This is a genomic window from Chthonomonas calidirosea T49 (genome assembly GCF_000427095.1).
GTDB classification, from domain to species: Bacteria; Armatimonadota; Chthonomonadetes; order Chthonomonadales; family Chthonomonadaceae; genus Chthonomonas; species Chthonomonas calidirosea.
The window spans coordinates 1,264,574-1,379,916 of record NC_021487.1 but is presented as its reverse complement, the minus strand read 5'-3'; the positions used below and the strand labels follow the sequence as shown (position 1 = coordinate 1,379,916).

General features: G+C 54.9%; 98 protein-coding genes and 2 tRNA genes (2 of these 100 running past the window's edge). 37 read left to right on the top strand and 63 right to left on the bottom strand.

All coding sequences use genetic code 11. From position 1 onward, the window contains the following. The 7 genes from CCALI_RS05800 to CCALI_RS05770 form a co-directional block, all read right to left on the bottom strand. Positions 1 to 674, bottom strand: the 5' portion of a protein-coding gene (locus CCALI_RS05800; RefSeq protein WP_016482541.1) for a creatininase family protein. It extends 106 nt beyond the left edge of the window; the window shows 674 of its 780 coding nt (coding positions 1–674); the start codon lies at positions 672 to 674; the stop codon falls past the left edge of the window. A 15-nt stretch (positions 675 to 689) separates the two neighbouring features. After that, complete coding sequence (locus CCALI_RS05795; RefSeq protein WP_016482540.1) at positions 690 to 2,411, bottom strand: class I adenylate-forming enzyme family protein; 1,722 nt, start codon at positions 2,409 to 2,411, stop codon at positions 690 to 692. Between the two features lie 231 nt (positions 2,412 to 2,642). Continuing rightward, positions 2,643 to 2,852, bottom strand: a complete 210-nt coding sequence (locus CCALI_RS05790; RefSeq protein WP_016482539.1) for a YgaP family membrane protein — start codon at positions 2,850 to 2,852, stop codon at positions 2,643 to 2,645. 21 nt (positions 2,853 to 2,873) lie between these two features. Next, positions 2,874 to 6,263: an efflux RND transporter permease subunit gene (locus tag CCALI_RS05785; protein WP_016482538.1), complete on the bottom strand. Its 3,390-nt coding sequence runs from the start codon at positions 6,261 to 6,263 to the stop codon at positions 2,874 to 2,876. Positions 6,264 to 6,267: 4 nt separating this feature from the next. Then, entirely contained in the window at positions 6,268 to 7,746 is a 1,479-nt protein-coding gene (locus tag CCALI_RS05780; RefSeq protein ID WP_172636631.1) for an efflux RND transporter periplasmic adaptor subunit, read from the bottom strand. Positions 7,747 to 7,918: 172 nt separating this feature from the next. After that, entirely contained in the window at positions 7,919 to 8,233 is a 315-nt protein-coding gene (locus tag CCALI_RS05775; protein WP_016482536.1) for an ArsR/SmtB family transcription factor, read from the bottom strand. Between the two features lie 95 nt (positions 8,234 to 8,328). Next, the gene (locus CCALI_RS05770) at positions 8,329 to 9,507 is read right to left on the bottom strand and encodes a Gfo/Idh/MocA family protein (RefSeq protein ID WP_016482535.1); all 1,179 of its coding nucleotides are present in this window, start codon (positions 9,505 to 9,507) and stop codon (positions 8,329 to 8,331) included. A gap of 176 nt (positions 9,508 to 9,683) precedes the next feature. Here CCALI_RS05770 and nfi point away from each other — a divergent pair, with 176 nt between their 5' ends. Together nfi and CCALI_RS05760 are read left to right on the top strand one after the other, a co-directional pair. Continuing rightward, positions 9,684 to 10,373: a deoxyribonuclease V gene (nfi, locus tag CCALI_RS05765; protein ID WP_016482534.1), complete on the top strand. Its 690-nt coding sequence runs from the start codon at positions 9,684 to 9,686 to the stop codon at positions 10,371 to 10,373. 135 nt (positions 10,374 to 10,508) lie between these two features. After that, the gene (locus CCALI_RS05760) at positions 10,509 to 13,715 is read left to right on the top strand and encodes a PD-(D/E)XK nuclease family protein (protein WP_016482533.1); all 3,207 of its coding nucleotides are present in this window, start codon (positions 10,509 to 10,511) and stop codon (positions 13,713 to 13,715) included. Here CCALI_RS05760 and CCALI_RS05755 read toward each other — a convergent pair. From CCALI_RS05755 to CCALI_RS05745, 3 genes are read right to left on the bottom strand one after another with little or no spacing between them, the layout of a single operon-like run. Continuing rightward, a complete protein-coding gene (locus CCALI_RS05755) occupies positions 13,689 to 14,999 on the bottom strand; it encodes an ATP-binding protein (RefSeq protein WP_016482532.1) in 1,311 nt (436 codons plus the stop codon). The genes CCALI_RS05760 and CCALI_RS05755 overlap by 27 nt on opposite strands. 3 nt (positions 15,000 to 15,002) lie before the next feature. After that, positions 15,003 to 15,668, bottom strand: coding sequence for a response regulator transcription factor (locus CCALI_RS05750; protein ID WP_016482531.1), 666 nt, complete (start codon positions 15,666 to 15,668; stop codon positions 15,003 to 15,005). A gap of 59 nt (positions 15,669 to 15,727) precedes the next feature. Continuing rightward, positions 15,728 to 16,738, bottom strand: coding sequence for a YncE family protein (locus CCALI_RS05745; protein WP_016482530.1), 1,011 nt, complete (start codon positions 16,736 to 16,738; stop codon positions 15,728 to 15,730). Positions 16,739 to 17,001: 263 nt separating this feature from the next. Here CCALI_RS05745 and CCALI_RS05740 point away from each other — a divergent pair, with 263 nt between their 5' ends. From CCALI_RS05740 to CCALI_RS14960, 3 genes are all read left to right on the top strand, one after another. Continuing rightward, complete coding sequence (locus tag CCALI_RS05740; protein ID WP_016482529.1) at positions 17,002 to 19,422, top strand: DUF6600 domain-containing protein; 2,421 nt, start codon at positions 17,002 to 17,004, stop codon at positions 19,420 to 19,422. Positions 19,423 to 19,528: 106 nt separating this feature from the next. Next, on the top strand, positions 19,529 to 19,957 hold the full coding sequence (locus CCALI_RS05735) for a hypothetical protein (protein WP_016482528.1): 429 nt from the start codon (positions 19,529 to 19,531) through the stop codon (positions 19,955 to 19,957). Between the two features lie 278 nt (positions 19,958 to 20,235). Then, positions 20,236 to 22,095 carry an N-acetylmuramoyl-L-alanine amidase gene (locus CCALI_RS14960; RefSeq protein WP_172636630.1) on the top strand — a complete coding sequence of 620 codons (1,860 nt, stop codon included), beginning with the start codon at positions 20,236 to 20,238 and terminating at the stop codon, positions 22,093 to 22,095. A 26-nt stretch (positions 22,096 to 22,121) separates the two neighbouring features. Here the strand turns inward: CCALI_RS14960 and CCALI_RS05725 are convergent, their stop codons facing one another. From CCALI_RS05725 to CCALI_RS05710, 4 genes are all read right to left on the bottom strand, one after another. Further along, positions 22,122 to 22,850, bottom strand: a complete 729-nt coding sequence (locus tag CCALI_RS05725) for a phosphoadenylyl-sulfate reductase (RefSeq protein ID WP_016482526.1) — start codon at positions 22,848 to 22,850, stop codon at positions 22,122 to 22,124. A gap of 249 nt (positions 22,851 to 23,099) precedes the next feature. After that, positions 23,100 to 24,404, bottom strand: a complete 1,305-nt coding sequence (locus CCALI_RS05720; RefSeq protein ID WP_016482525.1) for an NCS2 family permease — start codon at positions 24,402 to 24,404, stop codon at positions 23,100 to 23,102. Between the two features lie 71 nt (positions 24,405 to 24,475). After that, the gene (locus CCALI_RS05715) at positions 24,476 to 25,168 is read right to left on the bottom strand and encodes a thymidine kinase (RefSeq protein ID WP_016482524.1); all 693 of its coding nucleotides are present in this window, start codon (positions 25,166 to 25,168) and stop codon (positions 24,476 to 24,478) included. Between the two features lie 17 nt (positions 25,169 to 25,185). Continuing rightward, positions 25,186 to 26,133, bottom strand: coding sequence for an alpha/beta hydrolase (locus CCALI_RS05710; RefSeq protein WP_016482523.1), 948 nt, complete (start codon positions 26,131 to 26,133; stop codon positions 25,186 to 25,188). A 345-nt stretch (positions 26,134 to 26,478) separates the two neighbouring features. Between CCALI_RS05710 and CCALI_RS14955 the strand changes: the two genes are divergently transcribed. Next, positions 26,479 to 27,393 carry a DnaA ATPase domain-containing protein gene (locus CCALI_RS14955; protein ID WP_016482522.1) on the top strand — a complete coding sequence of 305 codons (915 nt, stop codon included), beginning with the start codon at positions 26,479 to 26,481 and terminating at the stop codon, positions 27,391 to 27,393. Then, complete coding sequence (locus CCALI_RS14950) at positions 27,366 to 28,016, top strand: helix-turn-helix domain-containing protein (RefSeq protein ID WP_052572338.1); 651 nt, start codon at positions 27,366 to 27,368, stop codon at positions 28,014 to 28,016. Before CCALI_RS14955 ends, CCALI_RS14950 begins: the two co-directional genes overlap by 28 nt. Here CCALI_RS14950 and CCALI_RS05700 read toward each other — a convergent pair. Both CCALI_RS05700 and CCALI_RS05695 read right to left on the bottom strand, forming a co-directional pair. After that, on the bottom strand, positions 27,946 to 29,613 hold the full coding sequence (locus tag CCALI_RS05700; RefSeq protein ID WP_016482520.1) for a Ppx/GppA phosphatase family protein: 1,668 nt from the start codon (positions 29,611 to 29,613) through the stop codon (positions 27,946 to 27,948). The two genes, CCALI_RS14950 and CCALI_RS05700, sit on opposite strands and share 71 nt — an antisense overlap. A gap of 54 nt (positions 29,614 to 29,667) precedes the next feature. After that, on the bottom strand, positions 29,668 to 30,675 hold the full coding sequence (locus tag CCALI_RS05695; protein WP_016482519.1) for a zinc-dependent alcohol dehydrogenase family protein: 1,008 nt from the start codon (positions 30,673 to 30,675) through the stop codon (positions 29,668 to 29,670). Positions 30,676 to 30,923: 248 nt separating this feature from the next. Here CCALI_RS05695 and dusB point away from each other — a divergent pair, with 248 nt between their 5' ends. Then, positions 30,924 to 31,934, top strand: coding sequence for a tRNA dihydrouridine synthase DusB (gene dusB / locus CCALI_RS05690; RefSeq protein ID WP_016482518.1), 1,011 nt, complete (start codon positions 30,924 to 30,926; stop codon positions 31,932 to 31,934). Here dusB and CCALI_RS05685 read toward each other — a convergent pair. Beyond that, a complete protein-coding gene (locus CCALI_RS05685) occupies positions 31,912 to 32,967 on the bottom strand; it encodes a Gfo/Idh/MocA family protein (RefSeq protein ID WP_016482517.1) in 1,056 nt (351 codons plus the stop codon). The two genes, dusB and CCALI_RS05685, sit on opposite strands and share 23 nt — an antisense overlap. Before the next feature lie 274 nt (positions 32,968 to 33,241). Here CCALI_RS05685 and CCALI_RS05680 point away from each other — a divergent pair, with 274 nt between their 5' ends. Beyond that, the gene (locus tag CCALI_RS05680) at positions 33,242 to 35,062 is read left to right on the top strand and encodes a hypothetical protein (RefSeq protein WP_016482516.1); all 1,821 of its coding nucleotides are present in this window, start codon (positions 33,242 to 33,244) and stop codon (positions 35,060 to 35,062) included. Between the two features lie 77 nt (positions 35,063 to 35,139). Here the strand turns inward: CCALI_RS05680 and xylA are convergent, their stop codons facing one another. Beyond that, a complete protein-coding gene (gene xylA, locus CCALI_RS05675; protein WP_016482515.1) occupies positions 35,140 to 36,306 on the bottom strand; it encodes a xylose isomerase in 1,167 nt (388 codons plus the stop codon). 316 nt (positions 36,307 to 36,622) lie between these two features. On the opposite strand from xylA, the gene CCALI_RS05670 reads away from it, so the two are divergent. Further along, positions 36,623 to 37,006, top strand: coding sequence for a glyoxalase superfamily protein (locus tag CCALI_RS05670; protein WP_016482514.1), 384 nt, complete (start codon positions 36,623 to 36,625; stop codon positions 37,004 to 37,006). Positions 37,007 to 37,169: 163 nt separating this feature from the next. On the opposite strand, the gene CCALI_RS05665 is transcribed toward CCALI_RS05670, so the two are convergent. The 3 genes from CCALI_RS05665 to fliJ are packed head-to-tail and all read right to left on the bottom strand — an operon-like array spanning position 37,170 to position 38,909. Beyond that, positions 37,170 to 37,763, bottom strand: a complete 594-nt coding sequence (locus tag CCALI_RS05665; protein WP_016482513.1) for a MotE family protein — start codon at positions 37,761 to 37,763, stop codon at positions 37,170 to 37,172. Between the two features lie 42 nt (positions 37,764 to 37,805). After that, on the bottom strand, positions 37,806 to 38,423 hold the full coding sequence (locus CCALI_RS05660; protein WP_016482512.1) for a lytic transglycosylase domain-containing protein: 618 nt from the start codon (positions 38,421 to 38,423) through the stop codon (positions 37,806 to 37,808). A 3-nt stretch (positions 38,424 to 38,426) separates the two neighbouring features. After that, a complete protein-coding gene (gene fliJ / locus CCALI_RS05655) occupies positions 38,427 to 38,909 on the bottom strand; it encodes a flagellar export protein FliJ (RefSeq protein ID WP_016482511.1) in 483 nt (160 codons plus the stop codon). Between the two features lie 312 nt (positions 38,910 to 39,221). On the opposite strand from fliJ, the gene CCALI_RS05650 reads away from it, so the two are divergent. The 7 genes from CCALI_RS05650 to CCALI_RS05620 all read left to right on the top strand — a co-directional run bounded on the left by CCALI_RS05650 (position 39,222) and on the right by CCALI_RS05620 (position 46,669). After that, complete coding sequence (locus CCALI_RS05650) at positions 39,222 to 41,987, top strand: ATP-dependent Clp protease ATP-binding subunit (RefSeq protein ID WP_016482510.1); 2,766 nt, start codon at positions 39,222 to 39,224, stop codon at positions 41,985 to 41,987. After that, on the top strand, positions 41,984 to 42,730 hold the full coding sequence (locus CCALI_RS05645) for an RNA polymerase sigma factor (protein WP_016482509.1): 747 nt from the start codon (positions 41,984 to 41,986) through the stop codon (positions 42,728 to 42,730). Before CCALI_RS05650 ends, CCALI_RS05645 begins: the two co-directional genes overlap by 4 nt. A gap of 29 nt (positions 42,731 to 42,759) precedes the next feature. Continuing rightward, positions 42,760 to 43,983 (top strand): baeRF10 domain-containing protein, encoded by a 1,224-nt coding sequence (locus CCALI_RS05640; protein ID WP_016482508.1) that lies wholly within the window; start codon positions 42,760 to 42,762, stop codon positions 43,981 to 43,983. Between the two features lie 73 nt (positions 43,984 to 44,056). Then, positions 44,057 to 44,764, top strand: coding sequence for a rhomboid family intramembrane serine protease (locus CCALI_RS05635; protein WP_016482507.1), 708 nt, complete (start codon positions 44,057 to 44,059; stop codon positions 44,762 to 44,764). 39 nt (positions 44,765 to 44,803) lie between these two features. Next, positions 44,804 to 45,658, top strand: coding sequence for an SDH family Clp fold serine proteinase (locus CCALI_RS05630; RefSeq protein WP_016482506.1), 855 nt, complete (start codon positions 44,804 to 44,806; stop codon positions 45,656 to 45,658). 226 nt (positions 45,659 to 45,884) lie between these two features. Continuing rightward, positions 45,885 to 46,109 (top strand): hypothetical protein, encoded by a 225-nt coding sequence (locus CCALI_RS05625; protein WP_016482505.1) that lies wholly within the window; start codon positions 45,885 to 45,887, stop codon positions 46,107 to 46,109. Between the two features lie 83 nt (positions 46,110 to 46,192). After that, positions 46,193 to 46,669: a low molecular weight protein-tyrosine-phosphatase gene (locus tag CCALI_RS05620; RefSeq protein ID WP_016482504.1), complete on the top strand. Its 477-nt coding sequence runs from the start codon at positions 46,193 to 46,195 to the stop codon at positions 46,667 to 46,669. Between the two features lie 33 nt (positions 46,670 to 46,702). Here the strand turns inward: CCALI_RS05620 and CCALI_RS05615 are convergent, their stop codons facing one another. Genes CCALI_RS05615 through CCALI_RS05605 form a run of 3 tightly spaced genes read right to left on the bottom strand, consistent with a single transcriptional unit; the run spans position 46,703 to position 51,391 of the window. After that, positions 46,703 to 48,901 carry a M16 family metallopeptidase gene (locus CCALI_RS05615; protein WP_016482503.1) on the bottom strand — a complete coding sequence of 733 codons (2,199 nt, stop codon included), beginning with the start codon at positions 48,899 to 48,901 and terminating at the stop codon, positions 46,703 to 46,705. Continuing rightward, a complete protein-coding gene (locus CCALI_RS05610) occupies positions 48,898 to 50,325 on the bottom strand; it encodes a M16 family metallopeptidase (protein ID WP_016482502.1) in 1,428 nt (475 codons plus the stop codon). The genes CCALI_RS05615 and CCALI_RS05610 overlap by 4 nt, the downstream gene beginning before the upstream one ends. Then, the gene (locus CCALI_RS05605) at positions 50,309 to 51,391 is read right to left on the bottom strand and encodes an ArsR/SmtB family transcription factor (protein WP_197409301.1); all 1,083 of its coding nucleotides are present in this window, start codon (positions 51,389 to 51,391) and stop codon (positions 50,309 to 50,311) included. The genes CCALI_RS05610 and CCALI_RS05605 overlap by 17 nt, the downstream gene beginning before the upstream one ends. A gap of 132 nt (positions 51,392 to 51,523) precedes the next feature. Between CCALI_RS05605 and CCALI_RS14945 the strand changes: the two genes are divergently transcribed. Then, positions 51,524 to 52,210, top strand: coding sequence for a hypothetical protein (locus CCALI_RS14945; protein WP_016482500.1), 687 nt, complete (start codon positions 51,524 to 51,526; stop codon positions 52,208 to 52,210). A 187-nt stretch (positions 52,211 to 52,397) separates the two neighbouring features. Here CCALI_RS14945 and CCALI_RS05595 read toward each other — a convergent pair whose 3' ends face one another. From CCALI_RS05595 to rpoZ, 4 genes are all read right to left on the bottom strand, one after another. Further along, entirely contained in the window at positions 52,398 to 53,840 is a 1,443-nt protein-coding gene (locus CCALI_RS05595) for a tetratricopeptide repeat protein (RefSeq protein WP_016482499.1), read from the bottom strand. Between the two features lie 41 nt (positions 53,841 to 53,881). Next, entirely contained in the window at positions 53,882 to 54,817 is a 936-nt protein-coding gene (gene prmA / locus CCALI_RS05590; protein WP_016482498.1) for a 50S ribosomal protein L11 methyltransferase, read from the bottom strand. A gap of 6 nt (positions 54,818 to 54,823) precedes the next feature. After that, a complete protein-coding gene (dnaJ, locus tag CCALI_RS05585) occupies positions 54,824 to 55,942 on the bottom strand; it encodes a molecular chaperone DnaJ (protein ID WP_016482497.1) in 1,119 nt (372 codons plus the stop codon). Positions 55,943 to 56,029: 87 nt separating this feature from the next. After that, positions 56,030 to 56,506: a DNA-directed RNA polymerase subunit omega gene (rpoZ, locus tag CCALI_RS15685; RefSeq protein WP_016482496.1), complete on the bottom strand. Its 477-nt coding sequence runs from the start codon at positions 56,504 to 56,506 to the stop codon at positions 56,030 to 56,032. Between the two features lie 387 nt (positions 56,507 to 56,893). On the opposite strand from rpoZ, the gene CCALI_RS05575 reads away from it, so the two are divergent. Both CCALI_RS05575 and CCALI_RS05570 read left to right on the top strand, forming a co-directional pair. Next, positions 56,894 to 58,207, top strand: coding sequence for a DNA polymerase Y family protein (locus CCALI_RS05575; protein WP_156415910.1), 1,314 nt, complete (start codon positions 56,894 to 56,896; stop codon positions 58,205 to 58,207). Between the two features lie 20 nt (positions 58,208 to 58,227). Then, a complete protein-coding gene (locus tag CCALI_RS05570) occupies positions 58,228 to 59,280 on the top strand; it encodes a hypothetical protein (RefSeq protein WP_016482494.1) in 1,053 nt (350 codons plus the stop codon). A gap of 87 nt (positions 59,281 to 59,367) precedes the next feature. Here CCALI_RS05570 and CCALI_RS05565 read toward each other — a convergent pair whose 3' ends face one another. After that, positions 59,368 to 60,897, bottom strand: a complete 1,530-nt coding sequence (locus CCALI_RS05565; protein ID WP_016482493.1) for an efflux RND transporter periplasmic adaptor subunit — start codon at positions 60,895 to 60,897, stop codon at positions 59,368 to 59,370. Then, the gene (locus tag CCALI_RS05560) at positions 60,894 to 62,570 is read right to left on the bottom strand and encodes a TolC family protein (RefSeq protein ID WP_016482492.1); all 1,677 of its coding nucleotides are present in this window, start codon (positions 62,568 to 62,570) and stop codon (positions 60,894 to 60,896) included. Before CCALI_RS05560 ends, CCALI_RS05565 begins: the two co-directional genes overlap by 4 nt. A 296-nt stretch (positions 62,571 to 62,866) precedes the next feature. Between CCALI_RS05560 and CCALI_RS05555 the strand changes: the two genes are divergently transcribed. The 4 genes from CCALI_RS05555 to tsaB are packed head-to-tail and all read left to right on the top strand — an operon-like array spanning position 62,867 to position 65,631. Then, positions 62,867 to 63,685, top strand: coding sequence for a M55 family metallopeptidase (locus CCALI_RS05555; RefSeq protein ID WP_016482491.1), 819 nt, complete (start codon positions 62,867 to 62,869; stop codon positions 63,683 to 63,685). Between the two features lie 2 nt (positions 63,686 to 63,687). Continuing rightward, positions 63,688 to 64,425, top strand: coding sequence for an orotidine-5'-phosphate decarboxylase (pyrF, locus tag CCALI_RS05550; protein WP_016482490.1), 738 nt, complete (start codon positions 63,688 to 63,690; stop codon positions 64,423 to 64,425). Next, entirely contained in the window at positions 64,422 to 64,904 is a 483-nt protein-coding gene (gene tsaE / locus CCALI_RS05545; protein ID WP_016482489.1) for a tRNA (adenosine(37)-N6)-threonylcarbamoyltransferase complex ATPase subunit type 1 TsaE, read from the top strand. The genes pyrF and tsaE overlap by 4 nt, the downstream gene beginning before the upstream one ends. Then, positions 64,891 to 65,631: a tRNA (adenosine(37)-N6)-threonylcarbamoyltransferase complex dimerization subunit type 1 TsaB gene (gene tsaB / locus CCALI_RS14940; RefSeq protein WP_016482488.1), complete on the top strand. Its 741-nt coding sequence runs from the start codon at positions 64,891 to 64,893 to the stop codon at positions 65,629 to 65,631. The genes tsaE and tsaB overlap by 14 nt, the downstream gene beginning before the upstream one ends. Before the next feature lie 9 nt (positions 65,632 to 65,640). Here the strand turns inward: tsaB and CCALI_RS05535 are convergent, their stop codons facing one another. The 3 genes from CCALI_RS05535 to CCALI_RS05525 form a co-directional block, all read right to left on the bottom strand. Continuing rightward, a complete protein-coding gene (locus tag CCALI_RS05535) occupies positions 65,641 to 66,405 on the bottom strand; it encodes a phytanoyl-CoA dioxygenase family protein (protein ID WP_016482487.1) in 765 nt (254 codons plus the stop codon). A gap of 19 nt (positions 66,406 to 66,424) precedes the next feature. Continuing rightward, positions 66,425 to 67,594 (bottom strand): DUF4185 domain-containing protein, encoded by a 1,170-nt coding sequence (locus CCALI_RS05530; protein WP_016482486.1) that lies wholly within the window; start codon positions 67,592 to 67,594, stop codon positions 66,425 to 66,427. A gap of 104 nt (positions 67,595 to 67,698) precedes the next feature. Further along, complete coding sequence (locus tag CCALI_RS05525) at positions 67,699 to 68,022, bottom strand: hypothetical protein (RefSeq protein WP_044948922.1); 324 nt, start codon at positions 68,020 to 68,022, stop codon at positions 67,699 to 67,701. A 1,622-nt stretch (positions 68,023 to 69,644) separates the two neighbouring features. Between CCALI_RS05525 and CCALI_RS05520 the strand changes: the two genes are divergently transcribed. From CCALI_RS05520 to CCALI_RS05505, 4 genes are all read left to right on the top strand, one after another. Beyond that, positions 69,645 to 71,606, top strand: coding sequence for an Rne/Rng family ribonuclease (locus tag CCALI_RS05520; protein WP_425481265.1), 1,962 nt, complete (start codon positions 69,645 to 69,647; stop codon positions 71,604 to 71,606). An 8-nt stretch (positions 71,607 to 71,614) separates the two neighbouring features. Continuing rightward, complete coding sequence (locus CCALI_RS05515) at positions 71,615 to 72,703, top strand: NAD(P)/FAD-dependent oxidoreductase (protein ID WP_016482483.1); 1,089 nt, start codon at positions 71,615 to 71,617, stop codon at positions 72,701 to 72,703. Positions 72,704 to 72,731: 28 nt separating this feature from the next. Further along, positions 72,732 to 73,745, top strand: coding sequence for a Holliday junction branch migration DNA helicase RuvB (gene ruvB / locus CCALI_RS05510; RefSeq protein ID WP_044949906.1), 1,014 nt, complete (start codon positions 72,732 to 72,734; stop codon positions 73,743 to 73,745). 595 nt (positions 73,746 to 74,340) lie between these two features. Continuing rightward, on the top strand, positions 74,341 to 75,033 hold the full coding sequence (locus CCALI_RS05505) for a Crp/Fnr family transcriptional regulator (protein WP_016482481.1): 693 nt from the start codon (positions 74,341 to 74,343) through the stop codon (positions 75,031 to 75,033). On the opposite strand, the gene CCALI_RS05500 is transcribed toward CCALI_RS05505, so the two are convergent. The 5 genes from CCALI_RS05500 to CCALI_RS05480 form a co-directional block, all read right to left on the bottom strand. Continuing rightward, positions 75,030 to 75,299, bottom strand: a complete 270-nt coding sequence (locus tag CCALI_RS05500) for a sensor histidine kinase (protein ID WP_075060749.1) — start codon at positions 75,297 to 75,299, stop codon at positions 75,030 to 75,032. The genes CCALI_RS05505 and CCALI_RS05500 overlap by 4 nt on opposite strands. Beyond that, positions 75,200 to 76,384, bottom strand: coding sequence for a GAF domain-containing protein (locus tag CCALI_RS05495; protein WP_016482480.1), 1,185 nt, complete (start codon positions 76,382 to 76,384; stop codon positions 75,200 to 75,202). The genes CCALI_RS05500 and CCALI_RS05495 overlap by 100 nt, the downstream gene beginning before the upstream one ends. Positions 76,385 to 76,449: 65 nt before the next feature. Then, positions 76,450 to 77,622: a bacteriohopanetetrol glucosamine biosynthesis glycosyltransferase HpnI gene (gene hpnI, locus CCALI_RS05490; RefSeq protein ID WP_016482479.1), complete on the bottom strand. Its 1,173-nt coding sequence runs from the start codon at positions 77,620 to 77,622 to the stop codon at positions 76,450 to 76,452. Further along, positions 77,619 to 77,999, bottom strand: coding sequence for an EamA family transporter (locus CCALI_RS05485; protein ID WP_016482478.1), 381 nt, complete (start codon positions 77,997 to 77,999; stop codon positions 77,619 to 77,621). Before CCALI_RS05485 ends, hpnI begins: the two co-directional genes overlap by 4 nt. Next, a complete protein-coding gene (locus CCALI_RS05480; RefSeq protein ID WP_016482477.1) occupies positions 77,996 to 78,955 on the bottom strand; it encodes an inositol monophosphatase family protein in 960 nt (319 codons plus the stop codon). The genes CCALI_RS05485 and CCALI_RS05480 overlap by 4 nt, the downstream gene beginning before the upstream one ends. 98 nt (positions 78,956 to 79,053) lie before the next feature. Here CCALI_RS05480 and CCALI_RS05475 point away from each other — a divergent pair, with 98 nt between their 5' ends. After that, positions 79,054 to 80,220 carry an NAD(P)/FAD-dependent oxidoreductase gene (locus CCALI_RS05475; RefSeq protein ID WP_016482476.1) on the top strand — a complete coding sequence of 389 codons (1,167 nt, stop codon included), beginning with the start codon at positions 79,054 to 79,056 and terminating at the stop codon, positions 80,218 to 80,220. A gap of 28 nt (positions 80,221 to 80,248) precedes the next feature. Here CCALI_RS05475 and CCALI_RS05470 read toward each other — a convergent pair whose 3' ends face one another. The 7 genes from CCALI_RS05470 to CCALI_RS05440 form a co-directional block, all read right to left on the bottom strand. Further along, positions 80,249 to 81,025 (bottom strand): phytanoyl-CoA dioxygenase family protein, encoded by a 777-nt coding sequence (locus CCALI_RS05470; protein WP_016482475.1) that lies wholly within the window; start codon positions 81,023 to 81,025, stop codon positions 80,249 to 80,251. A gap of 71 nt (positions 81,026 to 81,096) precedes the next feature. Then, positions 81,097 to 81,168 (bottom strand) — tRNA-Gly (locus tag CCALI_RS05465). A 26-nt stretch (positions 81,169 to 81,194) separates the two neighbouring features. Further along, positions 81,195 to 81,275 (bottom strand) — tRNA-Leu (locus tag CCALI_RS05460). Positions 81,276 to 81,481: 206 nt separating this feature from the next. Beyond that, complete coding sequence (locus tag CCALI_RS05455; RefSeq protein ID WP_016482474.1) at positions 81,482 to 81,712, bottom strand: hypothetical protein; 231 nt, start codon at positions 81,710 to 81,712, stop codon at positions 81,482 to 81,484. 26 nt (positions 81,713 to 81,738) lie between these two features. Next, complete coding sequence (locus tag CCALI_RS16310) at positions 81,739 to 82,689, bottom strand: DUF1559 family PulG-like putative transporter (RefSeq protein WP_016482473.1); 951 nt, start codon at positions 82,687 to 82,689, stop codon at positions 81,739 to 81,741. A gap of 2 nt (positions 82,690 to 82,691) precedes the next feature. Next, entirely contained in the window at positions 82,692 to 83,186 is a 495-nt protein-coding gene (locus CCALI_RS05445; protein WP_052572336.1) for a substrate-binding domain-containing protein, read from the bottom strand. A 13-nt stretch (positions 83,187 to 83,199) separates the two neighbouring features. Beyond that, a complete protein-coding gene (locus CCALI_RS05440; protein WP_044948915.1) occupies positions 83,200 to 83,880 on the bottom strand; it encodes a GntR family transcriptional regulator in 681 nt (226 codons plus the stop codon). 285 nt (positions 83,881 to 84,165) lie between these two features. Here CCALI_RS05440 and CCALI_RS05435 point away from each other — a divergent pair, with 285 nt between their 5' ends. Genes CCALI_RS05435 through CCALI_RS05425 form a run of 3 tightly spaced genes read left to right on the top strand, consistent with a single transcriptional unit; the run spans position 84,166 to position 89,412 of the window. Then, a complete protein-coding gene (locus tag CCALI_RS05435) occupies positions 84,166 to 87,237 on the top strand; it encodes a tetratricopeptide repeat protein (protein WP_044948913.1) in 3,072 nt (1,023 codons plus the stop codon). Positions 87,238 to 87,270: 33 nt separating this feature from the next. Then, on the top strand, positions 87,271 to 88,812 hold the full coding sequence (locus CCALI_RS05430) for a sugar ABC transporter ATP-binding protein (protein ID WP_016482471.1): 1,542 nt from the start codon (positions 87,271 to 87,273) through the stop codon (positions 88,810 to 88,812). 6 nt (positions 88,813 to 88,818) lie between these two features. Beyond that, the gene (locus CCALI_RS05425) at positions 88,819 to 89,412 is read left to right on the top strand and encodes a hypothetical protein (RefSeq protein ID WP_016482470.1); all 594 of its coding nucleotides are present in this window, start codon (positions 88,819 to 88,821) and stop codon (positions 89,410 to 89,412) included. Here CCALI_RS05425 and CCALI_RS05420 read toward each other — a convergent pair. The 5 genes from CCALI_RS05420 to CCALI_RS05400 all read right to left on the bottom strand — a co-directional run bounded on the left by CCALI_RS05420 (position 89,409) and on the right by CCALI_RS05400 (position 92,851). Next, complete coding sequence (locus CCALI_RS05420; protein ID WP_016482469.1) at positions 89,409 to 89,744, bottom strand: Rieske (2Fe-2S) protein; 336 nt, start codon at positions 89,742 to 89,744, stop codon at positions 89,409 to 89,411. The genes CCALI_RS05425 and CCALI_RS05420 overlap by 4 nt on opposite strands. A gap of 19 nt (positions 89,745 to 89,763) precedes the next feature. Continuing rightward, positions 89,764 to 90,546, bottom strand: a complete 783-nt coding sequence (locus CCALI_RS14935) for a zinc ribbon domain-containing protein (RefSeq protein WP_016482468.1) — start codon at positions 90,544 to 90,546, stop codon at positions 89,764 to 89,766. An 18-nt stretch (positions 90,547 to 90,564) separates the two neighbouring features. Beyond that, complete coding sequence (locus CCALI_RS05410; RefSeq protein WP_016482467.1) at positions 90,565 to 91,113, bottom strand: hypothetical protein; 549 nt, start codon at positions 91,111 to 91,113, stop codon at positions 90,565 to 90,567. 96 nt (positions 91,114 to 91,209) lie between these two features. After that, entirely contained in the window at positions 91,210 to 92,247 is a 1,038-nt protein-coding gene (gene ltaE / locus CCALI_RS05405) for a low-specificity L-threonine aldolase (protein WP_016482466.1), read from the bottom strand. Positions 92,248 to 92,284: 37 nt separating this feature from the next. Then, the gene (locus CCALI_RS05400) at positions 92,285 to 92,851 is read right to left on the bottom strand and encodes a hypothetical protein (protein WP_016482465.1); all 567 of its coding nucleotides are present in this window, start codon (positions 92,849 to 92,851) and stop codon (positions 92,285 to 92,287) included. A gap of 319 nt (positions 92,852 to 93,170) precedes the next feature. On the opposite strand from CCALI_RS05400, the gene CCALI_RS05395 reads away from it, so the two are divergent. Next, a complete protein-coding gene (locus tag CCALI_RS05395; protein ID WP_016482464.1) occupies positions 93,171 to 94,097 on the top strand; it encodes a phytanoyl-CoA dioxygenase family protein in 927 nt (308 codons plus the stop codon). 85 nt (positions 94,098 to 94,182) lie between these two features. Here CCALI_RS05395 and CCALI_RS05390 read toward each other — a convergent pair whose 3' ends face one another. Further along, positions 94,183 to 94,890 (bottom strand): sigma-70 family RNA polymerase sigma factor, encoded by a 708-nt coding sequence (locus CCALI_RS05390; protein WP_016482463.1) that lies wholly within the window; start codon positions 94,888 to 94,890, stop codon positions 94,183 to 94,185. Positions 94,891 to 95,116: 226 nt separating this feature from the next. Between CCALI_RS05390 and CCALI_RS05385 the strand changes: the two genes are divergently transcribed. Both CCALI_RS05385 and CCALI_RS16855 read left to right on the top strand, forming a co-directional pair. Then, a complete protein-coding gene (locus CCALI_RS05385) occupies positions 95,117 to 95,632 on the top strand; it encodes a metal-binding protein (protein ID WP_016482462.1) in 516 nt (171 codons plus the stop codon). Positions 95,633 to 95,799: 167 nt separating this feature from the next. Next, positions 95,800 to 96,612, top strand: coding sequence for a glutathione peroxidase (locus tag CCALI_RS16855; protein ID WP_016482461.1), 813 nt, complete (start codon positions 95,800 to 95,802; stop codon positions 96,610 to 96,612). A 157-nt stretch (positions 96,613 to 96,769) separates the two neighbouring features. On the opposite strand, the gene CCALI_RS14930 is transcribed toward CCALI_RS16855, so the two are convergent. The 12 genes from CCALI_RS14930 to CCALI_RS14910 all read right to left on the bottom strand — a co-directional run bounded on the left by CCALI_RS14930 (position 96,770) and on the right by CCALI_RS14910 (position 112,888). Further along, entirely contained in the window at positions 96,770 to 97,654 is an 885-nt protein-coding gene (locus tag CCALI_RS14930) for a phosphatidate cytidylyltransferase (protein WP_016482460.1), read from the bottom strand. Then, the gene (locus CCALI_RS05370; protein WP_016482459.1) at positions 97,655 to 98,947 is read right to left on the bottom strand and encodes an MFS transporter; all 1,293 of its coding nucleotides are present in this window, start codon (positions 98,945 to 98,947) and stop codon (positions 97,655 to 97,657) included. Next, positions 98,947 to 99,729, bottom strand: a complete 783-nt coding sequence (gene mobA / locus CCALI_RS05365; protein ID WP_016482458.1) for a molybdenum cofactor guanylyltransferase — start codon at positions 99,727 to 99,729, stop codon at positions 98,947 to 98,949. Before mobA ends, CCALI_RS05370 begins: the two co-directional genes overlap by 1 nt. Before the next feature lie 86 nt (positions 99,730 to 99,815). Then, a complete protein-coding gene (locus tag CCALI_RS14925) occupies positions 99,816 to 101,012 on the bottom strand; it encodes a redoxin domain-containing protein (RefSeq protein WP_016482457.1) in 1,197 nt (398 codons plus the stop codon). Positions 101,013 to 101,024: 12 nt separating this feature from the next. Then, entirely contained in the window at positions 101,025 to 101,861 is an 837-nt protein-coding gene (locus tag CCALI_RS05355; RefSeq protein WP_016482456.1) for a LolA family protein, read from the bottom strand. A 59-nt stretch (positions 101,862 to 101,920) separates the two neighbouring features. Next, on the bottom strand, positions 101,921 to 102,142 hold the full coding sequence (locus tag CCALI_RS05350) for a hypothetical protein (protein WP_016482455.1): 222 nt from the start codon (positions 102,140 to 102,142) through the stop codon (positions 101,921 to 101,923). Beyond that, on the bottom strand, positions 102,139 to 105,480 hold the full coding sequence (locus CCALI_RS05345; RefSeq protein ID WP_016482454.1) for a hypothetical protein: 3,342 nt from the start codon (positions 105,478 to 105,480) through the stop codon (positions 102,139 to 102,141). The genes CCALI_RS05350 and CCALI_RS05345 overlap by 4 nt, the downstream gene beginning before the upstream one ends. Before the next feature lie 529 nt (positions 105,481 to 106,009). Beyond that, a complete protein-coding gene (locus tag CCALI_RS05340; RefSeq protein WP_016482453.1) occupies positions 106,010 to 107,311 on the bottom strand; it encodes an adenylosuccinate synthase in 1,302 nt (433 codons plus the stop codon). Positions 107,312 to 107,563: 252 nt separating this feature from the next. Next, complete coding sequence (locus tag CCALI_RS05335) at positions 107,564 to 108,136, bottom strand: hypothetical protein (RefSeq protein WP_016482452.1); 573 nt, start codon at positions 108,134 to 108,136, stop codon at positions 107,564 to 107,566. Between the two features lie 142 nt (positions 108,137 to 108,278). Then, on the bottom strand, positions 108,279 to 110,069 hold the full coding sequence (locus CCALI_RS14920; RefSeq protein ID WP_016482451.1) for a serine/threonine-protein kinase: 1,791 nt from the start codon (positions 110,067 to 110,069) through the stop codon (positions 108,279 to 108,281). 4 nt (positions 110,070 to 110,073) lie between these two features. Beyond that, positions 110,074 to 111,579 carry a Stp1/IreP family PP2C-type Ser/Thr phosphatase gene (locus tag CCALI_RS14915; protein ID WP_016482450.1) on the bottom strand — a complete coding sequence of 502 codons (1,506 nt, stop codon included), beginning with the start codon at positions 111,577 to 111,579 and terminating at the stop codon, positions 110,074 to 110,076. Positions 111,580 to 111,685: 106 nt separating this feature from the next. Beyond that, a complete protein-coding gene (locus tag CCALI_RS14910; RefSeq protein ID WP_016482448.1) occupies positions 111,686 to 112,888 on the bottom strand; it encodes an FhaA domain-containing protein in 1,203 nt (400 codons plus the stop codon). A gap of 203 nt (positions 112,889 to 113,091) precedes the next feature. Between CCALI_RS14910 and CCALI_RS05310 the strand changes: the two genes are divergently transcribed. Both CCALI_RS05310 and ggt read left to right on the top strand, forming a co-directional pair. After that, the gene (locus CCALI_RS05310; RefSeq protein WP_156415911.1) at positions 113,092 to 114,267 is read left to right on the top strand and encodes a hypothetical protein; all 1,176 of its coding nucleotides are present in this window, start codon (positions 113,092 to 113,094) and stop codon (positions 114,265 to 114,267) included. 143 nt (positions 114,268 to 114,410) lie between these two features. After that, positions 114,411 to 115,343, top strand: partial view of a gamma-glutamyltransferase gene (ggt, locus tag CCALI_RS05305; RefSeq protein ID WP_016482446.1) — the 5' portion only. Its footprint extends 669 nt past the window's final position; 933 of the gene's 1,602 nt are visible here — the first part of the coding sequence; it begins with the start codon at positions 114,411 to 114,413; the stop codon falls past the right edge of the window.

Genomic DNA, 115,343 nt, shown 5'->3' with positions numbered 1-115,343 from the left:
TCCGGGTGACCAAAGGCACCGGTTTGGCTCAGTTGGTCGAAAGCACGAGGCACATCCACGCGGCTAGGGCTTGAGAAATCTGGGCAATAGAAGGCCGATTCAAAAGGGATGTTGGCACCGGTGGCGAGCTCACGACGTACCAGTTCGGGACGAAGGCAAAGGATCATGCTGGTCTCTTGTTCACAGGCATGGCTCACCACAAGTTGCTGGAGCTCTGGCACAGCCGCAACCGCGTCGGCAGCGAGCGTCCACCAGGTTCCTAGGGCGATCCACAGATCGGTGAGGTCCTTATGTCGCATCTGAGCGCGATAGATGGCCATGCGTCCCGGTGTGATGTTGCCTCCATGGGCATTGAGGAGAAAGATCTTTCGGAAGCCCGATCCGATAAGGCTTTCGATCATATCGCAGAGGAGAGCGACGTAGAGTTCGTTGCTGACGCTAATGGTGCCCGGAAAGGCGCGATGATGATCGGAAGCGCCCACCCAGAGCACTGGTAGAAAAAGAACCGCATCGCCAAGGGCGGCTTCGGCGCGGCGAGCAATTTCGGTGCAGATGAGCGTATCGGTAAGCAAAGGGAGATGGTGCCCATGCTGTTCGAAAGAACCAAGGGGCAACACAACCACCTTATCGGCCAGCTCATGGGCTTCGGGCCAACTCTTTTCGCCAAGCTGCATTTTCGGTGTGCACTCCTAGTTTGTAGGCTTCTCTTCCCTAAATTGTACCGACTTCCAGGCGGAGAACAAGGGTTTCAGCTTGTTTCTTTGGTATTTTCCAGTGGAGGTAACCGGAAAGGTCTCGCCGAAGACGACCACTTTGGGGCATTTTTCGAAAGGCAATCGCTTTCTACAGGCAGCTATAATGGCCTCTTCGGTGAGATCGCTGCCCTCTTCACGTTGTACATAGGCACCGATCTCCTCTCCATAGTAGTCGTTCTCAAAGCCTACAGCCATGGCAGCACGCACTCCCGGAATCGCGTTAAGAACCTCATCTATGTCGAAGGGAGAGTAGTTCACCCCACCGCGAATGATCAGCTCTTTGATGCGGCCGGTAATAAAGAAGTAGGGATTACCATCTTGACCAACCAGATAAAACCCCTCATCACCCGAACGGAACCATCCGTGGGCGAAGGTATCGCGGTTGGCCTCCGGGCGGGCGTAGTAACAGCGCATGACGTTGTGCCCTCGAATGACGATCTCTCCCCGCTCGCCGGGTGGAAGAGGGTTGCCGTTAGCATCATGAATAGCCATCTCATTTACCGGAAGTGGGCAGCCGATAGAGGGGAAGCCGCATTCGGTGAGCCAATAGCGGCGTGTTGGTTCATCGAGAGAAATAGGCAAAAAGCAGGAGTAACAAGTCGTTTCTGATAGGCCATAACCGTGAATGAGCGGGATACGAAACTGGGTTTCAAAGCGACGCGCCAGCTCGGTGGTGAGAGGGCCAGCCCCACAAAGGATATGACGGAAGCGAGACAGATTGTATTGGGTTATATCGTCGTTACGCTCACAGAGAAAGGCTAGTACGGTGGGTACCACACTACTCCAGGTGCACCGTTCCGTTTCGATCGTTTTCCAGAAGGATTGCGCGTAAAACCGCCGGTTCAACACGACGCTGCCGCCTGAATAGAGCGGCGTTAAAAGGGTCACTACGGTTCCGTTTACATGATGGATAGGAAGCACATTGATGGCCCGATCGTCAGGGTCGAAGCGGTTCCATTCGGCGATGCTGCAAGCATCCGCCAGAAGATTAGCGTGGTCGAGAATAACGCCCTTAGGTGGCCCCGTGGTGCCCGAAGTATAGACGATCAGCGCCTCCGTGTCGGGGCATAGGCTTGGCAAGGAGGGAGGTGCTGTATAGTTGTCGAGCAGTTGTTCAAAGTAAGGTACGCCGTTACGGCCGTTGCTGCTGCCGGTTGCGATGAGGGAATGAGAAACGGCATTCGAAGACCACAGCTGTTGTGCCCGAGAAAGCTGATCGTCAAAGGCAAAGACCACCCTCACTTTTGCATTGGAGAGGATGTAGCCAAGCTGTTGGTCCTCTGAACCGATGTTGAGCGGAACGACCGTAGCTCCGAGAAGCCAAGCGCCGAAATAGATGAACACGGTGCGTGGATCGTTGGCCATGAGGGTTGCGACGCGATGTCCCTCGGTAACACCTAGGCTCTGTAAAAGGGAAGCAACCTGCGAGGCTCGTTGTAGAAATTCCGCGTAGGTATAAGAGACTACCGGCCCGCTCTCATCATAAAAGGTCAGGTAGCATGCTGTTGGATGGGCCTGCGTCTGCACTTGCAGAAGCTGACCAACGCTTTCAAATGGCGTGTAGCGCTGCTCCCAAGGCCGATTTGATAGAGAGCGGGCATGATAGATAAGAGGACGTGTTTCGGGAAAGACGCTTTCTTCTTCCTCTACGTGCATCGCACATTCTCCTCGCTTTCGTTTGCCTCGTTGCACGCGAAAGCTGTTATAAGTAGCTTCATCTTTTAAAACGCGATTCCTGCTTGACTTGTTATCTAGCAAGAGAGGGACGTTTAATTTCTGGCTATCTTTCCCTAAGAACCGACATTTCTCACAAAGTAAGAATAGCAGTTCTACGTCATCCTTACAACCCCCCACATCCTTTCTTAAAAAGAGAAGTGAACCCCGAATCTAGTCGCTTTGGGAGGGCACACAAGGTGGTACGCCAAGGCGCCGTAAGAGCCAAACCATGGGGCACCAGTTTGTAAAGGCTGATTGGAGCAGATTAAGCCCTACAAACGCCGTGAAGGCGTAAAACCAGGGGCTTACCCAATAGCCCAAGGCGACGCTTAGTGTTACAAATGTGCCTGCGATAAGGCGAAGCCATCGTTCAACAGTCATCGTCACGTTTCTCCTTCTGTATTAGAGTGAATGAATTCCTGCAGGTGAAGCGGCTTCTACGGCCTCACCTTCGGATTCGAGATCGGGCCGACCGAAGGGAGCAAATCGGTCTAAATCCCGATTTCGGCGACGTACCAAGTAATAGAGCACGGGAACCGCCAAGCGTGAGAGAAGTGTTGAAGCGATCTCGCCGGCCATGAGAGAGATGGCCAGCCCTTGAAAGATCGGATCGAAGAGGATGACAAATGAGCCGACGATAACCGCTGCTGCTGTTAGAAGCATCGGGCGAAAACGGGTGGCGCCAGCATCAATAACGGCCTCTTCTAGGGGAAAGCCTTGGCGTAGACGTAACTCAATGAAGTCCACTAGGATAATGGAGTTGCGCACGATGATACCGGCACCCGCGATGAAACCGATCATGGAAGTGGCCGTGAAAAACGCCCCAAGCAACGCGTGGGCCGGCAGGATGCCTACAAGCGTAAGGGGTATCGGCGCCATGATGACAAAAGGCGTGATGAAAGATCGGAACCACCCCACGATCAGAATGTAGATGAGAACTAAAACAACGGCAAACGCAAGCCCAAGATCACGAAAGACCTCATAGGTGATCTGCCATTCACCGTCCCACTTCATAGAGAGACGATTGGTGTTGTTCGGCTGTCGAATGCTGAGTATGTGGAGGTGCGTGCCGTCAGGCATCCGCAGTTGAGACAACTTTTTATTCATCGCCAAAATGGCATAAACTGGGCTTTCCAGTCGTCCAGTGACATCGCCTGTTACATAGACCACAGGTAGCAGGTTTTTATGGTAGATCGACTCGTCCGCAGGTACCTCCACCGTGCGCACTAGCTCGCTCAGCGGCACACTGCGCCCGTCCTGGGTGGGAACGTAGAGATTTTGCAGGCGGTTCAGGCCGCTCCGATCTGCACGAGGCAGCTGCAGCCAGATGGGCACATCCTCTCTGGCTTCCGGATCGTGTGCCAATCCAACGGGCTCTCCATGCAGAGCCATTGTCAATTCGTTGACGGCCGTCTGCACGTCCACATGGGCTAATGCCGCCTTCTGTCGGTCTACCACCATCTGATAGGTTGGTTGTGCATCGTCGTGGTACCAGTCCACATCGGTAACATCCGGGGTCTGTTCAAACACCCGTTTCACCTCTCGGGCCACGGCCGTCCGGGCGGCATCGGTTGGGCCGTAGACCTCAGCCACCAGGGTTTCAAGTACGGGTGGGCCAGGGGGAACTTCGGCGACCTTCAGTCGCACTCCCCATGCTTTTGCAATGCGGGCTAGTGCGGGACGAATGCGTTTCACTATATCATGGCTTTGTAGCGTTCGATGCTGTTTATCTACGAGATTCACTTGGATATCGGCTTGGTAGGCTGCTTTTCTCAGATAGTAGTGTCGAACAAGGCCGTTGAAGTTGTAGGGACTGGCGGTGCCCACGTACAGTTCGTAGTTTGCCACCTCCGGCACGGTAGCGATGTAGTCGGCTAGTGCTTTTGTAGCCGCCGTTGTCTGCTCCAGAGTGGTGCCATTCGGCATATCTACAATCAACTGGAACTCGTTCTTGTTGTCGAAAGGCAACATCTTTACCACCACCAGCTTCAGAGCGATAAGCGACATCGCACCGAGTAATAGAATGATCACGCCACCAAAGAAGAGGCGACGTGCTTTCGGTGAATGGATCAGCGGCTTCATCACTCGCCGATAAAGCCGAGTTGTCCAATCATCCGGTGCCTTTTCCGAGTGGTCGCTCGGCGGAGTGGTGGGTTGAGTATGCTGATGGTGTCTGCCGAGGACAACATTAGTGGCCCATGGCGTAACGATAAAGGCCACGGCAAGTGAGAATAACATGGCAGCCGAAGCCCCTACCGGGATGGGGCGCATGTAGGGTCCCATGAGACCGCGGACGAAAGCCATCGGCAAAATGGCGGCAATAACGGCAAACGTAGCGAGAATGGTTGGGTTGCCAACCTCATCTACGGCACGAATCGCCACGTCTCTTAAGGAGAAGGGTTTGCCCTGCTCCATACGAAAGTGCCGAACCATGTTTTCTACCACTACAATGGCATCGTCCACAAGAATACCGATCGAAAAGATCAGGGCAAATAGGGTAATGCGGTTCAACGTATAGCCATAGAGGTAGAAGATGAACAGAGTGAGAGCAAGCGTTACCGGAATGGCAATCCCAACGATCAGCGACTCGCGCCATCCCAAAGCCAACGCTATCAACAGCATCACTGAGACCACGGCGATCATCATGTGAAAAAGAAGCTCCATCGCCTTCTCATTGGCTGTAGCACCATAGTCGCGTGTAACCGTGATGTGCACGTCAGAGGGCACGATAACCCCTTTTAGGGTGTTCACTTTGTTCATAACCCGCCTTACCACATCTACCGCGTTGGTACCGGGCAGCTTTGATATGGCCAGTGTAACGGCCTCTTGAAGAGGGGTGGTTTTCTTGCCTGTGGCCGGCCCGTAGCCGAAAAAGACATAGTTCTGCGGCTCCGCAGGCCCTTCGACCACTTGGGCTACATCTCGCACGAAGATGGGACGCCCTCCAACACTACGCACTACCACGTCCTGCACATCTTCGGCGTTGCGAAGGAAGTTGCCTGTTCGCAACAATATTTGGGCGTTATTCTTGTCAAAAGATCCGGATTGCTGTTGTGCGTTGGCTCCTTCAAGCGCACTAGCCACATCAAGAGGAGTCAGGCCGTAGGCCGCTAGCCGCGCGGGCTTCAAAATAACCCTTACCTGGCGTGGCTCTCCGCCGATGATGTCTACGTTGGAGACGTCAGGCACCTGCTTTATGGCATCCCGAAGTCGTTCGGCAAGCTGGCGAAGCGTGTAGTAATTGTAGTTTGCACCGTGTAGCGTCAGCGCTAAAATGGGTACATCGTCAATGGAGCGCATCTTTAAGATGGGCTTTGACGCGCCGGGCGGTAGACTATCTTCATGTGCTTGCAGCTTTTCCTCCAAACGCACAAGGCTCTGTTCTGGATCCTCTCCCACGTAGAAACGCACGATGATCAAAGACTGCCCTGGGCTTGAGGTAGAATAGATGTATTCTACGCCGGGGACATCGTGAATCACCCGTTCCAACGGGTTTGTGACGCGTTGTTCGACCTCTTTCGCCGTTGCTCCTGGCATCTGAACCAACACATCAATCATCGGAACATGAATTTGAGGCTCCTCCTCTCTTGGTGTGCGAATTACGGCGATGAGGCCTAAGAGCAACGATGCTAGAATAATGAGTGGCGTCAGCTTGGAAGAGACAAAAGCCGCAGCTAACCTGCCAGCTAGCCCTAGATGCGAATGAGCCGATCTGCCCAAATGATGCGGCGTATGTCCCCCTTTTGGCTCTCCTGTGGGCTCGTAGGTATGTTCGGTATGATGATCGGCCATTTGTTTACCTGCCCTCCTCTGTAGGTCTTATTTGCATGCCATCCTGCAGTTTTGGAGATGAGATATCAGCGACAATGCGCTCTCCTGGATTAAGTCCCGAAAGCACCTCAAGGCTCTTTCCGTAAGCAGATCCTAGCGTCACCAGTCGGAGATGGATCACGTTCTGCGAGTCGACGACATAGACGTAGTGCAGTCCTTCACGCTCCATAACGGCGCTGGCAGGTACAAGCAGACGTCGTTCGGCTCCGATGGGGAGTTTCACACGACCGAACATGCCCGTTCGAACATCCCTCTCTGCAGGCAGCAACACTTTCACGATAAAAGTGTGGCTGCTAGGGTCACCCTGGGGCGCGATCTCGGTTACGATGCCGAAGAGGTGCCTATTCCCTAAGGCATCTATCTGCACCTCCAAGGGCTTTCCTACATTAACGGCGGGCAGGGCACTTTCCGGCACGTTCAGCTCTAAGCGATACTGTGTGCCCTCTTCACGAAGGATGGGGACACCGGGCATAGCCATGGCACCGACATCCGCTAGCTTCTGAGTGATCACGCCATCGAAAGGCGCGCGTAGGACTGCATAGCTGCGCGTGATACGGGCGAGCTGAAGCGCCACTCGGCTCTGCTGTAAAGTGGCAAGAGCGTTTTGCGTCTGTTCGTGCCTCACCTGCGCTTTAGCTGCGGCCGCTTCGGCCTCACGAAGGCCGGCTTCTGCCCGACGAACGGCGGACTCCGCCTGACGTACGGCCTCTGCCGCCGCCTGCTTCTCTTCAGAACGGCTTCCTTCGTTAACGAGGCTCTGTTGCTGCAGAGCGCTCTCATACTGTGCCTTGGCGACCTCATAGCGGCTTTGATAAGTATCGTACTGCTGAGCTGAGATAGCTCCTTCGTTGTAAAGCTCTGCCATGCGGTGGAGGTCACGTTCGGCAAGAACGAGTTGGGCTTTCGCTTGTGCCACTGCGAGAGCCGCCTGAGCACGCTCCTGCTTGCGTGGGCCTGTATCTACCAACTGCTGCTTTGCTTTTGCTGCTGCTAAGGCGGCCTGGGCTTCGCGCAACTGGGCCTGTGCCGCCGCAATTTGGGCATTATCTACTTTGCCTTCCATCTGTTCCGCCATTTGCGCCCCTCGATAGGCTGCCTGCGCTGCGAGAACACCGGCTTCTGCTTGAGCGATACTCGCATCGAGATCGCGGGTATCCAGAACCGCGAGCACCTCGCCCGTCGTCACATGGCTTCCTTCATGTACCGGTAACGAGAGGATGCGCGCTGTTATCTTGGGCGCAATGTCGGTCTGAACAATGGGGCTGATGTTGCCTGTTACCTCTATCGTGTCTGGCAATGTTGTTAGGGCTACCTTCTCCACAGGGGCTGTAATCGCTGTATTGCTCCTTGTAGGTTGGCTTTGTGAGGCAGTAGCCTCGGCGGAGGAGATATGTCCGTGCCAAAAAGCCATACCTACCAAACCGATGATAGGGAGCAGAACCACAAGCCCAATTTCTTTTCTCCTGTTGAGCGTTGCGCTTCGAAGCCAGGGTCGCGTCCGTTGTGTCCTCATTTTTGAACCTCTATGACCAATAAGTTGATATATATCTATATTCATATAATTTTTCTCTAAAAAATTACTTCTTATACCACTTGCGAGCGGGCAGGTAGAATAGCTACTTTTTGTGGTGACGGATACAATCGAGCAAGAGCAAAACGCTCGGATCGGCGATCCGATAGTAGACATTGGTGCCCTCTCGACGTGCGCTGAGAATGCCTTGGTCTTTAAGGATTCGCAGTTGTTGGCTCACAACGGCCTGTTCTGCCTCTGCCGCCTCCACGATCTGGCTTACGTTGCGCTCTCCGCCGGCATGTTGAAGATAGTCGAGAATGCGGAGGCGCAGTGGATGGGCAGCATTCCGAATGATCGGCGCCACACGTTGAAGCGTCTCTAGGTCAATGAGGGTTTCTTTCGTTTCTGCCTGTGTCATCTCCACTTTCCTTATATAGATACTAGCTATATAGCTATACGCCTATGTTTTGGAGGAAGTTCCTTTCAAATGAGGTCTTCCATTTGGGAAGACTTTTAGATCGTAACCCATATGCCACCGCGTTCATCGGAATTTTGGCAGGCTGTGATCAGTTTCTGGGCTGCCAAGCCATCCTCGAAGGTAGGAGATAGTGGTGACGGGGCCTTCCCGTCTTCGTGCTGGGCGACATTCGATATGAAGTCAAAGAGGCTATGAATATGAAACTGTATCCAACCGACGCTGTTCTTGGTAACGCCAAAGGCATAGGGTTTAGGGTAGCGCGAGACGCATTCGATGCGCTGAAAACCGCGCCTGCCTCCCAGCGCCTCTTCCGGCGGAGTGGCATCGTAGACATCGAGCCAGTTAGGGTCCATCAAATTGAAGCGCAAAGCGCCCTGACTTCCATGGAGTTCTAAGCGAATCTCATCCTGAGCTCCAGTCGCCAAACGAGACGCCTCCAAACTTCCATAAGCACCTCCTACCAACTGAGCCTGCACCAGCGCGATATCGTCCACATCTACTTTGCGCATCTGACCGCTCTTTACATCCAGTCTCTCTGTGATCACCGTTTGAAGGCGGGCACTAACCCGTTGAAACTCTCCAGCACGCCCTATCGGAAGCGGCGGCCCTACTAAGAATCGGACGAGGTCAAAGATGTGTGCACCTAGGTCGGCGATAGCGCCTCCGCCGCTTCGTGCTCTATCCATGCGCCAGGTGTAAGGGCGACGGGGGTCAATATAGCCTGCGTGGAGATAAGCTGCACGAAAACTGAACAGTTCGCCTAAAAATCCCGATTCGGCGAGCTGGCGCGCCCGTAGAATCGCCGGCACGAAACGATAGTTGAAGGTCATCTGCTGCACGGTGGGAACGGTGCGTGCTAAGGCGGCTATCTCTTCCGCCTCCTCTTTTGTTAGGGCGAGCGGCTTGTCGCAGTAGATATGTTTGCCTGCCTTTAGGGCGTCCCGTAAAATAGGATAGTGGAGATCGTTGGGAGCACAGACGTTGATGATCTGAATATCCTTGCGCTCTAACAAAGCCTGGTAATCGCCTGTCGCAAACAGGAATCCGGCCTGCTCTTGCGCCTTTTTCCGGCTCTCCTCGGTTGCCGTACAAACTCCCACTAAACGCAATTTAGCCGGCAGCGGATCGTAAAACAGGGGCAACGACAAGTAGGCATGTGTATGTACTTTTCCGATAAACCCGTATCCTACGATTCCAACACCGTATGTGTGCATCTTGTTCCTTTCGTTTTGTTTCTAGTTTTTGGTTTTTAGTTTCTGGCGCGTCTGCGAGACTGAACTCGTGCCTACATTTTCTAAATAAGCCTTTGATGGTCTTTTGTGGTGGGCTTCGTTCCAGCAGGAATTCTACCTTGTTGTGATAAACAATGGAGCATAGGAAGAATATACCGATGATCCAGCATGCTTGGAACCTAACCCCTCAGGAGGCTGTTCAACTTCAGAAAAAGTTAGCCGAAAAAGTGCGCGTGGAGCCTTTGGATGTCGAGAACGTTAGGCTGGTGGCTGGCTGTGACATCTCTTTTTCTGCTCATGCCTCTGCGGAGGCGCCTGTTTTTGCTGGCATTGTGGTACTTGAACGCCCTCAACTCACTCTGAAAGAGCGAGTAGGGGTTCGCACGGTTGCTTCGTTTCCCTATATTCCCGGCCTTCTCTCTTTTCGAGAATCGCCTCCTTTGCTCGAGGCTTGGGCCCGTCTCTCAACCCATCCCGATGTTCTCATTGCGGACGGGCAAGGTCTCGCCCATCCGCGCCGTTTCGGAATCGCCTGCCATCTTGGGCTTCTATTGAACATGCCGAGTATTGGGGTGGCCAAGAGTCTGCTTGTGGGGCATCATGAAGCGGTTCCAAACGATGTTGGTGCTTGGCAACCCGTTGTGGATCGCGGTGAGGTGGTTGGTGCAGCGCTTCGCCTAAAACAGAATGTCGCTCCGATCTATGTATCGGTGGGGCATCGGGTAGACCTTATGAGCGCCATACGACTTGTGCTCCAATGTAGAGGCCTCACGCGCCTGCCCGAGCCTACCCGGCAAGCGCATCTCTATGTCAATGCCCTGCGTCGGGGTGAGATACCTTTGGACTAAACAGCCCCATCTTAGTAGGTTGTAAAAGCAAGCAGGTAGAATAGGTAAACGCCCACTTCGCACCGTGCCCACAAGCCGGACAGGTGCAATGGTGGGGCGCAGGGCGCTGCGCCCGTTTTGAGAGACCAATATAGAATGACTGAGCGAAGTTCAAGGAGGCCCTCTCTGGAGTTAGTTCTCGGGCCGGCTGGCGCCGGTAAGACGCTCTATGCTGTAAGACGTTATCGGAGCGAGCCGGCCCGCACGCTTTTCATCACAGCAACCCAGGTGCAGGCGGATCGCGCCCTTATGCTACTGGAGGCGAAAGCATCACCAAACACAGTGATGTCCTTGCAAGAGTTCATTGGTCGTCTCATGGAGGGTAGTGGCGTTGAGATGGTGGGACGTTCGTTTCAGCGCTTGCTCCTTCAAGATATCATCGAAAGATGGCTCTATCAGGACGATTACCTCGCCCCCATGCGTTTTTATGACGGCTTCCTCTCTGCCATGCTCGAACAGATTCGAGAGTGGAAGCTTTCGGGGCTTTCGCCAGAAGACATACAAGCCATGGGGCCAATGGCTGTGGAGGAGACGGGAAATCCGCGCGAAGCAGATAAGTTTCTCGAACTTGCAAGGCTCTATGGGGCCTACGAGAGGTTTCTAAAGCAACATCGCCGACAGGATGCCGAGGGCATGCTGCTACTGGCAAAAGAGCGCTTGCAAGCGGGGCCCGTACGTTGGTTAGAAAGCTTCGATACCCTGATTTTAGATGGCTTTTATTCCCTCTATCCCGCCCAAAGCACCCTGCTGACGATGCTGGCGGAGCGCTTTACGCAAATGCAGTTCCTAGTGACTCTGCTCTACGATCCAGAGCGACCTCTGCTCTTTGCTTCGGCGGAGCCGACGATCCGGCGATTAAAGGCCGACTTTCAGTGCCGTGAGACGTTTCTCAACATGGCTCAGCCCCCCTTGTCGGTTGCAGATGTGTTAGCTCTGTGTCTTTTTCATGAAACGCGCTCTAAGCCTTTGGCAGATGCGAATCTAGAGCCTATTCTCCTCTTTGATGCCCCTGATGTCTATATGGAAGCGGAGATGGTGGCGCGTGCCTTTCAAAATCTGCACGACACAGGGAAGTATCAATGGAGCGATTTTGCTGTGGTGGTGCGCAATGTCCAAGCCTATGCGCCGACTCTTGTCTCCGTTTTTGAGCGTTATGGCGTTCCCATAGGTACCTTCGGAGGCGAACCCGTTGCCGAGAATCCGCTAATACGTAGCCTCATCACCTTTCTTGATATTGTACGACACGACTGGCCTCGCGATGCCGTGCTAACGTTTTTCAAGTCCTCTTATACCCAACCGTCCTATGAGGATGTGGAGCGGTTAAGGCTGCTTGCTAATGAGAAGGGAATAAGGCAAGGCAAAGAAGAGTGGGCAGCCCTGTTGCCGGATCTCGCGCCATCCTCCGCTCAACTTCTCGATACGATGTTGAATCGATCCGAGCGGTTGCTGCAGGCACAGAGCGTTCAGCATTTAGCCGAGGAGATAGAGATCCTGTTTGAGGATTTCGGTCTCAAAGAGGCTATTGAGCTCGGTGAACCTTTGCAACAGAGACGCGACCAGGAGGCTTGCCGTGTGGCTATGGAAACTCTTTACTCCATGGCCGATATGATGTATCTTACCGACCGGGAACAGATGCCTTTTGGCGATTTTGTCGAGAGGCTCATCTCGGCATGGCATAATAGTACGGTTGTAGTAGGGTTGGGAGAAGACCAGGTCTGGATTTCGGAGCCGTATGATATTCATCAAAGGCGGCCTCGTGTTGTAGCTGTAATGGGACTTTTAGAGCGCCTATTTCCGCGTCGCCTTACCGAGAACCCCTTCTTACCGGATGCTGTGCGCCGTCGGTTGTATGAACAAACAGGTCTTTACCTGGCACCACGTGAGGCGCGTGTCAATGAAGAACGCTTACTGTTCTACTTAGCGGTCACAGCCCCTTCAGAACGCCTTATTCTCTCCTACCCGCGGAGCAGTGGAGAGGCCGATACGCTTCCCTCTTTCTATCTGGAGGAGGTGAAGCAAGCGCTTGAATCTCGTCCGGAGCTGCTACATGTGATCTCACGCCGTTTGGCCGATGTGGCGCCGCGTTCGGAAGATGCCGGCTCGTGGCGTGAGCGCCTCCTGAATCTCTGTGTGCCTCTGTTCGACCCGGCGGTTTCGGAAGAGCGGAGGGCGGAGGTACAAACGGTGGTGAAGCGGTTGTGCGCCGAGAATCTGTCGGCGGTCGAGCTTTTGCATGCTGTGGCCGAATCCCGATTTCTGCCCCCACTGCCGCGTGTAGAGGAAGAGACAACGCGAACATGGATTCGTGAGAAGACAAGACGTTGTTCGCTCGCCGAGCTTGAAGTCTATGCGCTTTGTCCCTTCCGTCACTTCCTGCAGTACCGCCTACAACTGAGAGTAAACATCCAAACCAGCTTCGCTATGCTACAAGCGAAGTTGCTTCGTGATGTTTTATACCGTGCCTTCTCTGAACTATCGGTTGCCGATGGGCAGCCGCTTGAAGAAGCTCTTCTAGAAAAAGCTTTGAAGGCCGAGCTTCAAAATCTTGTTGCCGACATCTCGCCGCACCGTAAACGTCTCTTATGGCAGGGGCTGATGCGTCTCCTAAAGGCTATTGCAGATAAGGAGCAGTTTTATAGCCGGTGCTTGCCCCTTCAGCCTCTCTATTTTCGTCTGGCGTTCGGTGTACCGCATGCAAATTCGGCCATGTACGATCCGAACTCTTCGGCACAGCCACTGATAATTCCCGACCCGCAGGGTGGAGAGCCGCTTGCGCTTTATGGTGTTGTGGATCGGATAGATAGAGAAGCCAATGGCGATTTCGTTTTTTTGATGGACTACACAACCGCGCCGCCCCCGTCCTTGTCGGATATCACAAGCGGTAAGGCGATTCGATGGCCACTGATGATGCTAGCCCTAGAGCGTCTTTTTGGGATGAAGGTAGGAGGACTCTGCATTGATTTCGCAGCCCAAAACGCGCGTACTCGCCTCTTTCGTACAAGCAGGGTAGCTTTTCAGCGATTCAAGCTGATCCCAGAGCGTGAGAAAGGAGACCAAGTTCAGCCGTTAAACGACGAGCAGTATAAGGCCATGCAGCAGGCTGCCATTGAATCTGCCATCCATCATGCGAACGCCATGCGGCAGGGCTATGTGGCGGCAAGACCGGGAACCCACTGTCGTTTTTGTCCCTATTCTGACATCTGTCGCACGACGCCTCAGGGACACGATGGCGAACCGTTGTACCGGTTAGCGGGTGCATCAAGGGCAGATGATGGTTCAACAGGGGAAATGGACTCGGCATAGGAAACCGGTAGGAACGGAGCATAGCTCTAGGCTCCAGCCGCACGTATCTGCAATGGCTTTGCAGATGGTGAGGCCGAGTCCATTACCGCCGGTGGCCGTGTTTCGGGAACTATCGGGCCGATAGAAAGGTTCCGTAAGACGCTCCAACTCGCTTGGGGCGAGAGGGGTGCACTCGTTGAAAATCTCCAGATCGGTGCCTGGGGTAGAGGACTTTAAGGCGATGCGTACCTGACCACCTTCTTTGGCGTATTTAAGTGCGTTTTCCACCAAGTTTCTTACCAGCATCTCGGCGTGGTTGGTAGGGGCTATAATCTCAAGGAATGGCGGAAATTCTGTATGGAGTTGAAGATGGCGTTTGGCCGCCAAAGAGGCATAATGGACAAGTTGGCGTTCGCAGATTTCCACAAGGTCTAGGGCCTCGCTGGAGGGGGTAGGAGCCATCTCAATACGGTTTAATAGAAGGAGATCACGAACAAGCGCGGCGAGCCGGCGTGTTTGAGCGAGTGCCTCCTCTACGTAGACACGATATTCTGTTTCACTGCGTGGGCGCTGTAGGGCCAGTTCTAGATGGCCGTAAAGCGCTTGGAGAGGCGTTCGCAGCTCATGAGAGACAGCAGCATAGAAACGCCCACGGGCTGCCGCCGATTCGGCAAGGCGGTCGAGTAGGCCGTTGAGAGTGACCACAAGCTCGACGATCTCAACGTCCTTCGAAGGAGCTGTGAGATGAACGCGCATACGTTCCACCGATGCCGAGCGTGCTTGCCCCGCCAAACGGCCGATAGGCGAGAGCGTACGGCCTACCAAAAGCCAAGCACCACCGGTTACTGTAAAGAAAATAAAAAGACTTAACACAATTAATGTTATCTCTAAACGCTCTTGAGATCGTTCGTGTTTAAGCCAGGGCAGCCCAATGACAATGGTACCGGAGCCAAAGCGAAACGACGTTCCTCGCCAATCATCTCTATCCCCCCAAGGCCAAACCGGCATTTGCGAGGTGGACGACCACACAAGTTTGCCATGTGAATTCAGCATCTGCAAGGCGATATTCTCTTCTGTAAGGTCACGCTCCTGTTCGGTAAGCTCGTAGAGGGTGGTCTCGTTTGGCTGTAGGTGGGCGAGCTCGTGTCGTACTTTTTTCGCAGCCGTCTGGAGGAGAATGTCGGCGCTACGCTCCATGGTGATTCGAGAGTAACGGATGGTAACGTAGCAGGCAATGAGCAAAAGGATGGCTGTAGCTCCGGAAAACACCAGGGTCATGCGCCAACGCATGGAGTTAAAAAGCATGGGTTAGCCCTCCAAACGGTAGCCTACGCCACGTACCGTGTGAATGAGTGGGCGGGCAAAACCACGGTCAATCTTGCTGCGCAGGTAGCTAATATAGACATCGAGCACATTATCGTTGCCTTCAAAGTCGTACTGCCAGACATGTTCCAGAATCATTAAGCGTGTTACCACGCGCCCTGCATTCCGCATGAGATATTCCAGGAGGGCGAACTCCGTCATAGAGAGATGGATGGTTTTTCCCTGGCGGCAGACTTTTCGGGTGGCCGGGTCTAAAGTGAGATCGGCAACGCGAAGCACCGGTGGGCTAGAGGTACCGCGCCGTAGAAGTGCGCGTACTCTTGCCAACAGTTCACCTATCTGGCAAGGTTTAACGATGTAGTCATCGGCACCGCTATCAAGCCCTTCAATTTTGTCTTCTAGCGTGTCACGAGCGGTGATGATGAGGATGGGGGTGGTAACCGAGGCCGCCCGCAACTCCTTACAAAGGGCAAAGCCATCCTTGCGGGGCAGCATGACGTCGAGAAGGATAAGATCGAAGGCGATGCTCACGGCCAAGTGGAGTGCAGTCTCCCCATCTTCGACAACCTGTGTGGTATAGCCGGCCTCAGTAAGGGCTTGCTGTAGAAAGCGGGCGACGCTCTTATCGTCCTCTACGATCAGTATATTCATCGGCGCAGCCTCGTGCGTTTTGTATTCAAGGTTTTATACCTTTCTTTTGATATCTTTGTTCAATTCTCACGAAGGATGCGCAGTACAGCATGACCTTTTACATTCTGCAACGGTAGGTAGACTTCCTGAGTTTGTGGGTCTACCGCCACACTATGGGCACGGTACGCCAGATACGCTTGGCCAAGCTTGTGCAGCACGGCGCCTTCTACCTGAAAAACGGCAAGCACGCCACTTTCGCTTGCCACATAAAGGCGATGGAGCGATGGGTCAAATGCAAGAACATCAGGGTCTTGGCCCACCGTAAATACCGACGGCAGAAAACGCATGGTCTTTAAAGAGAAAACAGCAAGCTTTGCATTGCCCTCACAAGCGACAAAGGCCAGCATCTGAGCCGGCGCGATGAGCAAACTGTGATCGCGCTCGCAGGTAGGCGGAATAGGGTAGCGAGCAGCAATTGTATCCGTGCCAGGATCTATCGCAACGAGCTGGTTCAACGTTTGCACGTCCACATAGATGCGGTGGTCAATTGGATTGTATTGGCTGTTTCCTGCCTCGCCTCCAAGCGGGATGGTCTTCAAACGGCGATTCGTCTGCGTATCTATGACGGTTTCAGTGCGCCCAAATTCGTCAGATACATAGAGCTTTTTGTTCAACGGATCGTAGGCCATGCCGTCTGGGTAGTTTCCGGTTGGAATGCGTGCAAGAATGTGTAGAGAGCCTTCGTCAATGGCAGCTACCCTATTTTCACCGGTGGCTGAAGCATAAATGCGTTTGATGGAGGGAACAACAAGGACACCGTGAACAGAGGGTAGATTAGGGATAACCGCAACTACTTTGCGTTTTTGGGTATTAAAAACCACAACACTATCCGCTCCCAAATGTGCGATGAAAAGGAGATGGTGGACGGGATCGAGACTCTCGTAATCGAATCGGCTCGTTCCTCCAGGCAGAGGGATGTCGGCAACCCACGTAAGCGGGAGTTTAGATGGGATGGGAATGCAGTTGCCGACAAGGCCTGCGGTAATTAACCAACCGACAAGATGGAAGCAGGTTCTTAAAAATTTTCCCATGAGAGAAGCTCCTCCCCGATATTATAGCCAGAGTGTCGTCACATTAAAGCGCGCTGTTCGTTCTTTTATTACAAACATTGTAAATAGGCGCTCTCGATGAGGTCGCATTTGACAGGCGGTGTTCAATCTCCGACTTCAAATCGAAATACGGAGAAAAGGGCGCCGATGTGCCACGCTGAACGCTAATGATAATAGGTTGCGCACATTATTATTGGATAACTTATCAGGAGAGATCGGCCGAAAGGTCGAAGAGGTGAAGAGAGATGCGAAAGAGATGCTACTTTATGACGGTGATCACGCTGTTGATGGCTGTGGCATTCACGCTGCTGAGTCGTGTGGGGTTTGCTCAGGATGATGGCCAAGGATATCGCATTCAAGAGAACGGCTCAAGCACTTTTACCCCTTCTACTCCTTCTGAGACTACACTGTCTCCGTCCCAGCAGAATGAAGCGGGGGCTGTGCGCCTAGCGCGCTTCTCTTACGTGGAAGGCAACGTAACGTGGCGTCCTAGCACCTCTGCTGATTGGAGTTATGCCTCGGTGAATCTGCCGATTAGGCAAGGGGCACAGGTATGGGTGACGGATGGAGGCCGTGCAGAGATTCAGTTTGATGACGGCAGCCTATTGAGGTTGGGAGGGGGTGCTCTTGCGACCTTGCAGACGCTCTACAGCGATTCCCAAGGGGAGTTTACACAGATCATTTTAACCAATGGATTGGCCACCATGGTAACGCGCCACGCCTACTCCATCTATCAGATAGATACGCCGGATGCCTCGATTAAAGTCAACGAAAAGGCACGTGTGCGCGTCGGGGTAGGAGATGGCGTGGAGGTTTGTGTGCAGGAGGGACGCGCCGTGCTGGATGGAGAGCAAGGGGAGGCGGAACTACGGGCAGGCGACTACGTTTTTCTCCGAAGTATAGATAGCCCGTACAACGTTCACCCTGCGCCTCCCGAAGATGAGTGGGACCTTTGGAACGATCATCGTGATCGGGTAATGCTGTATGGTACCCAGCATCTGCCACCTAACATCGGCTTGGTGGCTGGCGATTTGGACGACTACGGCGATTGGCGCTATACCCCCAATTACGGCTACGTTTGGTGCCCTCACATTACCCGGGCGGACTGGCGCCCCTATTGCGATGGCCACTGGGTATGGGTAGTGCCTTTTGGTTGGACGTGGGTCTCCGATGAGCCGTGGGGCTGGGCACCCTATCACTACGGTACCTGGGTTTATGAGCCGTTTGGTTGGGCATGGGTGCCAGGCCCTGCTTGTCAATACTGGCAGCCAGCCGTGGTGGATTTCAGCGTCTGTGAAGACCGCGTGATCTGGGCACCGTTGGCTCCTGAAGAGGTTCGCTATCCGAGCACGCTCACCATTGCGTTTGCTCATGGGGATTGGGCTGCCTACTTCTCGATTGCACAAGCAGCCGTCTACTACCCCGTAGCCTCCTCTTACTGTGTGCCACGACCTTTCGATACGGTGTATGTGAATCAGGTGACCTACATTAACAATGTAACGAATATCAATGAAGCACCTCCTGGTGTTCCCTTAACGGCGTTTCAGCGGTTCCAGCAGACAACAGAGTACTACGCGGCAACGCATCTGAATCGAGGCAGTGTGCTCTTTGTCCCGCGCAACGCGCGCCGAGCGCCTGGAGCCACCTATGCCACCCTCGCCACCTTCCGTGAAGCAAGTGCCTATCATCCGCTGCCGCCTTCAGAGGCCGATCTCTTCGCCAGGGGCCAAGCACCAGAGACCAATCAAAGTGTAGAACCGATTGCCGGCCCGCCAAGCGTGCTTCCAACACCGCTCTCTTTCATCCCTGTGCGCTCACGGGTACCGCTTGTTACACCTCCATCAGCTTTGCAGACACGTGCGGTATTTCATGCTCCGACGGCCTCGGTGCGAGGGCGTGTCGGTATCGAGCAGACGACACCCACAAACCCCTCGCATGTTCTACCACCACTCGTTCGTTCGTATCGTAGCGGCTCTGATCTGTCGGAGTTCTCCCCATCGCGTTCAAGGGACTTCGGCGTACGAGCGTCTAGCCCCGCGGTGAACGGAACGACGATGCCGCCTTCGGAAATAACATCTCGAGTAAGACCATTGTCCCCATCCTATCTTACCGATCGTCGGGCACCAGGTCGGGTAGGTAATTATGGAACGAACGAGAACAGAGCGGCCGATGCCGCGGCTTTGGCAAGGCGTGAGCTAGGCTTTACACCGAGCCAGCCGATTCAAAATGGACAGTTTCAGCGACCCTTCTTGCCTTCAGAGCGTCGTGACCGACCCAGTGTAGGGACGTCCCCGAATAATAGGCTGAGCAGTCCCACTGCGCCCACACCGCGCTTTACTCCCAGCCCGCAGTGGCCTGGGAACCGGTCACAGCAACCCGTAGAGCGCGGCGCTCCGCCACAAATGCTTCCTTATACTCCATCGCAGTTCCATGATGATCGTGGCTTGCCGACATACACACCACATCCAGTTCAGCCAACGTGGAACCCGCCGGCTGTGCCGCCGCGACGAGAGGCCCCCTACGTGCCACCGCCTGCGCCATCGCCCCCTGTCTATCATGCACCGTCGCCTCCGCCCGCGCCCCATGTAGCGCCGAGCAGCCCCAGTGGCGGAGGAAACCATGCGAGTGGTGGCTCCAGCACGTCACGAGATCGCCCAAAGCGTTAACCTGAGGGTGGTATTGCTGACAAAAAAGCAGGAGATAATGTGCTACACTAAGTAGCGATGCTTCTATCGGAACGGTAGGAGGATGAAACAGGAGGTAAAAGAAAGTATGAAACGCCAGGTCAATAAAGCCACCATCATGCTGGTGTTGCTCTGCTTCTCCGCAGGCATGGTCAGTGCCGACATTCTCGGTTCCTTGCTGAAGGCGGGCGGGGTGGCGTTTGTCATCAGCAAATTCGGGCCACAGATCAACAGTGCGATCGATCATCTTACACGCACACCCCAAAACAACCCCAATTACGCAACAAAGGTTGTGCCGGTTATTTCTGCCGGCGACGGTACCGAAGTGGGCGGTGTGCAGGTGATGGGGCCACGCTCTGCCGTGAACAAAGTCCAGGCCGTTGTGCAGTTTGAGGGGCGTTTCAGTTCGATTGGGCTGCGTATTCGAGGGCTTGTTCCTGTAGAGACCAAAAGCATAAAGAACATCCGGCGCATACCCGGCGTGGGCATAAGCGGCCTACTCGACATCAAGTTGTAACTTCTACGGTCTATCAACTGTCTCTTTATAAACGGCAGGCCCTCAGCCGGGTCTGCCGTACTGTTTTTCGGCATTCCTCTGGACACCGTTCTAGAGTGGGTAGGAATCTTTCCGAAAATGTAGGAATATAGAGCACAAACGCCCAAATGTATGCGTCTTCGGTCGTTCAGGCAAAAATCCTAGCAAGTGAGGGAAAGGCCATGCTTCGGAAAAGCCCTTTCGTTAATAGCTGCTTCATAAGGCCTCAGATCGCGCTTCTTATCTGCGTTTTAGGGAGCATGTTTTGTCTGTCTTGGAGACAAGCGAAAGCGGATAGCACGCTACGCCCCGTCCGCGTTTTTGTGGGAGATAAGCCGTTAGAGGCTTCGAGTTCGCCGCTAACCGACGGCAACGAAACCTTCGTTCCGCTCGATATCCTTGGGATGGTTGGGGCCCAGGGACATCTCAACAAACGGGGAGATGCCGTAGAGATCACCTATGGGCATCCTATGCAGGAGGCTGAGCTTGCCGTTGCACGACCGGAAGGGAAGCCTATGCTGGCGCTCTCCGACTTAGCACGTCTGCTTCCCGCGGATATCCTCACGGTGGATAGCCATGACAATCGTACGCCGAAGGCGACGAGTTTCGACGAAGTTTACCTGTTGGCACGCGTCACCGATGTGCGTCTACAGCAGGGAGCGATACGCTTTACTACCTCTTTCCCCGTACCCTACCAGGTGCGCATGATAGATGAGGATGGACAGCGTGTAGGCTATGTGGACTGTCTTGGCGCAAAACTATCCTCTGATGAGCCCAATCAGACCCTGCCCGACGACGATCCACAGACACAAAACTTGCGTGTAGGGCAGTTCAAGCCCGACGTGGTGCGCGTGGCAGTGAATCTGCCCTTGAGCTTGCGGGTTCGTATAGGCGATGGACAGGCCGATGCCGAAGGGCAGGTTATTGTGGTGCTGTGGAAAGATCCGAAGGGGGCTGCAAAGATGGCTGCTATAGCATCAAAAGCCGATACAACAGGGAAATCGCAAGGCTCCGGCGGGCTACAAATGCCAACGACACCAGGTGGAGAGACGACAGTAACGACCACATCGCCTTCCGGCGCATTGGGCGCCAATGCTGCGGCAAACCCGACGGAGACGACCAATGGGGAGTCGGGAGAAGGGAACAATCCCGCAAGTCCGAACGCCCCTTCGGCCACAAAGTTTGTTCAGATTCAACGCATCGTATTTGAACCAGACAACGATCAAAACGCCACGCTTCGTATATTTACAACTGGGCCTTTGCAGCCCTCCATTCGTTATACAACAGACGGTGGATTGCAGCTAGACTTGCCCGGTGCCGTTCTGGCACTGACCGATTCGACCCAAGCCGACCAAAGCTTTCAGCATCCTCTATTGACCGAAGTGCAGGCGATTGCGCTGGATCAGACGCCTCCTGTGGTGCGCATTCGGTTGCGTACTCCGCGCTACGACGGGTTTGTGCTTGATCCACGCACCGATCAGGTGGTTTTGCGCCTGCGTCTACCACGCAACGCAACCGGCGTTTTGGCAGATAAGCTGATTGTTTTAGACCCAGGGCATGGCGGTTCCGCGACGGGGGCGACGGCGGGCGGTTACGCTGAAAAGAACATCACCTTGGCGATTGCACTCAAGTTGCGACGGGTTTTAGAGGCGTGTGGTGCACGTGTGGTGATGACGCGAGATAGAGATAGGGACGTAGACCTCTCTGCACGGCCGGCCCTAGCGAACTCTATTCATGCGGACTTTTTTATCAGCATTCACAATGACGCTTGTAGCCATCCTGGTGAGGCGTCCGGTACCACTACCTACTACCATATGGAAGACCCAAGTAGCAGGGCGTTAGCCAACTGTGTACAACAGGCTGTGGCGGCCGTAACAGGCTTGCCTAGCCGTGGAGCCCGCTCCGATAGCAGCCTCTACCAGCATGGGCTGGCTGTGCTACGCGAAAGTCAGATGCCCGCCATTCTCATTGAGGTGGCCTATATTGATAATCCGGTGGATCGGCGCAAACTCATAGACCCAAATTTCCAAGAAAAGGTGGCCGAAGCCATCTGTCGAGGGTTACGCCTCTATATTGAAGGGCATCCGCAGACAGCTCTGTTGCTGCCTGCAGACAGATAGGCCGGTTGCAATGTAGAAGACTTTTTCTAAGAGCTCCGTACGGTGCGGCGACTATGGAGGCCGCACTCCGTTTTTTGAAATCCAGCCCAACGTCCTGCACGTTCGTCCTCCCCTTCGCGCACGGGGCGTGTACAGGGCCAGCAGCCTATAGAGGGGTAACCGCGATCATGGAGGGGGTTGTAGGGTACGTTGTGGGTACGGATATAAGCCCAGACATCCTCTCGAGTCCAATTTGCCAGCGGGCTTATTTTGACCAGGCCGAATTTGGAGTCCCATTCTACAATACCGGCCTGAGCACGGTCGGGGGTTTGATCGCGGCGGATAGCGCTTACCCACGCATCGAAGTCTTTGAGTACCTTGCGGAGGGGAACAATTTTCCTTAGACGGCAGCACTCGTCGGGGTTGGTGTGATAGATCGGGCCGCCAAAGCGAGCCTCCATCTGTTCGACGGTCTCTTTAGGACGCACGAAATGAACGGTGAGACCGTAGCGCTCTTGAATACGCTCTCTCAAAGCCAGCGTTTCTGGAAACTGGTAGCCGGTTTCAAGATTGAAGATAAAAGGAAGTTTCGCAAGGGGGCCGAGTTGCGCCAGCATGTCTAAGAGAACACAACCTTCTGCACCAAAGGCGGTGGCCATAGCCAGCCTCTCTCCGTAGATTTTGACCGCCCAGGCCAGAATCTCTTGAGGTGAATGCTCTTCGAGGCAGTTACTCAAGGCTGTAAGAGCTTCACGGCTTGGTGGTGGCAGGGTCATCGTTCTCCTCTTTCTAAATCTGACTAATTTGATAAACTAACTAAGTATATGAAGTATATCAGAAATACGCTCCCTATGTCAACAAGTTCCCAAAAAATCTTGTCAAGTCAAACAAGTGAGGAGCCTACCGAAAAGGGAGTCATCACAACCCTTGACTGGCAGCCATTCTAGACCTCGTTTGAAGGTAAAACAACGGCACATCAACGTTGCAGTGAGAGTCCTGCCCCTCTGAACAGACTCACTAAGCCGTCAACTTAACCAAAAGGAGAGAACGAAAAGCGCCGAGACGATCACCAGAAGGGGGTTTATCTCACGCCAGCGTCGTTGTGCCAGCATAACGAGCAGGTAGGAGAGAAAGCCTAAGCCGATTCCACGGGCGATGGAGTAAGTAAATGGGATAGTGACGATGGTAATGAATGCCGGAAAACCCTCCTCCAACCGATGAAATTCGATGTCACGGACGCTCGATAGCATAAGAAATCCCACAATGATAAGAGCCGGTGCGGTGGCCTGTGCTGGTACGATGGTGACTAGGGGTGAGAAAAACAGTGCGAGCAGAAAGAGACAGCCAACGACGAGGGAGGTCAGGCCGGTACGACCGCCCACGGCCACGCCACTGGCGCTCTCTATGTAGGTGGTTGCGCTCGATGCACCACAGAAGCCACCCCAGAGGGCGGCAAACCCATCCACGAACAGAATTTCACGGAGACGAGGCAGACGTCCTGCCGCATCTACAAGGTTCGCCTGTTGCCCTACGCCAAGGATGGTGCCCATGGCATCGAAGAAATCGCTCATGACAAAGGCCAAAATGGTGGACCAAAGGGCCGGATGCAAAGCGCCAAGCACATCTGCGCGCCCTAGGGTGGTGAACTGAGGCAGTTGAAGCAGCTGGTGGGCGGGAGGGAGATGGGCTACTTTTGCGAAAAGGGCAACGATAGTGGTGCAGAGAATGCCCAACAGCAGCGCCGCCCGCCAGCGAAAGGCCACAAAGAGAAGGGTCATAGCCAGCCCAATGCTGGCCACAAGCACCTCTTTGTGGTGAAACGAGCCGTAGGTGAGAGGGGCATCGGCGGTATTCGCCTTTACGAGGCCGGCGTTCACCATGCCTAGAAGGGTGATGAACAGACCGATGCCCACAGCTATCGCTCTTTTTAATCCCATAGGGATGGCGTTCATAATGGCCTCACGAGCCCGCGTAAGCGCAAGCACCGCGATGATCGCCCCCTCAATCACCACGACGCCCATAGCGGTTTGCCAAGGTACGCGATGTTGCAAACAGACATCGAAGGTAAGCACACCGTTGAGCCCCATGCCAGGCGCTAAGGCATAGGGCGTATTTGTTAGCAATGCCATAAGCAGGGTAGGAACGGCGGCAGTAAGAGCCGTTGCGGCTGCCAATGCGGGTGCACTATGCTCTAGGCCCGGAATATTGGAGAGAATGGAGGGGTTCACGAAGAGGATGTAGGCCATCGTCATAAAAGTGGTGAAGCCGGCAGCCACCTCTGTACGGATGTTGGTATGACGTGCTGCCAGGGTAAATTGTTTTTCAAGCATTTCTCTCTCCTTTTCTGTCAACAAGTAAGAGGATGGCTCGAAGGCGACCATCCTCCTCTAGGTGGTTATGGCTAGCCTTCGTTGTCTACCTCCGGCTCCATAAACATTTCGAGTTGACGAGGATCGGTAACTTCTGGGGTGCGGGTAGGAGGCATAGGGTGGGTACCACGGGCGCTGTGGATGGGGGCGTTGCGCACGCGATGGCAACGGCGGCAGCGCGCCTCGTAGGTCTCCTCTGCTCCGATAAGAATGGTGGGTTCGTTCCAGGATGCGGGGCGTCCGTTCACGAGGCGCTGTGTGCGGGTGGCCTCTCCGCCACAGACCTTGCAGATAGCGTGCAGCTTGATAACGTTCTCGGCGAGCGCCAGGAGGGTGGGCATAACGCCGAAGGGCATGCCACGAAAATCCTGATCGAGGCCGGCTACAATCACCTCTGTGCCTCGATCGGCGAGACGCTGACAGAGGGGAACAATGGCCTCGTCGAAGAATTGAACCTCTTCAATGCCCACCACATGGACGCGTGGGTCTAGAAGCGCCTCGAGGGTACGGGCATCGGGCACGGCAATGGCCTGAAAACGTACGCCGTCATGGGTGCTGATAACGGTGTTATCGGTGCGCGTATCGAGGGCCGATTTAAAAACCTGTACCCGTTTGCGGGCGTAGAGGGCTCGCCGTACAAGCCGAATGAGCTCGTCAGTTTTTCCTGAGAACATACACCCGCAGATAACCGTGATAGAGCCGGGCTGTTTGGTGCGCGTAGGCATCGCTTTTCTCCACGCCTTCAGAGATGGGTTTTGAAGAACTGTACTAGCAGATGGTCGTACTCGGGCAGCTCTTCTGGAGCGATCCAGACATGCCCGGATTTCGGCAGCACATGCAACGTGCGTGGAGGACATGCAGCTGCATAGAGATCGTAAGCATCTTTGACGGGAACGATGCGATCGTGTTGCCCGTGAAACAGGAGAACAGGACGGGGAGCGATGCTGCCAATGGCCTTTAACGCCGAAACCTCTTGAGGAGAGATGGGGATCCACCGTTGGCCAATGCGGATGGCTAGCGGGGTAATAAGCGTGCCGAGAGGGCCAAAAAGCAGGCGCCCGCGTCGAACGACGGCACGTTCAAGCGTGGCGAAGGCTCCGTGGGTAACAACAGCTGCCAAGCGAGTATCTTCCGCCGCGGCCATTAACGCTACAGAACCGCCCATGGAGTGCCCGTAAACGCCGACGTGAAGCCCCTGCATCTCTGGACGGGCGGCAAAGTAGTCTACCGCTCCAAGCAGATCGTTCGTTTCCAGATAACCGACCGTACAGACATGCCCCCCACTTCTTCCCGATTTGCGGAAATCAAACAGAAGTGTGTGGAAACCAGCCTCTCTCAGAAGTCGTGCCCAATAGAGCATCTCCATGCGATTAAAGAGATGCCCGTGGCAGAGGACGACCCCACCGATCGCATTGCCTTTGGCCGGTAAAAACCAACCACTTAGGGCAATGCCATCGCGCGAGAGAAAGGTGACCTCCTCTAGCCCGAGGCTTTGCGCGTCTTTAGGTAGGAGGACGGGGATGCGAGGCGGGTGTGTGGCGATATAGGCGTAGCTGGCGGCAAGACCTCCCCAAAGGAGGCCGCCGGCGAGCAAGCCTAGGCCGAAATAGGTTGGGTGAAAAAAACGTTTTGGGCGGATGGTTTCGCGCGGTTCAGGCTGACGGCTCGACATGCCTATAGTATAACGCATAGTCCCTTTGAATTTCGCCTATGACGCTGAAGAAAAGGTCGAGAGCGCTGATGTGCGCGATCGCTCCAGCTGACCATAGGGTTTATTGTGGCAATCTCCCTTAGGAGATTATCCCGTGCAACCATCGTTTATTGAGGCCATAAAAGCGAGCTCATTAATATCTATTCTATCAAAAAAATCTCTCTGAATCCCAAAAAAGCAGACGCTGTTCTGCTTGCGGAGACGGCTTGGAATTTGCTATAATCGGCGCGTTGTGGGCGCAAACAGTCGCGTCCCCTCCTTCATAGATCACTTTAACTACCCTTCATGCCCGCCGGAAGCGGGCCTCGGTTACGGAGGCAGCGAGTGAGCGGAGAGCTCGAATTCGGAGAGGAAGACCGCACGCAGACGCTGCTCCAGGTATGGGACCTTTGCCTGGCTCTGCTCTCCACAAAGGTAAGCCCAGTAACGTTTAATAGTTTTCTGAGCGACACACGCCCTTTAAGCTATACGGGCAACGTGGTGACCCTTGGTGTCGCCAATCCTTTTGCGAGAGAGTGGTTAGAGAGCCGAGCGGCTAACGCCATTCGGAGTGCCCTCGAGTTTCACCTCAACACGAGCGGGTTGCAGGTGAAGATCGTGGTCATGCCGCGTGAAACGTCCATTCCTGGTGCGGCATCGGGGCGTAAGGACGCTTCGGATGCGAAGAGGGTCTTGCAGCCAAAACTGCCTTTGGACGAGGGGGAAGATGCCGGAGCTACCGAGGCGGCATCTACTATGTCGGTAAAGCCCTCTACCACACCGCCACGCGTGACCCCTAAATCTTCGGGTTCCCGATCGGGCTCTAAAGGTGCAGTGCCGGCGCTTCCGGGCCTGCCTCTCAACGAGCGATTCACCTTTGAGACGTTTGTGGTGGGGCGTTCTAACCGCCTGGCCTTTGCGGGCGCGATGAATGTGGCGGAGCGCCCGGGTGCCGTCTACAATCCTCTCTTTCTCTATGGAGGGTCTGGGTTAGGCAAAACCCACTTGCTTCATGCCATTGCACATGCCATCAAACGCACGAACCCCAAAATGCGGGTGGCCTACGTTTCCGGCGAATACTTTGCACAGCACTACATCAACGCGCTGAAGGAGCACGCCACCGATGAGTTTCGTCGTCAATATCGAGAGATAGATGTTTGGCTAGTGGATGACACATTCAGTTTATTGCTGGTAAGGAGCATACCAAAGAGGAGTTCTTTCACACTTTTAACGTGCTGTATCAGAGTGGGAGGCAAGTAGTTATCGCTAGCGAACGTAGCCCGCGTGATCTCAATACCATGGACGAGCGGCTACGTTCCCGCTTCCAGAGCGGCCTTATTGCCGACATCGGCCCACCCGATTTGGAAACACGTATCGCCATTCTAGAGATGTGTCGGCAGCGGGAAGGGGCTGAGGTAAGCGATGAGGTGTTGCACTACATCGGCAGCGCTATCCAATCCAACATTCGAGCGCTGGAAGGGGCGCTAACGCGTCTTCTGGCCTACTCGTCCGTTATGGGGGTGCCGCCCACTGTGGAGCTAGCCCAGAACGTGCTTGGAGAGTATCTCATTGATAAGCCCATCCCCGCGAGAGGGCTTACCCCGGAGGCGATCATTCAGGCGGTGGCCGACCAATTTGGTGTAGATGCCGCCGAGATCGTGGGCACGAATCGCAACAAGGATGTGTCGCTGGCACGCCATGTGGCGATGTATCTTTGTCGGGAACTGCTGCCCGAGCAACGCGCCCGCCATATTGGAGCGGCCTTTGGGCGGCGCGACCACACCACATTTCTTTATGCGTGCCAACGCATCATTACGCTTCAGGAGATCGATCCGGAACTGCGCCAGGCGATTCTGCGCCTGAGGCGCTCGTTGGGGCGCTAGATGCCAACTCGATCGAATTGGGGTGAACAACCTCAGCTACGAGGGGGGCTTTAAAAACGTACTCGAAAAGATCGCTGTTATTTTGAACACCCCAAACCTCTAGCTCGCACTCGGCATCGCTGATCAGGGTCAGTATAAAGCGCCGAGGCGATTCCTCGCGTCTAAGTCGAATATCGCGCACCAAGCCGAGATGGCTGCGATCCAGCCCCTCGGCTACCCGCAGTAAGGCGGCCAAAACGCGTACACGACGACGCTCCTCGCGGTTCAGGTCGGCCATATTGGGATGCTTCTTTTTAGGGATGCCTTTGCGGTGATAGAGCGCCACGTTGGCGATGATATCTATCTCGGTGTCGTCGAAACCTAGCAGATCGGAGTTACGGATAATGTAGTAGGCATGGCGCTGGTGATTAGAGTGAGAGAGAAAGGTACCGATGTCGTGTAAGATAGCCGCGTACTCTAGGAGCTCACGCGAGGTATTGCCGTAGGTGTGCTCGCCGAGTTGATGCAGTTCGTCGAAGAGACGCAGTGCCAGAAAGGCCGTGTGATGAGCGTGATCGGCTTCATAGTTGCAGGCTCGCGCCAACTGAAGGATGGATCGGCGCCGTACTGAAAGCGCTTGAAACTGCTCGCGCGTTCCCTCTTGACGCAGAAGATGATCCACAAGAATGCCCTCACGCAGCCCCCGTTCACTGGTGGTGATGCGCTCTGCCTCCACCTGTTCCAAAAAAGTCAGCAGAATGGCGGCGCCACCGAGAATGATGTCGGCGCGGGTGGGATCCATACCAGGAACCTGGCGGCGTTCCTCAAGAGGCAAACGGCAGAGCAGCTTCACTACCTGACGCAGGTCCGCTGTACGAAAGGTAATGCCTCCACGCAACGAGGGAGAGGGCGTCGGCCTTGGGGAGGCCTCTGCATGGCCGGTGTAGTTCGCCACCACCTGTCCCAAACAGTTGATGGTTCCGGCGCTGCCCAAAACGATATCGAATCCGGCTTGTTGCACGCGACGCGCTACCGGGTTTGCAACGGCTCGTACATGGGCCTGCACTTTGGCAAACAGCTCTGGACTTATCGGGTCGGGTGTGTCGAAAAAGAGGTTAGAGAGCCGGATAGCACCCAGCTTCATGCTCTCTAAAACCTCATACCCCTCCGAGGTGCCCACGATCACTTCCGTGCTTCCCCCGCCAATGTCAATCAGCAAAGCCCGATTGGAGCCTAGCTCGATGCCGCTGGAGACCCCCAACCATATCAGGCGTGCTTCCTCCGGCCCGGATATCACGCGTACCTCAATTCCGGCCTCACGACGTACCCGCTCGATAAACTCTTCTCTGTTTTCGGCCTCTCGTACCGCGGCAGTGGCAAAGGCGACAATCTCATCGGCGCCAAAGCCGCGCGCCACATCGGCGAACCGCGCGCACACCAAAGCCCCTCGGGCGATTGCCTCCGGCGTCATACGATGGGTGGCGAATTCGCCCTCACCTAAGCGCACCATCTCCCGATGTTGGGCAAGGGTGGTAATATGGTTATCGTCTTCAATGCGTACAACAGCCAAGCGAATGGAGTTGGTACCGATATCTATCGCTGCGAAAACATGGCTCATACGAAAGATTCTACCTGCCCGCGCTCCGGAAACGATAGCTCATGCCCTGCCTTCTTAACTAGAGGCCACGCGGAGTACTGCCGCTCCGTTGATACGATCCTGCTTCAACGCTTGTAAAGCCTCGTTGGCGGCCTCCAAAGGAAACTCTTGGGTGTGGGTGTGGAGTGGAACGGTCTCGGCAAGGTGCAGTAGCTCTTTACCATCCTGGCGGGTATTCGCGGTGACGCTGCGCAGATTGCGTTCGTAGAAGAGGTGCTTTTCATAGTCCATAGAGGGGATGCGGGTCATGTAGATACCGGCTAACGCGAGAGTGCCTCCCTTATCGAGAGCAGAGAGCGCAATAGGAACCAGTTCACCGGCGGGTGCAAACAGAATGCTGCTGCGCAGTTTCACTGGAGGCCGTTCCTCTGTTGAGCCTACCCAAACGGCTCCTAGCTGGCGGGCCAGCTCTCGATGTTTTTCATCACGAGTGCATACGTAGACTGGGCAGTCCCAATAGCGAGCGATCTGAATAACAATGTGAGCTGACGCCCCAAACCCGTAAAGGCCTAGCGGCTCGCCGGGGCGAAGGTTGCTGCGTCGCAGGGCACGATAGCCGATAATGCCGGCGCAGAGAAAGGGGGCAGCCTCACGCGAGGAGACTCCTGGAGGGATAGGATAGATAAACGCTTCCGGTGCCACCACATATTCTGCATACCCACCGTCCGCATCGTAGCCGGTGAATGTGGGACTATCGCAAAGGTTTTCGTCTCCGCGTTTACAGTAGGTGCACTTCCCGCAGCTTGCATGAAGCCAAGCCACCCCAACGCGAGCGCCAATTGGAAATCGTGTGGCTTCGGGACCGCGGTACTCTATCGTGCCTATGACCTCGTGACCTGGAATAATGGGCAATTTGTGAGGTGGCAGCTCCCCTTCCACCACGTGAAGATCTGTACGGCAAACCCCGCATACTTCAACCCGAATGACAACCTCTCCGGAGTGTGGTTTCGGCTTAGGCAGTTCCTGCAACTGCAGGGGCAGATCCTCTACCGGCCCCGGTTTCGTAAGGACCATGGCGCGCATTCTACAACCTCCCTGTTCGCCTCGGTTTTTGGAGTGAGGACTCTCGTTTGTATGTACCATTTTGGCAGAGATGCATCTATTTCGGTGTGGCGTGCGGCACGATGAAAAAGGAATAATAAAAATCTACCCCAAAGCGCCGGACAGTGACCAACGGATCGGCGCCTATTTCCCGCCAAAGTTCCTCCTTCTTGCTGAAATAGGCGGTGCTGTAAACGTACAAGTCTATTTGGATGGAGAGGCATACGCTCATGCAACAGAGAGGATATGAGGGATTTCGGGTGGGAAATCTGTGGATCTCGCCCCCGGTGATTCTGGCGCCTATGGCAGATGTAACGAATGGAGCTTTTCGTCGGCTTGCCAAACGCATCGGGGGTCCTGGCCTCGTCGTCACGGAGTTCATTTCGACTACCGCTCTTCATTATGGCAGCGCGAAAACCCTGACCATGTTCGATATCACTCCCGATCAGCGCCCAGTGGCGGTACAGATATTTGGGGCCGATCCGGCCATCATGGCGGAAGCCGCCCGTATTGCGGTAGATATGGGGGCCGATATTCTTGATATCAACATGGGCTGTTGGGTGCCCAAAGTGTGCAAGACGGGTGCAGGCGCCGCTCTTATTCGTGATCCGGATACGGCTTGCCGAGTAGTGGAGGCGGTTGTAAAGGCCGTGTCGGTACCGGTGACCGTAAAAACGCGCCCAGGATGGCAGTATGGCGACTTTGCTACGGCGAAGCTGGCAAAACGTTTTGAGGAGCTTGGCATTCAAGCGCTAACGCTTCATGCGCGCTTCGCCGTTCAAGGGCACGAGGGGGCAGTCGACTGGGCACTTATTCGTCAAATGAAGGCGCTTCTCTCGATACCGGTTATTGGCAATGGCGACGTGAACTCTCCACAGGCGGCGGCACGCCTGCTGGAAGAGACGGGTTGCGACGGCGTTATGGTGGGGCGTGCGGCGATAGGCAATCCCTGGATTTTACGCGATATCGCTCATTTTCTTCGCACCGGTGAGCTGCTGCCCCCTCCTACGCTTCAAGAGCGGGCCGAGGCCGCCCTCTCTCATCTTCGCGATCTTGCGCAAAGTATGGGAGAAGGGCCGGCCGTGCGACACCTCCGGGGGCAGCTACCGCTCTATTTTCGTGGATTCCCCTATGCCTCACGTTTTCGTGAAAGGATAAGTCACGCCAACACCATCGAAGAGGTTCAGAGGCTTATCGAAGAGCTATTTCACGCCGAACTCACAGCATGTGTGCCCGCTTAGGCCCCACCTCACCGGTCTCCACCATATCGAGCAGGGCGTTCCCTTCGTAAGCAAGAGGCAGATCGACGCGCCCTCGAATCTTGCTACTGTAGTAGGTAGCAAAGATGACTTCAGTGGATTGAAGGGCGAAGTCGGCCGAAAGCAGTGCACGGTGGGTTGAGTCTTCGAGCTGCTGAACAACATCGGCGGCACTTCGACGGTGTTCATCAAAAGGCTCCTGTGCAAACTCCCTCTCCTCCCATGTCGTTTTGCCAGTAATGCGATATTTGCGTTCCGAGAGCACCTCGATGATCCCCTCTTTACCCACCAAGCGGTGGGTGCAGCCGATGCCTGCTTCATAGCCGGTGACCATCCAGCCTCGCACCCCGTTTTTCCATTTGAAATGGCATAACCCTTGTTCTTCGTGATAGGCCCCAAAAATGCGTCGCTCTTGGCGGCTATCTATTTGGCCGATCACCCATTCCGCTGGGGTTTCCTGGTTATAGAAAAACAGCATATCCAACCAGTGTGTGCCCCAGTCGAAGAGATTTGGACACTGCGCTTCTATCTGCACCAGCTCACCAATATCGCCCCGTGCTATGGCATCGCGCACGGCTTGAAACACAAGCAGATGTCGGCGTTGGTGGTTAAAGGTAAGTTTAGCGCCGTGGGCATCTGCGGTGGCCTTCATTTTTTTGCAATCCCCCCAAGTGATCGCCATAGGTTTCTCGCAGTGGATGGCACGCACACCAGCTTCGGCGGCGGCCATAACCATCTCCGCATGAAGGTGTGGCCATGTGCAGATGCTGACGATGTTGGGCTGTTCGTGCGTTAGCATGGCACGATAGTCCGCGTAGATTTTGGGGGTGATGTGGTGCTTCTCTATAAAAGCTTGTGCGGCCGATGTGTTCGGCTCGGCAATGGCCACTAGCTCTACTTTTCCGGTAGAGGCGAAGGCTGGATAATGGAAGTGAGCCATTCCGAAGCCGGTAGCCCCTGGCGAACCATGGGGGAACCCTGTACCGATAATGGCATAGCGATATTTTTGAGACATCGGTTTCTCCTAAACGCTTTTTTCTGAAAAAGGTGTATTGTTTCTCACTGCACAAACCTTTGGTATCTTGTTGTTAGCTTTTCGTGGGCGGGGTTCCTGCCTCGCTTCGCTAAGCAAAAAACCGGTTTTTATGGGTCGGTGCTATTTTCTCTTTACATCTTGTGCGCAGCCGTGCTAGAATATAGAAGATGGTGTTCGTATGACCTATTTTCTGAAAGTTTGTTTCTGAATAACGTAGCACAGTTAATTCACGCTTTTGAGGAGTTTCCGATCCATGTCTGACTTCGATGTTGAGTTCCAGGAGCCTTCGCTGGCCGTAGCAACCGCCCGTACGCCTGAACCACAGGATGCAAGCGAGCCGACGACGCCCTCACCTCTGCGCACTCCTGAGGCCTTTGAGGCCTACTGCGCTCAGGTACAGTCGCGTTTGGCTCAGTATGCCCAGCAAAGAGCCAACTTTTTGCTTTCGGCGCACGATCGTCTGACTCGGCTGCTCGCCACAGCGCGCGCGGTTGAGGACAACGATCTCTACAACGAGCTTTTGCAATATCAGATGGCTACGAAAGAGCTGCTCGATGCGCTTTCACAGGTCACCGATGGAGCGGCGCTCTCGGCGCTGCCTCACACGCCAAAACCCTACTCTTTGCCGTCTGAACAAGGGAACAACCTCTTCCGCGAGCGGGCGGAGTTTTCACCACGTCCCTTTACACCGTTGGCCCGCACAGAGGGGCGCCCGGCCTCTTCTGCCTTTGTGGCCGCCCGTGTTCCACGACATCCCTCACGCCCCTTGATAGAGATCGAAGCGGAAGCAGCTCAGATGCGTGAGGACCTTAAAGTTTGGAAAGAGCGGTTCCCGCTTCAGAAGGAGAACGGAGAGCTAAACATTCCCAATGTCATGCGTCTTCGAGCCATGGCCTTCCGCATGCGGAAACTGGAGGAGGAGGCTGGCGACACCGAGGTAACCGAGGTAACCGAGCTGCGTAAGGAGATACAGCAGCTGCTTGAAGAGGCCGGGGATAAAGAGTACTGTGTGGCCTTCGACTACGATCTGGAGCCACGCCCCCTGCCCAATCAGTGGGCGGAGCTGGCTGAACGTCAGGAGGAGACGGCGCGTGCCCAAGAGGCTTACGAGTGGTGGATGGCCCATAATCATCAGCTTACCGTCTCCGACCTACAGCCGCTGGCCGAAGCCGTAGCGGCCACGCAACAAAAGTTCAATCGCATGCTCTTCCGGGTGGGCGCCCGCGATCCTTACCAGCAGATTCTCTTTGACAACCTACGCGCTTGGGCACGCGAATCGCAATGCTATCTATTCAGCTTGCGTCCTCGGGTGCCTATGGCCGAACTGGTGGATAAGGCATCGCGCCTCGAAAGCGCTTGGGAGCAGGCTCGCATTCCGGTAGAGGCTGCCACGCGTCGTGCCGCCGTGGTGGATAACCTCGTGGCACTTGTCTCCGACCCCAATTTCGGCTCCGATCCGGAACAGGATGAGGCACAGCTGCATGAGGCTCTGCTACGTTGCCAAAGCATAGGGGTTTCCGCACTGGATCAGCGCCTGCGCGATGCTCTTGCACCCTGGGTCTCCTTCCTAGAGAGCGATCCCCGCTTGCGCGAAGTGCTGCGTGAAGCGAGCATGGAGTGGGATAGACGCATTAACTCGGACTACGAAGAGTCCACTCTGAACTCCGCTCAAGAGCTGTCCGCAGAGGAACTAGAGGCCGTACGTGCCGAAACCCGCGGAAAACGCCTTACCCTTATCGGCGGGTTGCCACGGGAGGAGAATCGGCGCCAAATTCAGGAGGCCCTGGAGCTTGCCGAGTTGAACTGGCCTGAGATGCGCCCTTCCACGCTGCTCAGCCATTTCGAGCATGATATTCAACAGACCGACATCGTGGCCCTAAGCCTACGTTATAGCCGCAAAGAGTGGCGTGGGGTGGCCGACATCTGCGCGCGCGAAGGCAAGCGTTTTGTGCTGTTGCCTAACGGTTTTGGTCTAGTCGATCTCGTGAAGGCGTTACAGAATCAACCTCCCAAACCTGTGAACGTAACAACTGTGCGGCGTCGCACCACGCGAACGGCGTCCGACTCGGAATAGCGCCTATTGCCTTCAAAAATAGGTAGGCCCTGCTTCTAAAGGAAGCAGGGCCTTATCCTTAGCATTTAACTTTAGCTCTAACGGACGCCTAGCAGTATCTCCATGGTAAGCTGGTCGAGCTTCTCGTAAGCATAGCCACGCTTTCCGAGGGCGGCACGGTCGAACTGCATCTCCATAATGCGTTGGGCATTGCTCGGTGAGTAGGAGCGGATAAGGCCGCCGATGCCCTCCGAATCGGTGTTCAGCTCATGAAGCAGGCCTTGAATTTCGGGGTCCGCGTTGAATCGTTCCGCTTTCTCTTTAAGAATGAGATAGGTTCGCATGCAGCCCCGTGCGAAGTCCCACACTCCCTCTTCGTCTTCGGTGCGATAGGCGTGGGCATCAAAGTGGCGCATGCCCTCATAGCCACTCTCCTCTAACAGCTTTACCAAGAAAAAGTTGGTCTTTAGATCCTCTGCACCGAACCGATAGTCTTGGTCATAACGCCCGATTTTCTGGCCGTTTAAGTCTATATGGAATAGTTTGCCCGCATCAATGGCCTGGGCAACGGCGTGAACGAAGTTGAGACCTGCCATGGTCTCATGGGCATATTCCGGGTTGAGACCGAACTTTTCGGGCCGGTTGAGGGTGGCAATAAAACCAAGTGCCGCTCCCACCACCGGAAGATAGATGTCACCACGCGGTTCGTTTGGTTTCGGCTCTATGGCGAATTTGAAGTTGTAACCCTTCTCAATGTCGTATTCGGCCAAGAAGTTCAAGCACTCCCGATAGCGCTTCAGTGCCTCGCGCGGGTCTTTGCTCGCGTCGGTCTCCACGCCTTCTCGGCCGCCCCAAAACACGTAGACCTCGGCGCCCAGTTCAGCACCGAGATCCATGGCGCGCATCGTTTTTTGCAGCGCATAAGCGCGTACCTTCGGGTCGTTGGAGGTGAAGGCACCGTCTTTAAACACAGGGTCATAGAAGAGGTTGGTGGTGGCCATGGGCACCCGCATGCCATAATCGTCGAGAGCCTTTTTGAATTCGGCCACAATGCGGTCGCGCTCGGCTGCTGTGGCATCTATGGGCACCAGGTCGTTGTCGTGCAGATTAACGCCATAGGCGCCTAGCTCGCTCAGTTTTTTTACAATATAGGTGGGCGCGAGAGGCTCTCGGACAGCGTTGCCAAAGGGATCGCGTCCCACGTTGCCGACTGTCCAAAGCCCGAAAGTGAATTTATGATGTTTTTGAGGGGTATAGTCGCTCATCTTTACCTACTCTACCCGGCAGAATGGCCAGGGTTTCTCTCCTTTCCGTCGAAGGGATTTTCTCATAAAAGATTCGTGGTATCTGCAACGTTCTCCTGCTTAGCTTTTAGAAACGTTACGGAATATTCGGCTGCCCGGCCACAAAGCAACGCTTCGGCTGATCTTGCAGACTATTCTGTCTTATGCTAAAATGCTTACAGAGTTGATTTGCGTATTGGCTTGCATAATACCGTTGATATACAGGTGGCCATAGCGCCACTTGTACAGCACTGGAAGAGCGCTAGCAAGTCTTTAAGCGAACCTTTCGGAGGAAGAGATGTCCTTACCCAAACAACGTGTTATTCCCGCGCTTCGCATCACCGATGATGCGGTAAGCAAGGCGTACTATGTTGAAAAGCTCGGCTTTTCCGTGGAGTGGGAGCATCGTTTCGAGCCGCACTTCCCGGTATTCATGTCCATCCATCGTGATGGAATGCAGATCTATTTAACCCAACATAAGGGAGATTGTGAGCCGGGCGGTCTCGTCCATTTTGTGGTAGAAGATGTGGCCGCTCTCTATGAGGAGCTTCAGGAGCGGGGAGCTTTTGTGTGTGAGGCTCCCAATGACGAATTAGGGTTTCTCTGTATGACGGTGCAAGACCCCGATGGAAATAAGCTGCGTTTTATGGAGCCGTCGCCGAACCATCTCTCAGGTAACTGAGCATCCCGGCGCAAACATGAGTTCCAGTGCAGTGTGGTCGTATCTATTATCGGCGCCCTCTCGAATCACGTTGGAAAGCGTATGGAGGCCGTAAGATACATCACTGATTTTGAGGGCGTTAAAGGCAAACAGTATGTGTTGGATTCGTATTGCAATCCAAAGGTTACTCGTTTTGGGAAGATAGGCCGTTGACCCCGCTGTTGGAGGCCGACTGGAGCGGAGTGTGTGCCAACTCACCGGTAATCCGGGCCGCTTTGGCCGGTGCCATACCCTCTAAAATGGAGGCCACTTTGCGCTCGTCCATCTGCTGCAGAAGCAGCACGACCTCGCTCTCAGGAAGCTTATCAAGGATCTGGTTCACTTTTGGGGCATCCATCTTGCTGTAGATTTCGGCTAAGCGCGCCATCTGAGCCGGATCGAGCGATGGGAGTGGGGTGGCCGGAGGCGCCTGCTGCGCCTTCTGCTTCTGCTGCTCCCATGCAGCGCGTTCTTGCTCAAAAGCGCGTTGCTCCGCCTGCAAAACCCGCTGCTGTTGAGCAAGCTGCTCTGCAGTGAGGGGTGGCCCCGCGGCTACCGTTTTGGCTACCGGCTTTTTCAGCGGTCGAAAGCCTGAAAGCCGCGCCACCGTGCCAAGAGCGCCCTTTTCACCGGCCCACTTTCTCGCCGGCAACACGCCTATTTTGGCCAACCCAAAGGCTGCGCCTAATGCAAGACAGAGCAGACTAAACAACACAAGAATCGGCCACCACTTCTTCATTCAGACTTCACTCCTTCCATAACCGCTGAAGCGGGTTCATTGCTAAGGGCTAGGGGGTTGTTGACCCAACATGCCGAGAATACGTCGCACATAGTTCTGTGTCTCTGGATAAGGCGGAATGCCGTTGTACTTCTGTACCGCGTGGGCACCCGCATTGTAGGCCGCAAGAGCTAAAGGCAGACTACCGTTAAATTTGCGAAGCAGACCCGCCAAAAGCCGCGTTCCGGCAGCAATGTTCTGCTCGGGGTCAAAAGGATCGGTAACGCCGAACTCCTGCACCTCTTCCGGCATAAGCTGCATCAGGCCCATCGCTCCCTTATTGGACACCTCTTTTGGGTTACCGTCCGATTCTTGGGCGATAACCGCACGAACGAGGTTAGGAGAGAGGCCGTTAAGAGCCGCATATTTGTTGATGAGCCCCTCGATGTAGGGGGCGAAATGGGGCGCTGTGGTGGATGAATTGGTAAGAGCGGCCTGTAAAGTTAAAGGAAACGGGGCGATTGATGTTGGGGGCGAATCCGTTGAAGACATCATGCCCGAAAGGGTGTTCGGATCTGGTGCCGAAGCTGCTGCCGATGTTATGGGAGGATTGGTAAGCATCTGTAAACGGCTTTCGATCTGCTGGATACGGGCCAGAGTGGCCTCTAAATGGCTCATCATGGTTTAGGCAGCCTCCTCCTGGTGTATTGGCGGTGAGAGGGGATGGGGAAGATGGTGTCGCGTAGTAGCGAGATCATCCATCATCTTCTGTTCCAGTTGAAGGAGCTGCAACTTGTAGTTGGCCAGCTCCTTGTTGTAAAGCTGTTCGACCACCTCACGGGCACGACGCGCTTCTACAAGGGCCGTCCGCTTCTCCTCCACCACGATCTGGGCGGCATCCAGCCTGCGCTGCTGCTCTTCGATGGCCGTCTGAAGCGTTTGGAGGTATCGCTCTCTGTCGGCAATGGAGGCCGCATCAAAACGCTCGCCAGGAAGGGCTCCAGGACGCAGCGCTAGCGTTTGCTGGAATTCGGCACGCAGTTGCGCTAAGTGGGCTTGAACGAGCACAAGCCGCCCTTGAGCGGCGGTAAACTCCTGCTCGCGCAGCTGCTCTATCGTATGACGGTAGTTTAAAACGGTCTGTAAGCGGAACGTAAAGCGTCGCATGCTGTAAAGAGATGGTACAAAGGCCGGTTCAGAAAAATAGAGCTAAAAACAGCCTCGTTTTAGAATTATCGGTCGGCTTATTGCGTAAAATTAGGATGGAGGTGTGTTGGAACGGTCTTTCCGAGCAGAAAAGAAAAGGGGACCGTTTCAAGATACAGAACCTCAGATAGTTTGCTGCTTCTCGCTCCATCTCACACACTCGCCAACCTCGTAGGCTTCGAAAGCATACAAGTAGGTGTTTTCTTTAGGTAACTGCGTGCGCTCCTACCAGAGAGATAGACTGTTTGCCAGCATCATAGGAGGGAGAAAACAATGGCGACAAGACTGTGCGATGTATGCGGGATTCGACCGGCCACGGTGCGGGTACGCGTTCGACGTGACGGTCGTGAAACCTATATGAACCTCTGTGAAGCCGACTATATGCGGTTTCGGCAGCGCGAACAACGCTCCTATTCCCCTTTCGAGTCGCTTTTCGGTCGTGGACTGTTTGAGGAGTTCGAAGACATTCTAAGCTCCTTGCGCTCTCCAGAAGAGGGCTGGTCTCTCGGAGGGCGAATGCCTACACCGTCTTCCGGTGAGCGCAACGCGGTGGACATCTCCCGCTATTTCAGCGAGCAGACCAAAGAGTTGTTGCAGGAGGCCGCCGAAAAGGCTGCCGAGTGGGGCCAGTCCGAGGTGGATACAGAGCATCTGCTCTACGTGCTTGCGGATAATGAGGTGGCTCAGGCCATCTTTAAACAGTTCCGCATCTCCCCAGCTGATGTAAAGGGATACTTGGAGCATAACGCCCCCCGCAACGAAAAGCCGTATGAGGGCAAGGAACTTGGCGTTTCTCCTCGCGTTAAAAGTGCCTTAGAGCAGGCCTTCATCGCCTCCCAAGAGCTTGGCCACAGCTATGTGGGGCCGGAGCATCTGCTCATAGGGCTTCTGATGGAGCAGGATGGCATCGCAAGTGACCTACTGCGCAAATACGGTCTAACCCCACAAGCGCTCCGTCAGCAGACGGTGAAGATTGTAGGGCAGGGCGCAGAGGAGGGCAAGGTAGAGGCCCCCAGCAACACGCCTCATCTCGATAAGTATTCGCGTGATCTTACCCAATTGGCTCGCCAAGGCAAGCTCGACCCCGTGATCGGCCGCTCTAAAGAGATCGAAACCACCATCGAGATCCTAGCTCGGCGCAAGAAGAACAATCCGGTGCTCATCGGTGAGCCTGGTGTGGGGAAAACCGCTATCGTAGAGGGACTTGCGCAGCGCATCGTCAACCATGAGGTGCCGGAGGTTTTGCGCGATAAACGCTTGGTGGAGCTGAACGTAAACTCCCTTATTGCCGGTTCGAAATACCGCGGCGAGTTTGAGGAGCGCATCAAGCAGGTGCTCGATGAGATCACCGCGCACTCTAACGAGATCATCCTTTTCATTGATGAGCTCCATACCATCGTTGGTGCCGGTTCCACTTCTGGTGAGGGTGGGGTGGATATCGCCAACGTGTTTAAACCGGCGCTCGCGCGAGGCGAACTGCATCTGATCGGCGCTACCACTCTCAACGAGTATCAGAAGTATATCGAAAAAGACGCAGCACTTGAACGACGTTTCCAGCCGGTATTCATCGCTGAACCCACAGTAGAGCAGACCATCAACATCTTGCGTGGGCTACGCGATCGCTTCGAAGCGCACCACAAGGTGCGTATTACGGATGAGGCCATTGTGGCTGCGGCAGAGCTTTCCGACCGCTATATTCGCGGGCGTTATCTGCCCGATAAAGCCATAGACCTTATTGACCAGGCTGCAGCACGCGTGCGCATCGCCTCCACGTCGCGACCGGCCGAAGTATTGGAGCTGGAGTCTGAGCTGCAGCAGCTGAGGCGGGAGCAGGATTACGCCTCCTCTCGCAAACAGTTCGAGAAAGCGCAGGAGCTTGGCGAGAAGATCAAACAGAAAGAGCAGGAGCTGGCGGAGCGCACGGAGCGTTGGAAGAAGGCTGTGGCCTCAGGCTCGGTAGAGGTACGCGCAGAGCATATCGCCGAGATCATCTCGAACCTTACCGGTATTCCGGTGGCAGAACTCACGGAAGAGGAGCGCAACAAGCTGCTTAAGCTCGAAGAGAAGCTGCACGAGAGAGTCGTTGGACAGGAGGAGGCCATTCGTGCGGTAAGCGACGCCGTGCGTCTATCTCGAGCTGGTCTGAAAGAGGGAGGCCGTCCCATTGCTACCTTCCTCTTCTTAGGGCCCACTGGTGTCGGAAAGACGGAGCTGGCCAAAGCATTAGCATGGGCTGTTTTCGGTGATGAGGATGCCGTTATCCGCATAGATATGAGTGAGTATATGGAGCGCCATACGGTTGCGCGCCTTATCGGAGCCCCTCCAGGCTACGTAGGTTACGAGGAGGGTGGCCAGCTGACAGAGCGGGTACGGCGCCGTCCCTACAGTGTCATCTTGCTCGATGAGATCGAAAAGGCGCATCCCGATGTCTACAATGTGCTGCTGCAGGTGTTCGATGAAGGACGCCTTACCGACGGCAAGGGGCGCGTGGTAGACTTTACTAACACGATTATCATCGCCACGAGCAACCTCGGATCGGATATTATCCAGCAGAATCTCCATCTGCCCGAACACCAGCGTAAGGACTATAATCAGCTTAAAAATGCGTTAATGGAGATACTTCGGCGCCACTTCCGACCGGAGTTCCTTAATCGCATTGATGAGGTGATCGTCTTTCATGCGCTTACACAGGAGCAGATCAAGGACATCGTGCGATTGCAGCTTGAGCGTGTACGCCGTACGGCCCGTGGGCAGGGAATCAACCTTCAGTTCGACGATACGCTGCTCGAACATCTCGCGGAGGTCGGCTATCAACCGGAGTTCGGCGCACGCGAGCTGAAGCGCCGTATCCGCTCTGAAGTCGAAACGCGTGTTGCGGCAGCGCTCCTAAAGGGAGAGTTGCTAGAAGGTGATTCGGCACTGGTGCGCTACGACAAAGAGCACGATCAGGTCGTTATCGAGAAGATGGAGGAGGCAGTTACTCCAACGACAGAGGCCGAGGCGACCGTTGAAGCCAATCCCTCGGAGGCAAGAGGATGAGCCAGCAGATCGATCTGATTCAGGCAAATGAGAGCCGCGACGAATCTCGTCGCGGCCTCGAAAAACGGCTAGAAGCCCTTCTGCCGCGTTTGCGCCAATGTATTCGACGACACTTGCGCTACCATGAGGCGCTCGGCGATCTGAGGCCACGTGAGCTGGAACCGGAAGACCTGGTTATTGAGACGGTCGCCCGCGCGCTTAAATCCTCCCATCTGCCGGAAACACGGCTCTATCCATGGCTTTGCGCCATCGCCTATCGAGTGGTGGAGGAGGAGGTACGACGTAGGCGAGTGGAGCATCGTTATGTGGTGCGCTCGTTGGAGGAACCGTTGCGGGTGCGGGATATAGATGAAGCTTTTGATGAGACCCGTCGCCGTCTGCTAGATCTACTTCCAGCCCCCGGACCGCTACCAGAAGAGATCGTGGAGCGACACGAGTTTCAGCGTTATCTAGAGCATCAGTTGAGCCGGTTACCCACCGGACCCGCTCTGGCGTTGCTCTATCATGATGTGGAAGGGATGAGCTACAAAGAGGTGGCCGCTCTGCTGGAGACAACTCCTAATAGGGTGCGAAGGTGGGTAGCGTTTGCAAGGGCACAACTCGCTTCCGCGTTAGTGCGGGATGGATGGGTGGAGGTGAAGTTACCAGGGCAGCTTTTCCGTATGCATGAGACTCCGAGCGCGCGGACAAAAGAGAAGTGGATGGCGCAAGCTCGTACTCTGGCGGAGGCGAAAAGTGCCTAAATCAAACTGGAGAAAGGAGGAACAACAGAATGGCGGAAACGATACTTGCTACTGTTCAAACGCCTTCCGGCATCTCGTTAGTAGACCGCGATGTGCAAAGCCTTATACAGCTACAGACTGCGCCCTATCTGCTATTAAGCCTCTACGTGGCTACCCAGCCCCAAGAAGAGGTAAAAACCTTTCGTAGTCGGGGGCATTCGCTGCTTCATGAAGCGAACATCGTCCTAGAAGAGCAGTGGCCCCGATTGCCTCATGAGGTGCGTGAGGCCGCTCGTGAAGACATCAGACGATGTCGCGAGTTTTTGGACGCCTTTATTCCGCGTGGCGGATGCATGGGGCTGGCGATCTTTTCCTGTGCCGGCAGAAATTGGTGGCGTCACTATCCTCTGCCAAGGCCGGTTTCTTCACGTTTTGAATGGAACTACGATCCGTTGATCCTACCCGCAGTGCGTTTAGTGGACGACTACCCACGCACGGGGATCGTGTTGATCAGCGGCACCGAAGGGCGCATATTCGGAAGTCGGCTTGGAGAGATCGAGGAGCTTCATGCGGTGCGTGACGAATGGCCTCGCCGGTTGCGTGGAGGTGGTTGGTGCGGTCTGATGGAGCGACGGGTGGAACGATTTGTAGGAGAGTATGTTCGTCGCCATCTAAAACATGTTGCTGCCAATATGCGTGAGATTTTTCGCCAGTGGCCGGTATCGCAGATTCTCGTTGGGGGCGACTCGAAACTTTTCGAGGATTTTCGCCATTGCCTACCTAATGAGCTGCGAGCTTTGTGGGTGCGCGATCTCGATCTGCCCGCCGATACTTCTTTCGAGCAGCTACGGGACACCGTTTTGGCGGTAGAGGCGGATTTGCGACAGGCCTACGAACGGAAACTGTTAGAGACACTTTACGAAGAGTGGCAGGCCGATGGCTACGCAGTGGTTGGTGTGGAGGGCACACTACGCTCGCTGTATTTTGGCGAGGTAGAGACTTTGGTGCTTGATGCGGATGTACAGCGTAAAGGCTACCGATGTGGCTACTGTGGTGGGCTATGGACGGCTCTAGGGAGATGTGTCTTTTGCGGTGAGACGATGAACGAAGATGTGCTCGATCTCGAAGACGAACTGGTGGAGGAGACTCTTGTCCATGCCGGACGCGTAGAGGTAGTATCTAAGCAAGAGCATTTCGCGCGGGATGGAGGTGTGGGGGCCTTTCTCCGGTTTCGACTAGAACCAAGTGCCTCCGAGCTATCACAAAACGCCTAGCATCTGGGGTATCTTACAGCCAACTAATCGAGCCGCTGTACAAAATAGGTTATTCTATTTCTGAGGAAATTCCATGCTACCACTGCATGATAACGCACCCATCCGTCGTTTTCCTGCGGCGGTATGGGCGCTCATTTTCATCAATTTCGCCATCTTTCTGCACGAGCTGCAGCTTTCGCCTGACCAGCTCCAGCTGTTTGTCCTTCGGTACGGATTGATACCTGCCGATGTGATGCAGCCCGGTGGGCTGCTACGCTACTGGCCCACCTTTATTACCTGCATGTTTCTGCATGGGGGATGGCTGCATATTTTGGGCAACATGTGGTTCCTATGGATATTTGGCGATAATGTAGAAGATCGCCTCGGCACCATTCCCTTTCTTGTGTTCTATTTTTGTGGAGGCATCGCCGCAGGCATTCTACAGGTCGTTGCCTCTGCCTCTTCTCAGATACCGACGATAGGGGCGAGTGGGGCTATTGCCGCGGTCATGGCCGCTTACCTTGTGTTCTACCCCAAGGCGCGCGTTTTAACGCTCATTCCGATCTTCATCTTTCCGTGGTTCATCGAGCTGCCGGCCGTCATCTGGATCGGTTTTTGGTTTTTAGAGCAGTATCTTAACGGTGTAGCCGCGCTCACCACCACGCTCTACAATATGGGAGGGGTGGCCTACTGGGGACATGTCGGTGGGTTTGTGTTTGGGTTGATCGCCGCGCTTCCGTGGCTATCAAGCAGCCCACAACCACCACCTCGCTATCGGTATCGGGGCGGTTATCCCTATTAGCCAGATACCTATCCATCTCTTATGAAAGGAGTATAACGCGTGGACCCTATCTTTCAGCTTTTCTGGCTCTTTCTGATCATCTCATCTGTTGCACCGCTGTTTCAACAACAGATGCTAACCTACGAGCGGATGAAGCGCCTGATGCAGTTTGGCAAACAGCGCGACTCACAAGTCATCACCCTCATTCACCGACAAGAGACCATGAGCTTTTTGGGATTCCCCATTTTACGCTTCATTGATATTGAAGACTCAGAGCGAGTTCTTCGCGCTATCCGCCTTACGCCGCCCGATATGGCCATTGACCTAATCCTGCATACTCCTGGAGGGCTTGTCCTTGCTGCCGGGCAGATCGCTCACGCACTAGCGCAGCATCCGGGAAAGGTCACCGTGTTTGTACCGCACTATGCGATGTCGGGGGGAACGCTTATTGCGCTTGCTGCCGATGAGGTGATTATGGATGAAAACGCCGTGCTCGGTCCCGTAGACCCTCAACTAGGAGAGTATCCGGCTGCCTCCATCTTAGCGGCGTTGCGCACCCCGAACCCTAACCGCGACGATCGCACGCTCATTTTAGCCGACATCGCCGAAAAGGCCATCCGACAAGTGGAAGAGACGGTCTACCGCCTTGTAAGTCCGCGGTTGGGAGAGGAGCGTGGTCGTGCCCTGGCCCGCACGCTGAGTGAGGGGCGCTGGACACACGACTACCCGATTACTGTGGCGGAGGCTCAAGAGATGGGCCTTCCGGTACGCACCGGCATTCCCGAAGAGATTTACGAGCTCATGGCGCTCTACCCGCAAGCGCATCAACGACGACCCTCGGTGGAGTATGTTCCTGTGCCCTTCCATCCGGGCGGTCAAGACCACGGACCGGCGCGTACCAACCGAAAGAGCTAAATAGGAGCGAAATGATTCGGTTGGCCTCCAAACTCTTGAGATACACCCTGCATCTCACATCGTAGGAATAGGAAAGAAGGGGCCGTGAGTCCTCACTGTTTAGGGTCTACCAATATCAGGAGGTGGGTCTAACCTGTCCAGCTCCTCTCCCATCCTCTTTCTCGATGCGGAAGAAAGAGGCAACGAGGAGGTTATGACAGGGTAGAATCTAAAGGTAAATACTTTCATGACCATGCGACTTTGGATAGTTGGCTTCGGCGTCTTGTTAATTGGAGGGCTTCTGCTGGTGGTCCTTCGCAGCTTTCTGCGCCTCCAGCGTCGTATCGAGCGTTTTCTGCTTACCGAACGCGATGATTTAGCACGACGTGATCCCTATCAAGCTCTATTGGAGGAGACGGCTGCAAAAGAGGGGTCGTTGTCGTTTCTACCACGCTCGCGAAAGCCGAAGTAGGCCAATAGAGAAGACCTTCACCAAAAACTAGTGGCAAGCGCATCTGTGTCAAATTTTACGCTATGAAAGAGGGATTCCTTCGAATGATACGGGTTCTGTTTGTCTGTTTGGGAAACATCTGTAGGTCGCCTATGGCAGAGGCGCTTTTTGTCCAAAAAGTCCAACGGGCGGGCTTAGCGCATAAAATAGAGGCCGACTCGGCGGGAACGGGGGGATGGTTTATCGGGGAGCCGCTGCACCCAGGCACACAAGCCCTGCTGCAACAGCATGGTATCGCTTATGAGCACCGTGCGCGCCTGTTGGAGGCTTCAGACCTTCGGCGCTTTGACTACATTCTCGCCATGGACTGCAGCAATCTCACCTACATTCGGCAGATGGCGCCGGGCGGAGAGAAGGCAAGGCTTATTATGGAGTTCGCACCGGAACTAGGGAGGCTAGAGGTGCCCGACCCCTACTATACAGGCGAGTTCGCACTTGTTTATGAGCTGCTTGATAAGGCCACAGACGGCCTCCTCAAGGCCATCTGTAACGAGCATCATCTAGCCATTGAAACGGCGTAGGTTTGCTATCACCCGCTCCTACGACCGCTCTCCTCAAGGATTGCTTGCGGTTTTGGGCTTGGTGAAGATCGTGTCATCCACCTTAACATTTGCTTGGGAATCGGTGATGTCTAACTCCATGAGGGTCGCTTTGTCTTGCGTCACCGTGATCTGTTGGGGTAGCTGCACGCCGTTGACAGAGTGGTAGTTTTTCAGTGTGGCCGTGATCGTGGGGTTATCGGCCGTTCCTGGAGCGACAATGCGTTGGACGAGATGGGTTTGTGGATCAAGATAGAGTTGCACGGTTTGCCCTTGCGGGGTCGTCAACGCAAATCCGGGCAGAGAGCCGGCATCGGTCTTCAAATCGGGCACAGAACGAATGGTCTCTTTGCCCTCTTTGGCCGCAAGGAGCAGATGCAGTAGATTGGTGGCTGAGGCGATCTGCACAACAATGGCGGGCGCATCCTGCGGAACTCCCAAAGAGAACCAGGGAGTCGCATCGCCGGGCACTCCGATGGAGACCGGGCCAAAATCGGTTTGCAGGTCCATGCGCATGCGGTCGGGTGCTTGAAAAGTGAAAGTGAAGGACGAGATCGGCAGGGGGTTATTTGTCGCGAGCCCTGGAGGAGAGAAGCTTCCCTTGCCCTTTAACTGCAAGGTTTGAAGCGATTTGAGCGCATCGCCCCCATGGGCTTGCCACACCTCTTGGAAAAGAGCCTTCGCCTCGGCACGAGAGGAGGGCGTTGTGTCGGAGGCAACGGCACTTTGAAGCGTTGGGGAGAGCAGGTCTACCTGGTTTTCCGGAATCACCGCTACGGAGCCAAGCGAGCGGATCTGAGGAACGATTGCGGGTGCGTTCCCTACCAATACGACGATAGGATGGGCGAGCGGCAAGTGTGCCATAGCCTCCTCCGCCTGTTGGGGTGTAACGGCTTGCACCTGTGAGGCATAATCGGCCAGCTCTTGGGGGCCTTGGCCGTACAAGAGAGCCGGTTCAAGGGCTGTGAGAAAACCTCGTGGGGTAGCACTTCGAATGAAAAACGAGCCGATCAGGTAACGCTGGCTCTCCTTCAACTCTTTTGCAGGAATAGGTTGTTGCCCAATGCCTCGAATCAGGTCGAGTGCAAGGCGTACGACCTCGCCGGTGGAGGCGGTTTTGGTGAGCGTTACAGCCTCCAGGGATCCGGCATACCGATGGCGTGTAATGCGGCAGTAGGCATAGTAGGCAAGGCCGCGCTGCTCACGAATGGCACGGTTTAATCGCGAATTAAACTCACCTCCACCAAGCACGCTGGCCGCCACATCGGCAGCGATACGGTTCGGAGCCGTGTAGCCCGACGTAAGCACCCCAATGCTGATGGCCGTCTGTGCAGCATCTGGGCGATGGATCACAACGAAAGAGCTGTGGGTATAGGATTCTGGGGCGGGGGGCGCCTCTGCAGCCTGTTGGCTGGGTGGCCAGCTGCCAAAGTAGGTTTGTGCGAGCTTGTGTGCCAGAGCCACGGGGAGATCTCCCACAATAAACAGCGTGGAACCGTTGGGCACAAAATGCGTTTGATGAAACTGTTTGAGGTCGTCAGGACGAATGGCTTTGAGTGTCTCCGGGGTGCCTTTTGGGTAGTCTCCATAGGGATGGGCACCGTAAACAAGGCGGTCCAGCGCTGCGGTAGCGAGGGTGGAGGCATCGGAGAGTTCGGCTGCGATCTCGTTTACGAGCTGGGTTCGCTCTTTTGCCACCTCCGACGGGGGAAACTGGGGATGCAGCGCCACATCGGAGAGCAGATCGAAAAGGGAACGCGCGTCATCGCTAAGTCCTTGCAGGCTAAGAAACAGATAGTCACGCCCTACGGTGGTGGAGAACGTGGCGCCAAGCTGGTCAATCTGTTGGGCGATTTGGGCTGCTGTGCGGTGTTGAGTGCCTTTATCCAGCAGGCGCACCGTCATCGCTGCCAAACCTACCTTCTGTGGAGGATCATAGACCGAGCCGGCCGGCACCGCAAGGTCTACCCAGAGAGCCGGTTGCCGATGGTCAGGTGCGAATGCCACATGCAGCCCGTTAGGCAGGTTCCAACGCAGCACTGTGGGCAGAACAAAGGAAGGCAGATTGGCAGGGGACGGAGGTGAGGTAAGCCCGCCCGGCGCGATCTGCGCGTAGAGCAGTCGCTGCGTGAAGAGCAGGGCAGCAAGAGAGCTAAGGCTCTTGAAAAAAGAGAGCAGGCGATAGGACATGGCACAACGTTTAACGAGTTTCATTTGGGGCGATCCTCCTGGTGGGGCGTGCGAGCTGAGGATGAGGAAGCGGTAGGTGGAAGCATGATCAGGATGTTGAAGAGATGCGGTGCGAAATAGCGACGGGCGACACGTCGTATGTCCTCTGCGCTCACCCTTTGAATCGAGGCGATCTCCTGGTTTACTTCGGCAGGGTTACCGTAGTACAGATCGGCTTCGCCAAGCGCATCGGCCTTCTCCTCAGTGGAGAGGAGGCTGAAGATACGGGCTACAAGGGCTTGGCGTTTTGCCTTGGCTAGCTCCATAGGCGACACAAGTTGACTGCGAAGTGTAGCAAACTCTTGTTGCAGAAGGCGAATAACCTTTTGCGGCGAAACCCCTGCGTTTAGGCTAACATCGCACTCAAACCACCCTCCTATCTGTAAGCTGTTCGGATAGGCGCTCACGCTGTTAGCTAGCTGTGTTTGGCGAACCAAAACACGGTAGAGGCGCGAGCTATCTCCGTTGGAGAGGAGATTGCTAATGACCTCCAACACGGGGGTTGCCGGATCGTCGGCTTTTGGGATACGAAATGCCAGGGTAACAAGGGGCAGGGGGGCGAGGGGATCGGTAACCGTTTGCTCTTTCGGAGCCTTTTGAACGACGCGGGGCACGGGGTAGCGTCGCGGTGGGCTAGGTGGGTTAGGAATAGTGCCAAAGAACTTGCGAATGGCCTGAAGTGCTTGTTGCGTTTGGAAATCTCCCACAAGCACGAGGGTGGCGTTATCTGGTCGGTAGTATTCGGTGTGGAAGGCCTGCACATCCCGGAGCGTTGCGTGGTCGAGGTCGGTCTTGCTTCCGATCGTGGTATGACCATAGGGGTGATTCGGAGGGTAGAGCATAGAGAGCAGCAGCTCTTCTTGGCGTCCGTAAGGAGCGTTCTCCACATCCATGCGATGCTCCTCCTCCACAACAGCACGCTCTGAAACCATGTTCGCTTGGTCTACCCTCAAGTTAGCCATGCGGTCGGCTTCCATCCAAAGCACCATGTCAAGCGCGTTAGATGGCACCGTCTCATAGTAGCGCGTTCTATCGAAGTAGGTGTCGGCGTTGTCGTCGCCCCCAACACCGTTGATGTAGCGGTCCCAATCTCCTGGTTTCAGATGAGAGGTTCCTTTAAACATGAGGTGTTCGAAGAGATGCGCAAAGCCGTGTTTTCCTGGCGGCTCCTCTTTGCTGCCGACGTGATACCAGATTTCCAGCGTCACCACCGGTGCATGATGATCTTCTAAGGTGATGACCTTTAGACCGTTGGCGAGGTGGCTTGTCTTAAAGTGGAGTGGAGGAAGTTGTAACGTAGGGTTTTTCTCGCCAGCTACAGGTCGGGCACAGGGGGGTGTAACGAGCCAAAACAGGATAGACACCGCAAGAGCCAAGAGAGCGCGCGTCGTTTTAAGAGGATAGGCCATCGGGGATAGTGCTCTCCTGGGCGGGGGATGTAGGTGTTTTCAGGGATTCTTGCAGCTCACGTCGGTTGCGTCGTGAAGGAGCGGCGGAATCCGAGGTTTTTTCATGATAGTGCATGCGAAGCAGGAGGTCTTGTTCGTAGTTGCCAAAGCCGCGTCCGAACAGATTGAATCCCCCTACGTGCTTTGCGTCGGGCTTAATGCCGATGCGCACGGTTATGGGTTGTCGCGGGAGGATCAGCGCCTGATCTATGGTGGTTTCGGAGACTAAAACGCCGTCCACGTAGCTGCCGGTTTGGTCGAGCGACCAGATTTTCAACATACCATGTTGGGTTAGGCGATCATTCCACCAGGATGGATTAAGGCGCCCTCGATGGCCACCGAAGTCGCCGGGCGAAGTCCAGGTGCCTACCTCTACGCCGTTAATCCAGAGCGTGATATCCGAGGGATAGTCGTTGTTATAGTCAGGACATTCGGAGCAGATCTCCAGAGAAAGCTCCACGCGATAGATCTCCATGGAGGTGGGGATATTATTGGGGAAGACATACTCCACGAAGCCGTCGGCCATCCAGAGAATCTGCGCCTTAGCACGTTCGGGCAGAAAAAACGATTGGGGGTCGTCGAAGAAGCCGATGATACCTTCCGAAGAGGCAAGGCCACAGGTAGGTTTTGGATAGGCGATCGTATAAAGCCCTACCGGCATCTGCACCTCCTCGATCTGGCCGTGTGGCTGTTTTGCACTTTCTAAGGAGAAGATAATACGATCGTAGCGCAGGCGACAGCGTTTTTGCATGCCTTGAACGCCAGGGCGATATTCACAGACAATGAGCCCAGCTTGTTCCAGAACCTGAATATGCTTGGACACGCTCGGATGCGCCACGCCGAGCACCTGCTGCAACTCGCTGATGTTCATCTCGCCGTCGGCAAGTTGCTGGAGAATACGCAGTCGCGTTTCGGAGGCCAACGCTTGAAAAAGCTCGCTATTTTCGGTTAGTTTGCACTCGAGAATGCGCGATTCCATGGAAAAAAGCCTTTTATCCCCATCAAGCTCAAAAAGTCCTTTTTTCATTTTACCTTTTGGCGTGCCAAGTTGGTTCATTTGGTAGAAAACTGCCTTTTTAAAATCGGGTCCGATCGGGGAACTTTTGTAAGGGAGAATAAGTAGTAGAAATTAGTCTACTTTTATAGCGAGGAGGAGAGTGTGAAACGCGAATTTATTGTGGAACGGCAAGGGAAGGTTTTCTGTCTGTATGCGGGGTTGTTAGACCTTGCGCATGCTCGCGGGCTCAAGGCGATTGAGACCGAGTTGGTACAGATTCCCACCGAGGCCAATAAAAACGTGGCCATTGTGCGTGCAGTGGTGCGAATGGAAGGTAGCAAGGAGGGGGAAGAGCGGATTTTTACCGGTTTAGGAGATGCCGATCCAACTAACGTAGCTCCCGCAATGCGCACCTGCTTATTGCGACTTGCTGAGACGCGCGCGAAGGCTCGCGCTTTGCGCGACGCCGTCAACATTGGGGTTGCGGCCCTCGAGGAGCTTGGAGATGCGGAAGGAGAGAGCCTCTCTATGGAAAGCACACCAGAACGAGGCTATCTTTTGGGGCGCTCTCCTAGCGGGCGTGAAGGGGATGGCAGCACCGGTTCAAATCGAGGTCATCGCGCCCCTAGCAAACGCAAAGAGAGTTTTGACGCCTCAGAGCGGCTCTCCGAGGAACAGGCAAACGCCATTCGCACGCTTTGTAAGCGACAGGGGCTTCAGGTTGAAGAGGTCGTACGAGAGCGTTGCGGTGCGGAGGCTCTCGACCAACTCAATGCGGCTCAGGCTGCCGAGCTCATTCGGGCGCTTGTGCATGCTCAGCAGCTCTCGGTTATCTCTTCATCCAAATAATCAGTTAGCGACATCCTTGCTGCGGTGAGGGGTGCTTCAAGGCTAACGTCCCTTCTCCTTAAGGCCAAGACGAGGGGCCCCAGAAAATCAATCGTACGATTGATTTTCTGGGGCAGATTGCCTTCCGTTAAGGCATCCTCTTACCTCGTTCGCTGCTTGACCTAAACAACCCCCATTGCCATTTGAACTAGAAGCCAAAGCGCGGGCTTTTTATCGGGGAGTGGATGGGCAGTGGACGCCGAATCAAGCTGCCGTCTCGATGATCGAGGATGAGATCGGTGCAGTTGGCATAGGTTTCAGCCAGCTCTTGAGCAAAGCGTTCGCACTCTTCGGTAGTAGGAAACTGATCTCCGATCTCCTGAGCGATAGTTTGGGGATCGCGAGTCTCTTGGATCGGCGTGGCCGATTGTCCATCCGGGCTTATTTCGAGGCGTGTTTCCCAAGGAAGATTACAGGTTTGGGTCATAAAACCGGCGATGTCAGGGGTGATCGGCTGGCGCTCGGTCCAGTGAAGGTCAAGTGCGAAAAGAATCAGCCCCGGCTTGGCGGTAGCCAAATCTTGGTAGATATCCTCATCCTGGATGTCGTAGGAGTGGGCGAGGCAGAGCAGGGCAAGCTCTTCTTCGTTGTCGGTATTATCGCCGATTTGGTAGGGGCGAATGTTCTTGTCTTCAATCTCCCACCATTGGGCGAACAGACGCGCGAGTGGCTCGGATGTGTCGCCGAGCCAAAGCAGTTTTGTGGGCGCCAGATCGCGGGCATCTAGAAAGGCGGCCGTTATGCCCACCACGTAGGCCACATCCTCCTCGCTAGGCTGGAAAAAGACAAAGCGTTCGCCAGGCGTTTCGGGTTGGGGGTTGGTTTCTATGAGGATGCCGCGTGTCTGCACGTAGTGCCATTCCCGTAGGCCCATGGTGTGTGGGTCTTCAAAATCTTGGACGCGCGCCAGCAGGTCGCCCACCTCCTCGTACACGTTCTCCATTTCGGGCAGTTGTGCGGTGACGGTCGCGAGGGCTTCGGGGGTGATCAGGCGATAAGTGGCTTCCGCTTCCTCCATCTGCCCGAGAAGCGCGTAGCATTCGGCCATTTCGAGGATCAGCCAGATGGGCAAGCCGCCGTAGGTGTCGTTGATAGCATGAAACATCTCGAGGGTCTGTTCGTAATCGCCGAGGTCCATGAGGGTTTGGGCGTAGTCCACGTCGGCAGCTTGGCGCAGTTGCAGCAGTTCGGGACGCTCGAAGGCGGAGGAGGGAAGAGCAGCAAGCAGTTGGCGGCTGCGGTCTAGAAAGGGGCGTGCGAGGAATGGGCGTTGGAGCTGAAAAAAGCGATTGCCCAGTTGATAGTAGGGGATAGGGTTGGTGCGATCTTGACGTATCTGCTGAAAGAGAGTTAACTCGTCGTTGGTTTGGATACCGCTCTGTTGAGCGCCCTGTTTTAACAGCTCGATGGTGGTGTCAATAACGAGATCGGAGGCAACATCTTGTTGATATGCCAAGGCAAGGTGTTGAAGGGCGAGGAGCGGTTCGCCTTGAGCGGCGATGTTACGCGCCTGCTCGATGATCTGGCGTACCTCTTCGCTCACTTCGGGTTCGCGGCGGATAGGTTTGCCGTCGGGGCCTAATAGGGTCATGGTATGTTCTCCGTTAAAGATTTAAGCGCTGAAAGGTAGCATCACAGCTCTGCGAGAGGAGGCAGAATTTTGGCGATACGTTGGAGGGTTGCCTCATCGGAGGGGCGAGCCGTATAGCGCGCGACGAGGCATACCCAGACCTCCTCGTGGCGGGTGTCGAACACCGTAAAGCCGGCGGCCTCAAGGGCCTCGCCCACCAGATTTTCATGCTCTTCCACGATCCCTGAGGTGATGAACAGGGCTTCGGGGGCGCAGATACGCGCTACATCGGGTGCGATCTCGATGATGGTGTTGGCAACGATGTTGGCAACCACAAGGTGGCAGTGATGAGCGACTTCATAGAATTGAGGAACGGGATGGATGGTGATAACGGTTTCAAGTCCGTTCCGTGCCACATTTTCGGCGGCGATCTGTCGAGGCAAGCTATCTATATCGGTGGCGAAGACTTGGGCTGCACCGAGTTTGCCAGCGGCGATGGCCAGAATGCCGCTGCCGGTTCCGATGTCGGCGACACGCATGCCCGGTTGTAGGTAGGTTTCGAGGGCCTGAAGGCAGAGGCGTGTAGTAGGATGCGACCCCGTGCCAAAAGCCATGCCCGGCTCAAGGAGGATGACGATCTCATCTGGGGTGGCATCGAATGCCTCCCAAGGAGGCGTAATAACGAGACGATTGCCTATGCGCATGGGCTTGAAATGTAGTTTCCAGGCCTCCTCCCAATCGGCTTCGTCTATAGGGTGCAGGGCAATCGGCTGGCATAGGGGAGGAAGGCCAAATTCCGGGAAACGCTGAAGATGTTGCTGTAGGGCATCCAGACGCGGCGTAAGTGCATCGTTAAGGGGAAGAAAGCCGCGAATGAGGCGCACGCCCTCTTCTACCTCCTCGATCTGGGTTCCTCCGCAACCAACTTGTAGGAGCGCGTAGTTAACGGCTTCTTCAGTCTCGGCGGGGCATGTGATGGCGATCTCTATCCAGCGCAATTTGGGTTAATGCTTTCCAAAAAGCCGGGCAAGAATGCTGCGGCTTTCGTGATCTTCGGCTTTCTCACCGAAGGTAACGGCGAGCTGTTGCAGCAGCGCTCGCTGTTCGGGGGTAAGTTGTTTGGGAATCTGCACTGTGATGATCACATGCTGGTCACCGCGGCGGCGACCGTTCAGCTCAGGAAGCCCTTTCCCTGGGAGCACGTACTCTTGACCCGGCTGGGTCCCCGGTTCCAGTTTTAATGTCTCCTTCCCTCCAAGCACGGGCACTTCGATGGTGCCGCCCAGCGTCGCCGTTGTAATGCTTACCGGTACCTCACAGTAGATATGGCTACCACGTCGCTCGAATATCTCATGGTCGCGCACGTAGATCACAAGGTAGAGATCGCCGGGAGGGCCTCCGCGCTCGCCAACATCTCCTTCACCCACTAATCGCAGGCGAACCCCTGTTTCTACTCCGGCAGGGATGTTCACGGTGCGCTCGCAAGTGCGTCGCACACGCCCGGTGCCGTTACAGTGCCGGCAGGGGTCGCGAATCACTTTGCCTGTGCCTCGGCAGCGCATGCAGGTTTGAATGGTCTGGAAGGTGCCCAGGAGGCTGGTTTGCGTGAAGCGAATCTGCCCTCGTCCATGACATTGAGGGCAGGTATCCACACTTCCGGCTCCCGCACCCGTGCCCTGACATGCCTCGCAAGTCTCCATGCGAGCGTAGCGAATCGTTTTTGTAACGCCTGTTGCCACCTCCTCCAGGGTTAGCTCCACATCTTCGCGCAGGTCGTCTCCGCGCGCAACGTCGGTGCGGCCGCGTGCTGTGGGAGACTCACCAAAGAAGATGTCGAAGATATCGGCAAACGGGTTCGCGCCAAAGCCTGATGAGAAGCCGTTACTTGGCATCTCATCCCATGCCGCGTGACCATAACGATCGTACTGGCGGCGCCGCTGCTCATCGCTAAGCACGTCGTAGGCAGCCTGTATCTCTTTGAACTTCTCGGCCGCGTCGGGCGATTTATTTCTGTCTGGGTGGTATTTGGCCGCTAAGTTTCGGTAGGCTCGCTTAATCTCCTCTTGGGAGGCATCGCGAGAGACACCTAAAACCTCATAATAGTCACGCGCGCCAGTTGCCATTTCTACTCCGTTGGGTTATCTCTTGAACTGGTTGTTTTTGCAAGTGCATGGGGTCTAGAAAGCTCGATCGGCACTAGCGAGAGCCTCTCATGTCTCATCAATGTCGGGAAGGATATCGAATCCCTCCTCTTCCAAAAGCTCTTCCTCTTCCTCCAGCGGCCCACCTTCTCGAATACGCACATCTACCGCCGTGACGCGCTCCTCGCCGTCTTCCTCTTGGGCTTCGGCATCCACTCCTTGAAGAACCTCATCTTCCAACAGAACGGCCTCTTGCCCAGTTTCATCAATGGGCAGAACGGTGCCGGCCCCGATGATATCAGCATCGGAAGGCTCATGCGGCTGCAAGGCTTTTTGGGTGGCCAACAGAACCTCTTCCGGCTCGTGCGGCACAATTTTACCCGCCGCTATCTCTTCTAGAGCGATGGTAAGTGGGTTTGTGGAGCGCGTTTCCACGAGGCGACGTGCTCCCTCCTTGAGTTGACGGGCTCGTTTGGCTGCAATAATCACTAACGCATATTTGCTCCCCATCTGATCCAGCTTATCTGGTGATGGACAGATGCTCATTGTCTCTTTCGGCTCCTTGGTCATCGTTTTTTAGGTTTCATCCCCATTGTGCGATCTAGACGTCCCCCTTGTCAAGAGAGCAGGCTAATTTCTCTCAAAGACGGCCGCTTTCCTTTCTTAATTATCTTATTGTAGAATCGCCCGAATGGTTCCCATAGAGCAAGAGAAATTTCTCTCGTTCAGCATGGTTGGCCCTCTGTTGGTAGCGGCCTCCTCAAGACGTCTTCATTGCACGATATGATTCGGTAATGGCCTGTCCAAGCATACCGATGGTTTGCTTAACAAGGGAGCATATTGCAAAAACAGGTAGACAAAATTATGCCATAATTGAGCTAAAAATCTGCGTGGGAGGGCCAAGACGCGGTGGGCCGACGGTTTTTCCTAGATATGAACGCTTTTTTCGCCTCTGTGGAGCAACAAGAAAACCCAGCATTGCGGGGAAGGCCTCTTATTGTGGTGCCGCTTAAAGTGCCCACGACTTGCGCTATAGCCGCCTCTTATGAGGCGAAAGCCTTTGGCATTCACACCGGCACCCAAGTTAGCGCAGCGCGTCGTCTTTGTCCGGACCTGGAGGTTGTCGAGGCGCGTCCTTTGCTGTATGTGCAGTATCATCGCGCCCTCTGTGAGCTCCTGCAAGCCTATTTCGTTTCAATTCAGGTGCTTAGCATAGACGAAATGGTATGTGGGATCGGTCGGACGGTGGTGGGGCGCACGATGGAGGAGGCTTTGGCACATCAGGTAAAACAAGCCATAAAAGCCCAACTAGGCGCCCAGATGCGCTGTTCCATTGGAATTGGCCCCAACACTTTTTTGGCCAAGGTGGCCTGTGAGCGCCAAAAGCCCGATGGCCTTACCATCTACGATAGTGCCGATCTGCCAGATGTCCTCTTTACGCTCGAATTGACCGATCTGCCCGGCATTGCAAAAAGAATGCTCGCACGCTTAAATCAATATCATATACGAAGCGTGCGCGACCTCTATGAGGCCGATGTTGTGCACCTGCGCCGGGCTTGGGGCAGTGTGGTGGGGGTGCGCTGGTATTGGATGCTTCGTGGCTCATTGGAGGTGGATTACGGGCAGTATGTGGGGCGTCCACGGAAGTCGGTGAGCTGTTCGCATGTTTTACCTCCGGAGTTTCGGGATCGCTGCGGTGCGGTGCGAATTCTTCTGCGGCTTTGTGAAAAGGCGCTTAAACGGTTAAGAGAGGAGGCATTGGGCGCATCCTGTGTGGAGATACGGGTGGATTATCGGCATCGGTACGATTTGACGACGTACTCTTGGCGGCAACGCAGCACGAAACATCTGCATGCGAACGAGGAGAGCACCTGGTTGCCCATTGTGCGCAAACTACTAGATCGGTTGCCCCCTGCGCGATTTAACTACCAACCGATGCGGGTTTCCATCGGCTTTTCGGGCCTGTTGGCGGAAAAAGATCAGAACCTAAGCCTTTTTGAAGCGGAGCCCACTAAGCGCGCCTGCGCGGCACGTGTGGTAGATATGCTAGAAGCGAAAGGCCTACCAATAGCTCGCGCCTCGCTTTATACCCTTCGAGAACAGGCCCTTACCGCATTCCTTTCGGTGTGCCGCCGCATCCTCCTGCAGCTTCATATGGCAGAAGTGAAGATAACTCTTTTTGCAGTGCATCGTCTGAATAGATGCAATGTTCAGGAGCGTTCAAAGCATTTACTGAAAACGACCTGAGACTTGTGGAGGATAAGACGATGAAAGAACACCATTTCCGATGGTTGCGCCTTGCCAGTGTGGCTTTCGGGTTAGGATGGAGTGTGGCCACGGTGGCATGCGGCGCACAAGGGTTTGGACAAGGCGGGCCGCCGCCAGGCCCAGGAGGCTTTCCAGGAAGACAGGGGCGCGGCTTTGGAGGACAGATGGGCTTTCGCTTCGGACCCGGTGGTTTTATGATGGACCCCCGTCAGTCCAATGCGATGGCTTTGTTACAGAGGCCTGATGTGCAACAGGAGCTGGGGCTGAGCCAAGACCAACGGCAGAAGATCGGGCAGATTCTACGCGATATGGCAGCACAACGCCAGCAGAAGATTCGCGATTGGATGCAGCAAAATCCTCCTCCCAATCCCTCCGACTTTAACAATATGACGCCAGAAGAGCGTCAAGAGCTTTTCCAGAAGCGTCAAAGTGCGATGGCCGCGCTACAGCAAGAGCTGCAGGACGAGGAGCAAAAACAGCTCTCCCAGGTGCTTACGGACGATCAGCAGAGCCGTCTGCAGCAGCTCGATCTGCAGTGGCGCACCGCTTTAGCGCTTGCCGACGATAAGCTGGCGGCGAAGTTAAATCTGAACGATCAGCAGCGTCAGGAGATCCAACAGATATGGCAGCAGTATCAGCAGACCACGCGACAAACCATGTCGTCTCTCTTCAACCGCGGTGGGAACAACCGCTTTAATGGTCCTCCAGGCGGACCTCCTGGCCCACCACCAAACAATCAGGGGGCCCCTCCGCCTCCTGGTGGCCCTGGTGGACCTCCACAACGTCCCTTTAGGGGAAGGCCTGGCGGCTTTGGTGCCCAATTTGTCCAGCTAGAGCAGAAGCTTTATCAGCAGCGTATGGAAGCCGGGAAGAAGGTACTGGCTCTGCTTACGCCCGACCAACTGGCGCAGTGGCAGCAGATGACGGGCAAGCCCTTTACGTTCCACTTCGAGATGCCGGGCGGACAGCCGCCACCTCCTCCTGGCGATCAAGGGCCACCGCCACCGCCGCCTCCGGACGATCAACCGCCTCTTCCTGATAGGCCGTTTTAGGGAAATTGGAGGCGCTGTGGTACCAGCGTCGAGATGTCAAAATAGAAGGGGAGTGAGCACTGCTCACTCCCCTTCTTCAAACGAAGTTCATTCCGGATTCGAGGAGGATGTGTTTGGAGATTCGATCTGTACTTTCATACCGTCTTGCAACTGCGTCTGACCTTGGGTTACCACCGCCTCGCCGGCAGAAACGCCACTGCGAATCTCTATCTTGTCTGGAGTGACGAAACCGAGCTGTACTTTGCGTTGGTGTGCAACGTTGTTTTCCACAACAAACACCGTGCCCATGCCGTCGGCTGGATTGAGAACGGAGAGATAAGGCACAAGCACTGCGTGAGGATGCACGTCGAGCACAATGGTGCCTCTTGCAAACATCTGAGGGCGTAGTTGATGGCTGTCGTTGGGCAACGAGATACGCACGGTGAAGCTTCTGGCCTGTGCGGAGGCCACCGGAAAGAGTTTACTAACCCGCCCTTGAAACGTTTTGCCTGGCAAAGCATCCACTGTGACGGTTACAGGTTGGCCGATGTGCACCTTTTCAAACTGAGATTCGGGCAGCTGGGCATCGAAGTAGATGTTTTCCAAAGAGACGATTTCAAGCACGGATTTTCCAGCTGCGAGCTGTTCTCCTGGCTCTGCAAGGCGCGCTGCAACCACACCGGAGATAGGGCTGGTGATGGTGGTATCTTCAAGCTGTTGTCGAGCGTAGGCAACCGCAGCTTTGGCTTGGTCCACCTGCGCCTGTGCCGTCTGAATGGCGGCTTGTGCGTTTTTTACATCCTCTTGGCGCAACTTAATCTGATCACGGTTGGCCAATGCGGTTTGGAGGGCTTGCTCGGCCTGCTCCACGTTGTACTGGGCGCTTTTGATCTCTTCGGGGCGATTGCCCGCCTGAATTTCGTCGTAGGCCTGCTGGGCGGCGATATAGTTGGCCTGCGCCTGGTCGGCGGCCGTTTGAGCCTGATCGAGCTGCTGAGCCGAGATAGCGTTTTGACGGTAGAGGCTTTCGTAGCGCTGTAGATCAGAACGAGCTTGGTCGTAGGCGGCTTTTGCCGCTAACATCTTTTGACGGGCTTGCTCGCGGTCTTCGGAGCGTGCTCCTTCCTCCACGATTTTGGCCTGCTCTTTGGCAGCGTTCAGGGCGGCTTGCGCTTGGGCAATGGCATGCTGCGTTTGCGATTGAGTAAGCTGCAGGTTGGTAAGCGCGCTGTGATATTCCACTTTAGCCTGGTCGAGTCGGGCGATGGCCGCTTGGAGATTGGCCAGCTGCTGGTCGAGTTGCGCCTGTAGATCGCTAGTATCCTGCTGAGCTACCACCTGGCCCGCTTTTACACTATCTCCTTCGCGGTAGTAGAGGGCCACAAGTTTACCGGCGGCCTTAGCGCCCACGGTGACGTCGTTAAGGGCTGTGAGAACTCCGGTAACGATGGTTGTCTGTTCGATGGGACCGACGCGGGCGGGCGTTACCTGCACGAGCACGGCAGCTTTCGTATCGGACATGGGAGTGGCCGGTGTAGCAGTCGGCTTTGAATGCGAGCATCCGGTGAGGAGCGGCCCTATCAGACCAACGATTACGTAAAGGATGAGGGTTTTTTGTGCTTTATGGAGCGTGTTCATTTGGGACCTCCGGTAGGCAGATTCGGCAGGCCAAGCGCGTGAGGGGATGGTTGATTTTGGTACCCAGCACTTTGTGGGGTGTAGGAGTAGCGACCTACGGCGCGATCGAGGGCTGCACGAGCGTTGTTGTAGTCGTAGAGAGCATTCACTTGATTTTGTTCTGCTTGGGTAAGGGCTGCCTGCGCATTGCTCACTTCAAGGATGGGCGAGACGCCACTGGTGTAGCGCACGGTGGCTAAACGATAGCTTTCGCGCGCTTCGGCGAGCGCCTGATTCGCTACGGCCACCCTATCGCGAGCTTGAAGCAGGTTGAGATAAGCGCTACGCACATCGAGTTCAACCTGGTCAATGGCGTTGCGACGCTGGGTCTCTGCCTGCGCGACGAGCGCACGCGCCTGTTCGAGTTGGGCACTGGCCTGGCCACCGTCGTAGAGTGGAATAGAGACCGACAGCACCAAAGCGCCCGATGTGGTTTTGGGGGCAAACCCCGCGGCATCTGGAGAGTAAGTCACCTGAGCGGAGACGGCAACAGAGGGCAGATAGCTTTTTTGTGCCAGCAGGATGCCTTTTCGGGCTGCCGCTAACTGCGCGTCGGCGGCGAGCACTTCAGGACGTGTTTTTAGAGCCTCCTGCACAAGGGCGTCGTAGTCTTTACCAAGGTATAGTGAGCTATGAGTAGCTTGGCTCGTGTCCATATTTTGGGGCACCTCTAAGTTGCCCAGCTGTTGAAGGGCGCTGGGAGGGGGCACATTGGGCGGGTTTTCAACGGCGCCAGCGTCGCTGACTTCAAGAGGGGTATCTATAGCGATACCGAGGGCGCTGTTCAGTTGCGCGATGGCGAGGCTAACGTTACTTTGTGCGGCAATCAGCTGTTGTTGAGCGTTTGCCACATCGGTCTGTGCGCTCAACACATCGAAAGGGGCTGCGGTGCCCGCCTTGAGCTTTTTTTGGGCATCGGCAAGGCGATCGAGGTCGTTTTGTAGGGTCTCTTTTGCGACGACGACAAGAGCCTGGGCTCGCAACACGTTATAGAAGGCGTTCTTAATGGCCAGAACCGTGTCGTTTTGGGTTTGGTTCACGGCGATTCGCGCAGCGATCTCTTCAAATTGTGCCTGATCTTTGGCCGTGCGCAGGAGCCCGGTAATGTCTATAGGGAGAGAGGCCACGGCCTGGAGCTGACGCTGATCTTGGTTCACGATGGTAACGGTCTGTTGGCCGAGTCGGAAGGATTGCCCGGCATCAAGGTGGGTAAAGGTAAATTGGCCGGTGAGCGTTGGGTTAAAAGCATCTCGCGCCTGCACGGTGCGTCCGTGAGCCTGTTGGAGGGCTTCAACGGCCAAAGCGAGCGCACGGCTGTTAGCTAGCCCGATCGCTACGGCCTGTTGGAGGGTGATGGGGTGGGGCGGGACACGCCCTTCCACCTGCGGTAAGGTAGGAGAGACCAGTTGAGGATGTGCCGGCTCGGGCAGAGGACGAATAGGTGCGGGAACAGGCGCTTGCAGATTCGTTGGCGGGGGTGTTGTTGGCAGCGGGGTGACGCCAGTGGGAGCAGACAGAGGGGGTTCGGGCATCGTCTGCTGGGCGATTGCTACAGAGCCTCCAAGAGAGGTAAGCATGAGGCCGACAAGGTACCAACAAAGACGCAGTAGGCGATGAAAACGCGCTAGGAACAAGTTTCGAGACTCCTTTTTCCTCCGAATAGATAAGGCCCTGTGAACGAGACGTTCCTCAAGCCAAGAAACTATCGCATAAGGGAGAGCCTATCGTGGTTTGTGCAAAGGTTTTTCCTTCACGAATACGACAAATGCGAAGGGAAAGTTTCGGAAATGCTAAGGATTTTGGATGCGCGAACCCAAAAACTGTGTTATCGGTGCTTGCATAGCAAGGTGAAAATTGGCTTTGCTACGGCTGGGGTAAACTTAGACGGCAGATTGAAAGCAGAGGCAGTCTAACGAAAGGAGTTTGCCCTATGCGAGTTATGCTTTGGTGTGACATGGAAGGCGTTGCCGGCATCTCCGTTTGGGAACAGGTAAACGGCGGAGCACCTCTCTATGAGGAGGGGCGTCGGCTCTATACGGAAGAGGTAAACGCGGCCGTACGCGGTTGCAAACGGGCTGGAGCTACGGAAATCGTAGTGGTGGATGGCCACGGGGCTGGCGGGCCGTGGAGCTTTAAGAGCCTGATACCGGAGCGTCTTGAGAGCGGTGCCGAGTATGTATTAGGTTATCCATGGGCGCGTTATATCGCTCCGTTGGAGGCCGGTTGTGATGCAGCGTTGTTTGTGGGCGCCCATGCGATGGCTGGAACACCAGATGGGGTTCTCTGCCATACAGTTTCGTCGCAAAGCTGGTACAACGCTCGCATTAACGGGACGTTGGTGGGCGAGTCGGGAATTATTGCGGCTATCTGTGGCGACTTCAACACCCCTTGTGTCTTTGTGTCAGGAGATGCAGCGACCTGTAAAGAGGTAACGGAGTTGATAGGGCCTCAGGTGGTTCAAGCGCCAGTAAAGATAGGACTAGGGCGCTTTAGCGCCCGTCATCTGCCGGCGAGCGATGCTTGTGCGCTTATCGAGGGGCGAGTCTACAGCGCGCTCACGCGGCGCGACTGGCCAAAACCTCTCAAATTCGACCCACCAGTTACCTTTGAGGTCGAGCTGGCTACGCCAGATAGGGCAAACGACTTTTTGGGGAAGAAAGGGGTGGAGCGCATTGGGTCGCGCCTTATCTGCTCGCGCGCCGATTCTTTCTGGCAGGCCTGGGATCAGTTTTGGCCCATGGGAGGATAGGCGTGAGCCCAAGGGAGCGGATTATCTGTGCGCTGGATGTACCAAGTGCCGATGTAGCTCTTCGGCATGTGGAGCGTCTTCGCGAGCATGTAGGGGTTTTCAAAGTGGGGCTTGAGCTGCTGATGGCCGAAGGCCCCAGCGTTGTGCCCCGTTTACAAGCTGCAGGCGCAAAAAAGATATTCCTCGATGTGAAGCTTCACGACATTCCCAACACGGTGGTGGGTGCCGTTCGCAAACTTGCCTGTTTGGGGGTGTGGGCGATCACACTGCACACATTTGGAGGAAGCAAGATGCTAGAAGCGGCCTACCAAGCTGCTCTAGAGGCAGCCCAAGAGGCGCAGCGAGAGCCGCCCCTATTGTTGGGGGTAACCGTGCTTACCAGCCTCTCGCCAACGGTGTTGAAGCAGGAGTTACGAATAGACGAGCCGATGGAGGAGCTAGTTGTCCATCTAGCCCGTCTTGCCTTCCAGAGCGGTTGTGGGGGCGTCGTGGCCTCTCCGCAGGAGCTTGTCGCGCTGCGCGCTGCTTTTCCTGATCCCAGCCATCTCTTTATTACACCCGGGGTGCGACCGGCTCTGAGGATGGCCGACGACCAGGCGCGCACGCTTACCCCAGCCGAAGCCGTTCGACGCGGAGCGAGCTATCTAGTGATCGGGCGTCCCATTCTCACCGCGCAGAACCCTGTGGAGGCAGCACAACGTATTGCTGAAGAGATACAAGGTGCTTTGGAGGAGTCATGAGAACCCTCTCTATTTCCGACCAAAACCAGATGCGGCGCTGCGGGCAAGCGTTGGGGAAGGCGGTACAAGTCGGCGACGTGCTGGCGCTTACCGGAGCTTTGGGGACGGGAAAAACCTTTTTCGTTCGCGCTCTTGGCGAAGGCATGAACCTGCAAGAGCCTGTAACTAGCCCGACGTTCGCCCTCATTCAAGAGTATCATGGACCGATTCCTTTGATTCATATAGATGCCTATCGGCTCGACGATGCCGCCGCTGCGGCCACCCTAGGGTTGGAGGAGTATTTTACACGCCCTGCCGTGTTCGCGGTGGAGTGGGCCGATCGAATCGCCGCGCTGTTGCCCGAAGATCGGCTCGAGATCTATTTCGAGGCTCCTCTCCCCGAACAGGAGTTACGCTTGCTGCATCTGCAGGCGAAAGGCGAGCGAGCTGTCGCCTTGCTGGAGACATTGGAAAGGATCGTGCAACATGGCCAGATCTGAAGAGCCCAGCACCGGCCGAACGTCGGGGACGCTTCTGGCCATCGAGACTTCAGGCGATGTCTGCAGCTTTGCCGTGTTGTGTGAAGGGCAGCTGCAGGCCGAACGCACGTTTCGTCATGAGATGCATCTATCGGAGAACCTGCCGGCAACTCTGGAGGGGCTCTGTAACGACGCCTATGTCACTTTGGAGGAAATAGGTACCTTTGCCGTCGGCATAGGCCCAGGTTCCTTCACTGGCACACGTATCGGGGTGATGACCGCCAAGGTCTTTGCCGAGGTCTATGGGCGTCCTCTCTTCGGGGTTAACGCGCTTGAGGCGTTGGCCGCCGAATATTTGGGTCTGCACGAAACCGTTGTTTTAGTGGTGCTGCCATGTCGTGCCGGGGTAGTATATGCGGCGCTCTACGATGTGTCTGACGTTTTGCCGAGGGCTCTCGTAGAGCCAGCTGCGTTCTCCGTGAACGAGTTAGTAAAACAGATTGAAGGGTTTAAAGAGAAGCCATGGATCCTTTGCGGCCCTGCGGCAGCCGACATCTTCTGCCAGTGGAAGAGTTGGTTTTCAGAGCGCCTATCGTTGGCTGCGTTTTGCCTCGAATCCCCTCGTGCCTCCACCATAGGTAGGCTTGCTTGGCGGCGCAAAGAGCAAGGAGAGGTGGGTGAAAGCCCAGTAACGCTCGTTCCTGCCTATATCGCGCCCCCACCCATCTCTACACCAAAACGTCGCTAGAGCCTGCCGCTAAGCGTTCTCATAGCGGTTGCCGGCCAGGTCTACACCCCGCGCCAACCATATCTTATGACCCTGATTGCGTTCCGGATAGACTTTGCTGGAGGTGGGGAAATAGCGCATTGTGTAGCCGGCGCGGCGTTTCGGCGATGTGTTAGCACGCGCACCATGAATAAGCCGCGCTTCATGCAGGCTGCACTCCCCCGGCTGTAGGGCAAAGTAGACCGCTTTGCTTTCATCTATCAGTTCGGGGCGAATCTGCGATCCAAAGATGTTTTGAGCGGTATCTACCGGCTCGTATTCAGAGAAACCGTTGTTGTGGGTACCGGGAATCACGCGCATGCAGCCGTTTTCCGGGGTGGCCTCATCTATGGCGAGCCAGACAGTGCAGATGCCGGCCATCGTGGAGACGCGGCCGTTCCAGTAGGCTGAATCCTCATGCCACGGAGTGGCTTTGCCCGTATAGGGCGGTTTGCAGATGAAATGGCTACTCCAAAGCCCAATATTTGGGCCAACAACCGGCTCGACCAGGTCTAGCACTTCATCTGATAAGAGAAACTCGAGCAGTCTCGGATCGCGAAAGTGAATTACGTCGAGGTTGTCGGGCCCGTAGCGTTCAAGGTTCTCCTCGAAAATGGCTTTAAGACGGGCAAACTTCTCTTGAGAAAAAAGGGGTTGGTGGAACAGCACATACCCATCGCGTTGGTACTGAGCGACCTGTTCAGGGGTGAGGCGCCAGTAAGAGCGCCATTCTGTTGATATTGCGTTGGCAGTCATAAGGAAACCTCCTCGATCCCTAAGGTGTGTTCGTTTGCTTTTGCAGCGTAACTCTTAGCAGCTGTGGCCAGTAGCGCTCGCTGTCTACATAGGTTATATAGATGATGCGGCCGTTTTGCTCGGCAAGTTCTGGGTGTTCTTTGCAAGCGTAGCAGAAAGCGTTTTCGAAAGCCCTATGGGGTGTGCTGATCTCACCGATGGGGCGATAGGGTCCCCAAGGCTTTGAAGCTTCACACAGGAGCGCTCTTTGAGAAAAGACCCCTTCCGAATAGACGGCGAGATAGGCGCCCAGATAGGTGTTGTAAGTGATGGAAAGTTCGTTGGGGAAGTCCTTAAGTCCTTCCACATCGGCCGCGTCTTGAACATGCTTGCTCCAGCGGGGCGTCTGTGGACTCTCTCCGTAGCCGGCGAAGTACTCATAGGCTTGGAGGTCTGCGATGCGCGATTTTAACACGCGGGCTAACTTCCCGTAGTGGTGTCCTTGCCGATCGTCCACGCCAACGATATAGAGGTAGGGATCGGCGTTGTCGTCTATAACGGCACATCCGAAGGCCGCTCCGGAATCGAGAGGCCACCAAAGAGAGCTTTGAGATTTTATGTGGAGACGAGTAAATTGCAGCGATCGATCGGGAGGAGAGGCACAGGCGAGTCCATAACCCTCGACCTTAAACCCGAAGGCACCCGAACCGACCACTTTGTTGATGGAGTAGTAGACGTAGAGCCGATGCGTGTGGGCATCGTACCATCCGCTGGATGGCCAAAGGCGCGTCTCGTTTGCCTCTCCATGTTCTAGCGGTATGAGCTGGCGGGCAAGCTGGGTTGAGGTGTCGCAGATGAAACGGTAGTGATGAAGCGGGGCCACCCCATGTTCTAGAGGCACCCAAAGTCCACAATTGCTGACATTGCCCACATAGCTTTGGATGGGGGCTTCTACTGGGCCGAGAAGGAACACATCCCCAAAAAGCCATAGTGCTCGATTCCCAACCGGGATCGAGCTAGCCACATCTACACCGCTGACGCCGGCGTTGTTGTCGGTGAAGAGCAACCCCTCGTTCTTTACAGAGAGGATTTTCACTTTTGGGAGGTTAGCGGAACGCGTCGAGTTTTGTGCACCAACGCTGCTGGCTGATAAAAGCGCCATCGCGATGGTAAAGCCACAAAGTAATCCTTTGTTCAGAGCCGATCGCACGAGTAAGAATATTCTCTCCTATGTTTTCTCGACGTATTCGACGTGTCATCGCAAATAACCTGCTGTAAAAAGAGCAAGGGAGCTGCTAGGGGAGGTGCGGTGACCTACTCCTGCAACTGCTGTCGGGGAAGTACGAGGGGTAGGAGCGCTGATCCGAATACAATAGGGCCTAGGATGGCCTCAAGGCCGTCCACAGAGATATCTATAGGCAGTCCTATAAGCAGGGTAGCTAACAGCGATTCCACCGGCAGTTCCAGCGCCATGAGCAGAGCGGTTATCAGAGCGCCTAGTCCTAGGGCGAGCAGCTTATAGCGCCAGGGTATCTGTTTGGATCGCATCAACGACAGTCCTTGCGGTACATTCAACCATCGTCGTAGAGGGCGGGAGAGCATTCGCATTCCAAATACACCCACGTTCCATCGGCTCATCGGTATTCTTTTCCTTCAAGCAAGCGGCAATCTAACACAACTACGGAGCCAGAGGCGGTGAGGTTTCAGGATGAAAGCAAAAACCCTGCAGTGGTTGCTGCAGGGTTTTTGAAATTTGGATGATGGGGCATTTAACTGCTAGAGGGGACCGACTTTCCCGTGCGCGTTGCCGTCGCGTAGCACGTTTCGCCGTAAGATATGGTTCTCTAGGGAACCTTTACCGGCGACATCTAGGACGGGTCGGGCCTCAGCACCGTGCCCCGGCAAAACTGTCCGGTGGTGTTAAGCCCTCTTCGTCCAGACGAGTACAGCTCCGCGTTCCACGACTTTTTGAAGCGCGCATCGTCGCTCCCTCCTTTCGGAGTATTGTGTGAACAGAGTTTCCAAAGCTTGAAGCTTTGTGCCCATTTCGGGCTTGCTCTCTTGTTCACACTTACATTATAACATACCGTTTCTACGTTGTCAAGAGTTTCCGCCCTCTAGCCATAAAAAAACTCCAAAATTTGCGGTTTGACATGCTATTGGGTAAGGACGGTACACTGCTACGCCATCCTTCCTTAAGAACCGTACGTGCAGATTTCTCCGCATACGGCTTAAGTCTCTGCAAAGCCTCCTGGGACGGGAGCCGGCATGCTATTTCGCACCACTTTGGCTTTGGCATCCGAAGTGTCTCAGATGTTTCCCCATCTACGCCCGGTTTTTTCATTTTGGTTTGCAGTAGCTCATCTAACGGCAAGCACTTTACCGCTGAACGCATAGGTTAGCAGCCATCGCAAAATTTCTTCACCTTCCCCAGTGCCCTTGCTGCATGGCCTCTGCAAGGCGCGTTTGCAGCCCTCTTACCGTTCGGTGCGCTTCGACCGAGCGGTGCCGTTCTAATCCACCGTCTGGTCAGAGGCCGCACCAACCTTGCATGGTCGTCATTTGCGTGTCCCCCGTCCAAAAGGTTCCACAAACTCTCGTGCAAAGAGAGACCAACTGGAAGTTTGCTCCCTTTAGGGCGGGATGATGTCGGGTTACCTCCTCGATCCCTCCCTATCCGTCCCATTACGGAATGGCATTTGCTTTTTCCGGTATCCCATACCCGCATGCCCAACTGCCTTCCTTGCGGTCGTCCTGTCCTTTTGGGCGGGAGTACGGGCTTACTGTGTTCCACATGAGGGACAATGGAAGGTTCGGTGTCGGCTATTTCTGGATTCGCTTTTCCCCTCACGGGTTTTGCTTCACCTTTCGGAATGGGCTAAATTGTTAGAAAGGTTTTAAACATTATCGTTGCCAATTATGGCCGCTCCCCTAGGCTACTGCTGAGAGAACAGCAGGTTTATTCCAAGTCTCCCTCATTAAACAATCACTTGCGCGATTTCACGTTGCACATCGAGTATCGCAGTGTTATGGTTGCAGGCACTTTGCATATCCGACGGCATATTGCTTGATGTGAGCCAAATGGATGCGCGACACTCGCAAATAGCAGGAGCCGACCTTATTTTGATCGATCCCCTAGGAGGGTGGGATAGAAGTTTGTATGCTAGAATCGTAGTAGGATTTCAGGTGTTTTTGCCGGAGAAAGGAGTTGACGATTGGTCAAAGAGATCATCGTAAATGTGGGGGAAAGAGAAACACGCATTGCTGTTGTAGAAGATGGCAAACTGATGGAACTGCAGATAGAGCGCTCCGAGCGTTTGGTAGGTAGCCTCTATAAGTGCCGTGTGATGAACGTTTTGCCTGGCATGGATGCCGCCTTCGTAGATATTGGGCTAGAACGCAACGCCTTTCTCTACGTGGGCGATGTGCTGCCGAATCGCGTTATGGGGCAGGAGGCTGGGGCGCTCTCCGGGGAGAATACGCAGGTGGCTGCTGAGTCTTCCTCTGATTTGCCAGGGGCCATGCTGCCTATGGGGCTTGCCGAGGTCGAAAACGGTGATGCGGACGCTCTAGACGTAGACATAGAGGCGGAGGCTTTGGAGGAGGACGAAGAGGCAGAGAGAGCGCAGAGCGCCACAGAGGAGATCATCCAGGAGGCGCTAGAGACCGCTGAGGCCGCAGAGGAGGCAGCCGATGAGGAGCCAGAAGCGACCCCTCGCGTGCGGTGGCGACCGCGTCGCCAGTTTCGGCGCTCGGTTTTGCGACGGCAGAGCATCAGCGATGTGCTTAAGGTGGGGCAAGAGCTTTTGGTGCAGGTGATCAAGGGGCCGCGCAGCACAAAAGGCGCTCGTGTCTCCACCCGCATTACCCTGCCGGGGCGCTATGTGGTGCTGATGCCCGGTGCCGAATTGCTGGGTGTGTCTCGTAAGATCGAAGACCCTAAAGAGCGAGAACGGCTAAAGCGTATTGGAGAGAGGCTACGCCGTCCTGGTTTTGGTTTGATCGTGCGCACGGAAGCAGAGGATAAAACGGAAGCCGAACTCGAAGCCGACCTACAGTTTTTGTTGCAAAGTTGGCAGCAGATACAGCAGCGTGCTCAAGAGGTGGAGGCACCTGCCTTGGTGATGCAAGACCTCACCCTCCTCTATAAAACCATTCGCGACATTTTTAGCTCCGATGTGCAGCGCTTGGTGATAGATGACCCAGCGGAGTACGAGAAGGCCAATGCGCTGTTGGAGCGCATCTCGCCAAAGCTCATCGGGCGTGTACAGCTTTACGATGGGGTACAGCCTATCTTCGATTACTACAAAATTGAGGAGCAGATCGAGAAAAACCTGAGGCGCAAGGTCTACCTTAAATCCGGTGGCTCCTTAGTGATTGATGAGACGGAGGCGCTCACCGTTATTGACGTAAACACGAGTAAAAACGTAGGGGGAAGTAGCCTTGCCGAAACGATATTTAAAACCAACCTAGAGGCTGCTGAGGAGATAGCGCGGCAGCTGCGTCTCCGTGACATCGGGGGAATCATCGTCATAGATTTTATTGATATGAGCAACCCGCGTGATAGGACTGCGGTGGTGAAAGCGTTGGAGGCTGCGCTAAAGAAGGATCGCTCTCGTACGAAAGTCTCCCCTATGAGCCGTTTAGGATTGGTGGAGATGACCCGTAAACGCACGGCGGATAACCTGCTGAACTTTCTAAGCGAAGAGTGCCCCCTTTGTAAGGGGCGCGGCCATCTGCCCTCGGCAGAGAGCGTCTCGTTGGAGGTGGAACGAGATCTTCGGCGCATGGTGGCCGATCCGAAGTATGCAAAGAAAGAGGCTTTTCGTATTACCTGCCATCCCGACGTGGCCGAGTTTCTGATCGGGCCAGACGGAGCGACGGTGGAGGAGATGGAGCGAGAGCTGGAGAAAGCGCTTTACATCCGGGCTTCAGAGGAGGCAGTGATCGAGAAATATCTTATTGAAGCCGGCGAGATCGCCTCTTTTGAGAAGAGCCGCATCGGAATTAAGCGAGCGCAGGTGGTAGAATGCCGCATTCGTCGCTCTTTGCTGAAGGAGGGCAATCACTGCATTGGCTGGGCCGATGGCCAAATGCTCGACCTCGACGATGGGTATCGGTTCATTGGGCAGCGAGCAAAAGCGCGTATTTTGCTGGTAAGGCGCTCGTATGCAATGGCACAGCTAATCCCAGGCACGAATCGCCCCCTAGAAGAGAAGTAGAAACAGAAATGACGATTGTAGCCATTGTGGGGGCCGGCATTACGGGGTTAAGTGCGGCACAGGCCTTACTGCAGTGTTCCGAAGGGATTCAGGTGCATATTTACGAAAAAAGTCGTGGGATAGGGGGGCGTGTGGCTACGCGGCGCATTGAAGGGTGCATTGTAGACCACGGCGCCCAGAACATCAAGACAACGGAACCTGCCTTCGTGAACCTACTGCTAGAGGAGTTAGATACGGCAGACCTTGTGCCGATAGTGGCTCCCGTGCGGCTTTGGCGTGCCAATGGCGAGATCTTGCCGCCCGATCCCAGGCACGAAGCGATCTCCAAATACGCCTACCGTTACGGCCTGACGACCTTGGCGAAACTCCTTCTGGCGCGTTTGCCCAAAGAGTGGATCGCCCTGCATTTGGAGACGCCGGTGGCTCGGCTGGCAGAAGAGGGGGAAGAGGTGGTTTTAAAAGATGGGGAGGGACGTGAACTTATGCGTGCCGATTTCGCCGTGCTGACTGCACCGCTGCCACAAGCGGCGAGCTTATTGGCGGAAAGCGCGCTCTGGATGCGAGGAACCCAACAGACCCTTGATAGGGTGCGTGCTCTGCGCGAGGTGGAGTATGTGCCCTGCCTTTCCGTGCTTTTGGGGTATGGGCCAGGGCTGCCGGAACCGCCTGCTTATGCGCTTTTGGCAGAAGATCGTTCTGAAACGCTGCTATGGTTGGCATTTGAGCACCTCAAAGCACCGGAGCGGGCACCGCATGGGGAGAGCCTACTGGTCGCCCAGTGGGGGCCAGCGATGAGCAGGGTCTGCTTTGAAGAGGCAGAAGCAATGGTAGTGGGAAGAACGCTAAACGAGTTGAAACGACTGTTTGGTGAAACCTATGAACGTCCGCTGTGGGTGCAGGTGAAGCGTTGGCGCTACTCGCAACCGCGCGGCATGATGCCTTTTGAGATGATCAATCCGCCTGCGGTCGATTCCTTGATCTATGTGGCAGGGGATGGAACCCGCCCGGAGGGGGGCCGTATTCATCAGGCCTATCTGTCTGGATTAGAAACGGCGGAGGCCATCCTCGCCCGAATAGGAGGGCACAACGTTGCGTAAGAAAGAGGATAGCCGTTTTATTAGCCCAATGGAGCTACCAGAAGATACGGCGGAGCTTTCACTGCGCCCTCGCTTTTTGCGTGAGATGATCGGGCAGCAGAAGATCAAACAGAACTTAACCATCGCCATTGAGGCCGCCCGCGAACGCGGTGAGGCGCTCGATCACGTGTTGCTGTATGGGCCTCCTGGCTTAGGAAAAACAACGCTAAGCCATATTATTGCCAACGAGATGGGGGTTCCCATCCACACCACCTCCGGCCCTGCGCTGGAAAAGCCGGGCGATTTGGCCGCGATATTGACATCGCTAGAGGATCAGAGCGTCTTCTTCATTGACGAAATCCATCGGTTGAGTCGTGTGGTGGAGGAGGTGCTCTATTCGGCAATGGAGGATTTTCGGCTCGATGTGGTGATAGGACAAGGGCCTTCGGCACGTACAATCGCCCTCAACATTCCGCCGTTTACGCTTGTTGGTGCCACGACACGTGCGGGGCTGATCTCCTCTCCCATGCGAAGCCGCTTCGGCATTCACTGCAGTTTCGAGTTTTACACGCAGGAGGAGCTTACAACCATCGTTTTGCGTTCCGCCGACATCCTCAACGTGGCGATTGAGAAGGAGGGAGCCGAGGAGATCGCACGACGCGCACGCGGAACCCCCAGAATCGCCAATCGGCTTTTGCGGAGGGTGCGTGACTACGCTCAGGTGCGGGCAGATGGGGTGGTAACGCGGGAGGTTGCCATCCGTGCCCTGCAGATGCTTGAGATTGACGCTCTGGGCCTCGATCAGTTCGACAGAAGGTTATTAACGGCCATTGTCGAAAAGTTTGACGGTGGGCCGGTGGGGCTTGAAACGTTGGCTGCCATGCTAGGAGAGGAGCGCGATACCATCGAAGACCTCTACGAGCCTTACCTCATGCAACTCGGCTTTTTAAACCGCACAAGCCGGGGGCGCGCCGTTACAAAGGCCGCCTGTGAACATTTGGGGCTGCCATATCCCGCTAAGCGGGATGGTGAGCAGGAAGCGGGACAGGGACAGCTCTTCTAACAGCATGTCGAATCCGCCCTCTTGGTCTGTTTTCATCTGTAGCGTGGAGGAGGGTACGTGCAGCGAGGGTATCCTCACCCTGTTTAGGATGCTGACGGCGTTGAAGTCGCGCTCAACCGAATCGCCACAATCCAAGGGCGATTTCGTAAGGAAAGTGCTTGCATGGATGGATCCGTGCGCCTAAAGACGGCCAAGACGGTTTTATCGATTGCTCCTTTAAGTTCCCCGATGGTTCTCTGTTGGAATAAATCTTGTCGAAGTCCCTTGTGTCCCCTCGTACATGGGAGGAGATAAGGGCCTGACTTTGGCCTCTCCCTTTCCATATGACATTCTTCTGTCTTCTAGGAAAGCTGTTTTTTGAGGCGGGTTATCATAGGGCCTGTGTGTATCTTTTGGCGAGATTTCGGTAGCAGGCCCTGTGCCAATGTCGGTTGAAGGCTATCAACTATCTCGCTAGCGTGGAAAGAAGGGAGGCAAAGGGTGGGCAGATTAGACCGCTTTGACAAATTTGATGGGTATAACAGTAACATGACTGCAGATGTTATGGCCGATATATTTGAGCTAAATAACGGATGGATTGTGAGGGCAGACGCTGATGATAGACATAACATTACTGGAGAGGCTCTCCTTGTTTAAGGGAGTGCCGGGTGACCTCCTCGAGCGTGTGGCTCACGATGCCCAGATACGAAGCTTTACAGCCGGTCACTACGTGCTGTTTCAGGGGGATACCGGCGATGCGCTTTATCTTATTCTGCAAGGAACGGTGAAAGTTTTTCTCAATCTATCGGATGGCAGTGAGGTATTTCTAGCGCTGTTAGGCACCAGCGATGTGTTTGGTGAGATGAGCTTGATAGATGCTTCTGGGCGTTCTGCCAATGTGTTGACGCGTGAGCCCACCAAACTGCTCATTATGGCGCAACCGCTTTTTAACCATCTGCTCGATAGAAGCCCTAGCTTTGGGAGAAATATGCTTCAGCTACTTGCGAGAAGGTTGCGTATGGCCAATGCCCGCATTCGAGCCCATTGCACGCTCGATATTTATGGCATGGTGGCCTATCAACTGCTCGAATTTGCCGCCCTCTACGGTGAGAAATATCCGGATGGAAGCATCTATATTCCTGTTCGTTTAACACAAACCGACCTCGCGCAACTTGTAGGGGCTTCACGGGAAAGGGTTAATCAGGTGATGGTAGCCTATCGTAAAACCAAGATTCTTAAGACGGAAACTGACTTTCGTATCACGATCTATAAGCCCGACGAACTCCGTAAGCGCATCCTCCAAAATTAGGGACGTTCCATAGGAAGATCAAGCCAAAATCGGGCTCCTTGTCCTAGTTCGCTCTCCACACCGACGCGCCCACCATGAATATCGGCCACGTTTTTGACAAAACGAGTTCCAATGCCGGTTCCTCCTGGGGTAGTGGAGATAGTTGCTGAGGTGAACAGGGACTTTTTTACCTGTTCCGGCATGCCCGGTCCGTCGTCTTCAACCTCGATGCGGCAATAGGTTTTGTGGAGCGCCTTTTCGTCGGAAACAACCCTCGCACGTACCACGATATGAAAAAAGGACGCAGCTCAATCTGTTTCTTACGTACGGCCGCATCTATAGCGCCTAGGGCATTATGCACAAGGTTGTAAAGTGCGCGTCCCACAAGACGCCTGTCGAGGCAAAACGGTGGGATGTTCTCTAGTCCCTCATAAGAGATACTCACCTGGCGATTTCTAGCAATGACCTGGAGGCGTTTTAGACGCTCTTTGATGATATCACCAATGGACAACTCTTCAAAGTAGGCCGATTGCGTTCCTTTCACGTAGTCCGCAATTTCGGAGACCATCTCGCGGATATCGGTGCAACTATCTTGAATGGAGCTTTCTGCCTCCAACATCCACTCCTTCAGCGGCTCCATAGCATTTTGCAGGCGCTGTGCCAGTGCCGGCGCCTGTTCTTGTAGCGCTAGATAAATTTGATCGAGTTCAGCGAACATAGGGTTAATAAAGGCCTCGACAGTGGTTTGAACGATGCCTTGAAGGGGCGTGAGGGCGTTTTTGATGTCATGTCCTAGATCCCCGATGGCGCGTGTGACGGCGGCCAGCTCCGCTTCTTTCGCGAGACGGGCGTTGGCAATGACGGTGGCGGCCAAACTCGCTACTATCTTCAGCAGGTTCACATCCTCCTGCGTGAACTCCCCTTCGCATTTATTGAGTACCTGAAGTACACCGATAGGAGGGCTACCTAGCGTTTTCAGCGGCACTGTCAGCAGGGTTTGTGTATGGTAGCCGGTCACGACATCGAAAGCTGGGTTGTAGTGTTCTTGGGTGGTGTTGGTGAGTTGGGCCTGACCGGTGCGAAAGACAAGCGCGGCTCTTCCCTCCATATCGGTCTCTGGGTCAATCTCTTGGCCTACAAGCTGCTCCTTCCCTATTACGTGGCGAAAAACGAGGCGCCGGCGTTCCGGTTCGTAAAGTAAAAGAGAGCCCGCATCGGCCTCAACCGTATCGAGCGATACTCGCAACGTTTCGCGCAGCAACTCCTCTACATCGTTTTTCGCTGCGAGCGCAGCGCATATCTCTTGCACGGCCTCAAGTTGCTTCTGATAAAGGCGTGCCGCATCGGACGACGCCGGCATTTCATTCGGCATCTCTCTCCTCCAGAGGGAATCACTGCACAACAATCTTTTGCGACGCGAACTAACAACGAATTTAGTTAGATACGTTCAAGCTTTCCTCCTGCTTGCAAGCGAAAACGCTCTCCACGCCACTGCACACGGTTGCCGCACCAACTGGTTACATAGATGGCAAAGCTAATAAGATCGCTTACTGGCAAGAGATACCATCTTTTTCGAGGGGCCGGATCGTCGGTTAAGAAAGACACCATAAAGACGGTAAGCAGGCGCACCAACAAAACGCTGGGAACGATAACCGCGATTTCCCTTAGGGAAGGCTGTATCAATGCCCATAGCAGCGAAAGTGCGAAGCCGTGGGTGATAAGGGAGCCGGCATAACCCATTGGACGACAAGCGCGCACCGTGCGGGCCCAGCGGAGCCGGCGCGACCACATCTCTTTAAAGGCGATGGCACCTAAAACATCGTCCACCATGTAGTTAGCGATCACCACTTTGTAACCAGCTTGGCGCACTTTTTGGCCGAGCAGAAAGTCATCGGCTATTTCGTTGAGCAACGGCTGCAGGCCACCGATGCGTTCGAGCACAGTTTTGGGGATGGCAATGGTCGAACCGAAAGCGAAACCGACGCCCTCTAGCATTCGGCTAACAAGGGCACTGGGGATGAAGTCGGCACCGATTCCAAGCGCCTCTAGCTGGGCGGCAAAGGAGTGTGCTAGGGCGCCCCGATAGGGACAGGTCACTAGCCCAACGCTCTGTTGGGAATTTGCAGTTAAGAAATGGGCGGAGATAGCGCGCAGATAGTCAGGGCCGACGCGCATGTCACTATCCGCGATAACAAGCAGCTCATGTTCGGCAAAAGGCAGCAGAGCAAGAAGGTTAGCGACTTTACGGTTGTTACCCTCCGGCTTGTTAGAGCTACTGAAAACAACCTGTATGTTATGGTGTGGGTAGCGTTTTTTGAGGTCAACGGCGACGGCTAAGGCTGGATCATCGGGATCGAAAGCGGTAAAGAGGACTTGGAAGCGGTCTAGGGGATAGTCCTGCTCGATGAAACTGCGGAAATTCTCTTCGGCATAGGGGTCTACACCACATACCGGTTTGAGAACGGATATGCCAAGTGCAAGGGGTTGGTTTGGAGGAATGGCACTATGGCGCCATTGCCATGCAGCCACAACGGTAAGGCAGGCATAGGCTAGATAGCCTAGGAGACCGGCATCGAGGAGGAGTCTTGCAAGCACGATCGCTTCTTTCATTTCCCGCTTGCCTCCCCCAGGCCTACAAGGATCACTCCAATAACAATGGCAACATAGCCTAGCCATTTCAGCGGCCCGACGTGCTCTTTAAGAAAGGTGGTCGCCAAAAGTCCTCCTAGAGGATAGGAGAGAGCGGTTATAGGTAGGACGAAGCTGAACGGAGCTATTTTGAGCGCCCACATGTAAAGGAAAAAGTAGGCAGCCATGAAGGTGGTGCCTATGATAACCCAGTGGTTATGCAGAACAGCACCGACCTGATGCCATAGTGTGCCATCGCCGATCTGTTTCATCCCTCGTGAGAGCATGGCTTCGCCAAAGCTGATGGCAAATACGGCAATAAATGTGATAAATGCTGCCTTCCACTTCAGCGGGCTCATCGGTTTAGGCCTTCTCTACGTAGTCGCGCAAAGCCCTCCTCTACAGCCTCCAGCAGGCGGGTATGAAGCGTGGGGTTGGATGCGGCGATCAGCGAACCGAAGTTGGCTTCGGTGGTATCTAAAAGCTTCCAATCGGCAAGGCTACGTCCCCACGCGTCCGAAAGAACGCAGCCGGCCTCTTGTGCGATGAGAGCGGCTGCAGCCACATCGTAGCCATAGAGCGACAATGGGCGCCCCCCTCCATAACGGACGAACGCCTCGCGCGTTTGTGGAAAGTCCTTTAGGAGCCGATTGCGAACATCTACCACACCAGCCAGTTGGCCTGTAAGGAGGCGTGTTAGCTCGTAAGCGCTGCTGTTGAGAATAAAGAACCCGCCCTTTAGGGTAGTCTGGCTAGCCATGTCGGAGACGGCGCGGAAGACGAGATCGAGGGGGGCGCCTACCACCTCCAGCGTCCATGCCATGTTGGCGACTTCGGTGGTGGGAGAAAGTGTTGGAAGCACCTGTTGGCCAGCTTCGTTAAGAATGCAGGCGCCTCCACCACGCTCGGCAGAAAAGAGATAGCTTCCCTTTATCTCAGCGATGGCGGCATAGCGCACGTCGGAGAGGGTAGGGGCTTCGCAATAGTCGGCCCAGGCCACGGAGACCACGCAAGCCTCTAAACCCGCGATGGCGCTGCGTGTTCCATCGATGGGGTCGATGATGAGGATGCCTTCAGGGCTGCGATCGGGAAAAGGATGTACAAGGCCCCTATCCTCGGAGTAGTAGGCTACATTGACGTTGTGCTCATGCAGAAACTGCTCGACGGCAGCTTCTGCGATGTCATCTATATCGAACGTGGCGTCGCCGCTGGATGCTGTCCCTGTCACCTTTCGGGCGCGCCAGGTGCCGAGGTTAGGATAGACGGCCGCTTTTACATGCGCTGCTAATGCTCGAATCGTTTCTTGGGGAGTCATGGTTCCTCGATAAATAGTTTAGAATGCCTATTCAGGATACCCTCTTCATGGCAGGAAAAAGAAATCGGTATAATGCCTAAAAACGTAGAGGCGATGGCATGGCAGAGACTGCAGATGTGGTAATCATTGGTGCCGGCGTGATCGGTGCGAGCGTGGCGCACCATCTGGCTACACAGAAGGTGGGAAAGGTGCTTCTGGTGGAGGCGCAGGAGCGTCCTGGGTTAGGTTCTACCCGTTACGCAACAGGTGGCTATCGTGCACAGTTCAGCACGGCCATCAATGTCAAGCTTTCATTGTTGTCGCGAGAGAAGTTGCGCTCCTTCCAGGAGGAAACCGGCATCGATTCGGGCTATCGTCCTTACGGGTATCTTTTTTTAGCACGACGGCCGGAACAGATGGAAGCGCTCCGTCAAGCGATGAACGTGCAGCGAGCGGCGGGTCTTTCCGAGGTGCGCGAGGTAAGTGTGGAGGAGATACATGCGATCAATCCTTGGGTAAGCACAGAGGATATCGTTGGAGGCACGTTTTGTCCAACCGACGGTTTCACACGTCCCCTGCAGATTCACGAAGGCTATTTGCGTTCTGCGGTCAGGAGCGGGGCCTCTCTGTTATGCGAGCGGCAGGTTATTGAGATACAAAGTGACGGCGGGCAAAGGGTACGCGCCGTTCGTACCCAGCGTGAGACTATTGAGACACGCACTGTGGTGAACGCAGCTGGCGCATGGGCAGGTGAGGTGGCGGCGTTGGCAGGTGTGGCTCTTCCGGTTTGGCCTGCAAGGCGTCAGGTAGCTGTGAGTGTAGAGCAGCCCGTTTTGCCCGACACAATGCCGATGACAATAGATGTGGAGGACGGGTTTCACTTGCGGGTGAGGGATGGCCGTGTTCTTCTGCTGTGGCCGGCAGAGACGCCAGGTCGCTATCCCTACGATGTCTCATTCTATGAGAGATGGTTAGAGGGCCTCAGAACGAAGATGGATCGGCGTGTGCCGGTATTAAGATCCGTTGTCCTAGATAGAGAGGCTTGTTATTGCGGTTTGTACGAGATGTCTCCAGACAAGCACGTGGTGTTGGGGGAGGCCCCACGTTTAAAAGGATTTTATCTTGTAAACGGATCGTCCGGCCATGGGGTAATGCACGCGCCCATTTTAGGTCAGCTTGTGGCGGAGATGATACTTTTTGGCCAGACACGCACATTGGATGTGCACGCTTTGCGTCCTACACGTTTTGTAGAAAGCGATCTTAACCCGGAGACGGGCATCTTGTGAAGTTCCGTTTTGTGGGGCTCAGTAAGGACTAGGCCTCAATGGGCGGATGGAAATCTATGGCAGAAGCAGGGGCGAGGAGAAGTTTTTGGCGTGGGGTGAGGTTTTCCCAAAAGTGTGGGGGAAAGGGTACCTGTTCAGGGGCTCTGTAGGTTTGCTGACTCCAAGCAAGCATGCAAGGAGCATATTTGTAGAACAGGGTACGTCGAGTTCCCGGCCCTTTCCATGGGAGGGTTCCGTGCAGAAGCGCTTCTGTGAAGATCACGCAGTCTCCTGCTTTACAGGGGATCTGTTCGACGATGGGGGAGGGGCGCTGTAGAGCTTTAATATCCGGTGGGCAGGGGAAATTGCTCTTATGACTACCGGCGACGACGGCGAAACCACCGGCGCCTGGAGGGACATCGGTCAGTGACCAAGAGACCACGGTCAGACCGCAACGAATCTGGCCATTATCGCAGCGATAGTAGTGACAGGGATCGAAGGGAACCGTATGCGGGCCGTGGAGTTTGAGGCCTTTATGGCCTGGCTCGAGAAAGATAGCGTAGTCGTGGTCAAGGCGAAAGCGCTCTCCTAGAATCTCCCGAAGGATGGGAAGCACACGTGGATGGTCCATCAGGTTTTGAAACAGCGGATGCCATGTGATGGGGTTTTCGATATGCTTATTAGCTGTTTGGCCTCGCCATTGCGGGTCGCGCTCGGCCTGGGCATCTATCCAGGCGTTCATTTGGCGCACGGTTTCGGCATCTAGGACTTGTGGCAAAACCAGGTAACCTCTCAGGTCGAAAAGAAAGCGTTCTTCCTCATTCATAGCCTCTCTCCTATGCCGCGTTGTTTACACGAAAAATGCAAATGCCCCTCACGCAACGCATGAGGGGCAAGAGCGGGAGACGAGTTTCGAACTCGCGACCTCTTCCTTGGCAAGGAAGCGCTCTACCACTGAGCTACTCCCGCACACGAACCGCTAAGCGTAGAGCCAATGGGCAAGAGGGGAGTTGAACCCCTACGCCTTTCGGCACCGGAACCTAAATCCGGCGTGTCTACCATTCCACCACTCGCCCATGGGATTTCGGTTTACGGAGCACCACCGTTCACCTCAAGGGCATTTCTTATTATAACAAGAGGCAGGGCTATCTGTCAAGTGGATACGTAAACAGGTTAAGCGGTCTGTGATGAAAAAAAGCCTCCCACTACCAATTGGTAGAGGGAGGGAACGTATTGCATTTAGGCTCTCGGAGTGAGATGATGAAGCAAGAGGTTCTGTTCTTTAATAGTTGATTCCGCCTCCTGCCCCCCCTTTGCCCGTTAAAGGAGGAGGTTTCATGTGGGGGTACGTATGTTGTACCGCCGGTGGTTTTACAGCCTCTGGGCTGGGAGGCGGAGCTGCCGTAAGCGTTGGGTTGTGTGAACAGCCGCTTACAAGCAGCAGAAGCAATGGAAAAAGGCCGAGGCGCCACTTCTGCACAAATCTGTTGGTCTCTCTTCTTTCTAATTGCATAGCCATTCTCCTTTGAAAGGAACGCATCACATGTCGGTTCCTTCTTTATTGAGCGACCACAGATACTGACTCAGATCGGTAATCTGCACATTGCCGTCGGGGATGCCACGGTACCAGTTGGTTCCGGCGGCAAGGGCACCTGGGGTAAGCCATTTGGTGTGTCCATCGCAGAAAGCCACGTTACCCCCTTGGCTATGGCGGGGGTCGAACATATTGGTATCTGTGATCTGCGCCCCATTAGGGCCACCAAGACCACAGGCTTCCCCATCGCCGAAGTCGCAGGCTCCCCAGGCATCAAGCCCACAAGCTAGCGAGTTAGCCCCATAGTCGGCCGGAGAGTCAACGAGATCGCTAGGGTAGAAAGCGCCGGTTGCCGGCCCTGAGAGGATGACATCCGGTTTCGCATCGGTTATTAGCACCGTGTTGGCCGGCTCTTCTATGCGGGCGATGTTAACCGGAAACCCCCAAACCTGGCTAGCCGTTGGCAATACTTGATGGGGATCACAGCCGGGATCTGGCTGCAGATAGTCCAGATTCATAGCATAGGTAACGAAGTAGGATGACCACTGATCGCTTGTATTCGTGGGGTTGGCGGACCACTGGTGGTAGAAGTCTGCTTCGAGATCGGGGCAATAAAAAACAGAGTTACCTCGGTTGAGCGGTGATTTCACGTAGGGTTCGATAGTTTGCGGCCAGTCGAGGCGGGCGGCGATGCTACCTCCGCAGAAGAAAGAGACGCGGCTCGTGAGGCTGAGATCGCAGTTGTGGGCAGGAACCATCGTCTCATCGTAATCTTCTTCGTATTGGAGAATACCAAGTGTGATCTGCTTCATGTTGGAGAGGCAGGTGATCTGGCGTGCCTTCTCGCGGGCCTGAGCGAAAACAGGGAAGAGAATGGCCGCTAATATTGCTATAATAGCAATAACGACGAGAAGTTCAATAAGAGTAAAACCCATTCTTGATAGTTTTGTTTTCATGCTTATTCGGTCCTTTCCTTATCGCTAGGAATATTAAGGCGACGTTTTTTAGGGATCGTGGAGGTTGAGTGATAGATCGCGATCGGCGCTTCAAGTAATACGTGTTGCCAGGTTCCATCTGAGCCTACCTTCATTCGACGCAGCAGCACCTCAACGGCGCGAGTGCCCATGCTCTCAAAGGGCTGATTGGCGGTGGTGAGGGTGCAACCATGAGGGCTCCACCGTTCCGTCCCATCGAATCCGGCCAAAGCGACATCATCGGGGACGCAGACACCAAGTTTTCGTAGGACAGATTGGGTTCTCTGGGCAACGTGATCGTTAACGGCAAAAAAGGCCGTGGGTGGATCAGGGCGTTGAAGGAGCGAGCGAATGAGGGGAAGAAGCCCTTCTGAGGGGTTGTCTTCTGGGGAACCAGGGTCTCTACAGACCAGTTCCGGGCAATAGGGGATACCAGCGAGTTCGAGTGCACGGCGATAACCTCGAAGGCGCTCTTCCACAGTGGAGGCCGTGTCAAGGTTGGAGACATGGGCGATAACCCGACTGGCCTCGTGAAAGGAGATGGCGCACGATGTTCTCGGCAGCGTGGATGTTATCTACGCCAACATAGTCGGCATCGAAGCCCTCTGGAGGACGGCGGTCAATGAACACCATGGGAATGCCGGCCTCGCGAACCCGCTCAAGAGCACGGATATTTTCGGTGCCTCCAAGGTACCAGAGGATGATGCCGGCGATGTCCCGATCTTCGCGCATGCGCTGAAGAAAAAGCCGTTCTGCGCGACGGATGGAGGGCCAATCCGACTCGACCGGGGTTTCCGTAATCAGACGAAAGTGGGCCTCATCAAGTGACTTACGGATACCCCGCACGATCATGGCATAGGCTGGATCGCCGGGGGTAGGCCAAAGCCAAAGGCCGATATTGAAACGCCGTGTGGCAGCGTTGGATGAAGGGGTTATTACTGAGGCAGGGGTTTGAATAATAGGCCGGCATTTGGCCGAGCGCACGAGAAGCTGACGTTGTTCGAGTTCATGGATAGCAGCGCGTACGACGATGCGGCTAACGCCGAACTCCTGAGCGATCTCGCGTTCTGCCGGCAGCCATTGGCCGGAAAGGTACACGCCGGTACGTATACGATTTTCCAGGGTGTCCGCGATATGTTTAGCGGACGGTGAGAGCGCGTTTTTGCGCACCATGTGGAAGAGTTCCTATGTTCTGGATCTTTGACTATTATACTAAATATTCCATAATATGTCAAATGGTCGTCAGATCGCTCGATTCCATCTTCAAAATGGACCTATTTTAGTATTTTTGGTCTAAAACGATGACAGAAGCGCCCTAGACGTCTCGGTAATAAGAGGCCCCATGAGTTTCGCCAAATCACAGCTCGTCCATCGAAGTACGCTTCACTACCATGAGGGTATACTTTCTGCACGGAGAAACTAAGGCGTTCTCTCCCTGCGTAAAGGAAACTGCCTATAGTGCCAAAGGTGATAGAGAAATCGTTCCAAAAAGGAGTTTGGAGTGTGCGCGGTTGGACGGTTGGATGTGGTGTGCTCTGCTTACTGATAGCGTCTTCCATGGCGATGGCGCAAGGTTCTGGCACTTCCCCTTCCCTTGGTGGCACAGCCCACGCAACCCCGCCGCTTTCCGCCCAGATGAAGCGCCTTGCCGAGCTGTATCATCAGGCCGGGATGCTTCAGCAGGAGGGAAAACTCGATGAGGCTTTAGTGGCCTATCGTGAGTTCCTTCAACTAGCGCGTGCCCAGCACCAGCCACCTCAAACTCAGCTGCTCGCTCTGGCCCAAATCTATAATATCTACGCCCAGCGTAAAGACCTCCAAGGAATCGAAACGACGCTTCTTCAGATCGTGAAGGTGATTCCCACAGATAGTGAGGCGTGGGCGCGTCTTGCTCGTATTGCAGCGGCCAAACGCGATTGGGCTAAAGCGCAGCAACTCGCTCTCCATGCCCTTCATTTGAAACCGCCGGCGCCCATTGCAGCCCTCGCTCATGAGACCCTTGGTATAGTTGCACTAGGACGTAAGGATTATCCAACAGCCCGACAGCAGCTACATACCGCCCTCCAGTTGACACCAAACGACTTGGACGCGCGCTATAACTACGCTTTTGCTCTCTACGCCTCCGGCAACTTGCGAGAGGCGGAAACACAAGCCAAACTTGTTTGTGAGAAGGCGCCGAAAAACCTGTCGGCCCTATTCTTGTTAGCCTCCATTCGTCAAACGGGGCGTGACCTGAAAGATGCTATCGCGACTTACGATCAAATTCTTGCCTTAGACCCGCGCAACCATGAAGCGCTCTTCAACCGCGCACTGCTTGCGCAGCAGATCGGTATGGTGCAGGAAGCCGAGAAAGCCTACGTGGAGTTGCTAAGGCTCTATCCCAACGATGTGCCTGGCCACTTCAACTTCGGCTTGCTCTATGCGGGCTTGAAAAACTACCCAGCCGCTCGGAACCAGTTTCTTCTCGCCGCTTCCGTTTTAGACAAAGAGAAGTCGAAGAGGGATCCGTTGCTTATCAAGCTGCTTGCTAACCTCGCACAGGTGGAAGCGCAGATGGTTTTTGATACGGCCAATGTGGCCCAGCGTCAGGAGCTTATCGCACAGGCCGAAAGGCACTATAAAGAGGCGATCGCCCTCGACCCCAATAATCTGCGTCTGCAGTATCAGCTTGCTGTGCTCTATCGCAATGTAGGGCGCTATGAGGATGCCTTGGCCATCTATAAAAAGCGCTATGCGGAGGACCCCTCCGATAGCAGCGCTGCCTTCGGCATTGCGGATGTAGCCTTTATGCAGGGGAAACCTGATGATGCCCTCGCAATTTGGCACGATTTTGTGCAACACAATCCGAAAGACCCCATTGGGCATATCCAATACGCCCAGGTTCTAGAGTTGCGCGGGCGTTGGCAAGAGGCTGCCGACCAGCGGGCCGCGTTGGTGGCGTTGAACCCTGAGGATGGAGCCGACATGCTTTCGCAGGCGCACGATCTGCTGCAGGCCAACCAGTTGGCGGCGTCTCAGGCCATCTATAACAAAGTTCTCTCGCTAAAGCCGCAGTCCAAAAGCGCTCCCAACGTACCGAATGTGGCCACTGCGGCCAACGTTGCCTCCTGGAGACTTTCGGCCTTACAGGGACTAGCCGATATTGCGCAAAAGCAGAATAAGTTAGCCGATGCCCTGCGCTATTTGCAACAGGCGGCTGAAGAGGATCGCACCAATGCTGCGCGTAACCATACAAACCCACATGAAGAGCCTTACCTGGAAATGGCCTCGATCTATGAAAAAGAGAATCAACCCGATAAGGCCATCCAGGTACTGAACCAACTTGCCGCGCTTCTGCCCCTCAATGAAAAGCCCTATGTGGAGCTCGGACACATCTACGAACGGCAGGGTAAAGTGGAACAGGCAGTGGATGCGCTGATCAAGGCATCACAACGCGCCAAAGACCCTCTACCTGACTCGCTGGAAGCAGCCGATGTCTACCGAAGCCATAAAATGTATGATAAGGCGATCGCTCTATACCAATCTCTGCAGAAGCGCTTCCCAAAGAGCATCGAACTGTTAAGTGATTTAGCCCAAACGCTAGAGCAGAGTGGGCAAGACGAGCAGGCTTTGGGCGTCTATCAGCAGCTTTATAAGGTCAATCCCACCCTCGTGTGGGTGTTGGATAAAGAGGCAACGGTGCTGACTCGCTTAAAGCGCTATCCTGAGGCCGTTGCCCTTCGTGAGCAACAGATCGCCGCCGCACCAAATAATCCTCAGGCCTACGCGGATCTGATCCACCTCTACGCGCTTGAAGGAAAACCAGAGGAGTGTCTTGCCTGGCTTCAAGCCAAAGCCCAACAGCAGCCGGATAATGCCTCCCTGCTGACAGCTCTGCTCGACCAGTACGATGCGCTAAAGCGGCACCAGGAGGGCATCTCCTATCTCCAGGGATTGGTGAGCGCACACCCGAAAAATGCGGTCGCCCTCGCCTGCATGCAGGCGCTGCAGAGCCATGGATTGAAGAAGGAGGCGTTAGATATGATGGCGCAAGTTGCTCAAAAGGCGCCCACCGATGCCTCAATTCAGGAATCGTATGCGGCTATGCTGAGCGATAATGGAGACAAAAAAGCGGCTATCGCTGTTTATCAAAAATTCTTGCAACAGCCAAATATCCCAATGGCCGAGCAGCTCCAGATGCGACAGCTATTGGCCCAGCAACTACAAAGCACGGGCGATCTAGCAGGAGCACAGGAACAGTATGAGCAGATCTTGAAAGAATCACCAAACGATACGCAGTCGCTGTTAAATCTCATTACGCTCTGGAAAGGGCAAGGGAAGTTAGACCAGATCATCGCTTTCTGCACAAACTTTGTAGCACAACCCGGGCTTTCCCAGATGCAACGCGCGTGGACGTATACCTATCTTGGGCAAGCTTTTCAGCAGCAGAAGAACATCGCAGAAGCGCGGGCGCAATATCAGGCTGCTTTAAGATGTATGCCGCAGTTTCCACCTGCGGAGACCGCTCTGGCTAATCTGCCGGCAAAATAAAGATTAGGATAAGCAGAAGAAAGGACTTTTCGCATGAGTGATGCACATCCTCAGGAACGATCTCAGGCGGCTGTACTAGAAAGCCGTCCGCCTCTTTTGGAGATGCGCCATATCAGTAAACAGTACCCTGGCGTGAAGGCCCTTGATGATGTAAGCTTCTCTTTGGAGCATGGAGAGGTTCATGCGCTGCTAGGAGAGAACGGGGCAGGGAAATCTACGCTCATCAAGATCCTATCGGGGGTCACGATGGCGGATCGGGGAGAGATCTATATCGAGGGCAAGCCGGTGGTTATTGATAACCCACAGAAAGCTATGGACCTCGGAATCTCCACGATCTATCAGGAGTTCAACCTTGTGCCCTATCTCAGCGCGGCGGAGAACATCTTTTTAGGGCGCGAGCCGCAAGGGATGTTGCCGGGCTTTGTGGATTTTAAAACCCTCTACCGCGAGGCCCAACAGCTGATGGATCGCATTCGAGCGCGTTTCGACGTGCGAACCCCAGTAAATCAGCTGAGTGTGGCCCAGCAACAGATGGTGGAGATCGCGAAGGCTTTGGGGCGCAAAACCAAGATACTAGTGATGGATGAGCCTACGGCTACCCTGACCGAACATGAAATTGAAGCCCTTTTCGACCTCATTCGGCAGTTGCGTTCGGAAGGAATTAGCGTGATCTATGTCTCGCACCGGCTTGAGGAGATATTCGAGATTTGCGATAGGGCTACGGTCCTACGTGATGGGCACTACGTGGCGACCAAGAAGGTGGCCGAGCTAACACGCGATGAGATCATTCGTCTAATGGTGGGGCGCGAGCTCAAAGAGGCCATTCCTAAAGTTGTCGTGCCCATCGGCCCTCCGGTATTACGCGTGAGCCATCTCAACCGGAAGGGCGTGCTGCATGATATCTCTTTTGAGGTGCATCGGGGCGAGATCGTGGGTTTAGCCGGTTTGGTTGGAGCGGGGCGCACTGAGACGGCACGCGCTATCTTTGGCGCTGACCCCATTGATAGCGGCACGATCGAAGTGGATGGAAAACCGGTGCGCATCCGTTCGCCGCGCGATGCTATCCGAGCGGGCATCGGGCTGGTAACGGAGGACAGAAAACAGCAAGGGTTAGTGCTAGGAATGGCCGTGCGCTCCAACAATACGCTTTCCAATTTGCAAGCGCTCTCTGCCGCCGGCTTTATTCGCTTGGGGAAAGAGCGCAGCGTTGCCGAGAAATATCGCCAGGAGCTCAGTATTAAGACGCCGACCATAGAGCAGACCGTAAAAAACCTCTCTGGTGGCAACCAGCAGAAGGTGGTGTTGGCTAAGTGGCTTTTTGCTGGCGCAAAGGTGCTGATTTTAGATGAGCCGACGCGCGGCATAGACGTGCGTGCGAAGAGTGAAATCTATGAACTAATGAACGAACTGGCCTCGCAGGGCGTAGGCATTTTGATGATCTCTTCGGAGCTGCCGGAGATTTTGGGGATGAGCGATCGCATCCTCGTGATGCATGAAGGGCGTATCGTTGGGGAGCTGCGTCGCGAGGAGGCCACCCAAGAGAAGATCATGCACTTGGCTACAGGCGGAGAGTAGCTAGCCATGGAAAGCCCGCCGCCTCTTTCAAGCTCTAACATTCCGCCAGCCTATCCTTATCCTCCAAGCGTAGGGCCGCCACGTCGTTCGACGGGTACAAACTGTTTGCTTTGGACGCTGGGCGGCTGTGGTGTGCTCGTATTGCTAATGGTTTTAGGAGGAATTTTTGCTACCAAAAAAGTTGGTCACCAGTTTCAAGGTCTCTTTCAATCTATTGGGGCGGCTCCGATTTGTGAGCAAAAACTTTTGGAGATACGCACCGGCCTGCAGCTCTATGCGAAAGATCACGGCGGGAAGTTTCCACCAAACCTTCAAGTACTTGTTCCTAACTATCTTCCAGATACCACCAGCTTTACCTATCGTCCCAGCGACAACGACCCACCCCGTACGGTGTTCTACAAACCGCCTGCCCCAAATGCGCCCGGCGATACCGTTGTGGCGCGGTTTTGGCTAGGTACCTTCCATATTTCCGACATGCAAAAGCAATCTATCTACCTCGATCTCTTAAAAGATGGCACCATCGTGGAAGATCAGTTTGTTCGCCAGTATCTACCTGAGCGACAAATCCCCGGCGAAACCCCATCCAGACCTCATCGTTAAGATAGATCGTCGAGGAAGCTGACGAAAATCGTGCCACTAGCCTCTTCGATCTCCACGGGATAGGTCGGTATCCCATACCCGCCGATGGTGAGGCACTCGCCGGTTTGCAGGCTAAAACGGAAGCCGTGTCGGCGACAGACAAGTATCTCACCCTCTTCCAAGTATCCGTTGCATAGTGGAGCATTTTGATGAGGACAGAGACTACCAACTGCATAGCACCGACCTTCGTGGAGGAAGAGCGTGCACTCTCGTTCCTCGTTGAGGGATACAGTAAGCCCCCGACCCGGCAAAAGGTCTGCCATTTGGGCGACAGCCACTCGGCGCCATTGCATCGCTTAAGTTTAGGCCTTCTTACAATCTACCACCGGCACCCAACATACCTCCAGGTAGGTTGTTCCCTGCCGGCAAAGAGGAGGTGGGCGCTTGCATGGTCGAAAGGTCTACTTTCCACATACCGTGATCGTAGCGCATGAGGAGATTCTGTTGACTATCGGCGCTAAGAGGCCCAAAAGTAACGTGTAAGGTAATCGGAACCGTGGCCGTGTCGCCGTTGATAATCGCGTGCCCTACCTTCGCCCCTTTAAACCACTGAAAGATCATATCCATCAGCTGTCCGGCTCCAGCGCTATTCATGGCAGCACGCTGGCGATTGAAATTGTCTGCGAAACTCTTCGCATCGGGATATTTTGATCTTATAGCATCAGGCAGTATAGAGAGGTTGTAGACGGTTTCCATATCTTCGCTGCTGATTGCGGCTACGAAGCGTTTGGCCGTGTCTTCTGGGTTTGAGCGCGCGTGCATCCACCATAGGTAGCCTCCGGCGCCCAGCGCCACAAGGAGGGCAAGAAGGCAGAGTGCAATAACATAACCGGCGAGCTTGCTCTCCTTTTCTTGCTTGTGTTGGATGCGATAGGTGGTTGATGCCATGGCGGGGCGGGCAGCTGGCGTAGTGGGCATCGGTTGTGCTGGATTCGGGCCAGATGGGGTAGGGCCTGGCACTGAGGGCGATGGAGTCGGAGTTGAAGGCGGTGTTAACAGTTCTCCGCTTAGCGAGCGCAACGGTTTACGGCAGCTAGGGCAGTAGAAGTTCGTCTGTTCATCAACAGGTTGGTTACAATGAGGGCAATTGATCATAAGCAGTCTCCTATTTGGCTAGAAATTGCTTCCGGGTGGGTTGGGCGTAATCTGCAAAAGGTTAGTCAGGTCGGACTTCTGAAGCCAAACTTTCCAGTGTCCATTTCTATCTTGAATAAGGCGAAACAGCACGTGCACCGTATGAGTTTTTCCAGCTTGGTAAAGGGCCTCATGTGCCATGCTGCTAGTGACGTACAGGGTCGCGTCAATCTGAACGGTGTTTGGGGGCGAGGCAGGTTTGGGAGGGGCTAGGTCGAAATTTGGCAAGCGCTCAGTGTAACCGTGGGCCAGCGGGCAGCTGTTCTCATATTGCTTCTCGGTGGGGTAGTACATCTTATCATAGTCGCTGAGCATGTCGTACTGTTCGTCTGAACGACCGGCCTCTATCGCGCCGAGAAAGACTTTGAGCGCATAGGCTGGCGACTTACGATAGACGTTGAAATAGTAGTTTACTCCCCAAGCAATCGCGCCGATAAGGCAGATGAGAATGACAAATTCGGCAAGCCCCATTCGGCTAGAATAGGCCTCTCCATCCCTGCGCAACCCGCCGCTAACGATGCGTGCCATAAAACCTCCTTAAGAAGTAGGTCGCGAAACTATTCTACGCTTATTTGCAATCTTCCTGCTTTTTAATAGAAACAGGGGATAAGTCGGTAGAGTTCCTCAGTACAACGCTTTGGCAACGGCGCAAATAGCCTGTGCGGCATGGGCAACGTCGTCATCATCCACATCGAGATGTGTTACCAAACGAATGCGATGGGGGCCGGTGGCGTGACAGAGCACACGATAGTCGGTCTGAAGTCGTTCCACAAAAGCTTCTGCGGGCGCCTGGGTTTGAAAATAGACCATATTGGTGGGTGGGTTCGGGCTTTCGACCAAAATGCCTTGAGCGTCGGCGATGTTTTGAGCGAGCTGACGGGCGCGGCGGTGGTCTTCGGCAAGGCGCTCGATATGGTTTTTTAAAGCGTAAATTCCTGCTGCTGCGAGAATGCCTACCTGTCGCATGCCGCCTCCAAGCATTTTACGCACGCGTTTGGCTTGTTGGATGAACTCGTAAGAGCCGCAGAGTACGGAGCCAATGGGGCATCCCAGGCCCTTGGAGAGGCAGAAGGTAAGGCTATCGGCGCACGCCGCAAATTGGGCTACGGGAGTGTTCGTGGCAATAGAGGCGTTAAAGATGCGCGCGCCATCTATATGGACTCGTACATGCTGTGCTTGACAAAGCGCGTAGATACGTTGATGCACTTCCAGGGGGATGGGGTACCCGCCGGCACGATTATGGGTGTTTTCCAGTATCACAAGCGCGGTACGCGGGCTATGAAGGGAGGCAACATGTAGAGATCGTTCGATCGTTTCCAAGCAAGGCACGCCCTCTTTGCTTGGGAAAGTGCGGGTTAGGACATGAGCTATTCGAGCGGGTGCACCTACCTCGTAAAGCATGGAGTGAGCCTCGGTGTCGAGCAGAATCTCGTCGCCAGGCTGTGTATGCACGCAGATGGCCACGGTGTTGCTCATGGTACCGGAGGGCATAAACAGGGCCGCCTCTTTTCCGGTGATTTGGGCGGCAAGCTGTTGCAGTTGATGGACGGTGGGATCGTCGTCAAACACATCATCTCCTACCTCTGCCTGCGCCATGGCCTCACGCATTGCGGGGGTAGGGCGTGAAACCGTATCGCTACGGAGGTCTACGATTTCGTGCATGGCAATATCTCCGCCGAAGGGCTACCGGATGTTTTGTTTAGAAGAAGCGCAGCCCGATGATGAATCCGCTGGTATTGTAGCCGTGAATCGAACTGCCGATGCGAAAACCGGCCGAAAAAGTAAAGTAACGCGCAAAGCGATAATCGGCCTCGATGGCTCCTCCCGGAGCAAAGGTGGTGGTATCTACGCCGACGCTACCAGCGTTCAGCGTGGTGGCATAGGCGCCGAGTGTGAGGAGAAAGCGCAGATGATTGTTGCGCAGGGGCGTAGAGAATCGCACACAGGGGCCAACAAAGCTAACACTATTGCCACCGCTGAAAGGAAAGAAATGGTCGTTTGCGCTAAGGAACTCCACGCCACCGGCCACCTCGTAGCTTCCGATCCGGGCGGGAGCGCTGAAGAAGTTGCCTTCGGAGTAGAACTTGGGGCTGCCAATGGCATTCACAAGCTTGTGATCGAGGAAAAAATAGCCTCCGATATCGAAGAAGGAGGCAAGAGTACGCTCCGCTTGATTTTGAGCACGCGCAGGGCACGTATCCTCCAAAAGACCGCCGATGACAAACACGGCGAAACAAAGAACCATCGCAAGTCTTGATCGGTGCAAGAGGCTCCTCCTCAATGGACAGAAATACTTCAAACAAAATTCGTGATGAACCTTCAAGATTCCTGCTTATTTGTTGAATGCTCCCTTGGTTCCCAAGCCGAGCGTAGGGACATGCTTGGCAATCCTGCAGGCGATCGTTCCTTTTATCGGTGATGGCTCAGGCATTGTCAATGCCTCGCAGCCTGAAGATAGGCCCTGGGTTGGGGGAAGTATCGTATTGGAGCCAATGCGGCACCTTGTGCATGATCTCTCCACACATCCAAATCTCTCAGGAACCTGGTTATAATAGAGTTGAGCGATTTCGTATAGGAGGCTCTTTATGGCGAGTGACAGCATAACGGAGAGGATAGAGGTTCCAAAGCTACTCGATGAAGCGCGGGTTCGGCAGTTTGTGGAAGAGGGCTTTCTCGTTGTTGAAGGGTTGGTGTCGGAGGCAGAAGTTGAAGAACTTCGGGCAGATATCGTGGCGATCGCTCGTGGAGCCTACCCTTGTGAAGGGATAGAGCCGGCTCCTTCGGACTGGAGCGACCAAGAGGTTTTAGAGGGCATACTGTGCATTCATCAGCCTCACTACATTAGCCCGGTGATGCTGAAGTATGTGAAGCATCCTTCCATCTGTGGTGTTCTATCGCAGATCACCGCTGCACACCTGCCATGGTGGGACGGAAGCGTAAAATGCATGCAGTCCATGCTCTTTGTGAAGCCCCCTCAGTTTCAAGGACAGGCATGGCATCAAGACGAAATCTATATTCCCACCCGTGATCGCTCTCTCATCGGAGCCTGGATCGCCTTGGATGATGCCACCATAGAGAACGGCTGTTTGTGGGTTATCCCCGGTTCGCACAAAACCGGCTATCTCTATCCGCAGCGCGCACACAATAATGCCGATGAGTTTGATTTTGCGCCGGAAAGCTACGGGTTCGATGAAAACGAGCAGATCCCGGTGGAGGTAAAGACGGGGACGGTGGTGTTCTTTAACGGCTATCTGTTACATCGCTCGCTAAAGAATCGAAGTAACATCTACCGTCGCGTTTTGGTCAATCACTACTGCAACGCATGGTCATTTCTGCCTTGGTCTTTGCGCGAGGGCGAGACAGTGGCGACTGCGGATAGGCGCTGCATTGTACCGGTAGCCGGCATAGATCCCTATGCTTGGAAGGGATATGAAGAGCCGCCTCAGCGTGTATGGCTACGCACCTGCAAGGCGGCAGAGGAGCGACGAGCCGCGCGCACGGGCTCTCGTTAGGCTTAGATCCCGTGCCAAATAAAAAGCCCCTTTCTACATCGCGGTAGGAAGGGGTGTATGATTTACGTGTTTTTTGAGTTAAGGTTTATGCAGGTTTTGCCTGCATGGGCGGCAATGAGGACGTTTTGTGCGATTTAGAGGCCTCAGGAGAGGCTTCTAAGTATTTGCGCAGGAGCGTGCGTCCTCTGTGGATGCGCGAACGTACCGTTCCAATAGAGGAGTTCATAATGCGTGCTATCTCCTCGTAGGAATATCCTTCCACATCGCAAAGCCAAACGGCCTGACGGAACGATTCGGGCAGCTTGGCAAGTGCCTCTTGCAGGCGTTCATCCATTACCTCGCGCATCACGATGTCCTCCGGCCCACCTTTCGGGTCGGGTATCTGCAGCAAGAGGTTCTCCTCGCCCTCTTCGTCGCTTGTGGGCTGATCAAGCGACAGCGTTTTCTGCTTGGGCTGACGGCGCAGCACATCTATGAAGAGGTTAGAAAGGATGCGGTAGAACCAGCGTTCAAAAGGCATCTGCCGATTGTAGGTATCGAAGGAACGGTAGGCGCGCAGATAGGCCTCCTGAGTTAGGTCCTCGGCATCATCTCGATTCCCCGTCATGCGGTAGGCCATGTTATAAGCCCTCTTCTGTGTGCGAGCCATCAGCCGTTCAAACTCGCGGTGAGTCTGTTCAAGTTCTTCCTCCGACTTGATGACCTGGCCATGAGCTCCACGGCCCTTCTCCTCACTTTGAGTCTGTTCCAGGCTTTCAGGCGTTGGCACGTTGGGCTTTTCATTGGTAAGCATAACCCTGGCGCCTCCTTTCTTTTTAGTCTCTCTTTTCGATAGTTGGATCGTTGGAGATCCCTGATCCAACTATCCAATATTATGGACGATCAAACCAAGGTTTCGGTGTCATAATTTTTGCGGGAAAGTGCCATCTCCTGTAAAATAGAGGGCTGTTGAGCCCTAGGTCTTCACAGGCAGGAGAAAAGGCCACATGTGTCGAAATTTTCTTCATCTATGAGGAGAGATGCCTGGAGCGCGCGTTCATGATCTTATCACCGTCTCCACTTTGGCCGCCTTCGACGTGCTCTATGTGGCCAAAGTGCACCCAGCGTCGCTGGTGCCGCTCTGCTGCTTCAGTGGGGCCTATCTTTTCGCTGGGCTCGCCTGCGCCGGAGATTTAGATACCAACTCCAGAGAGTATCGGCGTTGGGGGCCGCTGCGGTTTATCTGGTGGCCCTACCGGGTGTTGGTGCCACACCGTTCCTGGGTTTCACATGGGCTTATTGTGGGAGGCATTATTCGAGCGCTCTATTTAGGCGTCATGTTCTTTTTGCTCTCTTGGGTGGGCGTATGGCTATGGAATCAGTGCGGGATGCACGTGGATCCCGCCTCTGTCACACAGATGGAGGCGCACTCGTTAGGGCAGATCATGCGTACACATCCGCGGGAAAGTCTGGCCTTTCTTGTGGGGTTTGTGCTTGCTGGCACGGCGCATTCCTTGGCCGACATCGTTTCTACAGGCCTAAAAAGGTGGTTGTAAGCTTCAGAACACGGTTCAAGGATGCCCGCTGTTCTTCGGCGAGCAAGCAACTTCACCGCGCGTCTCCTTCAGCTCTAGTAAGCTGGTTGTAACTTGCAAGGATAATCGCCTGTCTAAATCAAATAAACATCGTTCGTGAAACTCATAACAACCTAAGGAGGAAGTGAATGATCCGTACTTTACGCTGGCTGCCAGCGCTATGTGTAGGGCTACTGCTGTTGGGGTTAGGCTCTCAAGCTCATGCGACCCCGGCCTTTGCAAAGAAAGAGAACAAACCCTGTGTCTATTGCCACGTGGTGCCCGGGGGGCCGCGCAACTTCCGAGGTCTTTACTATGCCACACATAACCACTCTTTCGCCGACTTCGACAACGAGTACGAGGCAAAGCTAGCTGGCGTTTCGCCTGATGCGATGGGGCCCGATGCCAAGCCTACAGTGGCCGACTACCCTAACGTACATGTGGACGTGCCGCCAGTGCTTCGGTTTGTGATGAAAGATATTGATGGCAACAACGTAAACCTTGCCCGCTATGTTGGAAAGGTCATTCTCATTGTAAACACCGCTTCGCTTTGCGGCAATACCCCACAGTATGCCGCTCTCGAGCAGCTTTATGAGAAGTACAAGGATAAGGGCTTCGTGATTCTTGGCTTCCCCTCCAATGACTTCGGGCATCAGGAGCCTGGTGATAACCAACAGATTAAACAGTTCTGCACGAGCAAATATCATGTTACCTTTCCTATGTTCTCTAAGATAGATGTAAAAGGAGACACCCAGGCACCGCTCTACAAATTCCTAACCGACAAGGAGACCGATCCGAAGTTCGGTGGGCCCATCGAGTGGAACTTTGCGAAGTTCCTTATTAGTCGCAGTGGGGAGATCGTGGCACGGTTTCCAGCAGGCCTGAGCCCCGCTAAGCCCGAAGTCGTGGCGGCCATCGAGCATCAGCTCGAACAACCCGCTCCATCAGAAAACACCAACTAGCTCTGCTGTCCACAGTGGTTTGGCCTTCCCTACCGCACGGTAGGGAAGGCTCTTTTTTTTACTTGATGGACTAAATTGGCGTGCAGTCTGCCGTGATCCATCGGTGTCGAGGACATGAGCTTAGGTCTATGGGGTAGCAACGGTGCGAGGGCGCCATTCAGCGAGCAAGCAGCGAGGATAGAAGCACCCAAAAGAGGCAGGCAAGGGGCAGCACAAAGAGGAGGCTGTCGAAACGATCGAGAAAACCACCGTGACCGGGCATAAGGTGGCCAAAATCCTTTAATCCTAACTCGCGCTTCACGGCCGACTCCCACAGATCACCCCAAGGGCCTACAACTCCTGCTATGGCTCCTAAAATAAGCCCATCCCACAACGGAAGGCCAAGAGACCGCATAACAACGGCTCCAACCACAAGGGAGCCGAAAAGACCGCCTAGAACCCCTTCCCATGTTTTACCGGGAGAGAGGGTGGGAGCGAGTTTATGTTGTCCCAAGCGCCTTCCTATGAAAAAGGCAAGGCTGTCGGCCGTCCAAACACAGATAGCGGTGAACAGAACCAGCCAGGCACCTAAAGGGGTGTGAGCTAGAGGAGGTTTAGCGGAGGGAATGGTGAGAAAGCTTCGGAGAATAACCAGGCTACTAATAGGTAAGCCAATGTAGATGGCCCCAACAAGTCCGTAGAAGCGCCGTAGCGAGCCGAGCGCTATACCGGTGCGTGCTGCACGGAGCGTGAGAAAGGCGAACACGGGGATGGGCAATGCCACGAGAATAGCCGGATAGAGAGGTGATATATCGCCGCGTAAGAGCCGAAGGTAAAGCCCCACTGGGTAGATGGCACCGAGGAAGGGCAAGCTGGCCTGGAGCGCATTTGCAGATGGCGATAACCGTTCTGGCACCAGTTGATGGCTGTAGGCAGTCGTCCATTCGTAAGCGCAGAGAAGCGCGACGAGCACTATCCCACACAGCATAAGGGTGAGGCTGTGGAAACAGAAAAACAGAAAAAGGGCAATACCGACGATAGCACTTAGAATTCGTTGTTGCATCTAGATGTCTGATAACTTAAGCTCGGCTAGGGCGCGATGCTGTTGGATCTCCTGCTTTGCTGCCGATGGTCTTAGGAGAGCAATGCTCAGCAAGGCGGCGAGAATGCAAAGCGCGCAGACGAGAAAAATTACCCGATAACTACCGTGGTTCACAAGGGCACCTGTAATAACAATGGTGAGCGGTTGTGCCAAAGAGGCCGCGGTGGACTGCAGCCCCACGTAGAAACCTACCTCTTCTGGAGGCACGATGTCGGCCAGCAGAGGATAGCTTGAAGCGCTAAGGGCCGCATTACCGATGCCGGCCAACCCCATAACCCAGGCGATTTGGGTAAGGGTGGTGACTCGCAAGCCGCAAAGGCAAGCGATGAAGATGAGCGAGAAGCCGACGAGGAGGGTCTTTTTAGGTGTAAGAACTCGGTCGGCGATTTGACCGGCTGGAACAACGGCAAGGGCTGTAGAGGCCATAAGAATAAGAAACATTTGAGCGGCCTGATTGGCCGTGCAGTGGGTGATATGTATGACGAACTCGGTGAGTAGCGGCAGCACGGCACCGATGCCGAGACCGGCAAAGAAAAATCCGAGGAGACCTAACCGTGCCTGACGTAACACGCGAAGCCCTCGAAGGGCCCGAACAAGCTGCTGTTTGAAGGAAGGCGTTTCGATATCTCCTTCCGGTGCATCGAGTGGAGAGGGTTCTGGTATCATCATGCAGGTGAGAACTGCTAGGACGATCATAAGAGCTGCGGACAGCAGGAATTTGGTAGTATAGTCCCCCGGCATGAGGAGGATGGTCGCTTGACCAAACAACCCAAACAGGCTCCAGATGGCGGTAACGCGTCCCCGCTGCGGTTCCGGAGTGATGTCAGGCATGAGCGCTTGATAGGGATCGTAGGCGATATTGAAGAGGACAGTAGACAAAAAGATTAGCAATACAAGCAAGCTAAGGCGAATAGAGGAGGGTAGATGGGTTGCTGCCGGGGTAAGGGCGAGAAATAGGGCAGACAACGGCGTAAACAGCAGGATAAAGGGGCGTCGTTTGCCGAACGGGTGGCGCAAACGGTCGCTTGCAGTGCCTACAAGGGGCTGAATGATCGCGCCCTCAAAGGAGTGGGTGCTGCCCATGAGCCCCATAAGAATGGCATTTTTGGTGAAGTTGCTTAGAAAAGGGGCAATGAGGGCGTTGTTCAGAGAGAAGAAGGTACCATAGCCAAAATTGGCCAGACTGTACCAAAAGATTTGAGACGGGGTCAAAAAGCTTTGCGGTGGGCCAGGATCGCGGGTATTGGAGGCCATTACATGTTCGCTCCCCTTGTGAGGTAGTTGAAGGCCTTGTCGTAATCTTGAAGGTCGTCTATATCGTAAGCGACCTCCGGAGGAGCTTTTGTGTGCGCAAAAGCTCGGCATTGGAGGAGCCGTTCGGCCCGCTGCACGATTTCGGGAACCGTAAGTTGATGGGTGAAGAAGCGCCAGGCGACAACGGGCCCTACGCGGAGAGCCGTTTTCCACTGGCTCTTACGGGAGTGAAAGAGAGATTCTAACAAAGGAAGCAGGCGTAGATAGACCGACGTGGAGACACAAAAAACGCAGCCGGTTGTCCAATAGCCGTCCTTTAGACGGACGAATATCGCCGGTGAGTTAGGGAAACGGGCCTCAAACACCTCACGACGCAGGACGGGCACCACGAGGTCTGCATTGATAGGGCATTCATGAAGAAAGGAGTTGAGCACCTCCGCAGAGAGAAAAGGCAGGTCGGTGGTCAGCAGAAGCAGTTTCTCGGTGGGGCCATCGGGCTGTCCGTTCAGCCATCGAATACCCAACGCGATATTTTCTGGAGCCGATCGCGCGGGCGGGATAACGGCATCGGCACCTCTGCACCGAGCTTCGCAGGCAACTTCCGCGTTGCCGATGACCACAATACGCCGCACTTGCTGGATGCCTTGTAAGGCAGAAAGGGTATGGCTCAGAAGCGTCTGCCCTTGCCAGGGGATGAGCGCTTTGATGGTCGTGCCTACTTTTGCCGCAAAAGCGTTATCAATCCGTCCATCAGCGGGTAGGATGGCGTCGTAGAGTTCCACAGAGCATGTCCTCCGCACTCTCTGTGCGTCCATACGCTCAGCCCTGGCGCGATCTTGGGCAGGGCTGAGCGGCAGACGAACGCTCTCTAGTCGGTTGCGATACCGAGTTTTTTGAGTTGATCCATATAAAACTCCGGTGGATGGGCGCCAATGGCGTAGGTACGCACGATTCCCTCTTTGTCAATAAAGAGGGTGGTCGGAATGCCTTGCACACCATAGAGCTTTGTGGCCACGGAATCAGCGGCATTTTTTCCTGCCGGGTCCAGCAGCACGTTCATCTTGTATTCGGGGTGCTTCTTTAAAAAGGAGGCGCAGGCGTCGGGATCATCCCATGTATTAACGGCCAGCACCACAACATCCTTATCGGAGTACTTCTCATAAATTTTCTCAATGGTGGGCATCACCATCTGGCATGGCCCACACCAACTCGCCCAAAAATCCACAATCACCACCTTGCCTTTGAGCTCGGCGATGTCCCATGTTTTGCCTTTTGTGTCTTGAAGGCTAAAGTCCACGGCCGGTTTTCCCACGTACTTTTGCTGTAGCGCCAGCTCTTCAGGATCATCGAGGTCGGCAACCAGCTTTGCGTCACTTGGTGGGGTAAAGGTGAAGAGATCGTTGGGAACGGCACCGTTTGTATGAACATCGCTCAGCTCTTCCGTAACCGATTCGGTGTCGTGTTTTAAGTAGGCACCGGCTAAGAGATGCGTCTGTTTATTGAAGTAGAGATGAATGGCCGTGTTCCCCGCTTTGACGACCACATCGTCGCAGCGCTGTCCGTGGTAGCTCGTCGGTGGGGCCAGCGTTGCCAAAGAGAGAAAGCTGGAGGCTTTATCGAGGTTATGCTGCACGATAAGCACCACAAGCACGCTTACAAAACGGTTGCCAGGCAGGGCACCGAGCAGATCGTCAGATTTGGCTAGGGAGATGGGGGCAGCGTCTTTGGTGTACTCCTGAACGGCCTTCCGATAGATATAGAGATTCTGTCCATCTGAGACGAGGAGATCGCCGTCAGAAGAGGTTTGTATATAGAAGCGATTGGGGCGTTTAAAGGCGAGTTTGGTAACTGCGGAGGTCGTTTTCTGGTCTCCGGAGTGGAGAGTCCAGGTTTCGGTGTGTTCATAAGCCTGGAGCTTGTCGTAAGCCGATGTGGCCGCTTTCAGCACAGCGGCCACATCGGGCCTTACATTTTGAAGGGCGCTATCGGCCTTGGCTGCGCGTAGGGGAGCAAGGCTGCAGAGAGCGCCAATGAGGCCGACGAAGAGGCGATGGTAAGTTTTCATAAGGGTCTCCTTTCAAAAAGAGCGTAAGATCTGCTGTTGCAGAGTGCTCCTTTTCTCCTTCTCGCTGAGGGCAACAAGGAGATGTGAATTGCGTTGGGGCGCTAGCGTAATCCAGTGGGCGCCCGCAGGAATGGCAAACTGAAAAAGATCGGCGGGCACGGGTTGATCGATCTTCACGTTCTCGATGATCTCGGCTAGTTCGCTTTTATCCGCCCCTTTTTGAACCGATTTATGGAGAAGGTGCGTTGTGGGGTCAAAGTAGAGCGAGACGGGCACATCTTGGTCGGACAGGTTGATAGAGAGAACCTGATAGGTCTTGCCATTATCAGTTACAGTGGTGGGAGCCGAGGCGGCTTGAAATCCAGCACGCAACTCTGGATCAACCAGCGGATTGCCTTGAAGCATGAGACTAATGAGGTAGGAGGCCACGCCATCGAAGTTGACATCGTTTACGAAGTCGATCTGAGTGAGGGAGGCTGGCGCTCTAAGGCGTGTATAAGTTTTATCACTACCATCATAGTTTACGATGTACTGCCCATCGGAGACGACGGTATTCGTGGAGTTGCTTTCCGAGCGATAGCAGTATTTGTTGGGGCGGACCATGGCCAACGTATAGGCGCGGTCTACAACGATTTGGCCTTGGGCATCCCGTTGAATCAGTTCCGCGGTATGACGGTAGGAGTTCATATGCTGGTAGGCAGCGGTGGCTTGCTGCAACAGCGTGGCAACTTCGGGACGTAGCCCACTGTAGGGGTTTGCCGATGTGTTATTCGGTTCCTGAGCGGCTGCCGACATGCCCAAACAGCCTAACACCACTCCGAACCATCCAAAGAGCCGAGCGACTTTCATACGAAGACACCTCACTTAGGTCATTTTAAAAAGGAAGTGTGAGCTAGGCGACGAGAGACCTAAGGCTCACTTTGATCTGTTATGGCCGCAATACGTTTTTCGTACTTCTCAAGTTCCTTACAGAGGAGGGCGTAGAGGTCTGCATCAGTGGTTTTCGCCTCTTGGAGGCATGCGAAGAGGTAGTCATATCCTTCTAGGGGGCAGCCCTCCAAGAGGAACTTGTGTGCACGTGCTCCGATCTTAAAGGCGATGAGCTGTTTGTTAGAGAGTTTAGGGTTCACTCATGGTTATCCTTAGAAGGATGGTTGTTATTCGCGTTGTTTCGTTCTGTTGTTCCGTTCTGCTGTTTGCCGCGTCCGCGTCCTCCACGCCGTCTGCGGCGTCGTCTGCCGGCAGAGAGCGGTTCTCCTGTGTCGGCGGGTCCCTCTTCAGTGCCGTTCGCCACAGGCGTCTCTGCTAACCCTAGCTCCTCGCGAGTGGGGGCGAGCACCGCCTGCAGGGTCTCTAGGGCCTCGGCCACCACGCTTGGGTCGAGATCGGTTTTAGGCAGTTCTGCGGGCAGTAGCGGGGGAGAAGCCGTGCTTTGCACCGGCTCGTCTAGATGAGGCAGGCCAATGCGCTCCATCTGATGGTAAGAGGCCGCAAGGAAGAGATAGGTCGTGCCTTGGCGCAGATGCAGGGCATACTCAGCGGTCTCCTGGGAGAGCAGGCGGCATTGAGCGAGGTCATAAAGCGCTGTCGGGGCTGGCAGGCGGAGGACACATCGGCCATCTTGTGTCGCATGAAGAACGATCCAGCCGGAGCCAGCCTCCACGATGTGTTCGCCCTCAGAAACCCACAGATGGACTCCGGCAAAGCGGCAAATCCCCCGCAGTAGTTCCAACGGCAGCACGGTCTCGCCAATAAAGACGGACTTCCAGTCGCCAAGCTGTTTTACCGCCACGGAGGGCAAGCCGGTTTCGATGTATTCGGCCAGCACGATGGCGTCGGGATCGTCCACGTAAAAAGAGGGATTTAAGCGTTCTCGGTAGCCGAATTCGAGGTCGGTAAGGCGTTCCGTGATGGGGTGGGAGGTTTGCACAACGCGCGAGCCCATTTCAGAGCTCCAAGGTTGCAGGCGCAAGCGAAGGCCCACCACGTCGAAGGCGGTCTCCTCCATGCCGCTTGAGGCGCGCGGTTTTGCCTCGCATGTGCCCGGTGCGTAGAGCCAAACGAGAGTTTTTTTGCCGGAGTGCAACTTCTCACGAATGGCCGCTCGCTGCTCTGTTGTGAGTCGGAAGGGGTTGAGAAAAATGTAGAGTTTACCATCGGTTGGAAAGTTCGGAGAGGTGACGTCGCTTTGCAAGTAGAGGCCGTATTCAACGCCACAGCGCTGCACCACATCCCGCATCTCTATGGTGAAACGACGGAAGAATCCCTCCCCACGTTGGATATGAAGCAGGCTCTTTTCATCAATGAGGACAACCACCTCGGGGTCTTTACGAGGGATACCGGGAGCGGAGACGATACTGGCGAAGAGCTTCAAGCGTTTCCAGATGGCCTCATCGTCGAGCCAGCCTTCACCCCAGAGGTCCATCCAGCCTACGGCCGTACGGTGAACGAAGGCACGGCCAATGGTGCGCAGTTGAGCCTGTTCGGTTTGGCGTGCGTCGGTGAGACGCGGGTTAAAATCGTCGGGTGTTTTATTAGGGACGGCCAGGTGGGTTTTGGTATCGTCTTCGGAGAGCCACAGTTTGCCGTGAAGCCACATGGAGTCGACTGGGGCCGGAAAGGAGGCGGCTCCGCCTGGCTTTCTATCTCGATAAGAAGGAGGGCCGCAGATCAGGTCTATGCAGCGCTCAGCCAACAGCCTATCGAGAGCAAGATGCCCACTGTATCCGTGGGTGAACTCAAATGTGTAGCCGTAACATACGGATACCAGAGCGCGGTATGCTGTAGCGCGTTTCACGGCACGCGCCAGGGAGATGATGCGTCGTGCGGTGGTCTCGGAGGTGAACTCCATAAAGTCAATGAGATGGCGCTCTCGGCGTGTTTCAAAGAAGGCGCGCATTGGGTCGGGCTTGGTAGGAAGGGCAGGTATTTCTGCTGTATGGAACTGCACGTCGCCGTCGAACCAGGCCGCACGAAGGGCGATAAGGCTCCCTTGGTAGCGCTCACGAAGCCAGTCTCGAAACGCGTCGCGGTTAGCCATCGAGCGGTCGAATCCGAGATCGGCCGGCTGAAACCACTCCCCTCTTTCGAGGTGATAGCCAAAGACGCGCTCTCCCCAAGGTTGCAGGCGCAGGTGCTCGATGAGGGTTTGCAGAGAGCGTTCGCACTCTTGCCAGAATCGTTGGCTTGTGATGGAGGGATCGCCGGTGGTGCCATCGGCGTAGGTGCTCATTTCCAGAGGGTATTCGCGTCGCCAACCGGGAGCCGGATAGAACACGAGCCGCGGCATGACGAAGCCTTCAGGGTCGGCTTCGAGAATAGAGCGTAAGCGCGAGTCGATGATCTCCAGTATTTCGCTCGCTTCGGAGAGCGGACAAGGAAGTTCGATCAAAGTGGAATGAAGATGAATGCCCGACTTGGCCGCTTGGCGAATCTCTTGAAGCACCTTGGCCTCGCATCTTTCCTCGCTCAGATTCCCAAAAAAGATAGTGGGAGGATAGGCCCAACCATTGATCAGGATCACGGGCATGCCGTCGCGCTCGACAATGTGCGCACCGACGGCAATATCTATGGGAGGGAATTCTGTGGCGGGCGTCGTTTCCGGCAGAATCGGTGTGGGTTCGGGACGTCTTCGCGTGGTACGAGGCGATCGCTCTCTTGGATAAGTCGTGCCCGTGTCGGTGGTCTTACCGACAGACCTTTTTGTGCCTCGCCGCGTGGTCTTGGTCTCTACCGTCTCGGGAGCCTCGGGCTGCTTTGGCGAAAGAGAAGGAAGGGCGACAGGTGACGTGGTGCTAGCTTCTTCAGCCGTCGGCAACTCTTCCTGGGGCGGTGGGGTTTGTGAGACGATCTCCAGGGAAGGCGTTTCTAAGGGTGATTCCCCTGTAGGCCCAACGCTCTCCTGAGAATCCGTTGAAGGGGGGAGGGGGGGCGATTCTGGAACCACCTCTGCTTGTTTGCGTCGTGACGTGCGCCGCGGTTTGGATGCCGGCTTGGGCTGTTCTGTGGAGGAAGGCTCCGCTTGCGGCGCTTCGGGCAGACGAACAACCTCAGCCGTTGTAGCGCCGCTGCTTGTTGCTTCAACATCCGAGAGCGCTTCATCCACCGGCACCACTTCCGCCGTAACATCGGCAGCACTTGCAGCAGCTGGCGCTTCCGTGTTCTTTTTGCGTTGGCGTGTTCTGCGTTTCGTAGAGGAGGCTTTTGTGGCCGGTTCCTCTGCCGTCTCGATCTTCTCTGTGTCCTGCGGTGTGCTACCCTTTATGTTTTCCGAGTTTTCATTGTTTGTTGCAGTTAAACTTGTCTCAGATGCGGGTTCCGATGTAGATGCTGCGACAGACCCCGTGCGCCTTCGGGTGCGGCGGCGCGTTGCGGGCGGCGCATCCACATGAGACGGACCCTCTGTAGGAAGCGTCTCCTCTTGAACGATAGGAGTATCGGCTTCCTGCCGGAGTTCGTCGTGGGTCATTCAGTTGTCTCCTAATCTCTGTTCCGCCGCATAGTTTGCGGAGGGAATGGCCTTTAACCAACATGGGCGTCGAATAGGCGCTTATTCCCTCTGGTGAGCCCCCACAGGCAGACCGTGGAGGCTTTCTTGCCCCGTATCCCTAGCAGGTTTTCAAATCCTATTCTTTGCCGCTGAGCCTAGGCATAACAGGCACTTCATAAGGCTGCATTCTGGCCGCTATCTTGCTTTCGCAAGAAGGACCTAACGAGAGCGAGCTTCGAGCTTTGGCAGCAAGTTGCGTTTCAGCGGCAGCGAGTTCACTATGCTCAGACCAAAAGCCCTCACGGAACAACTACCATTATACTATGCAGCATGCTTTTTGACAAAAGGCCTCGAACACATCGGCAGCATTGGCCCGAACAGGTACCAAGTTCTTAGCCAGCTGCATCCTCTCACTCAATCAACGCAAGGCTGTCAACCGCATCCATTGTCAGTGCCCAAAACCGATAGACACTTGGGCGCTGCGCGACATTGGCTTTCTTTTGTAAATTTAAGCCCGATGCGCGTGCAGGAGCTCGGGTTTAAGGGCAATAGTTTGGCTTCGTTCTGGCCCTACCGAGAGCATGGCAATGGGCAACCGAGTAAGCTCTTCCACCCTCTGGATATATCGAAGGACGGTAGAAGGCAGGTCTTTCACGTCGCGGACGTAGGCGATGTCTTCATGCCATCCTGGAAGCGTTTCATAGAGGGGAGTCACGGTGTTTTCCATAAAAATATCAACGGAAGGTAGTTCTAAGGGACGACCGTGGCCGTCGGCATAGGCATAGCAGATTTTAACCTCATCGAGCCCAGAGAGCACGTCGAGGTGACCCAGTGCAAGGCATGTAAGACCGTTGATCTGGGCAGAGTAACGAAGGACGGGGACATCGAGCCATCCGCATCTTCGCGGGCGACCGGTGGTAGTGCCATATTCATGACCTTTTTCTCGAATATATTGGCCGGTGGCGTCGTGCAGTTCGGTGGGAAAAAGGCCGGCTCCAACGCGGGTAGTGTACGCTTTGGCAACGCCGATAACGCCGTGAATGAGGGTCGGCCCCACGCCAGTGCCGAGACAGGCACCGCCCGCAATAGGGTGTGACGAGGTGACATAGGGGTAGGTGCCTAAGTCTATATCCAACAAGCTCCCCTGGGCGCCCTCAAAAAGCACACCGCCTTGCACGGCCGCGGCATGAATGAGCGGAGTTGTATCGCAGACGTAGGGTTTTATCTGTTCGGCGTAAACAGCATACTCCTCGAAGAGCGTTTCGGCGTTCAGCGGGGGGTGCTGGTAGACAGAGGTTAAGATGGCGTTTTTAAGCGCAAGCACGTCTGCAAGGCGTTCTCTAAAGCGGTTTGGATGGATGAAGTCGCAGAGGCGAATGCCAATGCGGGCGGCCTTGTCGGCGTAGGCCGGGCCGATGCCACGGCCGGTTGTTCCGATTTTCGCTTCACCCCGTCGGCTCTCTTCGAGTTCATCGAGCAGACGATGATAAGGGAGAATAACATGGGCGGCTGCAGAGAGGTAGAGGTTATGCAACTCGACGCCACGCTGTTTGAGGTGGGCGATCTCTTCGGCAAGGATGGCCGGGTCTATAACGGTGCCTGCTGCGATCACACATTGAAGGTGCGGATGAAGGATGCCTGCGGGAATAAGATGAAAACGATACTCCTCATCACCAACCTTCACCGAGTGGCCGGCGTTGTTGCCACCCCCATAACGAACCACCATGCGCGCCTCTTGGGCCAAATAGTCTATCAGTTTCCCCTTAGCTTCGTCGCCCCACTGCGCGCCCACAATAACAAGATTGTTCATACGTTTCTCGACCTCCAGCCCCACGGGAGTCGAAGCCGCGCGGGGCGGTTTCGTTCCTCCCTTTTCCCTCCTCCTGAGGGGATCCGGAGGCGACAACTTCAAATTGGAATCGGCATAAGGCTGCCAAACGACCTAAAATTTTTAGAAGACAACCTCAATGCCGAGCTATTATAGCACAAAAGCTTACCCATACGGAAAACGGTAGCGGTACCGACCCTCTTTGTCTAAATCCAAAGAGGGTCGGTGCTTGGGTTAAAGCGGAAAACGGACTTGAAGCGTGAAAAGTGCGGGGCCGTAGCCGGCGAAATGAACGGCGCCTTCCAGCCCTTGATCCCGTGTAAAGTTGGCGCCAAAGACGATTTTTCCACCAAATCGCGTGCGCTCACCAAAGTAAGGGCCGATGCCAAACCCAAGATAGGGGTTATGGATGCCGACGAAGGCCGGGTGATAGATCAGATCAAAGGTGAGCGGAAAAAGGGTGGAAACCCCGCCAAAATTCGCCGAGACGATCGCATCGAAATCAATGCGAGCACTAGAACCTCTTCCGAAATGAACCCCGGGCACGTCGAGGTCTACACCGCCGTCGAATTTGGTGCGCGGAGAGAGCTCTGCTCCTAATCGTAGGTTAAGAGGGACGAAATGGCCTCCAATGATAGGCCCAACCTGACAAGGGGCGGGTTTGGAAAAGGGATCGAACGTTGAAACTTGAGTGATAGGAGAGAACGGCGTATTGGGGAGCGAGGGTACATCCGCTTTGGCAAACAGAGGAACGCTTGCTAGGGTAGCAAAGGCGATAGCTTTGCTTAGCTGAGAGCGGGAAATCATGGGCGAAAAACCTCCTCGTCGAGAGAATATTGGGTTGAGTAAGGGAAAAGACAACCTCTTTAGTCTAGCATACATATTGGAAGCGATTCAAGGCAATTTTGTTCCCTCCTCTAAAGGAAGCTGTCTTACCATCTCAACAAAGCTAGGTAGATGGCCACAAAATGCGAAGCAGCATGCCGTCGAGCAGTAGCCCCAAGCAGGCCATTACCACCGCCCACAGCTTCCACTTACGGAAATGGAGCGATTGCAGAAGCAGCATAGCACCGAGGAGGAAGGCTGGGACGGCACTTTGTGCCACTCCATCAACAAGCGCCTGATGAAGAGAGGGCGTTAACGCATGCTCCCTCCACAGGGAGGCGGTTCCTCCCATGAAGAAGAGCATAAGACAGATAAAGACGAGACAGGCAACTCGCTCGTTCCTTCCGAGGTCGGCAGCGCAGGCTGTGATAAGGAGACTGAGTGCAAGCAGGCCAGAGATGCAAAGACCAGGAAGTAAAAAGGAGAAAGCGGTAGGCTCTTGATAGAGGTGGACACCCACCATAGCGAGTGGCGAAAGGCAAAGCAGCCAAAGTGGCAAAAACCAGAAAGCTACTTGGCGAAACGTAGGGCGTGCGGGCAGTACACGCAAGAACACAGGAATCTGGAGTTGACCGGCACTGCTTTCCACCATAATGCGATCTTCAAAGGCGCCCGTTTCCCAGACTCTTCTACTATCGGCAACAATTTGGAGCGTTTGTCGAGGATGTTGAAAGTGCATGGGGCTTATCTCTATCCACTCCGGGGCGTGAACCACGCATCCCTGTACAGGCCCCTGAACTCCTTTAGAAAGCACCCGTACACGCAGAGTGCGCTTTTCTCCTTTTCGCAATTCACCAAAATCCACCTCCTGTGGGTCGGCAACGAACAGGACGGGGCGTGGACGTCTTCGGAAAAGGGTTTTGGGTACCGAGGGTTCCGGCACAACCTCAGCAACGACGGTCCCCGGCATTGGTTGAGGCCCCCGCATTGGTAGGGGGGGCTGTTGGGGAGGTGCCATACCATTTGGTGTGGTGGACGTGGGATAGGCCGGAGGGGGCTGTAGACGCACCTCGGCTAGCTCAGGCGCCAAGCTAGCACGTAGAGCGACGAGGTCATCACGGAACGCACGCGCCGTGGCGTAGCGCTCCTGCTTATTGCGAGCCAACGCACGCTCAAAAATGCGTTCTAGCTTAAGGCCAACGCCATTGCCATCCACAATCGCCCGCGGTAGGTATTCCGTTACAGGAGTTGGGCTCTCTGTCTCTAAGACGCGTTTCCAAGCGAAGGGATCACGGGTTTGTCGTACTTTAAAAGGGCGCTCTCCTGCCAGCATCTCGTAGAGAGTTACCCCCACAGCCCAGAGGTCCGAGCGATGGTCAGAACGGTCTTCGGATGAAAAGTCTTCCGGAGCCATATAGGCATAGGTGCCGGCGCCACCGGCATAGGCATTGGTGGCTAGGATCTCTGCAAGCCCAAAATCCACTAGTTTCACCACGCCGTCGCGACCTACCAGAATGTTGGCCGGTTTGATGTCGCGATGGACAGTTTGGAGGCTATGCGCATAATCGAGGGCATCGAGCACCTGGATGGCAATGTCGAGCGCCTGACCAAGAGGCAGGGAACCCTCCTCACGTAGAATCTGGGCTAGGTTTTTCCCTCGCACGTACTCCATGTCAATGACGAGGTGTCCCTCAATACGATCAATACTGTGCACGCGCACAATGTTAGGGTGATGAAGTCGGTCTAGCAGTCGCGCCTCTTCAAGGAAGCGCCTTACATCGCCAGCTTCCGCATCTATTTCCTTTAAGGCCACTTGTCGGTTTAAAAGGGTGTCGCGAGCAAGATAGACGATTCCGGAGGCCCCATGGCCTAGAATATCGAGGCGCTCGTATTTGCCAAGCATTCCCAAAGGCATCGTTTTATCTCGCTTGTGAGGTAGATAGTTCGGAGCTTTGAGGGCGCGCAGGGTAGGCCTGAATAGATTTTAGTCGCCCGTTGTCAATGACATAGATCGTTCCTGAAGGCGCTACAGCTAAACAGGTGGGGGCGACGAGCGCTCCCTTGCCGATATTGGTGGCGACGCGCGTGCCTTCTGGTGTGAATTTCTCGATACAGCGTAGATCCGGTCGAATCTGATAGCGATTTCCCGCCTGATCTAAAGTAAGGTAAAACTGGGCTGTGGGTTTCGTTTTCTTTGCGGATGTCTCTGGCGAAGAGGGGATCTGTGCATTGACTGGGACAGGGCGTAGCAGATGCGTCTGTGGATTAAAGTCCATCAACTTGCCCTGAAGCGTCGCCACCAAAAGGTCACCATTGGGCATGATTTGGAGAACATCGTTGCGCAGCGGCATATCAAGCTGTTTTGTTGCTACGGTAGCGTAGCTTAGGGGCTCGAACACGGCAGGTTTGGACGGTGGCTGAAGGAGTACCACAGGCTGAGAAGGCCTTGCATGTTGCAACTTGACGAAAAGATGGTATATCCAGGCGGCTTCGCCAAGGGCGATCAAAAGCAGCAAAAGCGTGCCAACGACCCAACCTCTAGCAACTTTGGAAACGGTCTTTGAATCGGCAACCGTTTCCTGCGTAAGAGCATAGCGCCAGTTGGCGGTGTTGTCGGTGGGGGTCTCCTCTTCAGGTGGCAGAAGAGGACGCATGGGGCCATAGCGCGCCACAAGTGCGGTGACATTGTCGGAGCCGCCGTGGTTCAGCGCGGATTCGATCAGGCGATTGCAGGCCTCTTGGGGGTCGGTGGAGGAGACGAGAATTTGGGCGATCTCTCGCTCGGTCACTTCGGTGGTAAGGCCATCGGAACAGAGGAGAAGCACGTCGCCCACCTCAAGGGAGTGTAAAGAGGTGTCCACCTCGACGTCGGGTGCAATCCCGATGGCGCGGGTAATGACGTGGCGATACCGATTCGCCTCAGCCTCCTCGCGAGTCATGCGTCCCGCCTGTATCTCTTCCCATACGGCCGAGTGGTCTGCTGTAAGCAGGCTTAGGCGCCCATGGCGGAGGAGGTAGGCACGGCTATCGCCGACGTGAGCGATGGCCAAAGTGCCGTTGCGAATGAGTGCACAGACGCAAGTGGTGCCCATGCTGCGCTGCTCGATGCGATCGGCGCGCCGTGTGAAAACCTCTTGGTTAGCAGCCTGAAAGGCCTGCAGGAGAAGGCTTACCAGCTCTTCATGAGGGCTGGTTTGCAAAAGCTGATGGATGGTCTCTGGCACCGTATGTGCGGTAATTCGAGAGGCCACGTCGCCCCCACCCATTCCGCCCATGCCGTCGGCAACAAGCAGAACACAATCGAGTAGCCCGTTAAGAGCGGCCCGATCAACAACGGCGAAACTGTCTTCGTTGTGCTCGCGTTTATGGCCGACGTCGGTACGACAGCCTATGCGGATAGGAATCGGCTCAGCAACTGTCTGCACGTTGTATTTCTCCCCTAGTCGTGGCTTCGGCGGAGTAAACGAACGATCAGAAGTCCAAAAAAGAGAAAGACGATTAGGAGTGCGAAACGCAGTAACCCCAAAATGATCATAGTTCGCTTCCGATCTCGAAGCTGAGAAGCACGTCTCCTAGTTGAATACGGTCTCCGCTATGCAAAACGGCGGCCTCGCCGGGTTGGAGAAGTATATCGTTCAGTTTTACGGGGGCACCCTCCTGCGACTCAACGCGATAGCGGCCCTCGTGAAGGAAGATACGCGCGTGCCGAATAGCCACGTTTCGATAGGGTAGCACGATGTCGTTGGTAATGCCGCGTCCTATGTAGGTCTCCGAGCCGAGTACAAAACTATCGCGTACCTTATCGCCCTCTAGAAGCAGTAGCTGAGCCTTCGTTGCCGAGGAGGTTTGAACGGCGTCCACCGTTGCTGCGGCTCCTCCGAATTGGCCGATGACTGCTTTGGGTTCCGGGGCTCTCGATTTCTGCAAGCCGGTCGTTCCGGGCTTGGTCTCCTGTTCAAACACTAGGTGGGTGCTTCCAATAAGAATATCGTCGCCAGGTTGCAGCAGATGGCTTTCTACACGATGCCCGTTGACCCAAGTTCCGTTGGTGCTGCCAAGGTCATAAAGAGTAAAACGTCCATCCTTCTCGCGCTCAATGCGCAGGTGGCGTTTAGAGACCATGGGGTCTTCTTCTAATACGAGGTCGTTTCCAACGCGCGACGAACGCCCAATGTAGATGGCGCTGCGCAGCAGGGGGTAACGAAAGACCGATTTCCCCGGCGTTTGGATTTGAAGGTAGGCTGTTGCCATCCCGGCAACGGTTTGGCTCTCCTCTCCCGAGCGACCCACAGCGGCAACCGTGCGATCTTCTTCTGCTGGGGGCGTCATCGGGACAGATGGGGTACCGATGCGAGCGCTGTAGCGGCTACGAATGGATATTTTAGGGGGATGGCGCTCCTCGACCTCTTCTGGCGTGAGAACTTTCAGCACGAATTCCAGCTCCCCTCGAATATGATATCGGTTTTGCCGACAATAGCGCCGAATGGCCTCTTCAAGCTCCGCTTTATCGAGAAACGAGAGAAGATACTCCTTCTCCTCTTCATCTTCTGGGCAGAGTTCAAGAATGTATTGATTGGGCACATAGGTGCGTGTGTCGAAGCCCTCTTTTCGGTTCTCCTCGAGTTCGGTGAGGATCATGCGAAGAATATCACGGGGGCGCACATCATCGTTTCCACCAAAAAGTCCCTCATACCATTGTGCAAAAGAGTGATTGATCTTTTCAAAGATGTCCATCTTGCCAGCCTCCTAGCAGATAACGATCGCATTATAGCTTCAATCGAGCAATGGCGTCAACGTAGGCCTTATGAAAGGAGTGGTGCAGAAACCACAATGCAAAAAATGAAACGCCGTGAATAGTATTCCGTCTTATTGTTTGAAATTGCCGCTGCTCAAGTGTTGGCAAGCGGTTTGGTTCGATGAGGAAAGGAGAAAGCAAGGTGTTGTTGATTGGGAGATCACGCCGCATGCTCACGATGGCATGCCTCTTCTGCACAATGAGTTCCCTTAGTTGGGCCACCTGCACGTCACCCATGCAGGTCATCTCTCGTGCACCGGTTGGAGCCGATGTGGTGGCGCAGATACGCGCATTGTCGGCGAATGGAGAGCTCGGTTTCTTGAGTGCTTTTTGCCAGACCGCAGTGCCCAGTGAAGTTGCGTTCTGTCAGGCGGAGAGAACGCTGAGGTTGCATGCCAATTTGGTCTGTCACGCTGAGCAGCTCGCCACGGGGAAAAGCGCCTCGGTTCCTTTTGCAGAGCGGTATCCTTTTGATCTCACCTCGCCGGCATCGGTTATATTTCGTGGAAGTGCCGTGCTCTTAGTAGCTGCCAGTCGAGTTGCCGTGAGAAAAGGAAAAATAGGCGAGGCGCTTCACTACGAAAACCTTCTCTTTCGTTTGGCCAAGAGGGCGGGAGCCAGTCCCTGCCTAAACGCTTGCCTAACGCAGGCCGCCATCGAACAGCTCGCCCTTGAAAACATGCGTTTCCTTCTGACCGTAGAGGGCAAAAACGGAGAGTTTGTAAGAGAAGCCTTTGCATGTTATCGGCAGGGCTATGTCCTTCCAGATTTCATAAGTGCTTTGAAGGGGGAGCGAAGGCTTTTGTTGCGTGAGGCCAAGACAACAAAAGGACAGTTCAAAGACGATGCGACTCAAGTGCTGGCTCGCCTTAATGGCGCGTTACCGCTGGAAGCTAAGCCCTACTGGCAAGTTGTTAACAAGCTCAGAGCGCTTGATCGAGAGGGAATAGACCTTTCTGCTGCAACAAGCTCGCAATGTGATGTGCCACACGCCTTCTATGCCGATATCGCCAAGGTACGGGCCGATGTCATTGCCCAAGCGCTGCTAACTCGTTCGGCTCTGGAACTACTTGCCTTGCGCTGCGTTAGGGGTAGACTGCCGGGTAGACCGGATTCATCGAAATGGCCGCGTGACCCTTACACCGGTCGTGCGTTAGGGTATCGCAAAGTGGGGGATGGTTTTCGTCTCTCTTGCGAAGACACCGCGACACCCTCTTGGAGCCGAGAGTTCTTTTGGCAACCAGATAAGAATCCTCTGCACAAGTCGCAGGCTCCTAGGAGACACCGTCCAGGTCTCATGATTGCCCAACAGGCCTAAAGCGCTGAGGGAACCTCACCAGGTTGTTTCTACCAGCTGCCTTGTTCTCCGCTGCGAGGTATAAGATGCGGCGATCGGCTCGAGTAGAATAGTTAAGGCGAAGCTTAATATGGGGCCTTGCCTAGCAAGAGCAGGAGATAAAAATGGAGCAACATCGCGGGATTGTTGTGGCCAAACGGGGGCTGGTGGCCGCCTCACAGCCGTTGGCAGCGGCAGCAGGGTTGAAGATGTTAATGGACGGTGGCTCTTTTGCCGATGCGGCTATCGCAACATCGGCTGTGCTGTGTGTAACGGAGCCCCATGCTAGCCATCTCGGAGGCGACGCTTTTCTCATCGTTTATGAGGCTGCCACGAGCAAAACCTACGCCTTTAACGGAAGCGGAAAGGCTCCGCAGGCAGCGACGGCTGAGCACTTTGGACGGGCCATTCCCACGCGCGGCATACGTTCGGTAGCGGTGCCCGGCTTGGTGGATGTATGGCATGAGTTTCATCAGCGATGGGGACGTTTGTCGCTTTCCAAAGTGTTGGAGCCTGCCATCTCTTATGCCGATCAGGGCTACCCAGTAGGTTTTCGTACGGCCCGTGTTTTTCGCGACTCGCAGGCGCTATGGCAAGAGTTTCCCGCAACGTTACGGGCGCTTACCGGCCAAGACCATCCTCCTCAAGCAGGCCAAACCATACGGCAGCCCGCTTTGGCAAAAACGCTCGCTCTTATTGCCGACACGGGGCGGGAAGCGTTTTACGAGGGGGCGTTGGCCGAGGCGATAGTGCGTTTTTGCCAAGCTCAAGGAGGGCTGTTGAGCTATGAAGATCTGGCAAACCACCGCACTTGGATTGGGGAGCCGATAAGCACGAGCTACCGCGGTCACACCGTTCACGGTCAGCCACCCGTCTCACAGGGACTGCTCTTGCTTGAGGAGTTAAACCTTGTAGAGGGTTTTGACCTCTCTCAGATGGGGCCTCTGAGCGCTGATGCCATCCATGTGATGGTAGAGGCGAAGAAGTTGGCTTTTGCCGATAGAGCGCGCTTCTTAGGCGATCCCGATTTTGTATCGGTTTCTGTGGAGAAGCTGCTT

What these genes read in the sequence shown, in the direction of transcription:
- CCALI_RS05795 (WP_016482540.1), bottom strand. Translation starts at nt 2,411, where the DNA reads ATGCACGTAGAGGAAGAAGAAAGCGTCTTTCCCGAAACACGTCCTCTT.
- CCALI_RS05790 (WP_016482539.1), bottom strand. Translation starts at nt 2,852, where the DNA reads ATGACTGTTGAACGATGGCTTCGCCTTATCGCAGGCACATTTGTAACA.
- CCALI_RS05785 (WP_016482538.1), bottom strand. Translation starts at nt 6,263, where the DNA reads ATGGCCGATCATCATACCGAACATACCTACGAGCCCACAGGAGAGCCA.
- CCALI_RS05775 (WP_016482536.1), bottom strand. Translation starts at nt 8,233, where the DNA reads ATGACACAGGCAGAAACGAAAGAAACCCTCATTGACCTAGAGACGCTT.
- CCALI_RS05770 (WP_016482535.1), bottom strand. Translation starts at nt 9,507, where the DNA reads ATGCACACATACGGTGTTGGAATCGTAGGATACGGGTTTATCGGAAAA.
- nfi (WP_016482534.1), top strand. Translation starts at nt 9,684, where the DNA reads ATGATCCAGCATGCTTGGAACCTAACCCCTCAGGAGGCTGTTCAACTT.
- CCALI_RS05760 (WP_016482533.1), top strand. Translation starts at nt 10,509, where the DNA reads ATGACTGAGCGAAGTTCAAGGAGGCCCTCTCTGGAGTTAGTTCTCGGG.
- CCALI_RS05755 (WP_016482532.1), bottom strand. Translation starts at nt 14,999, where the DNA reads ATGCTTTTTAACTCCATGCGTTGGCGCATGACCCTGGTGTTTTCCGGA.
- CCALI_RS05750 (WP_016482531.1), bottom strand. Translation starts at nt 15,668, where the DNA reads ATGAATATACTGATCGTAGAGGACGATAAGAGCGTCGCCCGCTTTCTA.
- CCALI_RS05745 (WP_016482530.1), bottom strand. Translation starts at nt 16,738, where the DNA reads ATGGGAAAATTTTTAAGAACCTGCTTCCATCTTGTCGGTTGGTTAATT.
- CCALI_RS05740 (WP_016482529.1), top strand. Translation starts at nt 17,002, where the DNA reads ATGCGAAAGAGATGCTACTTTATGACGGTGATCACGCTGTTGATGGCT.
- CCALI_RS05735 (WP_016482528.1), top strand. Translation starts at nt 19,529, where the DNA reads ATGAAACGCCAGGTCAATAAAGCCACCATCATGCTGGTGTTGCTCTGC.
- CCALI_RS14960 (WP_172636630.1), top strand. Translation starts at nt 20,236, where the DNA reads ATGTTTTGTCTGTCTTGGAGACAAGCGAAAGCGGATAGCACGCTACGC.
- CCALI_RS05725 (WP_016482526.1), bottom strand. Translation starts at nt 22,850, where the DNA reads ATGACCCTGCCACCACCAAGCCGTGAAGCTCTTACAGCCTTGAGTAAC.
- CCALI_RS05720 (WP_016482525.1), bottom strand. Translation starts at nt 24,404, where the DNA reads ATGCTTGAAAAACAATTTACCCTGGCAGCACGTCATACCAACATCCGT.
- CCALI_RS05715 (WP_016482524.1), bottom strand. Translation starts at nt 25,168, where the DNA reads ATGCCTACGCGCACCAAACAGCCCGGCTCTATCACGGTTATCTGCGGG.
- CCALI_RS05710 (WP_016482523.1), bottom strand. Translation starts at nt 26,133, where the DNA reads ATGCGTTATACTATAGGCATGTCGAGCCGTCAGCCTGAACCGCGCGAA.
- CCALI_RS05700 (WP_016482520.1), bottom strand. Translation starts at nt 29,613, where the DNA reads ATGAGCCATGTTTTCGCAGCGATAGATATCGGTACCAACTCCATTCGC.
- CCALI_RS05695 (WP_016482519.1), bottom strand. Translation starts at nt 30,675, where the DNA reads ATGCGCGCCATGGTCCTTACGAAACCGGGGCCGGTAGAGGATCTGCCC.
- dusB (WP_016482518.1), top strand. Translation starts at nt 30,924, where the DNA reads ATGCAACAGAGAGGATATGAGGGATTTCGGGTGGGAAATCTGTGGATC.
- CCALI_RS05685 (WP_016482517.1), bottom strand. Translation starts at nt 32,967, where the DNA reads ATGTCTCAAAAATATCGCTATGCCATTATCGGTACAGGGTTCCCCCAT.
- CCALI_RS05680 (WP_016482516.1), top strand. Translation starts at nt 33,242, where the DNA reads ATGTCTGACTTCGATGTTGAGTTCCAGGAGCCTTCGCTGGCCGTAGCA.
- xylA (WP_016482515.1), bottom strand. Translation starts at nt 36,306, where the DNA reads ATGAGCGACTATACCCCTCAAAAACATCATAAATTCACTTTCGGGCTT.
- CCALI_RS05670 (WP_016482514.1), top strand. Translation starts at nt 36,623, where the DNA reads ATGTCCTTACCCAAACAACGTGTTATTCCCGCGCTTCGCATCACCGAT.
- CCALI_RS05665 (WP_016482513.1), bottom strand. Translation starts at nt 37,763, where the DNA reads ATGAAGAAGTGGTGGCCGATTCTTGTGTTGTTTAGTCTGCTCTGTCTT.
- CCALI_RS05660 (WP_016482512.1), bottom strand. Translation starts at nt 38,423, where the DNA reads ATGATGAGCCATTTAGAGGCCACTCTGGCCCGTATCCAGCAGATCGAA.
- fliJ (WP_016482511.1), bottom strand. Translation starts at nt 38,909, where the DNA reads ATGCGACGCTTTACGTTCCGCTTACAGACCGTTTTAAACTACCGTCAT.
- CCALI_RS05650 (WP_016482510.1), top strand. Translation starts at nt 39,222, where the DNA reads ATGGCGACAAGACTGTGCGATGTATGCGGGATTCGACCGGCCACGGTG.
- CCALI_RS05645 (WP_016482509.1), top strand. Translation starts at nt 41,984, where the DNA reads ATGAGCCAGCAGATCGATCTGATTCAGGCAAATGAGAGCCGCGACGAA.
- CCALI_RS05640 (WP_016482508.1), top strand. Translation starts at nt 42,760, where the DNA reads ATGGCGGAAACGATACTTGCTACTGTTCAAACGCCTTCCGGCATCTCG.
- CCALI_RS05635 (WP_016482507.1), top strand. Translation starts at nt 44,057, where the DNA reads ATGCTACCACTGCATGATAACGCACCCATCCGTCGTTTTCCTGCGGCG.
- CCALI_RS05625 (WP_016482505.1), top strand. Translation starts at nt 45,885, where the DNA reads ATGACCATGCGACTTTGGATAGTTGGCTTCGGCGTCTTGTTAATTGGA.
- CCALI_RS05620 (WP_016482504.1), top strand. Translation starts at nt 46,193, where the DNA reads ATGATACGGGTTCTGTTTGTCTGTTTGGGAAACATCTGTAGGTCGCCT.
- CCALI_RS05615 (WP_016482503.1), bottom strand. Translation starts at nt 48,901, where the DNA reads ATGAAACTCGTTAAACGTTGTGCCATGTCCTATCGCCTGCTCTCTTTT.
- CCALI_RS05610 (WP_016482502.1), bottom strand. Translation starts at nt 50,325, where the DNA reads ATGGCCTATCCTCTTAAAACGACGCGCGCTCTCTTGGCTCTTGCGGTG.
- CCALI_RS05605 (WP_197409301.1), bottom strand. Translation starts at nt 51,391, where the DNA reads ATGAAAAAAGGACTTTTTGAGCTTGATGGGGATAAAAGGCTTTTTTCC.
- CCALI_RS05595 (WP_016482499.1), bottom strand. Translation starts at nt 53,840, where the DNA reads ATGACCCTATTAGGCCCCGACGGCAAACCTATCCGCCGCGAACCCGAA.
- dnaJ (WP_016482497.1), bottom strand. Translation starts at nt 55,942, where the DNA reads ATGGCAACTGGCGCGCGTGACTATTATGAGGTTTTAGGTGTCTCTCGC.
- rpoZ (WP_016482496.1), bottom strand. Translation starts at nt 56,506, where the DNA reads ATGAGCATCTGTCCATCACCAGATAAGCTGGATCAGATGGGGAGCAAA.
- CCALI_RS05575 (WP_156415910.1), top strand. Translation starts at nt 56,894, where the DNA reads ATGAACGCTTTTTTCGCCTCTGTGGAGCAACAAGAAAACCCAGCATTG.
- CCALI_RS05570 (WP_016482494.1), top strand. Translation starts at nt 58,228, where the DNA reads ATGAAAGAACACCATTTCCGATGGTTGCGCCTTGCCAGTGTGGCTTTC.
- CCALI_RS05565 (WP_016482493.1), bottom strand. Translation starts at nt 60,897, where the DNA reads ATGAACACGCTCCATAAAGCACAAAAAACCCTCATCCTTTACGTAATC.
- CCALI_RS05555 (WP_016482491.1), top strand. Translation starts at nt 62,867, where the DNA reads ATGCGAGTTATGCTTTGGTGTGACATGGAAGGCGTTGCCGGCATCTCC.
- tsaE (WP_016482489.1), top strand. Translation starts at nt 64,422, where the DNA reads ATGAGAACCCTCTCTATTTCCGACCAAAACCAGATGCGGCGCTGCGGG.
- tsaB (WP_016482488.1), top strand. Translation starts at nt 64,891, where the DNA reads ATGGCCAGATCTGAAGAGCCCAGCACCGGCCGAACGTCGGGGACGCTT.
- CCALI_RS05535 (WP_016482487.1), bottom strand. Translation starts at nt 66,405, where the DNA reads ATGACTGCCAACGCAATATCAACAGAATGGCGCTCTTACTGGCGCCTC.
- CCALI_RS05525 (WP_044948922.1), bottom strand. Translation starts at nt 68,022, where the DNA reads ATGAGCCGATGGAACGTGGGTGTATTTGGAATGCGAATGCTCTCCCGC.
- CCALI_RS05515 (WP_016482483.1), top strand. Translation starts at nt 71,615, where the DNA reads ATGACGATTGTAGCCATTGTGGGGGCCGGCATTACGGGGTTAAGTGCG.
- ruvB (WP_044949906.1), top strand. Translation starts at nt 72,732, where the DNA reads ATGGAGCTACCAGAAGATACGGCGGAGCTTTCACTGCGCCCTCGCTTT.
- CCALI_RS05505 (WP_016482481.1), top strand. Translation starts at nt 74,341, where the DNA reads ATGATAGACATAACATTACTGGAGAGGCTCTCCTTGTTTAAGGGAGTG.
- CCALI_RS05495 (WP_016482480.1), bottom strand. Translation starts at nt 76,384, where the DNA reads ATGCCGAATGAAATGCCGGCGTCGTCCGATGCGGCACGCCTTTATCAG.
- hpnI (WP_016482479.1), bottom strand. Translation starts at nt 77,622, where the DNA reads ATGAAAGAAGCGATCGTGCTTGCAAGACTCCTCCTCGATGCCGGTCTC.
- CCALI_RS05485 (WP_016482478.1), bottom strand. Translation starts at nt 77,999, where the DNA reads ATGAGCCCGCTGAAGTGGAAGGCAGCATTTATCACATTTATTGCCGTA.
- CCALI_RS05480 (WP_016482477.1), bottom strand. Translation starts at nt 78,955, where the DNA reads ATGACTCCCCAAGAAACGATTCGAGCATTAGCAGCGCATGTAAAAGCG.
- CCALI_RS05475 (WP_016482476.1), top strand. Translation starts at nt 79,054, where the DNA reads ATGGCAGAGACTGCAGATGTGGTAATCATTGGTGCCGGCGTGATCGGT.
- CCALI_RS05470 (WP_016482475.1), bottom strand. Translation starts at nt 81,025, where the DNA reads ATGAATGAGGAAGAACGCTTTCTTTTCGACCTGAGAGGTTACCTGGTT.
- CCALI_RS05455 (WP_016482474.1), bottom strand. Translation starts at nt 81,712, where the DNA reads ATGCAATTAGAAAGAAGAGAGACCAACAGATTTGTGCAGAAGTGGCGC.
- CCALI_RS16310 (WP_016482473.1), bottom strand. Translation starts at nt 82,689, where the DNA reads ATGAAAACAAAACTATCAAGAATGGGTTTTACTCTTATTGAACTTCTC.
- CCALI_RS05440 (WP_044948915.1), bottom strand. Translation starts at nt 83,880, where the DNA reads ATGGTGCGCAAAAACGCGCTCTCACCGTCCGCTAAACATATCGCGGAC.
- CCALI_RS05430 (WP_016482471.1), top strand. Translation starts at nt 87,271, where the DNA reads ATGAGTGATGCACATCCTCAGGAACGATCTCAGGCGGCTGTACTAGAA.
- CCALI_RS05425 (WP_016482470.1), top strand. Translation starts at nt 88,819, where the DNA reads ATGGAAAGCCCGCCGCCTCTTTCAAGCTCTAACATTCCGCCAGCCTAT.
- CCALI_RS05420 (WP_016482469.1), bottom strand. Translation starts at nt 89,744, where the DNA reads ATGCAATGGCGCCGAGTGGCTGTCGCCCAAATGGCAGACCTTTTGCCG.
- CCALI_RS14935 (WP_016482468.1), bottom strand. Translation starts at nt 90,546, where the DNA reads ATGATCAATTGCCCTCATTGTAACCAACCTGTTGATGAACAGACGAAC.
- CCALI_RS05410 (WP_016482467.1), bottom strand. Translation starts at nt 91,113, where the DNA reads ATGGCACGCATCGTTAGCGGCGGGTTGCGCAGGGATGGAGAGGCCTAT.
- ltaE (WP_016482466.1), bottom strand. Translation starts at nt 92,247, where the DNA reads ATGCACGAAATCGTAGACCTCCGTAGCGATACGGTTTCACGCCCTACC.
- CCALI_RS05395 (WP_016482464.1), top strand. Translation starts at nt 93,171, where the DNA reads ATGGCGAGTGACAGCATAACGGAGAGGATAGAGGTTCCAAAGCTACTC.
- CCALI_RS05390 (WP_016482463.1), bottom strand. Translation starts at nt 94,890, where the DNA reads ATGCTTACCAATGAAAAGCCCAACGTGCCAACGCCTGAAAGCCTGGAA.
- CCALI_RS05385 (WP_016482462.1), top strand. Translation starts at nt 95,117, where the DNA reads ATGCCTGGAGCGCGCGTTCATGATCTTATCACCGTCTCCACTTTGGCC.
- CCALI_RS16855 (WP_016482461.1), top strand. Translation starts at nt 95,800, where the DNA reads ATGATCCGTACTTTACGCTGGCTGCCAGCGCTATGTGTAGGGCTACTG.
- CCALI_RS14930 (WP_016482460.1), bottom strand. Translation starts at nt 97,654, where the DNA reads ATGCAACAACGAATTCTAAGTGCTATCGTCGGTATTGCCCTTTTTCTG.
- CCALI_RS05370 (WP_016482459.1), bottom strand. Translation starts at nt 98,947, where the DNA reads ATGGCCTCCAATACCCGCGATCCTGGCCCACCGCAAAGCTTTTTGACC.
- CCALI_RS14925 (WP_016482457.1), bottom strand. Translation starts at nt 101,012, where the DNA reads ATGAAAACTTACCATCGCCTCTTCGTCGGCCTCATTGGCGCTCTCTGC.
- CCALI_RS05355 (WP_016482456.1), bottom strand. Translation starts at nt 101,861, where the DNA reads ATGAAAGTCGCTCGGCTCTTTGGATGGTTCGGAGTGGTGTTAGGCTGT.
- CCALI_RS05345 (WP_016482454.1), bottom strand. Translation starts at nt 105,480, where the DNA reads ATGACCCACGACGAACTCCGGCAGGAAGCCGATACTCCTATCGTTCAA.
- CCALI_RS05340 (WP_016482453.1), bottom strand. Translation starts at nt 107,311, where the DNA reads ATGAACAATCTTGTTATTGTGGGCGCGCAGTGGGGCGACGAAGCTAAG.
- CCALI_RS05335 (WP_016482452.1), bottom strand. Translation starts at nt 108,136, where the DNA reads ATGATTTCCCGCTCTCAGCTAAGCAAAGCTATCGCCTTTGCTACCCTA.
- CCALI_RS14920 (WP_016482451.1), bottom strand. Translation starts at nt 110,069, where the DNA reads ATGCCTTTGGGAATGCTTGGCAAATACGAGCGCCTCGATATTCTAGGC.
- CCALI_RS14910 (WP_016482448.1), bottom strand. Translation starts at nt 112,888, where the DNA reads ATGGACATCTTTGAAAAGATCAATCACTCTTTTGCACAATGGTATGAG.